Here is a 115343-nt window from a genome sequence, read left to right on the forward strand (position 1 = left end):
ATTCTCAGACTCAAGGTAAGCTAATATTGACTTATCTTTTACCTGTTTTGGCCATTTACGATCCCTAAGCCATGCAAAATCATCACTGATTTTATTATTATTTACAGTAAAACTATATGGTACTTTCTTTGCTATTGGGTGAGCTATAGAAGTTGACATCGCTGTGTAATATGTATTAACAAAATAATTAACATTAAATACCAGAACAAAATATAATCAAAAGATTATATTTTATCTTCAAGCTGTTTAATCTTCCTAGATAATCTGCTAACTTTCCTTGAAACAGTATTTAACTTGAAAATTCCTTTATTTGCTGCTTTAGCTAATTTTGAATGAGCTGCACTTAGAGCCTCACTAGCAACTTTTTTATCTCCAGCATTAATTGCCAATGTTACTCTCTTTAGAAAAGTTTTAACATTAGATTTTCTACTCTTATTTATCAAATTCCTCTTTTGATCTTGCCTAATTGATTTTTGTGTTGATTTATGATTTGCCATCTTTAAATCTCTATATCCTAATTTAAAATATTATCCATTATTAACTTTATCTATTGTATATCAATTAATTTGTATCAATATTTAGTTAGATTGTTCTGCTATTAACTTTGCATTCCTAGCGTCATTTTTCAATGCTTTAAATTCTTTACCTTTAGATTCAATATTACGGTCTACAAATTCTATATACGCCATAGGAGCCATATCTCCATACCTAAATCCAGCTTTTAAAATTCGTATATATCCACCGTGACGTTCAGCATATCTAGGAGCTAATGTAGTCATCAGTTTTTCCACTGCAATCTCATTCTTAATTTTAGATATCAGGTATCTACGAGCATTTAAGTTACCTTTTTTTGCAACAGTTATAAGCTTTTCAACAAAAGGCCTAAGTTCTTTTGCTTTAGGTAATGTAGTATTAATCTGCTCATGTTGTATTAATGATACAGACATATTTGCTAACATTGCTAATAAATGACTAGTTGTTCTATTTAACTTTCTACCACTAACTCTATGACGCATTAATTACCTACTATTATATTAATATTGATCTTCATGTTTCTTTGCAAGTGATTCAAGATTATCAGGAGGCCAACCAATATCTTTCATACCGAATTCTAAGTTAAAATTAGCTAAAACTTTCTTAAGCTCATTCAATGATTTACGACCAAAATTAGCTGTTTTAAGCATTTGAGTTTCAGTTCTAGCTACTAAATCACCAACATAAACTATATTTTCATTTTTTAAGCAATTTTGAGATCTTACAGATAACTCTAATTCATATACTTTCTTTAATAAAACAGGATTAATAGTTTGAAGTTCTAATTTTTCTGGTTTTTCTTCTTCAACTTCTTGAAAATTGATAAATACCTGCAATTGATCTAGTAATATTCTTGCTGCTAACCCTAATGCCGCATCCGGATTAACTACACCATTAGTTTCAACAGTAATTATTAACTTATCATAGTTAGTCATCTGTCCAACCATTGAGTTTTCAACTTTATAAGATACTCTTCTTACAGGATTAAACAATGCATCAAGATGAATTGCTCCTATAGGAGAATCACTGTTATGTAAACAACTAGTAGGAACATATCCTTTTCCTTGTTCACATATAAGATCCATTTCTAAATTAAATCCTTTGCTTAAATTACAAATAACATGTTGAGGATTTAATATTGTAACATCTTGTTTATCAGTAACAGTAATCATACCTGCTGTTACAACAGCTGGTCCTGTAACTTCTAGCCTTAAATTACACTTTTGAACTGAATCCATTTTAACAATTACATCTCGAATATTTAAAATAATATCTGTTAAATCTTCTTTAACTCCACTTACTGGTGATAATTCATGTTCTACTCCTGGAATTTTTATTGAAGTAATTGCCGCTCCACGTAAAGAAGATAATAACACCCTACGCAAAGAATTACCTAAAGTTAATCCTAATCCTCGCTCCAATGGCTCAACAACCATAGTCTTAATATTTGGATTATTATCAACAGCTTCATACTGAACCTTTGTTGGCTTAATTAACGAACTCCAATTTTTGGCTAAAAATGTTGTCATATTTTTCCTTTAAATATACACTAAACTAATAATAAAAATACATTCCACTTAAACTCTTCGCTTTTTTGGAGGTCTACAGCCATTATGAGCTACTGGAGAAGTATCTGTTATGCTAGTTACAATAAAATTTTGATTAAATATAGCCCTCAAAGCTGATTCTCTTTGAGATCCTGCTCCTTGTATACGAATAGAAAGCGTTTTTATTCCATGCTCTTTAGCAACTTCAGAAACTTTTTCGACTATAACCTGAGCTGCATAAGGAGTAGCTTTTTTAGCTCCTTTAAAACCGATAGCACCAGCAGATAATGCAGCAATAGCATTACCTTGCATATCTGTAAATGTAACTATAGTATTATTAAAGGTTGATTTTATATACACTATACCAAGAGTAATATTCTTTCTTTTCTTTTTAGTTTTTGCGTTATACATTTTATTACACTATTTATTAGGTTTCTTTTTTCCTGCAATAGCAATAGCTTTGCCTTTTCTAGTACGAGCATTAGAATGAGTGTTTTGACCTCGAACTGGCAATTTTCGAATGTGCCTCAACCCTTCATAACAACGAATATCTTTTTTCTTTTTAATATTAAGATTTATCTCCCTCCGTAAATCACCCTCAACCTTATATTTACTTTCTATTATAGATCTTAATGCTACTAACTCTTGATTAGACAGATCTTTTACTTTTTTATTTACTGAAACTTGAACCTCCTGACAAATTTTTTGTGCAGTTGACCTACCAATACCATATATGTATGTTAAGCCTATCATTACTCTCTTATTAGTTGGTACATTAACATTTGAGATCCTAGACATAAACCTTACTCCTCTTAGTTTACTTTCTTAAAATAATCTGGCTTACAAGCCTTGAATAATATAAAATTGTCATAAAAAATCAATATATTCCTGACATTTTTTTTATTTTTTTTAATATATTTTCTGTAGATTGATTAGCATCAATTAATGTTAGCTTATTTTGAGCTTTATAAAATTCTAGTAATGGCAAAGTCTCCTTCTTATAAGATTCAAGCCTTAATTTAATTATACTTTCATCATCATCAACTCTATTTTGAAAGCTTGAACTATTACAAATATCACAAACTCCATTAATTTTAGGCATACAATAAAGTTTATTATATATTGTTCCACAATCAGTGCAACTAATTCGTCCCCTCAACCTACGCAGAACTACTGCATCATCAATATCAAAAAATAATACTTTGAAATCCATTTGTAAATTTTCTTGCAAAAAATCAGCTTGAAAAATATCTCTAGGATAACCATCTAGTATTATACTCTTACATTGCTCTATATTTTTTAAAGCATTAACTACAATTTTATTAGTAATATTTGATGGTACTAACTTACCACTTTTGATAAATTTTTTAACAACATCTGCTTCAGCAGTATTGCTCTCCATAACAGTTCGCAAAACTTTTCCTACAGAAATAATACTAAACTTTTCTGACAATAAAGAAGCTTGTGTACCTTTACCAGAGCCAGGTGGCCCTATAAAAACTAATATCAAACTTATCCTCACTTATCTTTGTATTTCATTTTCTTAACCAATGAATCATATCTACTAGTAAAAATATAAGTTTGAATTTGTGACAAAGTATCAAGCACTACATTTACTACAATAAGTAAACTTGTGCCACTAGAAGTAAATAAACTAGGCATTATATTCCCTAAAACCTCAGGCACAAGACATACAATACACAAGTATAGCGCTCCTAATATACTTATTCTACTAAGTAAATAATCAAAATACTCAGCAGTACTCTTTCCTGGTCTTCTACCTTGAATATAAGCATTATATTTTCTTAAATTTTCAGCCGTTTCTTCTGAATTAAATACTATAGCTGTATAAAAAATACTAAAAAATATAATCAACAACCCATAGCATAATATAAAAACTACCTTACCTGGACTAAAATAACTAACAATGGCTTGTAAAATTGCTGAATCTTTATTTTGAGATAGATTTAACACAGTAAGAGGAAATAATAGCAAAGAACTAGCAAAAATAGGCGGAATAACTCCTGGAATATTCAATTTTAGAGGTATATGCGTAGTATCACCACCATAAATCTTATTACCTAACTGCCGTCTAGGATAATGAACTAAAATTCTTCTTTGCGCTTTCTCAAAGAATACTATAAATGCTATTAAAATAACTATAACAACTAAAAAAATCACAGATATAAAAGGAGAATCACCTCCTCTTCTAGATAACTCAAAAGTAGTAATAATAGATTTTGGTATACCAGACACTATCCCTATAAATATAATTAATGAAGACCCATTACCAATTCCACGAGAAGAAATCTGTTCACCAATCCACATTAAAAAAATTGTACCTACAACTAAAGTTACAACAGTTGTTAGTTGAAAATATATTCCTGGCATTATTACAACTGCTCCAGATTCAGTAGTAAAATGTTCTAACCATATTGCAATACCGAAAGCTTGAAACGAAGCCAATGCAATAGTACAATATCGTGTAAGCTGAGTTATTTGTTGCCGCCCTCTTTCACCTTCTTTTTTTAATTTATCTAAAGCTGGATAAGCCATAGATAATAGTTGTATTATAATCGAAGCAGTAATATATGGCATTATTGCTAAAGCAAATATGGACATATTAACAAAAGCCCCTCCAGAAAGGATGTTAAACATTCCTAAAATACCAATTTGGTTCTGAGGTAATAATTCATTTAAACTATTTGAGTCTATACCAGCTATAGGTATATATACGCCTATTCTACATATCATTAACATCATCAGCGTAAATAATACCTTAGAAATAAGAGTTGCATGCTGATCATAAAAAGAAGAATTCTGCATACTAATTATTAATTACTTTCATTCCTAATTTTATGATATTTTTTCGTGCAGATATAGAATACTCATCCAAATTAAACTGCAGATCAAGCTTAGTTAAAAGAGATATATCTTCGCTACTTAATACTAAACTAGAAGGATTAGCCCATAATAATTTTATTTTATTGATAGATTTTTTTAGCATTTTTAACTTTAATAATAACAGCTTATCAATAACTGCACCATATTCAATTTTATTAGCCTTAACTAAACGTAAAATTGTTATAATATTAATAATATTATAATTTCTTTTATTCATAGACTTAAAACCACGCTTTGGCAACCTTTTTATTAAAGGCGTTTGTCCTCCTTCAAATCCTCTAGCAACTTTAGCTCTAGACTTCTGCCCCTTTGCTCCTCTTCCACATGTCTTACCTTTACCACTACCAATACCACGACCTATCCTTTTAGAGCATTTTTTTGCTCCATTTAAATTAAATAAAGTGTTTAACTTCATAGATACCTGCTTTTTTATCATTTCTACATTTAATTAAATGCTTCATTGTATAAGTATACTATAATCTAATAGCATTTTTTTAATATAATATAGCTTTATTAATTAACATAATTCGAAGCTACTTCACTTAATTTTTTTTCTTAAATATATTACAAGCTTGTGTAACTTTTTCAATTATATACTTTCTTAATAGCATTTCTATAACCAAAAAAATACCTTATCAAAGATAAAAACACTAACCTTCATGAAAGGTTTTATAAATTGTAACTGATAATTCATTTAATCTTAACCCCCGTCTTTCAGCTATTACTCTTGGTGTTTCTAGCTGCTTTAAAGCATTTAACGTTGCTGCAATCATCAAATAAGAATTTGAAGATCCAAATGATTTAGCTACAACATCTTGTATACCTAAAGAATCAAAAATAAATCTCATAGCACCTCCAGCTATAATGCCAGTTCCAGCTCGAGCACGACGAAGCATTACCTTTGCAGCTCCACTTTTACCATATACATCATAATGTATAGTTCTACCTTTATATAGAGGCACTTCTATCATATATTTCTTAGCATTTTGCAAAGCCTTAAGTCGAGCTTCACCAACTTCTTTAGCTTTACCATGACCATACCCTACCTTACCAGCCTTATTTCCTAAAACTACACAAGCAGAGAAAGAAAATCTACGCCCACCCTTAACAACTTTAGTTACACGATTGACATTTACTAAATGTTCTACAACAATCTCTTCTTTAAACATATTACTATAAATAATCTTTACTAAAAATTTAATTTTTCTCGAGCTCCATCAGCTAAAGCCTTAATCACGCCATGATACTTATACCCACCTCTATCAAAAACTACACTTGTTATTCCTTTACTATTAGCTCTTTCAGCTAATAATTGCCCCACCTTTTTAGCATACTGAATATTACACTTATAATATTTTGACTCAGTAAAAATATCTTTATCTAAAGTGCTTGCTGCAGCTATAGTATTAGATTTATTACTACCAATATTCTCTATAACTTGAGCATATATATGGCGATTAGACTTAAATACAGATAAGCGAGGATAACAACCACCAGATAATTTAGCTATCTTTGCTCTAACCCTATTTTTTCGAATAATAAATCTATCCTTAGAATCACGCATTTAAAACCAATTATTAATTTTTCTTACTTTCTTTCAATTGAACGTATTGTCCTTTAATCTTAATACCTTTTTCTTTATAATGTTCAGCTGGACGTTGCTTAATAATTAATGCTGCAAACTGCCCCAAAGCTTGCTTATCAATACTAAACAAATAAATAACATTAGTTTTAGGCACTGTAACTTGAATATTACTAGGAACTTTAATTTTAGTACTATGACTTTTTCCTAAAGCTAAATTCAAATAATCACTCTTCAATGAAGCAGCATATCCTACTCCATTTATTTCTAACTCTTTAGTAAAGCCACTATTAACTCCTTTAACCATATTATTAATAATACTACGTGCTGTACCCCACATAGCTCTAGAATGTTTATCCCCACTCAACGGTCTTATTATAATTTTATCATTTTCTTTTAATATAGTTATATTACCTAAAAACGACTTTAACAATTTACCCTTTGGCCCAGATACAGCTATAGACAAATTATTAACATCAACTACAACACCTGCAGGCACCATTACCACTAATTTACCAATTCTAGACATTACTATAAACTATATTAAATATTAAAAAACTTTACAAATCACTTCTCCACCTACACCTAATTTACGAGCTTCTCTATCAGACATTATACCTTTAGAAGTGGAAATAATATAAATTCCCATATTATTATAATATGGTCTTAATTTTTTAATAGACAAATACACCCTTTTACCAGGAGTGGAAACTCTATTTATTTCTTTTATATTAGACTCACCTTTTGGTGAATACTTTAACTTAATGTTAATTTCTTTGATTCCATTTCTCACTTCATGAATAAGAAACGAATGTATAAACCCTTCTTTAACTAAAACATCCAAAATAGCTTCCCTTCTTCTGGAAGAAGGTACATTAACATACATTAATCTACTTCTTTGCGCATTACGAATCCGAGTTAGCATATCAGCTAATGTATCACTCATTGACATATTACACTCATTTCTTTATTTATTACCAGCTTGATTTTCTTAAACCAGGAATTATACCACTACCTGCTAATTCCCGTATAATATTTCTACAAAGCTTAAACTTACGATAATACCCCCTTGGCCTGCCTGTTTCAGCACACCTATTTCTAATTCTAGTACTACTAGAATTACGTGGAAGCTTGGATAGTTTTAGCACTAAATTGAACCTCTCTTCAAGAGACAAATTTTTATCATATATTTTAGACTTTAATGCTTGCCTCTTTAACTTTAATTTATTAAATAACCTACTACGCTTTAAATTTTTTTGTACAGAGCTAACTTTTGCCATATCTATCCTATATTATGATTAATCGTAAAATGGAATATCTCGCATCTTCAATAATGCCTTTGCTTTTAACAAACTTTTGGTTGAAGTATGAATATGAATACCAATACCGATTTCTTTATCAATCACATCTTTCTTTTTCTGTTCATCCTCTATTTCTATAAAAACCCTTATATCTTTTATACCAAATGAAAAGTTTCCTTCTCTATCAAAACTTTTTATTGAAAACCCCTTAAAATCTTTTATCCTTGGAAAAACCTCAAAAACCAACCTTCTAATAAAATCCTCAGCTCTTTTCTTTCTTAAAGTAACCTTACATGCTATTGGCATTCCCTTACGTAATTTAAATGCTGCAATTGATTTTTTAGCTTTAATCAAGCCTGGCTCTTGTCCTGTAATCATAGCCATACACTTCTTAACATAATAAATAATTTTAGAATCAACTACTGCATCACCTACACACATAGTAACTACAATCTTCTTAATTCTAGGAGTTTGATGATTATTACTATAACCAAATTTTTTTTGTAACTCCTGCCTTTCTTTTTCCTTTATCTCTTTAAAAGATAATTCTTCAAAACTTAAAGCCATTATTTTCCTTTCTTATTGCAAAATTTCCCCAGAACGCTTAGAAACTCTAACTTTCCTTTTATCATCTAACTTTGTATAAGTAATTTTAGTTATAAGATTGGAAGAAGAATCAACATAAGCAACATTTGAAATGTGTATCGGTAACTCTTTATTAATAATACCTCCACTAACATCATTTTTATTAGCCTTAACATGCTTCCGAGCTAAATTAATACCTTTAACAATTACCCTTGATAAACTTGCCAGCACCTTAATTACTATCCCCCTTTTTCCCTTATCTTTACCAGTAATAACTTGTACTTTGTCTCCTGTTTTGATTCTAATTTTTACCATATTACAATACTTCCTCAGCAAGAGATACTATTTTTGAAAATTTTTTTACCCTTAATTCTCTAGGCACAGATCCAAAAATTCTAGTACCAAAAGGTTCACCTTGCTTATTTAGCAATACAACATCATTGCTATCAAACTTAATATTACTACCATCAGAGCGAGTAACACCACACTTAGTCCTAATAATTAATGCTTTACATACTTCCCCCTTTTTTACTTTACCTTTAGGTATTGATGATTTGATAGAAACGACTATTACATCCCCTAAATGAGCTATCATATGATGCGTACCACCTAATACTTTTATACACATAACCTTCTTTGCTCCAGAATTATCAGCAACATTTAAGATAGTTTGCATTTGTATCATAATTATTAATTTAACTCTGTAATTTATAATAATATCAATATTAACTTACTTAATACCAGCTATCAGCTATCAGCTATCAGCTATCAGCTATCATTTCACTGTCCTTTATCTTCTATAACACGCCAACATTTTGTCTTAGAAATAGGACGACTTTCAATAATTTTTACTTTATCACCTTGATTATACAGGTTATCAGGATCATGTACAGCATATTTTTTAGCAATTTTAACAGTTTTATGATACATAGGATGCTTAAATCTACGTTCAACACTCACAATTATGGTCTTATCTGATTTAGCACTTATTACCTGCCCCTGTAAAACTCTTCTTGGCATTTATTTTTCTTCCTCATTTTTTTTTATTGTTCTTTGTAAAATTTCTGTTCTAATTTGAGCTATTTTTTTCTTTAAATAACCAAAATTTTTAACAGAATTAACTACATCAACACTATTTTGAAATCTATCATTAAATAATTTTTTTTTATATCTTAATAATAAATCACGTAAACCTTGCAATTCAATATTACATAAATCGCTATATTTTTTAAACTCATTCATAACGCTTTACTATTTTAGTTCGCACTGGCAATTTAGCACCAGCTAATTCTAACGCTTTAATTGCTATACTTTCACTTACTCCATCAAGCTCAAACAATATCCTGCCAACAGCTACCCTAGCAGCAAAAAATTCTGTAGCCCCCTTACCCTTCCCCATTCTAACTTCAGTAGGTTTTTTAGAAACTGGTATACTAGGAAAAATATTAATCCAAAATTTTCCTTGCCTCTTCATACACCTCACTGCAGCCCTCCTAGCAGCTTCTATTTGCCTACTCGTAATCCTACAACTATCAAGAGACTTTAATCCAAATTCTCCAAAAGCTATCATAGTACCAGCTTTAGCTTTAGAAGCTACCCTACCTTTCTGAGCTTTGCGATATTTTTGCTTTTTAGGACTTAGCATAACTACAATTTTATTAAACTATTTGATTTTATTTAACTTCATTAATTCTAGACTGATTAACATCACATCTATAAACCCAAACCTTAACCCCTATCACTCCATAAGTAGTTATAGCTTCTGCAAAAGCATATCTAATGTCTGCTCTGATCGTTTGCAACGGCACTCTACCCTCTTTATAAGATTCTGATCTAGCGATTTCAACTCCACCTAAACGTCCTGAACATATAATTTTTATACCTTTAGCTCCCTGTTTCATAGAAGCATGTATTGCCTTCTTCATAACCTTTTTAAAAGACTGCCTTCTTTCTAATTGCTGAGCAATTGTTTGTGCAATAAAAGCTTCTTCTAGCTCAGGCTTTTTAACTTCACGTATATTAATAGACACATCAGCAGAAGTAATTTTTGCTATATTTTGCTTTAATTTTTCAATATCACCACCACTTTTACCTATAATTACTCCAATTTTTTTGGCATATATATTAACAACTATATTTTTACTTGATGGCCATTCAATTAATATCTTAGTAATTTGCGCAAAACTATATTCAGTATTAATTATTTTTCTAATCTTTAAAATTTTAAGTAAAAAATCAGAATAATTATTTTTAGCATATAAAACAGATTCCCAATTTCTTGGTAAATTTGGCCCAGTTCTAAATATACAAGGATTTACTTTTTGTCCCATTATTAATAATATCTCTTATTTTATTTCACTAACAGTAATATATAAATTACTAAAAAACTTTTTTATTCTAAACGCTTTCCCTCTAGCTCTTGGAACTAATCTTTTCATTACACTGCCTTTACCAACAATTGCTTCCAAAACTACTAGATTATCAATATCCAATCCATCATTGTTTTCAGCATTAGCAATAGCAGATTGCAGACATTTTTTTACATCTACAGCAGCTCTCTTTTTTGAAAATTTTAACTGCATAATCGCATCAGAAACCTTTAAATTCCTAATTAATCCCGTAATTAAATTTAGTTTTCTTGGACTAATTTTAATCATTCTCAAAGTTGCCTTAGCAGACTTTTTTGCTTCAAACATACTATTTTCTCTTCACTTTTCTATCAGCTGCATGCCCATAAAAAGTTCTAGTAGGAGCAAATTCACCTAACTTTCTACCTACCATCTCCTCAGTAATAACTACAGGAATAAATTTATTACCATTATGAACAGCAAAAACAAATCTAACAAAAAGAGGAATTATAGCAGACTCCCTTGACCATGTTTTAATTACACTACTTTTACCAGATTCTATTAATTTATTAACCTTTTTAATTAAACTTTCCCTAACAAAAGGGCCTTTCCATATAGAACGAGCCATATAATTTACCTAAATATAATATATTAATTTCTACGTTTAACAATAAACCTAGAAGTAAATTTATTCTTTCTAGTTTTCTTACCTTTCGTTTTTTTTCCCCATGGAGTAACTGGATGACGCCCACCAGATGTTTTACCTTCACCACCACCATGAGGATGATCCACAGGATTCATTGCAACTCCACGAACTACTGGCCTCCTACCTAACCATCTAACCCTTCCAGCTTTACCATATGATATATTCTTATGATCTATATTTGAAACACTACCTACTGTAGCCCTACTTGCTAATGATATCCTTCTTACTTCACCAGATCTAAGTTTAATCTGAGCATACCCAGAATCTTTATTTAATAATACTGCATACGTTCCAGCTGAACGAGCAATTTGCCCACCTTTGCCTGGTTTAATTTCAATATTATGTATAATAGTCCCAACTGGTATTACTTCTAAAGACAAGCAATTACCTACATTAATCTCAGCCTTATCACTAGATATTATTTTATCTCCTACATTTAAATTTCTTGGAGATAAAATATAAGAAAACTTACCATCATCATACCTTATCAAAGCAATAAAAGCTGTTCTATTAGGATCATATTCTATACGCTCTACCGTAGCATATATATCAAATACCCTACGCTTAAAATCTATCATCCTATATAATTGCTTATGCCCTTTACCACGATGCCAAATAGTAATTCTACCTAAATTATTTCTTCCACCAGTCTTACTAATTCCTTTAGCTAACTTTTTTAAAGGCCTTCCTTTCCATAACTCAGACTTATCGACTTGTACTACTTGTCTTAAAGATTGAGTTACTGAATTATAAACTTTTAATGGCATTTATTTTATTCCTCCAACACCAAAATCAATCACCTGATCTTTTGCTACAGTAACTATAGCTTTTTTTCTATCACACTGCTTACCTAAAGTTCCTTTAAAACGCTTAGTTTTTCCTATCATATTGATAATATTAACTTTAATAACATTAACATTAAAAATACCTTCTATAGCTTTGCTAATATTATACTTATTAGCATTACGCTGCACCAAAAAAATATATTTTTTACACTCTGAAGCTAAAGTAGACTTTTCAGTAACCACAGGCTTTACTATTAAGTCATAAAATTTATAATTCATTCTGCTAACCTCATTTCTAAACTTTTAGCTGCACTTAAAGTAACCATTACACAGTCATGCTTCATGATATCATACGGATTAGCTCCAATTTGAGCCACAACATTTAAATTAAATAAATTTCTAGAAGCTAAGAAAAAATTTCGATCCACATTCTGATCATCTATACAAAAAAATCCAGAATAATTAGAATAATTATATTTCTTTAACAAATTTTTTAGAACAGCAGTTTTATTACTTCCTATATTAAAATCATCAACAACTATTAACTTATTAACAGATAATTTATAAGATAATGCATATTTTAAAGCTTGTTTACGTATTTTTTTTGGAACATCAAACTCATGACTTCTAACTACAGGACCATGAGATATACCACCACCTCTCATTTGAACTGAACGCAAGGAACCTTGCCTAGCATTACCAGTTCCTTTTTGCTTAAAAGGCTTTTTAGTTGTTCCACTTACTCCAGAAATGGTTTTAGTGCAATGAGTTCCAGACATTCTTTTTGCTAATTGCCAATCTATTACTAATTTTATAATATCAGGCCTATACTTCAAACAAAAAACACTAGGATTAAGCTCTACTTCTTTTTCTATTTCTTGAAGAAGATTATACACTTTTACTTTCATTACATACCTAACACTTACAGCAATAACTTTTTGATTGAATCAGTAATATAAACTATTGATCCACTTTTTCCAGGAATACTGCCCTGTATCACTAACAACCTTTTTTCTAAATCAACAGAATCAACTCTTAAATTTTGTATAGTAGCAAACCTTACTCCCATATGTCCAGCCATTTTTTTGTTCTTAAATGTTCGACCTGGATAAGCTCTATTTCCTGTAGATCCATGCGATCTATGAGAAATAGACACACCATGCGAAGCCTCAAGCCCTCGAAACCCATGCCTTTTCATCGCTCCAGCGAACCCTTTACCTATTGTTACACCTCTTACATCAACATATTGCCCAACCCTAAAATACGACGCATCCAAAATGCTGGCAATTTCTAACATTTTATCCTCAGCAACTTTAAATTCTTTAATTATAGCCTTAGGCTCTATTTTCGCTCTAGAAAATATAGAATGCATCGGTTTCTTTACTTTAAATGGAGAAATATTTTTATATCCCAAAATTACAGCATTATATCCATCTTTACTAACTAATTTATGCCATAAAACTTGACATACATCAACCTTCAATAATGTTATTGCAACTTTTCGGCCACTTTCATCAAACTTACTACTCATGCCTAATTTTTCAGCTATCAATCCACTTCTTGCATTTTTCATTTTAAATTCACACGCACTAATTAATTTGCACATCCACACCTGGAGCTAAGGTCATTTTCATTAAAGCCTCAATAGTTTGAGGAGTAGAACTAGCAATAACAATCAAACGCTTATGTGTTCTGATTTCAAACTGCTCTCTGGACTTTTTATAAATATGCGGAGATTTATTAAATGTAAAATATTGAATTCGCCTAGGCAAAGAGACAGCCCCCTTAACTTTAGCTCCGGCGCTTTTTGCTAAACGCACAATTTCAAATGTAGTACGGTCCAATAAAGCATGATCAAAAGACTTTAACCGAATCCTAATGTCTTTACTACTCATAACTACCACTTAACATAATAAATTCTATCCACATTTTCTGAACATCACTTTATAATTTTAGAGACTTTACCAGCACCAATAGTTTTACCTCCTTCACGAATAGCAAAAGACAATCCTTGATCCATAGCAATAGGTGCTACTAAATTAACACTTAATGTAGCATGATCCCCAGGCATCACCATCTCTTTTCCAGATAATAACGCTATCTCACCAGTAACATCTGTTGTTCTACAATAAAACTGAGGCCTATAATTTTGAAAAAACGGAGTATGCCTACCACCTTCCTCTTTTGTTAAAACATAAACCTCAGCTTCAAAACTGCAATGTGGAGTAATAGTACCAGGCTTAGCTAAAACCTGCCCTCTTTCTACATCCTCACGCTTTATTCCACGTAATAATATACCTACATTATCTCCAGCCTGACCTTGATCTAACTCTTTCTTAAACATCTCAACACCAGTACATATTGTCTTCTGAGTACTACGCAATCCAACTATTTCTACTTCATCACCAACTTTAATAACCCCTCTCTCAATTCTTCCTGTAACTACTGTACCGCGACCTAATATTGAGAACACATCCTCTATCGGCATTAAAAATGGCTGGTCTAAAACTCTAGTAGGCTGTGGTATGTAATCATCTATGGAATCCATTAATTCTAATATACCTTTCTTAGCATCAGAATCACCATTTATCGCTTTTAAAGCTGAACATCTAATTATAGGAACAGTATCACCTGGAAAATCATATTTTGTCAACAATTCCCTTACTTCCATCTCAATTAATTCCAATAATTCAGGATCAGCTTGATCTATCTTATTTATACAAACTATAATACTTGGCACTCCAACTTGCTTTGCCAATAACACATGCTCCCTTGTTTGAGGCATAACACCATCAACACCAGATACAACTAATATCAAGCCATCAGTTTGAGATGCTCCAGTGATCATATTTTTAATATAATCAACATGCCCAGGACAATCTACAAGTGCATAATGTCTCTTCTTACTTATAAACTCCACATGAGCAGTCTGTATTGTAATACCTCTAGCTCTTTCTTCTGGTGCAGAATCAATCTCATCATAATTCTTCACTTTTACAGCACCACCACTTAACTCTGACGATACTATAGTTATTGCTGTTGCTAATGATGTTTTTCCATGATCAACATGCCCTATTGTCCCTATATTACAATGCGGCTTATCTCTATTAAATGCTACTGCCATAATCTTTAAATAATAACCTTCTTTTAACCTACAATAAAATATTTTTCTATAAACGCAACTAGTAGTATATTGCAAATAACCAACTAACAAGCCTTGGAGCGGATGATGGGAATCGAACCCACGTAACCAGCTTGGAAGGCTGAGGCTCTACCATTGAGCTACACCCGCAACTCTTAAGCATAACTATGGTGGAGGGAGTAGGATTCGAACCTACGTACGCTTGCGCGGGCAGATTTACAGTCTGCTGCCATTAACCTCTCGACCATCCCTCCTAAAACACTTTAGATTTATTAGCTAGGGTTATCTTAAAAATAAACAAATCATACTAGCAAAGCTTAATACGCAATTTTGCTTAACTAAAAACATGATTTAGTACTTTCTATAATAATTACTTGATTCTGTCAAGTGATTATTTAATAATCGTCAATTATTACAAAATATTTATTTTGTCCAATAAATTTATTATGACTGATAAAAAATCATATTATATATTTGGTACTCATGCATCCTTAGCAGCTTTAAATAACCCTTTCAGGGTAATAAGGTATATTTATTGTACAGAGTCATGTTTTCTATCTTTATCAAAATTGATTCAAAAGCATAATTATAAGATAGTTACAACAAAATTTCTACATCAGCTATTAGGCAGCCAAATAGTTCATCAAGGAATAGCAGTAAATACTATCCCCCTCACAATTAATGGTATCAAAAATATAGACCTAAACACACCAAACTATAAAATTGCTATTTTAGACCAATTGCTAGACCATAATAACTTAGGCGCTATTATAAGATCAGCTGCAGCATTTGATATATCAACTATTATCCTACCTGAAAATAACTCTATAGAAGAGAATGGCACTATTGCTAAGATAGCAGTTGGAGCCCTAGAAAAAATAAACTTAGTAAAAGTAAAAAATTTATATAATACTATCAATTACTTAAAAAAGCATGAATTTTGGATTATCGGGCTAGATCTTAACGATAGTAACCAACTTACAGAGCAAACCTTCCATTCAAAAACAGCTTTTGTTTTAGGCTCTGAGAATAAAGGACTAAGGAACCTAACACGTCAACAATGTGATTTTTTAATCAAAATTCCAATGTCTCATAAAACTGAAAGTTTAAACGTTGCAGGAGCGGCTACAATAATTTTTTATGAAAGCTTCAAATTTTCCATAAAACAACAATAATTAAATACCAAGAAAATAATTTTAATAATTCAATAAATACTATTATAATTCTACTAACACTAAAATTTATTATTTTTAAAAATCAGGAAATATCATGTATAAAGAACACACATTAGATGATGTACTCAGTATAATTAATAAAACTCATGGCAAAGGCTCAATCATGAGATGCAATCAACGACCTATAGGCAAAGCACAAGTTATCTCCAGTGGATCGGTATGCATAGATACAGCCTTAGGAATAGGAGGATTCCCTAAAGGAAGAGTCAGCGAAATCTATGGACCTGAAGCTTCAGGAAAAACAACAGTAGCACTTCATGCTGTAGCTGAGTGTCAAAAAGGAGGAGAGAGTTGCGTTTATATTGATGCCGAGCATGCATTAGATCTACAATACGCTCAAAGATTGGGTGTAAATATTAATAGTCTAATTATATCACAGCCTGATACTGGCGAACAAGCTTTAGAAATTGCTGATACATTAGTTAGATCAGGAGCAGTTGGATTAATAGTTGTAGATAGCGTTGCTGCTTTAGTACCAAAAGCAGAACTAGAAGGAGAAATAGGAGACCACAATATAGGGCTACAAGCTAGATTAATGAGCCAAGCCTTACGAAAGCTCGTTGCCTCAGTCTCAAAAACTAATTGTACCATCATTTTCATCAATCAAATTAGAATGAAAATCGGTATTATGTTTGGCAGCCCAGAAACTACAACTGGAGGAAACGCTTTAAAGTTTTATGCATCCATTAGAATGGAAATCAGAAAAGTTAGTCCTATTAAAGATAAAGAAGAAGTTATTGGTTATCAAACAAAAGTTAAAATTGTTAAAAATAAACTTGCTCCACCTTTTAAAGTGGTTGATTTTGATATCATATATGGATTAGGCATTTCAAAAGAAGGAGAACTAATAGATTTAGGAGTTAAGTTAGGTATTATTGAAAAAGCAGGCGCATGGTTTTCTTATAAAGATCATAAAATTGGCCAAGGTAGAGAAAACGCTAAACAATATCTTAGAGAACATCCTTCAATTGCTCTAGAACTTGAACAACAAATCAGACAAAAATCTGATATTATACAAAATAGCCTAGTTATCACTAATGAAAATGAACATGAAGCTAATCTAGATAATATATCTATAGTAACAGAAGAAAAGACGAAGTGTTAAATTTTACTAACCAACACGTACTTATTACAGGAGCATCAGGTAGCATAGGAAGAGCATGTAGTCAGTTATTTCATCAACTAGGAGCTACAGTAATAATTTCCGGAACTAAAGAAGAAAAACTTGCTAAATTAAAAGCAGATTTAACAGAAAGATGCATTGTTCGCAAATGTAATATCTTAGACTATCAAGATTGCAATAATATGATTGAAGAAATACCAAAACTTAATGTACTAATATGTTGCGCTGGCATTACTAATGATCAATTAGCAATTAAAATGGAAGTTGCAAAATTTGAAACAGTGATCTCTACAAATCTAACAGCTACATTCATTTTAAATAAAGCTGCAATAAAAAAAATGATTAAAAATCGATATGGCAGAATAATAAATATCTCTTCAGTTGTAGCCATTAGTGGAAACCAAGGCCAATCAAATTATTGTGCATCTAAAGCTGGCATTATTGGAATGAGTAAAGCATTAGCATTAGAAGTAGCAAGTCGAAATATAACTGTTAATGTTATTGCACCAGGATTTATTATATCCAATATGACAAATCTGCTTAATGAACAACAAAAAAATACTATACTATCTAAAATTCCAGTAAATAGATTTGGAAATCCAAACGATATCGCAACTGCTGCAGCATTCTTAGCTAGTAGCCAAGCAGCATATATTTCTGGACAAACTTTACATGTAAATGGCGGCATGGTTATGGTATGAAATAAGAATTTTAGTAGCATTAATTCATAAAGTATGGTAAAAGAATATTAATTTTACTAAAGTAAAATACTTTTAGTAATGCACAATTGTTTCTTTAATAAAATTTTTAGGTGTTATATTTATGGACAAAAATAAAAAAACTGATGAGTTATCGCATACATTATTACATGCGCATGGTTCTTGTTCATTGAATAAAAATAATACAGCAACTTTAGAAAAAAAAGAAGATTCTTGCAATTCAGATCAGGACGTTGCATTAAAATCTGAAATACAAAATGAAATTATTGATATCATAGCTAATATAGCCAAAATAAAGGATAAATCTATAATTTCCAATGATACCGCTCTCTCAGATTTAGGACTTGATAGCCTTGATCAGACTGAAGTAATGTTAGCCATTGAAGATAAATTTAGGCATTCCATACCAGATGAAGTAACTTCTAAATTAATAACGATAAAAGATATAGTAGAATATATACTCCCTTATAAAAAAGCTTTAACAAAATAAAATTTAATTTTAAAATTAAATTTCTTAAACCATCTAAAGGCTTATAAACATTATTTAACCTAACAAAATTTCAACTTAAGTAAATATCAATGGCTAACAGGCGAGTAGTTATTACTGGAATAGGCATGGTAACTCCTTTAGGTGTCAATGCTAAAAGCTCATGGGAAAATCTTATAAAATGCAAAAGTGGCATTACACGAATTCATAGATTTGACACTTCTAATCTAAAGTGTAAAATTGCTGGTCTAGTCTTACATGATAGTACACTAAAAATTTATAGCATTAGAGGGCATGAATTACTAGTTGACTCAACAGATAAAAAAAAAGACATTTTCATTCAATATGGAATTATTGCTGCTCAAGAAGCTATAGAAGATAGTGGAATTGATCTTAATAATAATGAAAAAATAAAAGAAAATACAGGAGTCATTATTGGAACTGGCCTTGGAGGAATTCAAGCAACAGCCGATAATGTGATCAATCTCTATATTAATAATAAAATAAGTACTTATTTTATTCCATCAATCCTATCAAATTTGATATCAGGACATATTTCTATAATGTATGGCTTTCGAGGGCCAAATCAATCAGTTAACTCAGCATGCGCTACAGGAGCACATGCAATCACTGATGCAGCACGTATGATAAAATGCAATGAAGCCAATGTTATGATTGCAGGAGGCGCAGAAGCAGCTATCACAGATATTAGCATGGCTGGATTTAACGCAATTAAAGCTTTAAGCACAAAATATAACGATAATCCAAAAGCCGCTTGTAGACCCTGGGACAAAGATCGTAACGGTTTTATAATGTCTGAAGGAGCAGGAGTAGTAGTTCTAGAGGAGCTAGAACATGCCAAAAAGCGCAGAGCAAAAATATATGCCGAATTGACTGGATATGGACTAAGCAGCGATGCATATCATATTACCTCACCACACCCAGAAGGAATAGGTAGCAAAATAGCAATGTTAAAAGCAATTAAAACTTCTAAAATTCATATTGGAGATATTAATTATATTAATGCTCATGCTCCCTCTACAGAAAAGGGAGACTTAATAGAATTAAAAGCCATTAAAAACCTCATTCTAAAAGAAAATTCTAAAGTTGCTATTTCATCAACTAAATCTTCTACAGGTCATTTACTTGGTGCTAGCGGCAGCGTTGAAATAATATTTTCAGCTCTAGCATTACAAAATCAAGTTATACCAGCAACATTAAATCTTGATAATCCTATAGAAGAAGCTAAAGATATTAACTTAGTACCAAATATACCTCAAGAATGCAAAATAAATCATATACTTAGCAACTCGTTTGGCTTTGGCAGTACTAATGTTAGTATAGTACTAACAAAATTTGCCTAAAATTAACTCATAAAACTTACGCTATAATACTAACTGTTCAAAATGAGAAATATAATAAACATTCTGAACTATAGATTAAGATAATGCAATATAAGAAAAAGAGATGATGGTAAAATTAAGTTTAGAGATAGATAAAATAACTGACAAGAGAAGCAACTATAGTCATTTACAATGAAGTTTGCGTATAAAATATCATGTTGGTAAATCTTAGATGCTATTGTCGCTTTTTCTATGCTCAAACTTCATTATAAATGACTATATATGAACCAAAATTAATAGAAGAGATATGTCTAGTTACTCTAAACCACAGAACATGATAAGGAAAAATATGAAAAGTAGTGAATAAAAGGTATACAAAGAGATAATGTTGAGTTATAAAGAAAATTTAAATAAAAATAAAATAACCCAACATGAAAAAATCAATATTATAAACGTCAATTTAGGATAAGGAGTCGGGAGAAGAAGAAGAGATAAGATAGGGATTAAGTTTAAAGATAGAATAACTAGCAAGAGAAGCAATTATATGAACAAAAAATTAAGAGGAGAACGGTGTCTAGTATGCTCTAAATGCATATGTTTTTTTAGTACATTAAAGACAGACTCAATTAAAGAACGTTTATTTAATAACAGATTATCTTGTATGTCCAATAAATATGTTTTCATATCTTTACGAAGATTAGTAAATAAACGTAAACCATTAGTCAGCAGTTGATGAAATAACTCTTTAGATATGTAAGCTTTATCACCAAACAATTTACCAGATAAGACTTTAGAAATAACTAGACCTCTTTCGAAACTGGTTAAGGTAGTTCAAAATTATTGCTGATAAATATCGAAATGGACGTAAAAGATTCGGTCTTAGTTTTAATTTGATCTCTGGCATTTATAATTTTAAACTACCTTAACCAGTTTCGAAAGAGGTCTACTGAAGCTATAGATAGGTGGCTTTTATTGCCTTTGGTAATTTTAACTGACATTATTTCGCCTTTATTATTGATTATAATATGTAGCTTAAAGCCTAAGAACCAGCTATAACTACTCTTACCAATTTTAGAAATTCTGTTGAAAACTCTATTGCTGGAGGTACGTTTATTATGACAAATTGCTAACTTTGTAGAATCGATGTAATATATACCAGTCTCTTCTCCTTTCAGATAATGCATTAATACAGCTAGCGGTAGCAATATTCTAGGCCACAGTTGTATTATTCTACTATAGCTTGGTAAACAAAAGTATCCTTTATACTTATGACTCAAGTAATATAGATAATAATTTTTAAATTCCTTGCATTGAGATAAACAAAAATATATCGCTATTGTTAATAACTCAGCTAAGGACAACTTCCCATCTCTGTTCCTTTGATTACTACTTGGTATTAATCTCTTTCTCTCCAACTCTTGGTATATCTTGCAAAAATTGTCTATTAAATAGTAGACCTCTTTCGAAACTGGTTAAGGTAGTTCAAAATTATTGCTGATAAATATCGAAATAGACGTAAAAGATTCGGTCTTAGTTTTAATTTGATCTCTGGTATTTATAATTTTGAACTACCTTAACCAGTTTCGAAAGAGGTCTAGTATACTGTTATAATACATTTTTTCATGTTGTGTTATTCCTTATTTATTTAAATTTTTTTTACAACTCAACATTCTATCTTTGTATACCTTTTATTCTCTACATTTCATATTTCCACTTATCCTAATCTGGCGTTTAAAGTAATTGGTGAAAATGATAGAATAAATCTAAGGTGCAATTTAAAGATAGTATTATTGGAGATAGTTTTCGAATAATAATATATCCTGATACTTACCTAAATTGTTCATTCTATACTATATTCATCTAAATTAAATCTTTTAATTATTTCTTTATAAAACATAATTGCGTTATCTAGTTCAGCACATGCACGCTCGTAGCCTAATTTACAATTACTTTGCAGATCCCATAACTTACAAGTATCAGGAGTAATTTCATCTGCTAGTAAAATGATATCTCCACTTAAATTATTAATTCGCCCAAACTCTAATTGACACTCTACCAATCTAATATTAATGCTAGCAAACATTCCAACTAAAAAAGTGTATAATTTTAATGCTAACGTTTTTATATTTTTTAATTCATAATAATCTACCCAGTTAAATTTTATCATTTGATCTTCATTAATAATTGGATAATTATTAGCTCCATGTTTTACCATAAAATCAATAATAGGAGTATCAAATACGTAACCATCTTCAATGCCAAATTGACTAACATATCTACCAGAAGCAATATTAGTGATGCATACTTTAACTGGAATAATATTAAGAGTGTAAATAAGCTGCTCTCTCATATTTATTTTCTGTATTAAATGGTGATTAATACCTACCATACTAACTCTTTTGAAAATATAATTAGATATTACATTATTCAAAACTCCTTTACCAGATACTTGAATTACTTTTTCTGCATTAATTCTCATATCATCTTTAAAAAACTGTATCAAAGTATGCTCATCAATTCTATAAATAATTTTACTATTTCCTTCGAAAATTTTTTCCTTAGAAAGTCTTACCATATATTTGCTTTGCCATATTTTCAAAAGCTGTCATTGTTTTACATGCAACATCATCAGCTACTAGCTTTAAAATTTTTTCCAAAATTATAGACTTAAGAGTAAACTTCAAGTCTAAAGTTACCAAAGTATTTTGCTCCTGAAATTGAAATTTCCATATATTACTCAAATATAATATTGGCCCTTCAGTAGACTTAACTATAATACTGTAATCTTTGCCATTGCATTGCGGCATTACTAGAGAGCGATATTTATCATAATATAACCCGAATTTTACTGTCAAATCAGCAACAATTAATTCATGATTTTTTTTCACTATTTCTGCTGCTGAACAATATGGTATAAATTGAGGATAAGATTCAATATCAAGCACAAGTTGGTAAAGGTTTTTAGCACTATAAGGTAGAAGCTTAGATTTATTAAAAAACAGCATTATTTTTGTAATATAAAATTTTTTATATTATATTTTGTAGCCTCATTTGTTTTAATTTTTCAAAATGTTCTCCAGCATGATATGAAGACCGAGTTAGAGGGCTTGCAGAAACCATTAAAAACCCCTTAGACCTAGCAACTTTGGCATAATAATCAAACTCATCAGGCGTAACGTATCGGCCTACATCTATATGTCGAGCACTAGGACGTAAATATTGACCAATAGTTAAAAAATCTACTTCGGCAGCTCTTAAATCATCCATTACTTGTAGTACTTCATGTTTAGTTTCTCCTAAACCCACCATAATACCAGATTTAGTAAAAATACTACTATCAAATATCTTAACCTGATGTAGTAAATTTAATGAGTTATAATAACGAGCTCCAGGTCTGACTTTTAAATATAGCGATGGTACAGTTTCAATGTTATGATTATATACATCTGGCCGCGCTTTTGCAACTATCTTCCAAGCTTCATGTTTACGTAAAAAATCTGGCGTTAGTACCTCTATTGAAGTAGTAGGAGATCTTTCCCTAATATAAGTTATACACTTAGCAAAGTGACTAGCTCCTCCATCACTAAGATCGTCCCTATCTACAGAAGTAATTACTACATGCTTAAGACCTAATTTCATTACTGCTTCAGATAGCCTATATGGCTCATATTCATCTACTTGTTCTGGTTTTCCTGTACTAACATTACAAAATGCGCAAGCTCTAGTACAAATGGAACCAAGAATCATAACCGTTGCATGCTTTTTAGACCAGCATTCACCAATATTAGGACATGCTGCCTCCTTACATACAGTATTTAACTTTAAGCTCTTGATAAGCTCATTAGTACTTTGATACTCATCAGAAAAAGGAGCTTTAACTCTTAACCAGCTAGGCCTTACTAAGGCTGTAGCTGTAATATTCTTATCGCTACACATAATTAATAACTTAACAATACAATGCCATTACACCATTTATTTTACTACCAAAAAACAATTTGTGCATGTTATTTTGAAGTAACTTAATATAGCCAGCTAGCTTATTTTGTGTGTGTAATTCTATTACTCTAAGATCAAGAGAAAGCTTTTTTTCCTGTTGCAACCAACTTAAAGCATCCTCTGTAGTACCTAATGCATCAATTAAGTTCAAAGATAAAGCTTGACGACCAGTATATGCTTTGCCATCAGCAACTTTTAATACTTGTTCTGGACTCATTTGTCTACGCTCTGCTACTAGTTCAACAAAAAAATCATACATATCATTTATTAGCGTCATAGTGGCCTCATGAACTGCTGGTGTAACTTTTTCAGTTAAACTAGGTGCTGCTTTTAACTCACCAGACTTAAAGGTATGAAATTTTATTCCAATTTTTTCTCCAAATTCAGTAATTTCAGGAGAAAAATGCACAATACCTATAGAGCCAGTTACTGTAGATTTTTGCGCAATAATATAATCTGCTGCTAATGCAACCAGATATCCACCTGAGGCTGCGACAGTTCCTAATACTGCAACTACAGGCTTGCTATTACTAATCGATCTTAATATACCATATATTTTTTCTGAGCCTGCTACTGTACCGCCTGGTGAATCTATATGTAATATTAAAGCTTTAGCTTTATCATCATTTTTAATTTGATGTAATAAATTGTTTAGTTTTATATCATCATATATAAGATCATCAATTTGAATATTGGCAATATAATCACCTGTAGCTAATGATGGACTATATCCTACTCGATTTCGAAAAATAAACAGCACTACTATAGCAGTAATTAACAACAAAGTAAGAATCTTCCACTTTTTTAATTGGCTTTTATAATACTTTCTTTCAATTAAGTAATCAGGATCAATTATCATTTTAAACTTTTTTTCATCCACTAAAACTTATTTCTCATTATTCTTGCTTGTTGTTTCTTCCATTCTTGTTCTTTAATAGCATAACGCTTATCATATTGTTTTTTTCCCTTAGCTAATCCAAGCTCAACTTTTACCTTGTTTTTGCTATTAAAGTAAATGGATAGTGCCACTAATGTACATCCTTGGACACTAAGTTTTCCAATAATCTTTTGTATTTCTTTTCTATGAAGCAACAGCTTCCTTACTCTACGAGGAACATGATTAAATCTATTCGCCTGTTTATATTCTCCTATATAAGAATTGTAGAGAAATATTTCATTGCTACTCTCAGCAGCATAACTATCTTCAATACTTACTTTTCCGCTCCTTATAGATTTTAATTCACTACCCTGTAAAACTATTCCTGCTTCCATTTTATCTTGAATAAAGTAATTAAACTTAGCTTTTCTATTTTGAGCAACTATTTTACAATAATTCTCCATAACTACCTTATTACAACCTCACTAAAAACTTCGTTTACTAATTTGATGCTAGATGGCATTAACTGGCATAATGGTAATCTTACTTCAGGAGTACACAATTTGCGTAATGACGCTGCATATTTTACTGGAACTGGATTAGTTTCAATAGATATAGCGCTATAAATAGGCATTAGCTTCATGTGTAACTGAAAAGCTTCTTCAGTTTTACCATGATTCCATAGTAACTGTATTTCTTTACTCTCAAAAGGAGCAACATTTGCAGTTACTGATACTAAGCCACTTCCACCTTGTGCATTAAACCCTAATGCTAGTGAATCAACTCCACATAGAAAAGCAAATTCCTTATCGATATCTAACTTAGACCTTATTCTTAATGGTGCTTCTAGATTGCCAGTAGCGTCTTTGATTGCTACTATCCTATCAAATTTTGCTAACTTTATTACTGTTTCATCATTCAAATCAACTCCAGTTCTACTTGGAACTGTATAAAGCATAATTGGCAAATTACATGCATCATGAATAGTTTTAAAGTATTGACGTAACCCTTCTTGGCTAGGCCTGCTATAAAATGGTGTAACACACATTATTCCTTGTACTGCTAATCTTTCACATTCTTTAACCATCATTACAGCTTTATCAATATCAGAAGCGCAACACCCAGCAATCACTAATGTTCTACCATTAACATACTTGATTGTAAAACTTATTAAACTGATATATTCCTCATAACTTAATGATAAACTTTCTCCAGTAGAACCTGCAACCAAAATTCCATCAACTTGAGCGTTAATTTGTAAATCTAATAATTTCTCTAATGCATCAAAATCAATCTGCTTTGTGGCATCTTTAAAAGGAGTAACTAAAGCAGTAATTAGTCCATTAAATATCTTCTTCGTCATTAACTAACTTATTATAATAGTTTTTTATAACACTAGTAACTGAATTATCAAGATCATAAATCTTTTCAACTTGCAGATTATGATTTTTAAGTGCAGTAAAATTAATTACATTTACTTCTCTAATTTCAATAGATGTTCCAACTAAAAAACACGCTTGATAATCTATTAAAAATTCAGGCTTAATATATTGTTCCTCAGCTATTATACCTAACTTTTTAGCAATCGCCAATACTGTTTGCCTAGTAATACCATTCAAACAAGCATCTGCTATTGGTGTAATAATTTTATCATGAGCAACAAAAAAAATATTAGATGTAGTAGCTTCAGAAATATAACCACGCCAATCTAATAGAATAGCATCATCAAATCCCTGATTCTTACTTTCTGTTTTGCTAATTATCATTGTAGTATAACGTCCTCCAGATTTACACTGAATTGGAATAGTTTGTGGAGGAATATTAATCCAGTTACTAAAACATAAATTCATAGGTTGCTGTATCCGCTTAGGTATTTCCCAGCCTGCTAGCATAACATTAGTAGATAACAATGAAGATATTAATCTTGATGATTCAGCCCCTTTCCATATTAGTGGCCTAATATAAGCATTAGTAAGATTATTTTTCTCTATTAAGGCTTTACATGCTATAATAATATCAGATTTACTATACTTTACTGGTATCATTAATTGTTGAGCTGAATCAAATAGACGATCAATATGTTCTTCTAGTTTAAAAGCTTTGCTATTATATGTTCTAATACCTTCAAATACTGAACTAGCGTAGTGTAAACTGTGTGTCATTAAATGCACGTTAGCTGTTTTCCACTCTACAAATTCATTATTTATCCATAAATAATTAGCATTATTAAAATAAAAGTTTAACATTACATTAGCTCATAAAGTTAATATATTATAGACTATAGTATATTAATACCAGTTAGATACTTCACTATTTTTTTCATAGCGAATGGAAATGTATATATTCTAAGCTTAAATCATTGGTAATCAGATATAATACTCTGATATTGCTACATTCTAGTTTGTAAAAAACAGAAATTTTGCTAGGTAAATAACAAGTTAAAAATTTGTTAACATTGCCTAAGTTATATCCATTAATTTTTTCTTGAGCATAGAATACCTTAGTTCTGCTATATTTTTTTTAATAGCAATATTTAATGCTTTTTTTTGACCAACGACAATAACTAACTTTTTTGCTCTGGTAATAGCAGTATAAATTAACTTTCGTTGTAGCATAGGATAATGTTGCATCATTAATGGAATAATTACAGTGTGATATTCTCCACCTTGTGACTTATGAATAGTAATAGCATAAGCAAGTACTATTTCATCAATCTCATCAAAGTCATAGCTTATTTTATTACCATCAAAATTTATTACTATATTTTGGTTTTCATGATCAATTGTATTAATAATTCCTATGTCACCGTTATATATATCTTTGTCATAATTATTAACTACTTGCATAACCTTATCACCAATTTTAAAAATATTGCCCCAAATAAGTAATTCATCATTTGCTGAGTTACTTGGTAATAGTACTTTTTGTAATACTGAATTGAGATTCTTTGTTCCTACGATTCCTCTGGTTATTGGAGATAATATTTGTATATCTGTGAATGGAGAAATAGAAAATTTTTTTGGTAGGCGTACCTGAACTAATTCAGTTATTTTATCAATAGCATCCTCTGGTGTATCACTATTAATAAAATAAAAATCATTATTTGAGTTTTGGCTAGATTGTAAAATTGGAAAAAATCCGTTATTAATTCTATGGGCATTGCTAATAATGCTACTTTGATTATTTTGCCTAAAAATTTCTGTTAATGTTACTATAGGGAATTTTTGAGACTTAATTAAATCACTAAAAACCTGACCTGGTCCTACTGATGGCAGTTGATCAATATCCCCAACTAAAAAGAGAGCAGCAGTGCTTGGCAGTGCGCTTATTGCTGCATACATTGTTGTAACATCAACCATTGACATTTCATCTAATATTAATAACTGACATTTGAGTTTTGTAATTGTTCGTACATCTTGTCCTGGACGACTATATACTAAACGATGAATAGTATGAGCAGGATGTTGAGTAGCTTCGCTTAACCTCTTTGCTGCTCTGCCAGTTGGAGCAGCAAGCAATATTACAACTCCTTCACTTTTTAGAATATTAATTATGGAATTGATTAAAGTAGTTTTACCAACTCCAGGTCCTCCAGTAATAATCATTACTTTAGACTTCAAAGCTTGATTAAGAGCATCTTGCTGACTAGGTGATAGTTTGATGTTTGCATTGCTTATGTATTCTGTTATTTTATTGCTGCTGATTGGATTCCATGCTAGTTTACCTTTACTAATATGGACTAATAATTCTGCTATTTTAAGCTCAGCATAAGCTAATCCCTTAAGAAATATACATTCTTCACCATTTATGTTTTCAACAGCAACATTTCGTTCATTGATTTCAAAGGATAGTGCATCAATTATAATGCTAACATCAATATTTAACAACTCATGACATAGATTAATTAGCTTATCAGTTGGCATACCACAACTGCCATTACCCATGGCTGTAACTAAGGCATAATTTAGCCCAGCTCGCGCTCTCATCATTGAATTTTCTGGAATACCAATAGCTTTTGCAATGTTATCTGCACTTTTAAACCCTATGCCTTTAATATCTGATACTAATTGATAGGGATTAGATTTGATAATATTTATTGCTTCTGCTCCATAAGCCTTATATATTTTAACAGCTTTACTAGCGCCAATATTATAGTTATGAATAAACAGCATTATATCACTTATAATTTTCTGACTATTCCAACTTTCCCAAATTTTTTTAGCACGAATTGGACCTATTCCTGGCACCTTTTTTAATGCTGGATCTTGATTTTCAATAACTGTAAGAACATCTAAGCCAAATGTTTGGACTAATTTTTTAGCATATATCGGACCAATGCCTTTAATCAATCCAGATGCTAAATATTTTTCTATACCCTCTATACTTGTTGGTACTGAAACTTTTAATGTATAAGCTTTAAACTGCAGGCCATATTCTTTATCATTAACCCATATGCCGCTAGCTTCAATATGCTGTCCGGATGAAATAGTTGCACTGTTGCCAATTACTGTTATTAAGTCTTTCTTATGATTGACTTTAACTTTAATGATACAAAATCCATTGTCAGTATTATGAAAAGTTACTCTTTCTACTAATCCTGCTAAACTTTGATTATGGATAGGCGAGGCTTTTGTAGAATAAGACAATACACTCATGTTAGCATCATAAGGCTAATAATTCTTTATTGATTATCTTTTGAAAAGATTTTTTCTCTAATTTTAGCTTTTCTGCCTTGTAGATTTCTTAAATAATATAGTTTAGCTCGTCTTACTACTCCTTTCTTGATTAACTCTATGCTGCTAATTAGTGGAGAGTAAAGCATAAATTTTCTTTCTATACCTTTGCCATGACTAATTTTTCTAACTGTAAATGATGAAGATATTGAACGATTAGCTCGAGCAATAACAACTCCTTGATAAGCTTGAATTCTTTCATTCGCTCCTTCAATAATTCTTAAGTTGACTTTTACAGTATCTCCAGGTCTAAAATTAGGAATGCTTTTACCTTGAGTTAGTTTTTTTATTTGTTCTTGTTCAAATTGCTTAATTAAATTCATTTTGTACTCCTTGAATTTTTGTACTCATATGTATTATCGATAATAAAATGAGGGCGTCTTTGTTTTGTGATTTTAATAGATTGATTTAATCGCCATTCCTTTATTTTCTTATGATCACCAGAAAGTAAGACTTCTGGTACTTTAAGATTACACCACACTGCTGGTCTAGTATATAGCGGATATTCAAGCAAAGTCACATTACCTTCATTAATTGTATTAAATGATTCCTCTAGTAATGTATTTTGATTTGCTATAACGCCAGGAAGTAGCCTTATACAACTATCAAGTAAAGCTAATGCTGCTATTTCTCCTCCAGATAAAACAAAATTTCCTAAACTAATTTCTGACACATTATACTTTTCTATTACTCTCTCGTCAATTCCTTCAAATCTTCCGCAGATAATAATTATATTTTTTTGCTTAATAATTTCCTTAATCAAATTTTGATTTATAATGTTCCCTCTAGGAGACATATAATAAAGATAAGGCTTAGTATTTAAGTTAGTATAAGTATTTAATGCATAATCAATTGCTTTCTCAAGAACATCAGCTCTCATAACTAGACCATAACCTCCACCATAAGGTTCATCATCAACTTTTTTGTGTTTTGTGAGACCAAAATCTTTAATATTAATAGCTTTATATGACCATATATTTTTCTTTAATGCTTTTCCAGCTAATGAATATTGCAAAGGACCGGGAAACATTTCTGGAAATAAAGAAAGTATATTAGCATGAAAAAAGCTGCTGGTATTAAGCATTATTTGTAATTTATTATTTAAAAATGGCAAGATATATCATTATCACTTATAGCATTTAGATATATAGGCATCCTTTTGAGTTAAATCTTGCATTTTTTTGGTTTTCATACGATGGTACTGAATTATATTATTAACTGCTTGTCTTTTGCTTGCTTCTTTTCTATAATTTATTTCCTTTTCGATTAGCTTAATATACTTCCAATCATCTATTAACTTTAATTTAGCTTTGTCAGTAAGTTGTCCTAACTCAATATCATCATTTTCTGTTGTTAATATTATTAATTCACGATCAAGAAACATACTTAACTCAACACTATCTCTAGGTTTAATATCAATTTTAGTTTTCGTAGTATCTATTTGTGATTTAGCGTTAGAGTTAGAGCTTGTTGCGTCATAATTATTGTGCATTTGAGTAGAATTATCTATATTAGCCTGATTAGAATCTGTAGTTTGTATTGATGTTGATGATGGCTCAGCTTGTTGCTCTAAAGTTTCGTTTTGTGAGTTGTTAGTATCATTGTTGGTATTTATAGTGAATTCATTAATATCAAATATATTTGTATTTGTTTCATGATTTTCTAATTCAGAAATCATAGAAGTTTCGATATCTTGATTGTTATCTTTAATGTCTAAGTTAATGTTATTGATGTTAGCATCATCTGTTTTTAATATGGTAGAAATATTATCAGTATTAGCAGTGCTAGAGTTATCGTTAGTTGGTAATTGAATAGCATCACTGTTAATGTTAGAAGCTGAGATAGAAGCAGACGCAGTATCATCAGTATCACTAGTATCACTAGTATCATTGTTAGTAGAACTGGTATCATTAGTTAATGCTTGATTAGCATAATTATCAACAAGTGAAATAGAGTTTTTATCAGGATTATGAGTTAAATCAATATCAGTAACATCTGAATTAGGTTCTGTATTGCTAGAATTATTATTATCAGCATTATTTTCGTTTAATGTTGTTGTTAATGATAGTTCGGGTTGCTGTTTTAAAGTTATTGCACTGTTAATAGTTTCTTGTTGATTGCTTATCAATGATAAAGAATTTGAGGTATCAATATTTTTTTCTTTGTATTCTTCAAAATTAAGGCTTAATGAAACTTTACTATCTTGATTAGTAGTTTGGATTTGCTGCTCTAACTCACTTTGAGTATTTTCTAGTTGGTTAAGATTATTAATAACTTCGTATTTGTTTGAAAAATCTTGAGTTCTAGATTGCATATTATGATGTTGCTCTCTTAACGATTGAGTAGGTATAGGCAACTTTAGTAAAGCAGTCAGATTATTAGTATTGTTAATTTTCGGTTTATGCGATTTAATAATTTGAGTTTGGTGAACTTGACTTAATGAGGTATAATCTTGCTTTTGAGAGTCATCTCTATTAATTTGAGAGTATAGTTCTTGTGTTTGATTAATATTTAATTTTGTTTGCATATTATTAGTATCTTGCATTTGAGTTGCTTTGAGTATGTCTGGTAGCTCTGCAAGTTCGATATCAGTATTATCATCATCGTGTAATCTAGGTAAGCTATTGTTATCAAGTGTAATAAAATTATGCGATTTTGTATTCAATTGATTGCTTTCTAGTTTTTCGTTATTGCTTGGAAAATCATTATTAAAACTATGTTCAATATTCTGTACGTTATTAGCTTCTAATTTATTTTGCTCACTTTCAACATTAAAACCAAAAAAAGATTTTATTTTATTCCACCAGCTATTATTCATGCTATTACTTAAGTCTGGATTATTGGTATCACTAGGCAAAGATATTGCTGGAATGGCAGGGAGAGTAGTGATTAAGTTAGATGCGGTAGCGCTACTTGCAGCTATTAAATTTAATAATAAAATAGTAATTAAACATATTAATTTGCTTTTAACTAACATTTTAATTTCTTTGCTTGTTTGATTGATTAGTCTTAGATAATTGCTGCCTTACTTCTTTTGCAACAATAGGTTCAACAATAGATTTTACTAAATCAGATAGGTGATTATCAAGCCATTCAGATAGTTTTGGCTTTAGTAATTCTATTACTATATCTTCTATAGTTTGATTGCTACAGATAGAAGTATTTTGATTCTGCCTATTAATATTGTTATGTATTTTCTTTGGTGATTTTTGTTCTTTTGATTCAATTTTAGTAGAAGTAGATTCAGGAATTAAATTAACTACATCTGCAGTGATATTAGGTAGGTTGTTTTTAACTATATTACTACTACTAAGTTGAGATGTATTAATATTAACTTGCTTATTTTGATTAGGTATACTGATTATCTCAGTTAATACCAAAATATCATCATCATCTTCATTATTATCTATTGCATTGTTGTTGTTTAAAGAATCGGTATTAACTATATCATGATTAATTGTATTTTTAATAGAGTTTAAAATTTCTTCAATTGACTGATTAGTATGTTCATTATAATCTTCATTTTCTTTATGGAGTTTAGTCATAAACATTCTCCTCTTGCTACTTTAGAATTTTATTAAACTTAAAGAGTAGTTTAAAGTATTTTTTTAAATTTCTGCTTTTGCTCTGGAATAAAGTACTTAACATTTAAATTTAATGATTTAGCAGTTAATTTATTAGTTAACTGTTTTATTTTATACATGTGCTTTAAAAGAGCAACATTAACTTTAATATTTTCAATTTTAGAATCATAGAAGTTATTTTGAGCTTTTAATAAATCTGTAATACGTATATTGCCTAACTCATATTCATGTTGAGTTGCTGATAAAGCAATAGTAGCAAATTTAACATAGTCGTCGGAGTATTCAATTTGTTGTTTTATGGAATTGTATTGTTTCCATTCCGATACTACAGACATCTTAATTTGTTCTAATTTATCTTTATACTGACTTATCAGCATATTAAGAGCTCTTATTTCAGTTCTAGAATCCAAAAATGCTGTATTATGATTGAATATCGGTATTCTCATTTCAACTGCAAAAGTCGCAGTGCTATGTTCTGGCTGAAAAGGCAAAGGGCTAATTACTGAAAATTGTGCATTTATTTTAGGTAAAACAGCTGCTCTACAAAACTTGACTTTTAATTGCTGTTCTAATATTTGATTCTTATAGTAGTTAAGCACAAAACTGTTATTTAGAGCTGAGTTCATTAATGCAGTTTCGCTTTTTTCTAAATCATTGGATATCCTTGGCAATTCTATATTGCTAGGTAGTATACCAAAAAAATTGTAGAATTTTTTTTCTAGGTTTTGTACTGCAGTAATGCCTGCTATGTGTTCAGATAAAGCTTTTGATAATTGAACTTGTGCATTAGCTACACTAACACTTGTACTTTCACCTAAAGCTAGCTTCTGGTTTTCTATTTCAAGCATTTTTTGAAAATACTGCACCTTTGCTTCATATAGTTTAGATGTTTCAAGAAAAGAATAATAGTTTAGGTAGGTTTCAATACCTTCATATATTAATTCTTGTTCATCATTATAAAATTTCTCCTTTGCAGTATAAGATTTTTGCTTAATAGCTTTAAGCCTGATTAGGTCCTGTCCGCCATTAAATAAGTTGTGGGAAATTGTTAATTCAGCTCTTGGATTGAACGCATTAAGAGATTGCATACGATTTAAATTGTTGGTTTCAGATAACCAATTATTGTTAGGAAACCAACTATTGCTGGTGTTATGATATCTTTCACTAGATGCTACTGATATGTGTACTTCAGGGATAAAGGATGTATAAATTTTTTGGTACTGATTTGCTTGTTGTAGAAATTCATCTTGCAATAGCTTAAATTTAACAGAATTTTTATAAGCATTGGTTAATGCTGTATTAATATCAATGGCGCTACATGAGAAACTACAAGTTAGCAATATACTGCATAATATTGCTACGATATATTTTTTTAATAAAGTTAACATTTATTGTTAAGATTTTTAGGTTATTATGAATTTTTATTAACGCTTATTTTATTATAAATACTACAATTACTAAACTTATTTATGAGTAATTGTCTAAATAAAAAGTGTATTATATAACTATTTTATCATAAAATCTATTGAGAAAAATATTGTTTTTATTGTCAATATTCTTTATAAATATTGCTAAAGAAATTTATGGCTAGGTAGCAAAGTGGTTAATGCCGTGGACTGCAAATCCTCTACCGCCGGTTCGATTCCGGCCCTGGCCTCCATTGCTTGCTTGTGACTAGTCTATCTGATAATATTAATAGACAGATTAATCAAGTTAAGTATAAAAAAATTATGGACTTCTTAGAACAATTCCTTGAGACTGTTTTAGCTGAGAAAAATGTTTCAGCTAATTCTTTATTGGCATATAAGCGTGATCTGCAAGACTTTAGTGATTTTCTTAAAAGTATACAGCTACAAAGCTCATTGGCTGTTACTACAAAGGATATTGATTCTTTTATTCAGCATCTTCTCAGTAAAAATCTTAGTTTTAGATCTATTGCACGTAAAATATCTACTCTAAGGCAATACTATTTGTTTTTGTTAACAGAAAATGTAGTTCAACCTGACTTAGTGACTAATATTGAAGTGCCACGTTATAGCACAAAATTGCCAAAAATATTATCTATTAAAGAAATAAAAATGCTAATTGATTATTGTTTCAAAGATACTACTGCTGAGGGTATACGTACATTAGCGATGATTTGCTTGCTATATTCTACTGGTCTTCGAGTATCAGAATTAGTTAGTGTGAAAATTACTGACTTAAAATTTGATCATAATACAGGTAAAATCAAGAATCATTTTGTAATTTTAGGAAAAGGGAATAAGGAGAGATTAGTTATTATGAATGATCTTACTGGAGATGTAATATCTAGATATTTGCCTTATCGAGATTTTTTTTCTCCATTCAAAAATGCTAAGAATAGTGTTTATCTTTTTCCATCAAAAGCTAAGCAAGGATATATGACTCGGCAAAATTTTGCTATACTACTTAAAAATGCTGCCATCAATGCTGGGCTTTCACCTGATAATGTTTCTCCGCATATATTGCGGCATAGCTTTGCAAGTCATTTGCTTGAAGGTGGAGCAGATTTAAAGGTTATTCAAGAGCTGCTAGGGCATGTTGATATTAGTTCTACTCAGATTTATACTCATGTACAGCCAGAAAGGTTGAAGCATGTAATAGAGAAATATCACCCTGCTAGCTTAAAAAAGTATTAAATAACATAATTTAATACTTTAAAGCTGAAGTGCTGAAGTTATATATATGATTGTTTGACTATGAAAAAGTGCGACATGACGCTGCTGAAACAGTAGCTATATTAGATGTAGCAAGGTAGCATTTAGACCTAAGTTACCACTATTGATGTGCAAGGTTTGCAACGATTTTGTATGGCAAAATAAAGTTAAAATTAGTTAAACGAAAGTGAATCTTCATATAGAAAATATAGAAAATATCGTAAATGCAGAAGCAGATACTCTAGATAAAAGGCTGTCATAGGATTAAAGCTGAAAAGCTTGCCTTAAGAATGGAGTTTTTGTATTGTAACTGTTTCTATAGACTTAGCTGCAGCTCGTTAATGATATGAAGTTATCAGGAAAGCGTGATACTAGAAATCCATATGTTATATTTGATGTGGCGTGTGATTGAAATGTGAATAACTAAACTAATGCGCCATCACCATCAACACTACTTTCGTGTGGAAATTGCTTTCGTACTTACCTATCAGCTACATCAATTATTATTGCAAATTAACAAATTGTGTATTTAACTTAACACTTGACAATCAGAAGCATTATATCAATGATATTAAAAAACTAAGATATCATTAATCCAATACCATTAATTTATCAGAGATTCACAAATAAAACTAGATTAATTATGATGAAAAGACTATCATTAATATTACTATTTCCAGTATCCTGCATTCTTTTTACAGATATATGTTGTGCTAATTCTTGCAATATTACAGACGATACAATCTCTACTACTGTTAATGCTAATAATATCTCAACAGAGCAAAAAATCAGCAACCTAGCACAACGTTATTCTTTAATTCTTGTTACAGACCCTAGATGCAGGTATTGTCAAAGTTTTAAGCCTACATTTTATCAATTTGTTGAAAAATATAAATTTAAGAGTGATGTAATTCAAATAAGTATGTCAAATATTACTCAAACTTACAGAAGATTAATAAATAAAATAAAAGCTGTACCTACAGTAATATTACTTGATCAATCTGGTGATCAAAGTACTATATTTAGTCAAGGCAACGTATCATTGCAATGTTTGGAGCAAGTAGCTATTCAAGCATGTGAGAAAATATTACAAAAAATCAACTCTGAAGATCTATAAATCATCATATATATTAGCATGAAAGCGAATATAATACATTACTGAAACTATAATTGCTAAACAAAACCATATGAGTGCATATTGCAAATGGTTATTTTGAACTTTATCTATTACGTGCGTTTGTAGTGGAATTATTGTACTATCAACTTGAGAAGCATTAGTTTGTAACAGATAAAAATTGCTAATCTTATTAGCATATTGTTGGCCAATGTGTTTTATAACATCATCCTTATCTAGTGTCAACCAAACATTGCTTTTCAAATTATTACTAGGGAGTAATGTGCCTTGTTTTTCAAGTTCAAGCACAATTCCCTCAATCTCTACAGATGGTTGTTTATCTTGATTTGTTGAGGCATTTTTTAAAAAATCATCTTTATTTTTCTCAGCAATAGCTCCACGCACTACCATGATTACATTTCCTTCATTGGTTAATAATGGTGATGCTAAAGTATATTTCTCTTTATATCTGCCATATAAAAATAAATTCTTATTTGCTAAAAATTGACCCTTTATAATAGCCCTAGAAAATAATAAATGTCTTGAAGATAATTTAAATACTTTATTTAAATTAATAGGAATAGAATCTTTATTGTTAACAACTCTACTTAGCAACTCTTTTTTCACATTTAAGCGATATATTTGCCAAACACCAAGAGCGCAAAAACTTACTACTGCTATTGCTGTAAAAATAGCTGGTATCAACCTTTTTATAACCATTTATAATCTCTAAATAATATTTATGTAATAATTTGCAGGATAATATATAATACCTAGCAAAAGAGCAACTAAATATAAATCAAAGCAGTTATATAAATAGTAAAAACTATCATAAAAGAAACAGCTAGAACTAAAACTTTTCATATTATTATTATAAAGACTCAAATTATTAAAGCCATTACTATTCTAGTAATATAGTTATTAAACAATCTTAAAAAAATAATGTAGCAAAGATAAGATAATGTCTCAACAAAAACAACTATCAGAAAATAACTGTGTATTGAGCACACAAGACATCATTAGGATTATACCACATAGATATCCTTTCTTAATGATAGATAAAGTTATAAAACTAGAACCTGGTCAAAAAATCATAGGAATTAAGAATGTTACAGCTAATGAGCCGCAGTTCACAGGTCATTTTCCTAACAATCCAGTTATGCCAGGAGTTCTAACCATTGAATCAATGGCTCAGTTATCTGCTATTTTAGTAGCAAAAACTATTATGTTCGATACTAACAGCAAAATTTTCTACTTAATAAATATTGAAAACGTAAAATTCAGGAAAATAATTACTAGTGGAGATACCATGGTTATTACATCTAAAATTTCTCAAGCTTATAATAAGAGTATATGGAAATTTAATGCAGAAGTTAAAATTGAAGGTACAAATAACCTAGCTGCTGAAGGAACATTTACCGGAGGTATAAAAGATTTATTAAAACCTAATTCTAAAATAAATTAGCTTATGATTCAAATAATTTCGGGAAAATTTAAAGGACAAAAAATTCCAGTTATTAAAAATAATAATTATCGCCCATCCACTGCTAAATTAAAAGAATCTATGTTTAATATATTAGCTTCTCAAGCTTTTAACAAAACATCAGCTAAAATTGCTTTGTCTAAAGCGCGAATGTTAGACCTATTTACAGGTACAGGTAATATAGCATTTGAAGCTTTGTCAAGAGGTGTTCAACATGTAACTTTAATTGATATTAATGTTAATTGTTTAGTAGCAATTCAAAACCATGCTTGCAAAATAAACATATATAACAAAATGACTTTACTAAGGTTAGATGCTACCAATCTACCACAAGCACATCATAATTATAATGTAGTTTTCATGGATCCTCCGTTTTACAAAGGATTAATTAATAAAACTTTATTATCGTTAGATAACAAATATTGGCTTGATAACAATGCAATATTATTTATTGAATCAGAGTTAAACCATAAGTTAGTATTACCAGTCAATTTTTATTTTCAGACAGAAAAAATTTATGGTAAAAGTAAGTTAACAATTTTACTTTATAAAAATAATTAATGAAAACAAAGAAACAATATACTTGCACTAATTGTGGTAGTATAAGCTATAAGTGGTATGGCAGATGCTCTGAATGTAATGAGTGGAATAGTATTATAGAAGATGTTATATCTAATAACTCTTACAATAGTAGCGCAAGTGTGACTGGCAATAATTTAACTATTAGTGCTCTTGATAAAGATATTGATGAGCCACGTAGAATTATTAGTTCAATTAATGAGTTAAATAGAGTACTTGGCGGAGGATTAATTCCAGAATCAGCAATTCTTATAGGTGGTGATCCAGGCATTGGCAAATCGACCTTATTACTTCAGTTATGTGCTCAATTATCCACTTCATCTACTTCTTGTTTTTATATTTCTGGCGAAGAATCAGTTAATCAGATCAAGCTTAGAGCTCAAAGACTAGGTTTGGTAAACACGCAAATTAAACTTGTTTCTGCTACTAATATTCATGATATCATAGCTACCATTAAAGCAAATAGGCAAGAAATCCATCTAGTTGTTATTGATTCTATACAAACAATTTATAATCCTGAAATTACATCCATAGCTGGCACAACATCGCAAGTTCGGGCAGCAGCACAAATGTTAATATCTTTAACTAAATTAATTGGTATAGCACTAATTATGGTAGGTCATATCACTAAAGATGGACAGCTAGCTGGGCCTAAAATTCTTGAGCATATGGTCGACACTGTTTTGTATCTCGAGGGAAGTTCAAATTATCAATATAGACTTCTACGAGCGATAAAAAATCGATTTGGCAAAACAAATGAAATAGGTGTTTTCACTATGGAACAATCTGGATTAATAGAAGTATCAAATCCATCAGAAATGTTTATACTAAATACTGAAACCAATTATAGCGGCACTAGTGTTTTTGCAAGTATGGAAGGGTCACGTCCTATTCTAGTAGAGATTCAAGCTTTAATATCGCCTTCTCATATTCCAACTCCAAGGCGTTCTGTAGTTGGATGGGATAGTAACAGATTATCAATGATACTAGCGGTATTAGCTGTACGATATGGATTAACTCTTACATCTTATGAAGTATATTTAAGTGTAGCAGGCGGATTAAAAATTACAGAACCGGCTGTTGATTTAGCTGTTGCTGCTTCCTTGATTTCTGCAGCATCAAACCAACCATTACCACTACACAGTATTTTTTTTGGGGAAATTAGCTTATCTGGAGAAATTAGAAAATCTACTCAATCAGACCTTAGAGTTAATGAAGCCGTAAAGCTTGGTTTTAAAAATATTTTCTGTGCTGATTATAGTAATAATTCATCAGCTAATTCAGATTATAACATATATAACCTCAAACATATTAAGCAGCTAAAAGATATCTTATAACCAACTAAAAAAGAAGACTAATCATTATAACAACTATTTTATAAATTTTTAGCGTTAGAATTATTTGGTGCAACGTTAATTAAATAAGCAGAGAATATAATTATTATGCTGCCTATTGCTGTTGATATAGTCAATTGTTCTTTAAACACTATTACTTCTATCAATGCAGCAAATAATATTCTGATATATTGAAATGGAGCAATAAGTACAGGTGTAGAATATTTAATAGCAGTAGTACTGCATAATTGCGAACTGATTCCTAGTATAGCAGCCCCAAATAAGATTGCCATATCTTGTGTGCTTAATAAAGCAAATGTTGATAATTTATCAACATTTAATATCAATAGAAAAAAAGAAACAATAGAAGTACCTAAATAACTATATAATAGAATGGTCATTGTGGAGTCATGTCTAGACAAAATCTTTGTAATAATTGTACAATTGGCTGCCAGTATATTGGCTAATAAAGCAGCAACTATAGCTAATTTTGAAGTACTATCAATTGACTCAGATATTATTGGTGATTTTATTATTACTAATGTAACTCCTAAATATCCTATAAATATTAATCCCCATTTTAAAGGTCCAATAGTTTCTTTTAAAATAATTTTGGAAAAAATAGTAATAAATAACGCTTCTGTCATGCCAATAGATGTAGCTAGCACTACAGATAAGTTACGGTATGCATAATAAGTAGCGAACATTGCTCCAACTAACAAAATAATTCTTAAAAAATGAATGTAACCTTTATTAGTACTTAATGATCGTGTTTTATGCTTTGCTAAAAATGGTATGAATAAAATCAAACCACAGCAACTCTTAACAAATACTATAAGCAGCGTTGAGATATCAGAAGGAAGATTTTTAGCTAACATCATAGCTATACTTAACAACAAAGCGCTCAACGATGCCAAAGTAATAGAGATTACTTTGATATCCAATTTGAAAGTAAAACTCATTATTGACAATTTAGAAAAGTTAATTATAATTAAGAAATCTGTAAACTCTAATCTATAGTATAAATCTTAATATAATTCAAGAAAGCTATTATAGCTAGAAAAACGTCAGTTAGTTTACACAAGTACATTTATATTTATTTTAGAATTAAATATGTTATATAGGGTATTATTACTACAATTAATGGTTTTAATTGTAACAATCAATCCAATACATGCAAGATGGAAGTATTATAATGACAGTAATTTAGAAATAATACACTTCGAACAAAATATCATAGTTAATAGCGATGGTTCAAGTGAAGAGATAATAGAGCAGCAGGTAAAAATCCTCAATGAGGTTGGTCGTAAATTTTTTACTAATTATATGATAGAATATGATAGTGTACATTCTCAAATAGATATAATAATTGCTAAAACAATCTTCGAAGGAAAAGAATATAATGTAGATCTTAAAACAATTAAGAGCATACCTTTAGCTAGTAGCAGTCAGGGTTTTCATCAACAGCAGCAAATTTTAATAAATTTTGCTAAAGTTGAAATTGGATCAGAAATACATTTAACATATACGAGAAAAAATCAGACAAATGCTGAAAATTATTATAGTAACTTATTTGAATTTGGTACTAATAGTTGGCAACAAAAAGCACATATAAAAATTAATTCTGTATTACCTTTATATATTAAAATTAATGATCCTCATAATGCTTTGGAAGTAAAAACAAGCTCTAAAGATAAGTTTCATTCTGCTGAAATAACTTTAATTAAGCCATTAACTACTGAGTTAACAAACGAACCTGAAAACTCATTATTAAGCAATCAGTTTAAAACGTGGGTATCTATTGCATCTACTAACACATGGGAAGATGTAGCAAGCAAATTTACTGATGATTATTATAAAATACTAAATCAAAAATTACCGAAGTTGTTTAAAACTATTGCTAATAAAGCACAAAAACATACAAAATCTGAAGATCAAATTAATTCTGTTACTTCAGATTTAATTCATGCAGTTCAATATCATGGAGATTATAGATCCATTAGATATGGTAAATCTGTACCCTGGAGCTTAGAACAAACAGCTAATACTCAATTAGGCGATTGTAAAGATTTCTCAATTAGTACAGCAGCAATTTTACAAAACATAGGTTACAAAGTACAGCCAGCTTTTGTTAATAGAGGAATACAAGCTTTTGAAACTAAATTATGGCTTCCTTCTGTAGAACATTATAATCATGCAATACTTAGAGCAATAGATAAAGATGGCAAGTTATATTGGATTGATCCTACGAATTTTGTGAGTATGGCTGATGGAATTTTTCCTGATATTGCTAATAGAATGTCACTAGTATTAGATCCAGAAAACCCTAGCTGTGATCATATACCAAATATTAATCCAAATCATTCTCAGTTGATAATAGAAGAGTCAATCTCAAGAGCTGAAAACAATTCAGCTTACTGGAAAGGTAAATTAATACTTCTAGGAGAGCAAGCGTATTCAATAACTGGAGCAGAATTGAAAATGTCGCAACAGCAGATAAAAGATTTGATTTTTAACTGGGCAAGTGGCTCTTTTTTAGAAGAGCACGATAAGATCAAAATTATCTTACCAGATCTAACATCAAAAACAGTGAAAGATTTAACTTTTGAGTATGAATATAACAAGCCTAATTCCATATTTAAATCTAACATGGGTTCAGTATTAGTACCACTGAATTATTTATCTCATATTTCTAATGCAGAGCCAGAGCAGATTGGCGATCTTTTTTTAGGTTCTCCATGCACTTTTATTCATCGAACTGTAATAAAAGATGTTAAAATAGAAAATATTAATGTCTTTAATTTTGAAATTGATACTCCATGGGTTTACATTCAAAGAGCATGTCAATATCAAGGCAATGATACAGATATTACAGTTAAAATGATAATTCATAAATCTTTAGTATCAAATAAAGATCTAAAAAGTGATATATACAAAAAATTAAAAGACGCTATTAAACAAAACTTTGAATCAACAGCAATAGTTTTTGATGATTCTAAAATGATGAAATAAAGATATACCATACTCTATAAAGTAGCTATTAAGGTAACTTATGATATATAAAATCTTCAGAACTTTACTACAATTAGTATTATTAGTAATATTTATTAATCCCTCAAATGCAGAGTGGCAAAATTTAGATGATAGCACAATAGAAATCAAAGCATACAATCTAGATATAGCAATCGATAAAGATGGATCAGAGGAACATGCTGTTTATATGCATGCCAAAATTCTTAAAGAGCAAGGTCGTATGGTTTTTGCTAGCTATCGGTTACCATATTTATATAGAGAAAATATTGATACAATAAAAATATTAAAAGCTCAAACAATCTTAAATGGTAAAAAATATAATGTTTCTGCTGATTCTATAGAAGATAAACCATTAGCTGCTACAGGTCTTGATAATGATATCTATAGACAGATATCATTAACTTTTCCTAAACTAGAAATTGGAACAGAAATATTTCTAAAGTATAAGGTTACTTCTAAGTCTCCACTTGAAGGAGTCTATAGCGATATTTTAGGATTATTACCATATGGCTATCATAAAAAAATGCAAATCAATATTAATTCGAAATTACCATTGGATACTAAAATTAATGATCCATATTGCAAACTACGTGTTAATGCAAGTACTACAAAAATTAATAATGATGAACATACCAGTTCTATTAAAATAACATTACTGAAGCCATTGACTAACATGTTAAAAAATGAACCAAAATGTTCTGTTCTAAATGAACAATATAATACTTGGGTTTCTGTATCTACTATTAGCAAATGGGAAAAATTAGGAGATAAATTAAGTAGGGATTACTTTAAAGTTATTAATCAACCACTGCCAAAACTATTTGCTGCTATTGCTGAAGATGCAAAACAATATTCAAATTATACTGAACAAATTGATTTTGTTACTTCATCATTTAATGAAAAAATACAATATATTCCAGGCTGGCGTTCAACTAACGGCAAATTCATTCCTAGAGACTTAATTAAAGTTATGAACTTTGAAAAAGGAGATTGTAGAGACTTTATCGTTAGTATAGCTGCTATACTAAAAAATATAGGATATAAGGTGTATCCAGCTTTAATACGTGCAGGAGAAATCTTTACTGCTCCAGTATTACATCTTCCTAATTTTTGTAGTTTTGATTATATAATACTTAAAGTGATTGATAAAAATGACAAGATATACTGGATTGATCCTTGCAATAGTTTAAGCATGGCTAATGGAATATTCCCTAATATTGCTAATAGAATGGCATTAGTACTTGATCCAGAAAGATCAAGTTATGAACAAGTCTCAAGTATTGATCCAAAACATTCCCAAAGAATTCATAACAGTACTCTAGAAATAGAAGGTAATATAACTAATTGGAAAGGATCAATAAGTTATATAGGAGAAAACTCAGCTATTTTACTGCACAATAAATTGCTTTATATGTCTCAGCAACAAATTAAAGAATTATTTTTTAATGATATAAGTGGCATTTATTTAGAAGAGCATAATAAGAAAAATATAACTTTACCAAGCGTTAATTTGAAGCTGCCAAGAATAGTTAAAGATGGAACTATTGAGTATGAATATAACACTGATTGCCAAATAAAGAAAACTAATGCAGGGCCTGTTTTATTTGCTTCTATAGGATATAACTCAGTTTTTAACAATATAATCAGTGTTGCTCCAAAACAAGTAGGTGATCTTTTTATAGGTGCACCTCATACAAATTATAACAATCTTGTAATTAAGAATCTAAAACTTAAAAATATTGATTATCTTAACTACGTAATCGATACTCCATGGATTTATGTTAAAAGATCATGCAAGCATCAAGGTGATGATACAGAAATCATATCTAAGATAGTTATACGACAGTCTTTAATACCAAATAATGATTTAAAAAGTGATGTATATAAAAAGCTGAAGGATGATATTGAACAACACTTTAATAAAACTGCAATAGTTTTAACTGAGTAAATTATCAAAAAAACAAGCAAAGAAAGGAATATCTATTATAATAGTTCAATTTTTTATTACATTTAAAGTAAGAAAAATTGAATAAATTAATTGACATTAAGTGTGCAATATAGTATAACTTTTTGAAGTTATACTATACTTTGAAACTTAGCATAACTTAGGCTTATAGCTCTTATATTTATTAGGTAACATGCCTAACTTAAAAGGTTAACTGTTTAGTATAATTAATTGTTAGTTGAATTTTTAGCTTTACTGGTCAACATATAGGTTAGTTTCCATCTTCAGACCTTCCTGTTACAGACCATATGTTGACCAGTAAAGCTAAAAAAATTATCTTTATTCTGAACTGCTTTATTAAAGACCATGTATTTTTTATAGTATGACACATTCATTACAATTAAACAACCACTAATTCACGATTTTTAAAATTATTTATTTTAATTTTAGCTTGCACCACAAACACTGTCAACTATTAAGAAAGATATTATAAATATGAAAAAATATAAGAAACAGCACGCTAAGAATACATGGTAAATAAAACTATTACAGCTTTTTCTATGTATAGCTTAATTCATAAATATGGTTACACTTTGTAAAGTGCAAAAAACATCAGCAAAAAAAGTACTTAAATTAAGTAAACTACTTTAAGTATAGTAACCCAGTATAAAACAGTTATGTTATATACTTTTTGAAAAAGGTATTTAAAGTCACAGTGATATTTCATTCTGTTTGATTTGGCTTAAAGAAATTTTTTTCTCAGTAAGATTTAAATCAATAGAATAAGTCAATAAATACTCTAATATATATTTCCATCTTTTTCTATCATATGCTCCTGTAACATTAGTTCTTTTTGATAAATACAAATCATAAACGCAGTAACATCTCATGCCTTTTGCTGCATATAGTCATTTACAATAGACCTCTTTCGAAACTGGTTAAAGTAGTAGTTCAAAATTATTGCTGACAAATATCGAAATAGACGTAAAAGATTCGGTATTAGATTTAATTTGATCTCTGGCATTTATAATTTTGAACTACTTTAACCAGTTTCGAAAGAGGTCTATTATTTGAGTTATAAGTATAAAAGATACTTTTGCTTACCAAGCTATAGTAGAATAATACAACTGTGGCCTAGAATGCTGCTACCATTAGTCGTATTAATGCATTATCTGAAAGGAGAAGAGACTGGTATATATTACATACCTTTCAATATTTAAGACTACTGTGTTGTTATAAGCCTTTCAGAGTGTTAAATTTCGAGTATAGCTACTAAATTGCTATATTTACGCTGATAAAAACGTGGTTTTTGATAGCGAAAATCGCCTGAACCACCTGCTATATCTGACATTTTTGGAGGTTAGAAATGGTGCGAGATTTGCGTAATTTTGCAAGCAATAATTGCAAAATTGCTAATAATAACAGTAGCAATAATGCAACTGTCTTTTATCGTTTTATTGGAAATTTTGTTCCAGCAGAATGGAAAGATCTGATTGGAGATGATGGAAAAGCATTAAGCAAGACATCTAAACAGCTTTTATCATGGATAGTATATAAACTACTACAGATCTATTACAATAATGATATATAGGAATTACAAGACAGTTATTACTCTTTTGAAAAGGAGTTGCAGGCTTGTCAACGCAGGGTTAGGCAATGCTTAGTTGAACTACAAAAAGCCGGTTTCATTGAAGTTGAAAATAGGGCAATAATTAAAAACAATTTTAAGTTGCGTAATGTTCCATGTATAAAACTTCTAAAAATTTTTCAGCGTTTCACTGAAAAAGAAACAAAATGAGAAAAAATTATTGATCTAACCCAAAAAATTTTTCGCTCCAACCTTAAAGAAATTTCAGGTGAACCTGAAAAAAGTTTCAGGTACATATATAGATATAAAATAAAAAAAATAATAATAGATCTAGATCTACTGAAGATAAGTTAATAGAGAATGATCAAAATAAAAATGAAGATCAACAGCAAAATTTGAAGTTTAAATATACGGAATCTGATGATTTTATAGAAATTGAGTTAGTAGGAAATGAAAAAGAAGATCAACAGCAACAACAGAATTTGAATTTCTATGAGCTTATTGATAAAATATGGTTTAGTAAATTAAAAGTTGTAAATGAAGATAATGTTATTAATAAGATGTTCTATAGGTAAAAGTGCAAAGGTAGATCAAATATAAGGAAGAAGAAAAGTTAATTTTTTATTAACTTCTACACTTTATAGAACCTACTATTAACTTATGTTAACTTTTATTAATATTTTTAATCAAGCTTCAACTTTAACTATAAATATATTTCCAATATTTGTCAATATAACAAAAAAATTAAAGCAAAAGGTTGACAAAAGGTTGACAGAAAATTTAGGAAATTGGGGGCCAGTTTTTAATCTAGAGGTTAATCTAATGATCGAAAAATATATACAATCTAGGATTGATAAGTGATTTTCAAGTTATATGTATTATGAACAAATTAGTATAAAAATTTGCTATCAAATAAAAAGTATAATATAGATCATCTGTTTAATTAAACGTAATACTTTAATAATAAATATTAATATTATGTGGGGTGATTATGACTTCAATATCATCAAAGTTTATAAATCGAGCACTACGTAAAATTAAAATTCCTAAGGGAGAAAAACTATTAATTATCCACGATCCAGATATAATAGGACTTAAACTGAAAATCTCATGTACAGTCTGTGGAGGAATAGTAAGAAAAACATGGATTTTAGAACAAAAATATAAAAACCAGAGTTTAAAAATAAGGATAGTGGAATTTCCATATTTATCTATTAAAGAAGCTAGAAAAATAGCAAGAGAATTAAAGACATTAATGGCGAACGGAATAGATCCAAGAGCAGTAAAACATCAACAACAGATAGAAGAAAATGAGAATCGTATAAAAGAAAGAGAAAGAAAAGCTAACGATATTACATTCAAAGAGCTGTGTTATAAGTATATTGAAGAGTATGCCAAAATATATACTATAAACTGGAAAGAGAATGCTGACAGAGTACATACTTATGCACAAGCATTATATGAAAAAAAGATAAGCAAGATTCGAATGAGTGATATTGAACCAATATTCAATGATATCAGCAAAGAGGGAAAATATGCCACAGCAAATGCATTGCTAGCAACCTTACGCACTATATTTAATAAGGCAATAAAATGGGGATTAATAGAAAACAATCCTACTCTAGGGATAGAGCAGCATAAACTGCAAGCAAGAGAGAGACGTCTAAGTTACGATGAAATGGGTAGATTTTTACAAGTATTATGCGGAGAAGCAAGTCCATTGATAAGAGATTTTGCATTACTAGCGTTATATACTGGAGCTAGAAAAAGTAATGTGTTAGAGATGGAATGGGACAATATAGATTTTGAAAGAAAAATATGGCATATACCAAAAACTAAGAACGGAAAGGCGCAAAATATACCATTAACAGATGAGGCAATGGAAATATTGCAAGCAAGGAAATTAATATCTACAAGTAAATGGGTACTACCAAGTTCTACTAGCGAAAGCGGACACTTATCGCATCCAAATACCGCATGGAAGATAATTTGTGAAAAGGCAAGCATAAAAAATTTCAGAATACACGATCTAAGAAGGACGTTTGCAAGTTGTATGGGGGATGCAGGCGAAAGTCAGAGGACAATTAGTATAGCATTGAATCATATTAATCCAAACTCAACAATACCTTATACTATAGCTTGTATGGAGTTAGTACGAGAGTATATGTCTAAGGCTATACAAATAATTAGTGAATGTGCTAGAAGTTATAATATTTATAATACTATCTGACTGATATAAACGTTGTGGTAAGAATAGTGCGATTTCATGTCGCACATGCATATATGAACACTAATTATTGCAGGTAAAATCTGTGTTTGAAGATATTTAGCTAATTTAAACATTATAGTAGCAGAATGAGAAATCTCATGCTACAATTGAGGCTGAAGGTGATTATACAAAATCAAAAATTATGTTGGGCATTATCGAGGCCGTTGAAGTATATGGGTTTGAGCATTGACGAATGGGGAGTAGTGCTAGCTGGAGTAGCTCCAGGAATTGTACTACTAAACAGCAGGCATGCTAAATTAGGCCTAGCCTTTATGGTTGGAGGAATTGCTCTATGTTATTGCTTTAAGAAAATTAAGAAGGTATCTGAGAATTTTTTGCTAAAAAGTTTTTTAGTAGCTAAAGGTTTATTGCCAGCTCCATTAGGATATCCAAGGCTTTTGGGCAAAAAAGTTGGCAAGTAATGAATCATCTCTTTAAGCAAAATGCTATACAAGAGCTGGTTAAATATAATAAATGCTTACTTTCAGTAACTATATTGCTAGCTGCAGCTAATATAATTGCGATAATGGCTGCAATTACCAAAGAAGAAAAGTGGTTATTAATTCCAGCAATGGAGCCTGATCGTAAAATGATGGTTTCATCAAAAAATTACCATGAAACCTATTTAAAGGAATGGGCAATTTATGTGACGAAACTCTTATTTACTACTTCTCCAAATGAGGTAGAAAGACAAATAGCAGACATGAAGGTAGTATTCAGTAATACTGAATCTTTAAACGCCAATTTAGGATAAGAGAAAGTATGAAAGATATAATGCAAAAGGTTTACAAGAGATATTATGTAATATCTTTAAATATAGTTTTAATTAATAATAGTTTATTTATTGCTCACATGTCTGTAAATGCAAATTTAGAATAAAAAACAGTTAGAAAGAGATAATATAGAAGTGTTACAATGGTCAATGTTCAGGTTAGCAAGATAGTATTATGAACTAATTTTTGTAGAAATATGAGCAATAAATAAACCGTCATTAATTGAAATTATATTTAAATATATTGCATAATTATAATTGTACAGTATCTCTTGTATACCTTTTTCATTATGCTTTTCATACTTCCCATTATCCTAATCTGGCGTTTAATAACTAATAAGTTTTATAGTTAGTAATGATTAGCTCATTAACGAGATTACGATGTTCATTGATTGAGTATGTAACTCCAATATGAGTGATGAAAAAATCTTTGTATAAATCTTTAATGAAGGTAGTGTTATTATTTGAAAGCATAATTTTAACACCTTTATTGTTTAGTTCATAAACAAAATCTCGTAGTCTGATTTGCTCTTTTTCATCAAATTGAACTCTAGTGTAGAACCGTTCTCCTGATTGGTGGTAAGGTGGATCAAGATAAACGAAATCACCTTTTTTAGGTTCTATAAACGCCAGATCAAGATAAGGAAAAGTATGAAAAGCATAATACAGAAGGCTTATAAAGAATAGCTAGTTATTAAACATTGATATTACAAAGGCGAATTTACTAGAAATATTAGAGCAGTAAATGGTTTTGAATTAAGATTATATTTAATGTAATGTATTAAAAGTCATAACGAAATATTATCCTTTGTAAACCTTTTGCATTATATCTTTCATACTTTCCCTTATCCTAAACTGACGTTAATAATCTTGAGAAAGTTGAAACATCAAAAATTAAATCAAAAAGGCGTTGTGTTCTATACTGTAAGCGATCTAAAGCAGTTCAAGGTGTAGATGTTGTTCACAAGTCGCCGAAAAAACCAAAAAAATATCTTATTAATTTATTTAAATCAAAACAGAGTCAAGGTGAACGCAAGCATACATAAGGATTTTGATCGAGAAAGATTTTCTAAACACTTTGTCTATGAATCGTATGATGAGGAGACTCAGCTATTCTTTAATCGTGGTTCAATAGGTTTTGTATTGCTTGCATGCCCATTGGCTGAAGCTAGTGTTTCGGCTCAAAATGAAATTGCTGAATTTCTAAAAAGTGATGAAAATTTACCAGCTGAAAGTAGCATGCAAGTCTTAATGATTGGTAGTAATAATATCGAACATTTTTTAAGCAACTGGCAGTTATATCGTAAAGGAGAGATATTTATTGAGTTAGCCAACAAAAGAACAGAGTTTTTGCGTGATCAAGCTCAAAAAGTAGGTTCTATAAAGGATGTAGTATTGTTAATTTCAGTTACTATACCTAATTTAAATGCAAATATCGATGATATGATTCGCAGACGAGATGCTTTAAAAGATACGTTTAGGTCCATTGGATTAAGCACTGACAATGTGAATGCACAGCAATTATTAAAGTTTCTGAGAGTAATATTTGGCTGGCCTGAAGAAGAACATTCGAATATTAATGAGTATGAAATATTGTCTGAACAAATTCTAAGTGGAGATTTTTCGTTATTTGAGAATGATGATTGTGTAAATGTAAATAATGATCAAATATTTATCAGCCTAGAAGCTCGAAAAAGGCCTGCAGAGTGCAAATTATCTGCCATGGATCTGTTTTTAGGCAATGAAATGCGTCGTGATGAATATATAAAATCAAATTTCCTGATTCATTTTGGTTTACAAATGTTGCCAAATCAAGCAATGGAAAGAACTGCAGCCATAACTAAAAGAGAGGCGCTAGAAAGAAATATTAATGCAGGAATGGGCAAATTTTTTTCATGATATACAGCAAGAAGCAGAAGATTTAGCTGATGTAGTAGCTGCTTTACAGAGTGGTGATAGAGTAGTTAATATTCACTTCAATGTTATTATGTTTGATAAAACAAAAAAGGCTAAGCAATCTGCATCAGCTTTTTGTTCGATGTTAAGACGCAGTGGATGGTATTTTGTTCCATGCAAATATGATCATGTAGCCGTGTTGCTAGCAGCGCTGCCAATGCAATTGGTTGAACAAGGTCAAAGAGGTGTATTGGGTCAAAAAACATCAGGAGTTGGAGTAGCCCTTTCTAGCTTAGGTAGAGGCATAAAAACTGTTTCCGTAGAGAGCAAAGTATTATTACCAATAATTGGTGAATGGAAAGGTGATTTAAGCTCTCCAGGTATGTTGTTAGCTGGCAGACGAGGCCAAATAATGTATTGGTCTCCTTTTGGTGGAGCTTTATTACCTGCATTAAATAAGCATGGAGCAGCTCCAAATGAGAACTTTAACCTTTGTATAGCTGGAGTTCCAGGGTTTGGAAAATCTGTTTTTATGCAAGAACTAATGCTATCAGTTTTAGGAGTTGGTGGTAAAGTTTTTGTTCTTGATTACGGAAGATCATTTAAGCGTACATGCTTGATTCTAGGTGGCAGCTACATAGAATTTGACATGAAAAATCCTGTATCAATTAATCCATTTTCCGAAGTACCAGAAGATGATAGTGCAAAGTCTATATAGAGGCTAGATCCGACTTTTTATCTAACTTTCCGTCTATTTTAGCTACCATGGCTGCCCCGCAGTATGGAACCAAGTGATCTACAACAACCAATGCTGCAGAGAGCTTTGATATCTGCTATTCTTCCTCATATATAGCATATGCTCCTTCAAGTTCAGCTTCAGCCTCAGCTTCTGCTGTGTCATTATGCTGAAGTTTTGTTAAATCAGTATTACTTAAATTCTCCAATATCATCATCCTTACTTCTGGTGGCAAGTGAAGCCAAGATATCTGACTTTCTTGATTAGCATCCTGATTGGATTCAAATATCTCATCTATTGATTCAACTGCTCCTTGTAATATCTTAGCTCTTGCTTTCCCTTCTTTAATAGATTTTTCAATAAAGGAAGAGTACATGGAAAATTTATCCTGACACAGTACAATATCAGGATTATTAGCACATCTTGCTAGCGTATTTATATCTTTTTGCAGTATAAATATATCAAAAAAAGATTTGCCATTTTCACCAACAGAGATAGACCTCATTTCTTCTATTTCTTTATGACATTGCTGTTCAAGTTCCTTTAGATCTTCTGATTCATTAATAAGCCTTTTATTTTGTATAAAACCTGATAAATTAGTATCTACAGCGTTACAATGTTCTGTCTTAACAATGTTAGTAACTAATAATTTCATCATTTCGAAATGTAGCTCCGGACTATCAATATATTTGACCCAAGCTATTTCAAAAGGAGTCACATTAAAGTGGCATTGAAAATTAGGATTAGCTCCATAACTTAATAAAATAACTTGCCATCTCAATGTTACTTTGTTCAACAGCATAATATAAAGCAGTATTGCTATATATATTTTGTGTATCTACCTCAGCATGATTAGCTAACAAAAACATTACCATTTGTATGTTGCCGTTATAAGAGCAATATGTAATGCAGTGCTTCCACGTAGATTTTGTGTATTGATATCTACACCATGTTCTATCAGATGCTTTACTACATCTAGGTAGTTGTGTTTAGCAGCATAAAGTAAAGGATGACTATTTCTATGACTAAAAATACTTCTTGTAGTAACATATAGTAGGTGAGCGCGAAGCCGTAAATAATTATTCATAATTCTTTCCTCAAAATTATATTATACTTTCAAAGATTATTGTACATAAAACGCAAGGATATTATTCATTAAATGAGTGATATTGCAACTTGAAATTGCACGCCATTTATTTGCATCCTACAAAATCAGCGCCTCTAATTTTGGCCTTAATAATCGTTTTTTTACCTTGAGCTGTGAAGAAAACAATTGAGATTATCAACACCAATATAGTAAAAACAACTAAGATTTCTAACAATGCTGAATTAATTAAGAATTCCAATAATTGCTGTATTTTAAATCCATGTTGGCATGTATAAAACTCATGCAAAAAGTCTTGAGCATTGAGGTGCATCCATTTTTTAAACCTTAAACTATAAAACTTAATGCCTATTTGATCGATATCATAAAAATGCTCACCAATTGCTAACTTGAGCTGCACATATCTTTCAATTACAAAATAATATTAGAAATATTTTTTGATATAATCGACATATAATCCAGAATATCGATAATCCTAACCCAATCGTAAAAACATTGGTACTACCTTGCCCAAACATTCTTAACTTATGGGCGAATAACTGCGATCCCCTGGTGAAATTTCCTTGATTCTGAAAATTCATCTATCTCAAGAGCATTTTTTCAAAATCTATAGTTTTTGCTCATACTCTTTTACTGCAGTAAAATTGTCTAATTCTGTTAACTTTTTAAACATCGCTTCGTATTCTGCAATGATAATAGTTCTTACTTGTTTAGCAGATACTGAGAAATTTAGTTCTGCTAAACAAGTTGTAGCTTTTTTGTAGGTCTTAATTCTAAGCATCGTCAATCTGATAGTTCTATGCGTTGTGCTAGTAGAATCTCTAGAACTAGTAATTCAGATCTACGTAAGGCTTTTTATATGCTTGCTATGTTTGCATTAAGACATAATTGTGTATCAAGCAATTTTCTCAACGTTTAATCTGATACTGGTAAACCCAAAATGCTTATCCTTATTGCTTCTATGCGTAAGTTATTACATATTATAGTGGTTTGAAGCATCATTCTACTTTTAATCAAATCTTTCAATCCTTCAGAAATAATAATTTTATAAAATTATTATTTCTTTTCTTGTCTTAATTTTTAACATGGTATCTGTATCTCTTACAATTTTGAAGGTGAGATGTAAGGTAAGACAATGAAGGGGCAAGTATATGAAAACAGAAAAAATGAATAAATTTCTTTCGAAAGTAGACAATGATGTAGAATGGTGTTATAAATATGTTATTTGAAGTAATAATGAAATTCGATCAGATTAAAGAGTTAGAGGATGAAAAATTTAGTCGATTAACAGGAGTAAGGAAGGGAACATTCTCAAAGATAGTGGATATTTTGAGGCAAGCTGACTGTCTTAAGAAATCAAAATGTGTGGGTAAAAATAAGCTCAATTTGGATGAACAGTTGCTGATAGTCTTAGAATACCTTAGAGAATACCGTACTTATTTCCATATAGGTCAGAACTATTGGATTAGTGAAAGTTCAACATATAAAGCTGTTAAATTGGTAGAAGATACACTAGTTAAGCACCTGAACTTTGCTTTTCCAGGCCGTAAAGCTCTAATGAAGAGTGATATGAATTATGAAGTAGTCTTGATTGATGCTACTAAAACTCCTATAGAAAGACCCAAAAAAACAAAAATTCTATTATTCAGGAAAGAAGAAAAGGCATACACTAAAAACTCAAATAGTGTTAGACAAGCAAACATACCAAGTAATATGTACAGATTTTCCTAACGGTAAAAAGCATGACTTTAGATTATTTAAGGAATCCAAAATTCTTATTCATCCTAAGGTTAAAGCGATTACTGATACAGGATATCAAGGTATACAAAAAATTCACAATAATTCTGCATTACCAAAGAAAAAAAAACAAGAAAAATCCTTTATAGTCATTTACAATGAAGTTTGCATATAAAATATCCTGTTGGTAAATCTTTATGACGCTATTGTTGCTTTTTTCTATGCTCAAACCTCATTGTAAATGACTATAACTAAAAATGATAAAAAGAATAATCGTAGGTTAGCAGGAGAAAGAGTTGTCAATGAAAACGTTATTGGTATGCTAAAACGGTTCAAAATTATTGCTGACAAATATCGAAATAGACGTAAAAGATTCGGTCTTAGATTTAATTTGATCTCTTGCATTTATAATTTTGAACTACCTTAACCAGTTTCGAAAGAGGTCTAATATATTTGGTAATAAACCATATAGGCGTTGAAACATCACTTCACATGAAAGTGATCAGACTTATGTTATGGCCTCTTATTACGAGAAAATTTGATGAAACTTTGAGAAAAAAAGCAAATGTTGGTTGTAAATTTTACATCTAGTACATCTACTGACAACAAAATACATTTGCATAGTATAATAAACTGAAAAAATGTAATAAAATTGTTATAAGTCATCAAATGCATATCGTAAATGCAATACATAAAAGCAGATTGAACAAAACGAAAGCTTTGCAACGTCTGCCTACACATTCTTTTGTAAAATCAGTTCTAAATAATATTGAGCTTAAGGAGGCTTAAGCCATATGATAGAAAACTACAGTATAGTGGATGAAGAAATGGCAACATTTTTTTGTTATCCAACCACATAAATGCTTATACGACCGTTATTAATTCATATAGTTTTTCAACTCAGTATCATTAGCTTTCTAAGACCTCTCTTACCTACTATCACAAAGACAAATAGGCTTACTTATGTTTCAATCATCCATAGATACGTTAAGTTGGTTACATTCTATATACCATAGAACTGGCCCTTTTAAAGAATGCAAGAACTCACTTCTTATCTTACAGCTAAGCTTTCCAGATTTATCACTATAACAGCCTTTATCTTGAGTATCTGCTTTTGCATTTACGATATTTTCCATACGCAGGTTCACTTTCGTTTAACTAATTTTTTAACTTTACCTTTCCAGATCAGTACTTTAGTTAGGCTTTATATCGCTCTTAGTACAAAATCGTTGCAAATTTTGCACATCAATAGCAAGTAAAATGCTCTCCTTACTATATCTCTGTACTCTATCTTTGAGTAACCTCATGTTGCACTACGCTATATAAAAATATTTCAAGCTGCAAAACAAGAAAAGTAATTAAAAAACACAAAGGCTTATTGTCACTCAAGAGTTTTTTTAGTATAAAAAACAATGCAAAACAAACTAGTGATAAACAAAGAAAAGAATAAATATTTGGTATGCCTTATATTTTATTTTACACCTGTAACAATTTGACTAACATTAACCTTGCCTTGCCTTAAATTTTTTATTTTTTTTATTAATAACAAAAATTTTACCACGTCTTTTTACTACCTGACAACTTTTATCCCTATTTTTTAAAGATTTTAGAGAACTTACTACTTTCATACTATTCCTATATCATCAAACTATCTGATACAATATATGTTCTTTTATTGAATCAGTCAATGCAGTAGTTATAAAGAGTTATATTTTTGAGCTAGTTCAACATATTGTAAACTATAGGTTTAAATCATTTTAACTTTAGCTATATAGTCATTTACAATGAGGTTTGAACATAGAAAAAAGCGATAATAGGTTCATAAAATTTACCAAATGGAGTAATTTGATTTCTAATCCAGAGCTTCATATTAGCCCAAAACTTTTCTATCGGATTTAAATCTAGAGAATAAGGTAGCAGAAAAATAACTTTACAACCACAAGATTTCTAGTAACTATTTTTTATCGCTTCTTTCTATGCTCAAACCTCACTGTAGATGACTATAACCATTCACACTGTGTTTGTAACAGGTAATAGCGCTATTCCATTTAGTTTTATAGTCATTTACAATGAAGTTTGAGTATAGTATCCTGAAAAGGAAATGTCAAAATCATATAGCCAAGACTTTCTGGAGAAAGTAATAAAATGTGTTAATCAAGGAAAAAGTTGTAATGTTGCTTCAGTAAAATTTGATATAGCAGCAAACACAGTAAGAAATTGGTATAAAAGATATAAATCAGAAGGTCATTATAAAGAAAAAAGATCGTCTTGGTAAAAAAGGGAAAATATATAAGATAGAATTTGAAAAATACATTTCGCTAAATCAAAATCTAACTCTGGCACAAGCAGGAAAACATTTTGGAATTTCAATAAGGGGAGCGAGTTATTATATGAAAAAATTCGGCTATAGTTATAAAAAAAACGTTTACCTACATGGAAGCAAAACCAGAAATAAGAGAAAAATATCAACAAGTGATAAGTGAGTGCTATACTTAAGGAAAACTTGGTATACATAGATGAAAGTGGCATTGAAATGTCTATATGCAAGAATAAGAGGGTGGAGCAAAAAAGGAACTCATGTAAGCAGCAAAAAGAGTGGGTAAATATTACGAGCGTACAAATATTATAGCTGGTTATGTTAATAATAAATCAATCGCACATATGATATTTAATGGTGCATGTAATACAAGATTATTTGAAGCTTGGGGGCAAGCAGGTATTAATTAATGAGTTAAAGCCTTCTCAGTTTGTAGTAATGGATAATGCTGCTTTTCATAAGTCTAAAAAAACTAAAGAGTTAATAGAATCTGTTGGTTGTAAAGTTATTTTTCTTCCACCTTATTCTCCAGATTTAAATCCGATAGAAAAGTTTTGGGCTAATATGAAGCTCTGGATTAGAAATCAAATTACTCAATTTGCTAAATCTTATGATGCCATTATCTCTTTTTTCTATGCTCAAACTTCATTGTAAATGACTATATATCTGTACTTACTTGAAAATCTAATATTTTCATGATACTTTTCTAAAAATTGATTACACTTAGGATCTTTAGCTCCAAAAACTCTACTCCGCTTCTTTATTATAATGATCCATTCTACTTCATATATTTCATCTCAATTTCCTCAAGTTTAACTCTTGTCAGTCGATACTTTTAACTTGAAAAAAAATATATGCCCTACCACGTTTATACACAAAGTTTTATTATATATAGCATAAATCAAAAATGAAATTACATTATGAGAGAAAAGAGGTATAATAAAGAAAAAAATAAGAAGAGATATAGAGATATATGGAAGTAGTATATTCATATGATTTAAGAAAGAGAGTAATAAAACTAATAGAAGAAGGAAAAACAATAGCAAAAAGCAAGCAGAATGTTTAAGATAATGCATGACGTAACTATTGGCTTGAACTCTATAGAAGTAGGTGCTATGTCGAAAAAGCTTATCAACACACACGAATAGTAAGTATAATCCGCCCTTTGTAATGGTAAAGTTATTGCTCCTTTTTTATTTGATAGCAACTTCAATAAAAGTATTTTTAAGTCTTACGTGCAAGCTATATTGATCAAAGCGTTAACCGCTAGACAAACAGTAATACTAGATAATATAAGTTTTCACAAAACAGTTATGGTTAAGTCTCTAATAGAATCAGTAAGGTATAAATTATTATATCTTCCAACTTATTCTCAAAATTTGAATCTAATTGAGCATTACTGGTTTAAAATAAAAAATGACATACGAAAAGTATCTCACTTATTTAACGACTTTTTTTGATGCTGTATTTTACAATGTTTAACTTCCTTTCAGACTTAAGCTATATCTTGCAAAAATTGTATCAAACAGTACAATATTGTAATAGACTTCTTTCGAAACTGGTTAAGGTAGTTCAAAATTATTGCTGACAAATATCGAAATAGACGTAAAAGATTCGGTCTGCGCGTCAAGAAAAGGTGAATTAATCTTACTGGTGAAAGTCCAGTTATGGAAGGAGAAGCTAGATCCACCATATAGCGAGTCTTGTGCTGCTGAAGGTAACGACAGTAGTAAAGCGTAGACAGTGAAACATTCGAGCCGAAACCAAATGGTGAACGTGATAGCCCTGAAAGTGAGATGTAGTGGAAGCCGATATGTTCTAGCACATAGTAGGCAAAAGAAGATTGGAGGTCAAACTAGTAAAAATCCAAAAATTTTCAACCACCGGGGTCGCAGGCGTCAGCGAGTTTGTAAAGATTAATGACACAACTTGAGAAGTCCTTATAACTCTTACGTAATTAAGTAAGTATTCAAAGTACAAGTGGTGAAACATAAGGCTTTGGAGATGGTGTAAGGATGGCTGAGTTAGCCATAGTAGTGATGAAACCTAGTAATGTGGGTGGAGCAAAGGGTTAGCAGAAAAGTAAGAATGCAAGAGGGAAACAATGGCTGTACACAGCATAGACAGAAATACATGGTTAACGAAACTTGAGCGTATAAAGTTGCTATCATCGAAAAATCAAGACATAAAGTTTAATAATCTAAATCAAGACATAAAGTTTAATAATCTTGGACATATCATTGATTTAAAGATGTTAGAAGAACAATATAAGGAACTCGATAGCAAGAAAGCGATAGGAATAGATGGTATAACCAAAGCTGATTATGGTAAGAAGTTGAAAGCAAATCTGCTCTCGCTTCTTACTAGAATTCGCAAATGGCAATATCAAGCTAAACCTGCACGAATAACAGAAATTCCAAAAGAAGATGGAGGCAAAAGACCTTTGATAATATCATGTTTTGAAGATAAGATAATCGAGTCTACAGTAAGCAAGATATTAAACTCTGTGTTTGAGCCAATATTCTTAAAGTATTCATATGGATTTCGACCTAAATTAAATGCACACGACGCTTTAAGGGAGTTAAATAGACTTACGTATAACTTCAATAAAGGGGCTATAGTAGAGATTGATATAACAAAGTGTTTCAATACAATCAAGCATTGTGAGTTGATGGAATTTCTAAGACTAGTTATGAAACTGATTGAAACACCAATCATAGAAAATGGTACTATAGTTACTAACAAAGAAGGTTGTCGTCAAGGATCAATAGTTTCACCAATTCTGGCAAATGTCTTTCTGCATTATGTTATAGATAGCTGGTTTGCAAAAATCAGCAAAGAAAACTTAATGGGACAAACAGGAATGGTGAGGTACTGCGACGATATGGTATTTGTCTTTGAAAAGGAAACAGATGCGAAAAGGTTTTATGATGTTTTGCCTAAAAGGTTAAATAAGTATGGGCTAAATATCAATGAAGCTAAATCACAAATGATTAAATCTGGTAGAGACCATGCTGCAAATTTAGCCAAACAAGACAAGAAGATCGCAAGTTATAATTTTCTTGGATTTACTTGCTATTGGGGCAAATCAAGATTTGGCACAACATGGAGACTAAAATATACCTCAAGGAGAGATCGTTTTACTGAGAAACTGAAAGGACTGAGAAAATATTTGCGTAGTCAGTCAGCTAAACAAGCAAGATAAAACACAAACATTATCACAAGTCATTAGAGTTATTAGGTGAATGGATCAACTATCATGGTATATCGGATAACAAAAGACGAGTAAGTTCATTTATCAACCAAAGTAAACGGGCAATATATAACTGGTTTAATAGAATGGGAGGAAAACGTAAGATGAATTGGAAAAGACTAACCGAGATACTTAAAAAAGTAAATTTTCCTAAAATTGGAAAGATTGTCTCAATGTTCTAGAAAACAAATAAGGCATAATGCTTATCTTATTTTTGAGAGCCGGATGCGGTAATTCTGCAACTCCGGTTCTGAGGAGGGGCCTAATTGAGCAATTGGTTAGGTCTACTCACATAGTTTTAATTTGATCTCTGACATTTATAATTTTGAACTACCTTAGCCAGTTTCGAAAGAGGTCTAATACATTTCATGTTGAGTTATTTTATTTTTTATTTAAATTTTTCTTTATAACTCAACATTTTCTCTTCGTATACTCCTTCGCAAAATTAAATTAATAATTATTAGCTTTAATAATTATTAATCCAATCTATAATATCTTGCTTGCTCTTACCTCCTATTTCTCTAGAAACTGCTTCTCCATTATTAAATAATATTAGTGTTGGAATACTTTGTATTTTAAAATCAGTAGCTGCTTGAATATTTTTTTCTATGTTAACTTTAACAATCTTTACCTTATCAGATAATTCTTCAGATATTTGCTCTAAAATTGGTGAAAGCTGACGGCATGGACCACACCAGTCAGCGTAAAAATCTACTAACACCAACTTAGATGATAAAAGCACTTCTTGCTTAAAATTTTCTTCATCATTAATCTCTGTAATATTTTTAGTCATAATAATTCCATATATTAATTAGCTATATAAATCTAGTGAAAACCCAAATTTTTCAACTTCATCGTACTTCTCACGCTTAATGGGTACAGCATAGAAAAACTTTATTGGCTGTCCTATTATATCAAAAGTTAGTCCAAGACCAACAGAAGCTCTTAAATTAAATTTTTCACTATCAGTAACACGGTTAATAATACCTATATTATCACCTCCCCATACACTACCTATATCCATAAAAATTGACCCTCTTGCATTTAATTCATCTGGTAAGCCTATCGGAACAAATAACTCAGCACTAGCTGTGTAACTGTTAGTACCACCTATTCTTAAATCTATTGCTTGTATCTTAGGACCTATACCAGTAAACCCTCTAAGATGATCTTGATTAACTTTAAGTAAGTCATAAACCTTAACTTCTTCCCCTAAAGCTCCTCTAATATTATTAAATCTAGTAACAAACATAAAAGTTACTTTATTATCAAGAAATGACTTAAAAAATTTAGCCATTACTGTATTTTTAAGGTATTTTACTGTTCCTCCTAAACCAGAAAATGATACTCCATAACGCATAAGATATCCATTTTTAGGTCTGCGAAAATTATCAGTTCTATTATACGTAATAGCTCCATCAATTATTGAATAAATAAAATCATGCTTCTCACCATATATCTGTTGAATAATTTCATCAGATATAGTCTCTCCTTTATCAGACTTAATAGTATATCCTAATGTACCAATAAAATGCTCAGTTAGCTTACGATCTACTTCAAAGCCTGTTCCAAAAACATTATGAGAATAATATTCTCCTTTATATTTTTTTGCACTAGTTACTTTTTCAGGATTAATATGAGAATAATATTCTTTATATTTTTCTGCATTAGTTGCTTTTTTAGAATTAATTGGATCCTTTCCAATGTGAAAAAGATGGAATCTGCCTACAAAACCGCTACCATTAAAATTAGGATCTATTATGCTTATTGACTGAGATGAATTTTTTTTAGCAACCGATAGCTCTCCTTTAATCAGCCTGCCTGTTCCCATGATATTATCCCAGCTAAAGCTAAAACTTCCAATTAAACCAGTTATACTATTATATCCACCACTAAGTCCAATACCACGTAGGTTTCTACCTTCTTTAATCTTAACTAAAACATCACAATAATCACTATCAGTAACTGGCACCATGCTTATACTAACGTCATCTATGAAATTCAATCTGTTAATATTTTTCTTAGTAGTTTCTAATTTACGCTCACTTAATGCATCCCCTTCAATTAGTTCTATCTCTCTTCTGATAACATGATCTTGTGTAATAGTATTGCCTAAAATATTAATATTGCGTATATAAATTTCTTTATCAAAATCGATAACAAATACTATATCTACAACAGATGAGCTGTCAGATCGATATCTAAACTTAGGATAAACTCGAACTTGATATAATCCTTGCTTTTGTAAAACATCTGTAATCTTTTGACTAATACTATGTAGGTTTGCACTGTTAAATAACGTATTAGGCTTTACTTTTAAAAATTTACTAAGTTCTTGACTATTAATAGATGAAATACTTGTTTCTAAACTTAACTCTCCTAAGTAAAATCTTTTATCCTCATCAATAATATAAGTGATAACCACAGAATCTTTAGCAGGACTAAGCTCAACACTAGATGAAATATTGCAATTCATAAATCCACTATTTCGGTAAAATTGCTGCAGCAATTCTTTATCCTTTTCAATATACATAACATTATACAATGTTAAAGGTGAATTAAAGTTACTCCAGCTCTTTTCTTTACAAAGAAGAACTGAACTCAATTTTTTATCACTATAATAATCATTGCCAACAAACAAGATTTTCTTTATAAAAACTCTAGGTCCCTCAATTATCTTAAATGTTAAGACAACTCCTCCATTATTAACATTATGAATTTCAGATGTAACTTTTACTAGAAAAAAACCTGCTGATTTATACTCTTCAGTTAATCTTGTAATATTTTCTTGCAAATCTGAATCAATAAGCATATCACCAGCTTTAATAGTAATCATTGTTAACAAGACTTTTTCAGTTATAGCTCCTGAATCATTTACTAGCTTAACTTCTGTTACTAATGGAGCTTCCTGAACATTAACTACAAGCTTACCATCAACAAAATCTAAACTTACATCTTTAAAAAATTTTGTATAATGCATAGTTAGTAAAATATCATTTTCTTTTTCAGGATTTAACTCATCACCAGTTGATACTCCTAACTTACTAATAATAGTTTCCTTTTCAATTCTTTGATTTCCTATTACCTCTATAGACTGAATCTTATCAGCTACAGCTATGCTGCAAAAAGATAAATTAACTAATAATACTACAGCCCAACTAAACCATACAAATTTGTTCACAATTTTTTCACCTTAAAACTTTAACAATAAATTCTTTATATCATTTGATATAGAAATTACAATTAAAAAAATAATAATTGCAATCCCTATTTTCATAGCAATATTATAAACCATCAAATTTATGGATCCTTTACCTACAATCATCTCATATACAAGATAAAGAAATCTACCTCCATCTAACGGCAGAATAGGCAATAAATTCATCACTCCCAAACTTATCGACAAATTTACTAAAAACAGCAAAAAGCTATCAATACTTTGACACATTGCTTTACTAGATTCCTGTGCTATACCTACTACTCCTACAATTTCTGCTATAGCATCTTTTCCAGTTAACTTTTGCCATAGTGCTATCAATATTAATTTAGATACTCCAAAAGTATAATTAACTGACTCTAGTATACTATCAATAAAACTACTTTTAATACGTATCAATTTACCTCTAACTCCTAAATCTCCAAGTCTAATCTCACTATCATTCAATCTATATAATTTTGCATGTGGCACCACATTTATTTTCATTAACTTATTCTCTCTTTCTACTACCAATTCTATTGGTACTTCTGGATAGTTAAATACTACATGTACTAAATCCAAGAAATCACGAACTTTAACACCAGCAACCTCAGTTATAATATCGCTCTTCATAATACCAGCCTTTTCTGCCGCAGATTCTGAAACTACATGATCTACAACAGAAGAAATTATATATTTACCGTAAAACCCATTTAAAAACGTAAGAGCTACAATAGCAAAAATAAAATTCGCTGCTGGACCAGCTAATACTATCAGCATTCTATTGATAATCGGCTGATTATTATAACTTCGTCTATCACTAGTAGAATCTTGTGAATGATGTTGCATGCGAACAAACCCTCCTAATGGAAATATGCATATCTTCCACCTAGTTAGATTCTTATCAATAAATGCAAATAGCTCTTTTCCAAAACCTATTGAGAATTCTTGAACATAAACTCCGCATAACCTAGCACAAAAATAATGCCCAAGCTCATGCACAAAAATGAGCAAGCCTGTAGTAATTACAAACGATAATATTGTTGTTACTAAAAACATTATTTCTTACACATGCAAATTATACGGTAAATTTAACAGAAACTAAACAATGACATAGTATAGGTTAATACAACATATTATTCAACTACAATATATTTCTAAATTAATCTTACTTATCAGCTTCTAACTCTTTTGTATCACTAATCTTAGCGCTGACTATATCAATATCTGATTTAGATGAAACTAATTGATATCTTGGCAACATCAACCTATTATTACTAATATTCCTGCTTTTTTTAGTCTCGATTCCAAGCTGTTGAATTGTTTTAGCTTTTGATAAAAAATTTCTATTAAAAGATGCTGCAAATTGATCATAGCTGCTTACTATGCCTTGAACATTACTACTCAGTTTATGAGCATATTCTGTCAATAGATTAATAGATAATATTACTTTTTCTACTTCATTTAATATTAATTTTTGATTTTCATATCGCATTTGTTCTTTAATTTGAAATTTAGCAAAAGATAACATATTCATCAAACCAGAAGGTCCAACAGGAAAAATATTAAGATCCCATGATTTATGAATAAATTCTCTATCGATATTTGATAAATTTTCTATCGCAGTCTCAGTAGGCAAAAACATTAACGTAATAATATTATTAAAATTACGCGCCTCAAATTGACAAGAATCAACTATAGCTTGAGCATATTCTTTAGATGATAGATTTTTAAGATGAAGGTTTATGCTCTTTCTTAATTTTTCAACTTTAGCTGTATGAATAGCAGCATTATTATTGTTATTACACATATCTATTAGAAATTTAGAAGCCTTAGCATCAATAATCATCAAATTATCACCAGGCAAAAAAATTAATGCATCAGGACGCAACCGCATATTATTCTCATCAGTTAAATTACATTGCATAATAAAATCATACTTAACCCTTAAACCTGATGCCTTTAAAATATTCTCTAAAGTGATTTCAGCTAACATCCCTACCCCAGATGGAGATAATAGTGAACTCTTAATAACTTCTACAATCTTAGTTGACTCATCAACTCTATTATTAAGTACTGCAATAATTTCTAACAATTTTTGAAATTCTTGCTGAAATTTTAAATTAGTATTATGAATATTATTTTCAGATAATTTTCTTGACTGCTCTGTTTCTTGCTTATGTAAAGCAATTAATTGCTTAGATAAATCATTACCTAAATCTAGCAAAGAAGCTTTAGCAAGTTGCAAAGCTTCCTCATTCATTTTTTCTTTTTTACTATTATCTAACTTAATAAACTCAATTCTGGTCTTTAATTCTTGTATTTCTTGTACGTAATTTAATCTATTATGTTCCAGCTGCTTCAATTGTTCTAAGAGTTTTGTATAATTCTCTTCAATAAAAATAAGTTTTAATTTCAGTCTAGTGCTCTTATAAATTAAAATCCAAATTACACTTACTAATATAATAAATGCACTAGCTACTCCACTATAAATAATAAAACTCACCATTCCAATAACTTACTTAGTTAGCTATTCTGTTGTTGTTATTAGTGACTTTACACTAATAATACTCTCTTATAATAATATCCTACTTAACTGAACATATTGCTCAGGAGTTAACTGCTCAGGCCTTTGATGCAATTGCGCATTAAGTATCTCATCAGGAATATTTATAGATGTCAACAAATGACTTAAGCAATTTTTGAGTTTTTTTCTCCTAGTACTAAAAGCTAATTTAGTAATTTTTTGCACATTCTCTATAGTATGCCTATCTAACTGATGTTTTTTAGGTGATACTAGCATAACACTTGAATCTACTTTTGGTGGAGGATTAAAAGCTCTAGAAGGAACCTTAAAACACTTTCGTACATCAGAAACAATTTGCGCAAGTACTGTAATTCGACCATATGTTTTGCTGCAATGATTAGATATTATACGCTCTACTACTTCATCCTGAAGCATAATTATCATATATTCAACAAATGATATTTGATGTAACCACTGCACAATCAGTTGAGTTCCAATATTATATGGTAAATTTGAAATAATAATTATGCGATTTGACTCAATATTAGATAAGTCAAAATTCAAAGCATCACCACAAATAACCTCAAGTTTAGATGAAGGCATAGTGGGTATTTCATGCAGCAATTCAATAAAACTAGCATCTTTTTCAATAACAATTAGCTTCTTAGGGTTATGTGCTAAAATTGCTCTAGTTAGCCCACCAGGTCCAGGCCCTACTTCTAATACAACTTTTCCAGTAATTGAGTTAGGAGCAACACTAACAATCTTATTACATATATTAGAATCAAGAAGAAAATGCTGCCCCAAAGATTTATTGGCAGTAATTTTATGAAGCTTCATATGCTGTGATACTGTAGGCAATTCAATCATAATTTAACCAACAGAAACTAAAATTCAATCAGATATCAAAGTTAATAGAAAATCTAAAAAGCCTTGAATATTTGGTAGTTTGGAGCAAAGTAATTAACTTAATATAAATTTCGCAAACCTAAATAAAAACCTTTATATAAGCTCGTCCTAATAATTTATTACGAAACTTATTTAATTCCATATTTACCTGATTTGAAAAAACTTTATTTACTAAATCATTATGTTCTTGCTCAGTTACATTTTTTACTTCTCTGCTACATAAATGAAAAAATTTAAGAATGTTATTATCTGATTCAATAATTCTACTACTACTATTTTCCTTCATACTTTCTAAAATTACTCGATCATGAGTATTTATATCATTTAAATCTTTAGTTATGCATTTCACTTCCGCTAAATTCGCATATTCTTTTGCATCAACATTGCAACTAATCTTTGATCGCAGTACCAACAGCTTTTTATAGTTATTCGAAGTATTAGTACTACTAGCTACTAAGAATTTAACCTCTGTAGGCTTAGTAGACAAAAGTAATAAATCAACTATATTACGATTAGTAGACTTAGCTAGCATTCTATTAATTTTTGATATTATTACTCTCACTTCATAAAACATCATAAAAGCATCATAGCTAACTTCAGCTTCTTTTATAGCATATTTAAAATACTGATCAGGTAAATTAATTGCCTTTTCTTCCATAGCTATAAATTGATTAATCTCATCTTGAGAAGCCTCAATACCATACCTCTTCGCTTCATTTAGAAATATTACTCTATCAATTAATGCTTCCAATGCTATAGTTGTTAACTCACTATCACTTATGGAAGTAAGAGATTGGCTTCTATGTAAAAATGTAATTACTTTCCCAAATTTATCTAACTGGTGTGATGTAATTGGAGTACCATCGACAATAGCAACTATCTTAGTAGCAGCCAAAGCACCAGAGCTATTACACACAACTATTATAGTCAAAAAAAAAGTTAGAATTTTATTCATATTTGTTTATTTAGTTCTTATAAAAAGAATACGAAGAATACATAATAAATGCTCAAAACAGTTAAGTATATCTTAATAATAGCTAGGCAAACTATTACCTAACTATCATTTCAATTCCTGCTATAACCTGCTATTATATACAATAGCTTACATGCTATAATAAGCAGTAATGCATTTAAATTATTACATCATTTAATTATTACATGCATCTTTTAATGTTTTACCTGGTTTAAAAACTACCTGATAACTTTCAGGAATAATAATTTTAGCTCCAGTTTTAGGATTGTGTCCATCTCTTGCTGCTCTAAATCTTACACAAAAGCTTCCAAAGCCTACAATATTTATATCATGACCATTTTCAATAGCCTTTTCAACGCCACGCAATATTAAGTTTAATGCTCGCTCTATATCAGCCTTAGTCATATTTGTATTATTTTTATGTATAAAATTTACAAATTCAGCTTTGTTTAGTGCTTCTCTTTCTTGATTATTTGTGCTCATAAATCTCCTTAAATAATAATAAAATAATAAAATAATAATAAAATAATAATAAAAGTTACATTGTACCAATATAACTAAACATCTAACTAATTATACAAATAGTTTGCATTATTAATGATAAATTAAAGCATTTCACCATTAACATGATTTTTCTACAACAATGTACTCAGCTACACACTAAATTTACTCATTCTAACACTAAGATATTTATTATAAATACATTCAATAACTAGTGTTAAGTATATCAAAAAACCAACTATATTATATTAAATTCATAACATTTATTTTAAAAAAATAACCACTTATTAAAAATTGCGTTAATAATAACACCTACAGCTATTATTTTATCAGCAATTAAGTATAAAAACATGGGGCGAATAACCGGCCTCGAACCGGCGACCCTCAGATCCACAATCTGATGCTCTAACCAACTGAGCTATATTCGCCGTAAAGAACCTCCATTCAAGTAATATTATTATCATTGAATCCTGAAAGTCAAGTATATATCATATAATATTCATACCTTAAAGTAACCTATTCATCATTTTATAGCATTCAACTTCCATTTCTATGTCATAAACAATCATGTAACTTAGCAATAATATCATATAACTTAGATAAAATCAGTTCATCATCAATACCTTCCTTAGTAGGCCACATTTCACTATTTAGTCTAACAACTTTAATTTTATTATTAAATAATGCACTCAGATGCGTTATTTCATGTCTCTGCCCTAATATCAGACATAAAGATCTTTCCTTAGATAAGGATTTAATTTGTTGCATAGCACTTAAAGTAACTGCTCCATGGCAATTAGTAGGCACTTTTATAACTTTTGCTTTATTACAGTAAAAAAAATACTCAATAGCACTATCCAACACTATAATATCTGTAGATAAAATTTTAAACAGATCAATCTGTTTCTCCTGAATTATATTTAACTGTATAATAAGTTTTTGATAATTTTCAAATAGTACTCGCCTTGCATAAGAATCGAATTTTTTTTCAAATAGGTTATAAAGCTCTAATGATATTAATTTAATATTATTAATATCATACCAAACATGCCAATTATTACTTGCTCCGTTACGAATTAAGTTTATTCCTTCAATTTCAGATAATCTAATTACTTGCGACTGAAAAAAAGACGATAGTTTAGTCATATAATGCTCAAATCTATCGTCTATATATATTATTAAATCTGCAGATTGAACTTTATAAATATCACCTGGTCTTAACTGATAACCGTGAGAACAACCTGTTTGCCCAAATTCTAAGCTTTCTACTTTTGCTAGATCTTTAACTATAGCTTTTACAATTGCTGCAATTGGAGTATTAGAAGTAACAATTTGAAGCTTCTTTTGAGCAAGAACAATATTAATACTACAATAATTAAATACAAAAAAAACTACTACACTTATCCTAAATAATTTAAGGTTAAAACAAATCATAACTTTAATAAATCAATTAATTCTTGCTTATTAAGAGTAAAATCACTGTTTATCCAAGCATGCTTAAGATATAATAATACTTCTTGAATAGCTTGCTTTTTAAAACCAAGTTCTTTAAGATCAGAACCACTGACTGGTAATTTAGGTATTAATTCATAAACTTGCTGCTTAAACATATTTGCTTCTTCATCAGAAATACAACCTAACAATAAAGCTAAATTAACATAATCATCAATATTATCTACCCTTGTTAACCAATATTTTCTTATTAAAAAAAGAGCATTTTTACTTTGACATTCAGAAAAAAAAATGCATAACCTAACTATCTTTCTAATCATTGCTTTACTAAACCGTAAATTTGAAAGAATCTCTTTTAAATCCTGTACATCATTACTGCTTAGCAATACCGAATAAAGCACTATAACATTTGGTAAAATGGATTTTTTTTTTGCAATTGTCGTTACATTTTTAAAAACTGGCAAATTTAACTTTAACCTAAGCCCTATATAGTATGTAATATTAATTTCCGCCATTTTTACTAAAGTTTCATATGCATTAGGAGAAATAATAATCTTACTTAGCTCCTGAATAACCCTTTCCTTAGATAAAATAGTTAAGCTTTTAGCATGCTTAGCACACGATTGATATCCTTCTTGATCGATAGATCTGGCATAATATGATGAAAATCTAAAAAACCTTAAAATTCTTAAAACATCCTCTTGAATACGAGTATCAGAATCACCAATAAATATCACTCTTCTATCTTTTAAATCCTGCAGACCATTAAAATAATCGTATAATAAACTCTGCTCAAATGAATAACTAAGAGCATTAATGGTAAAATCACGCCTTCTTGCATCTTCAAAGTAATCATTTGAAAATTCTACCTTAGCATGCCTGCCATAGCATTGTACATCTTGTCTTAAAGTTGTAATTTCAAATTTTTCTCGCTTTATTACAGCTGTTACTGTACCAAACTTAATGCCAGTAGCATAACACTTTATATTGTTTAATTTGAGTAAATCCATTACTTGTTCTGGAAGCAATGGTGTTGCAATGTCAATATCATTAACTGGCTGACCTAATATAATATTACGTATTGAACCTCCTATAATGCGAGCAGACTTTATAGGAGTAGCAAGCATCAGCAACAACTTTTCAATATTTTGTGATGGAAATATTATGCAGATAGGAATTTCTGTCATGTATTACAAAATATCAACAAACATCAGCACTATATAATAGGCTAATGTTTTATTAAGAATAATAAGTTTCTTCATCAAAAGTTCCTTCTGACTGATCAATAATCAGTGTAATAGTTGCATCTCCTGTAATATTAATTACAGTTCTAAGCATATCAAGTATTCTATCAATTCCAACTAAAATTGCCACCCCTTCAATAGGCAGATTAATAGCTGAAAGAACCATAGGCAACATAATTAATGAAGCACCTGGTATACCTGCCCCACCAATAGTGCCTATTGTCACCATTAATATTATGACAAAATAATCATGTAACTGTAAAGTTACACCAAAAACTTGAGCAAAGAAAATTGTAGTTAAAGCCAGATTAATAGCAAAGCCATCCATATTAATAGAAGCTCCTAATGGTAAAATAAAATTAGTAGTAGCACTAGACACTCCCAATTTATTCTTACAAACATCCATAGTTGTCACTAAACTAGCCTTGCTGCTACTAGTAGATAAAGCTAGAATTTGGTATTCTATACTTTTTCTATAAAATGGCAGTGGAGAAATACGACAAAACACCATAATTAATACACCAAAAATTAAATATTGCATAATCATTGCTAACACTATTGCAAACATCAGCTTAGACAACCCAAATAATATTCCAATACCATGATTACCAACAACCCATGCAGTTAGTGCAAATGCTCCATAAGGTGCCAATAAAATGATCAACGAAATCATTTTCATAATCATTTTAGAAATAATACTAAATAATTGACGTAATGTAGATGAGTTAGACATCTTATTAAGAGTTATGCCGGTAAATATCGCTAAAAAAACAACTTGTAGTATGTTACTGTAAACAATAGCTCCTAAAGCATTATCAGGAACAATATTTATTAAAAAGCTAACTACATCAAATTTTGTTCTCTCTACATTAGTATGGTTTACAGGCAAATCAATAGTTATGCCTACCCCAGGCTTTAAAATAATAGCAATTCCAATGCCGAACAATACAGCAAATAAAGTTGTCAATGTAAAAGCAATAGTAGCTTTAATGCCAAGCCTACCTAGAGAGTCTGAATTATTTACACTAACAATGCCAGATACTAATGAAAAAAATATCAATGGAGCAATAATCATTTTTATTAAACGTAGAAATATATCACCTATTGGTTTAATATAATCAACATATTCAGGAAACGCAATTCCGGTTATTACACCTAATATAAGACCTAATATTACTTTTTGCCATAACATCATAAAACAAGACATTTTTAGTTAAAAATATAAGATTAACGCAATACTTAAATTAATACTATAGATTAAAGTTAATTACGCTAGCATTAATCAACGTTACATTCATAATTATAGGCTATACATAGTAATTTGAAGACTAACTAATAAAACTGCTTCAACAATAACTATATGGGTTTTAAGCTATATTTTTATATTCATAAAACATACATTTTCAAGCCACAAAATTTTCGTATTTACAGTATGCATAGGATAAATAAGTTTTATTATATCATGATAAGACTTTAATTGCTTCAAATATGAACTTTGAACCTCAAGCTGTGTTTCTGGCACTAAAAAATCAGTTTTGTAATCAACAATAACAATATGATTATTCTTAATTGCTAAGAGATCAATTCTTTTAAATACAAAAACTTTTGTATCATCAATATAAAATGCATCGTTATTACTTCTGATATCAGAATTATCACTCAAGCACATAATTCCTAAGTTCACTTCGCTCTTTAATTCATAACTATTTAATAAATAGTTAAATTCTTGATTAGCAATTAGAACATTTAAAATTTCCTCTACTTTGTTTTTTTGCTTAATAGTTAATAACTTTACATAAGAAGTATTTAAAAAAAGTTTTATGTTTCTATTTTTTGTTATTTCTTCTAAAATTTTATGACAAACAACTCCATAATTAATTCCATGTTCCCCTTCTAATGGACTAAAGCTACTTAATGATATTAAATTAACACTTAAAAACTTTAATTCTAGAATCCTATTTAGCTCAAATCTAAAATCAAAAATCTGTTTTACTAAACTTTTATAGTCATGTTCAGCTTGACTAATATCTTGAATATGAGATTTGCATTCCAATAGATTACTGTATTTAGAAGCAGCTTCTTCTTGAAATGAATTTATTATCTGTGTTAATAATTCTGAAGAAGACTCTACCCTATTGTATACCACTTTATTGATACATGTAAAGTCTAAATTACATTCTCTTCTGCTAATTCCAGGAATCTTAGACATAGATTCCTTAATAATATTATACCAGCATCTTTGAGGCAAAGTTGCTGCAGTATTATAGCCACAAATGATCAATTCATCTTCAGCTCTTGTCATCGCGACATAAAGAAGTCTAAGATATTCTTGATAGTCAGCATGCTTTAAAATTCCTGCCTGAGTCTTTAAATAATTATCACAATGCTTAGATTGTATCGACCATAACATATTACCATCATTATTCCATAATATACCAGAAGGACTAATAGGTAATGTAGTAGTATCAGGTAAAATTACTATAGGAGCTTGCAATCCCTTAGCAGCATGAACAGTCATAATGTTTATACAATCTTGTGTGTCAACATCTCTTTTTATCTCAATATTATTACTATCAAACCAAATAATAAACTCTCTTAAACTATTAGAAAAAGACTTAAAAAAATACTCTACTACTTTTAGAAATTCATCAATAATATCATTTCCATCATCAATATTAATATTGATCAACACTTGCCGATAATTCAATACTTCTATTACCAAATGAAAAAAGTAATCAGGAGTACTAGAACAATACAAAACAATAAATTTATGTAATTTACTAACAATACTTTGATAATATAAATTATCTTTTTCAATGGTAGTTAAAAATTGCCATATACTATCTTTATGTTTTTTGCTTCTACACAGGAAATAAATATCTTCTTCAGCGCAATCAATAAACGGAGATTTAAGTAAACAAGCTAAATTTAAATCATCATCTGGATCAATCACAAACTTTGCAAGAGCAATTAAATCGATAATAGATAAATGGTCTTGCAATGATACTCTGTCAATACCAGATACTTTTAAATTAAGTTTTCTAAGCTCACTAACTAGCTGCTTAACAAACTCATTTCTACGTCTTACTAAAATAAGAAAGTCTGAGCATTGTATTGCTTGCTTAGTTGAAGGTAAAACTCTTTTAGATAAAATTTGCAGATTAACATAATGTGCAATTTGTTTTGCTAGCATATAAGAGCTCTGCATAGAAGTTTGAATACCATTATCTAAAGCATCTGCTATCGGCCAAAAAACTTCCTTACCATCTTTTGACTTATTCTCAACTACTATATCCCATAACTGTACCAAACCATGATCTGCTTCCCTATTACACTTCAATTTTACTAAATCATCACTGCTAAATAACTCAGGCATTTGTAAGCTAATATCTGTAAATACTGCATGAACAACATTTAATACCTCATGAGTAGAGCGATAAGATACATCTAAACTTACAGACTTAAATGGTTTTTTAGCAACATTAAAACTACTATTTAATTCTCTGCTAAGAGTGTTAAATACTTCAACATCAGCTCCCTGAAAGCTATAAATTGCCTGTTTTTTATCTCCTACAACAAAAAAAGTTGAGTTATTATTCTTATTACCCCCAGCAAGTAAATCATTCAGCAAAGTAAGAACAATATTCCACTGCTCTAAACTATTATCCTGAGCTTCATCAACTAGAATATGATCAATTGACTGATCAAGTTTGTATAGTATCCAATCTTTACTTGAAGTATTCCTTAACAATTTATGCGTGTAACGAATTAAATCATCATAATCAAGGTAATTATGAGATAATTTATACTGTTGGTAAAAATGAAGCACTGCAGTGCTAATTCTATATAAATGATAAGTCGACTCTATGATTTTTAAAGTATTAAGTCTATCATGCACTTGCAAAATATCTTCTTGTAACAGTGAAAAATATTCACTTAAATCAGGATATTTATTTTTAAAATCCTGGCTAATTAAATTACGTCTTTTTAATCCATTATTTGTTAAAAACAAAGCCATTATTTCGTCAAGTTGCTGAATAAAAGATGAATAATCTAATTTTTTATATTCAATAAATTTAGCTACAAATTGACTGCTTATTTTATTACTAATTTGATAGTCATAATCAAAAACAGGACATTGAGTAAATTTGACAAAAAATTGCTTAACAATTGACTCCTTATCACTAAGGCTAAAATTTTGCATTAGAAAAGTTTGATAATCTTCAGCAGTTGAATAATGTTCTAATAAAGACAAAAATTTTCGCTGATCAGCTATTATATTATCAATTAGTTGAGTGATACTGTTTTCATGCTTATAATTAGCAATAAATTCTAGAGATACATGTATCTCGCTGCTACTATGAATTAAATTCTGCTGAATAAAATAAATTATTTCTTTGGTTTTCAACTCATCTAAAATAGTAAAATTTGCATTAATACCAGCTTCTACTGAAAATTTTTGCAGTAAATTTTGACAAAAACTATGAATAGTTTGAATAGCGATATTTTCTTTTGCCTGCAAATATTCATTGCATAAAGACCTGGCGCGTAATACTTGACTATCTGTTGGGTTTATACCTAACATATTATGCATACTAGCAACTAGCATAGCATTATCCATACAAGCCCAGCTCTTTAACTGAGCAATCACTCGATCTAGCATTTCATTAGCAGCTGCATTAGTAAATGTTAAGCATAATATTTTTTGCAGCTTGGCACCTGATAATAATAACCTTAATACTCTATCAGTTAAAACTTTAGTTTTCCCTGTACCTGCGGAGGCAGACACCCAACATGATACATACGGATCAGAAGCTATTAGTTGATTAATGTTCACAATACTAAGTATTAATAATTAGGCATAAAGATATCATATACAGTCCCTAATCCTAACAATGAGCTAGCCCAAGAAGTCACATCTGCATATTGTATAACTATCACACAAGCTGGAACTAGCTTAAAGTTATTTTTTTTCTGTTGTGCTACTGTTAACCTATAAAACTCATATAAGTATGGATTATGGCCTATAATAAGTAATGATTGTATATCATCTGGTTGCTGTTGAATGATATCGATAATATTTTCTACATTACTTTGATACATCTTGTCTATTATATCAATATTATTATCATTAATGCTAATTGAACTCACTGTTTTTACAATATTTAATGTTTCAAGTGTACGAGCACTGGGAGAACATAATACTTTTTCAATATTAAATTTATTTAGAAAATAAGATGCATTTGTTACTACTTGCCTTCCTAATTCACTAAGCGGTCTAGCAAAATCATTAATATTATGCTTAGCATCACCATGTCTCATTAGCAATATCTGTTTCACTTATTCACCATTTATATTTTAAAAAACACTTCAATCATCTTTACTCTAAGATATGAATAACTTTCATTCTAAGTTACTATTTAACAAATCTATAAAAGAATATAGACCAATTTTATTTCTACCTAAAAGCCACTCTGCAGCTGTCAGAGCTCCCTTAGCAAATAAAGAACGATTCATAGACTGATGCTGAACTGAAAGTATATCATCTTGTCCAATAAACATTACTTCATGCCGGCACGGCATTTCTCCAGCCCTTATAGAAGAAAACCCAATATCATTTTTCTTTGTAGTACAATTTTTCTTCTGCTTGTCTATCGTAAAGTTATGCGCACTATTCTCTGTCAATTGAAAATCATTATCATTCTCATTCTGTTGCAGTTCAGCATTTTGCTCAAAGTATGCAGCATGATTCTGTTTGATATTTCTACCTTTAGCAACAGCTTTACCAAGCATAATAGCAGTTCCAGAAGGAATATCTACCTTGCTTTTATGATGCATTTCAATAATTTCAACATCGTAGCCAGGATTCAGCAGTCTAGCTATTTTTTCTATCATAATATTCATAACATTAGCTGCCAAACTCATATTTGGAGAATAAAAAATAGGCACACTATTACTAGTCTCTCTCATCAGATATTCATGCTCTTTTGATAATCCAGTGGTTCCTATAACCAATGGCACCATATTTTTCTTAGCATGATGTAATAGTTGCGGTAGTACATCTATAGCTGAAAAATCAATAACTACATCAGATTTTTGACATAACAGCGATAAATTACCCTCATCATCTTGACTAGAATGAGTTGCTGACAATTGATATTGAGCCTGATTATTGATTATTTTAGTAACCTCTTGCCCCATTCTACCACTTGCACCACATACACCTACTCTTATAACAGCACTATTTTCTATCATTAGCTATTAATACCATTTTTGTTTTAACTTAGTTATTATACCATTATTTTGAAGTTTTAATATCGACTTATTAACTTCAGCTATTAAGTTACTACCTTTAGAAGACGCAATAACAAATTCAGAAATACTGTCATCAATAATAAATTTTTTAAGTTTAGGATTATCAGCAACAAATTTAGCAGCTTGTATATCTTCAAGAATAACTGCATCAATAATTTTAGACTTCAGTTCTTCAACTAAAATTAAATTATTATCAAGAAACCGTAACTTTGAATTATCGCTATCCTTATTAATATTCTCAGCTATGTCTTGCCAAGTTGTACCAAGCTGAGCACCAATGATTTTACCTTTAATATCTTGACAATCAGCAAAATTACTATCAGTTCTAAATAACACAGCAACTTTTGATGTTAGGTAAACATTGCTAAAATTCACATGCTCTTTTCTTTGATCAGACTTAGATAAACCAGCTATAACTAAATCTAGCTGCTTTAAAGATAAAGCAAGCAGTAGTCCAGGAAAATCAAAATTTTTAATTACTACTTCTTTTCCTAAATCTTGACCAATTAACTTAACTATATCAATATCTAGACCAACAATTTCATCGTCTTTAAAGAACTCATATGGTGGATTATCAGCAGCTGTTCCTACCAATAATACATTGCTTTTTACATGCTGGTTCTTCGATTGAATTTTTATATAAGCTAAATAGTTTAGCAACATCAATATTAATACAGTAATGAACATAAATGAGCGTTTAGTCATAAAAAATTTCCTTTTAACTTTAGAACCTTTATCAGCATCATACATAATACTTGCACCATTAAATTACAAGCACAGGCAATATTCATAACTTCCACAAAAATATCAAAATAATTACTTTAAAACCCGAGCTTGATATTTGATGCTGTCTTTTATGCTTCATAACGCCAGATTAGGATAAGAAAAAGCATGAAAGGCATAATGCAAAAGGTATACAAGAAATAATGCGCAATTATAATTATGTGATATATTTAAATATAATTTCAATTAATAACAGTTTATTTATTGCTCATATTTCTACAAGTATTAGTTCATAATACTATACTTAATAACCTGAACATTGACCATTGTAACACTTGTATATATATCTCTTTCTAACTGTTTCTTATTCTAAATTTGCATTTGCAAACATTCGAGCAATAAATAAATGGCTATTAATTAAAACTATATTTAATATATCACATAATTATAATTGCACATTATCTCTTGTATACCTTTTGTATTATGCTTTCCCTGCTTTCTCTTATCCTAAACTGGCGTTAATAATGTGTAACTACCTTTCTGAATTAAGCTATATATACCTTCACATTGCATGTGCTAAACTCATAATGCTTATCCTTATTGCTGCTATGCGTAAATTATTGCATACTATTTATGATGTATAGAATTAGGTGTACCGAAGAAAGCATATAAACAAGTAATAAATTGTTCAAAATTATGTAACTATTGTTTAACAACCAGATTCATGTTAGCATAAAATTATATATATGTATTACAAATGAGAAAATGAACATTAATAGCAAGTTCACTATATCTTCTATGTTGAAGAAAAAATAATTTTTTCTTCATTAATAGCCGTGAAAGCAAAAAATAATGAAATAATCTTTACTTTAATATCACTGATAGTTAGTATGCTAATTTTAAGCTTTGCTTCAGTACCAATCTATAGTTTATTTTGTAAAGTCACAGGGTTTGGAGGTACCGTACGACAGCAAATTGTAAGCTCTAAAAAAAAAGGTAAGAAACAAATAACTATAAACTTTGACGCAAATATTGAACAAAATTTACAATGGCAATTTATTCCAAAACAAAAAAGTATTACTGTTACTACTGGTGAAAATAATTTAGTATTTTATTATTCACGTAATCTAACAAACCGTGATATAGTTGGAACTGCAATTTATAATGTAACTCCAAATAAAGCAGGGAAATATTTTGTCAAAATTTATTGTTTTTGTTTTGAAGAACAATTATTAAAAAAACAAGAAGAAATCTTAATGCCGGTATCATTTTATATAGATCCAGCTATAGAAGATGATCCATATATGAATGATGTTAATACTATTACTCTATCATATACTTTTTTTAAGATAAGAGAGCAATAGATTTTTTTGAAACTCAAAATCAATAGACCTTTTGTGAAATGCTAACATTAATTAGAATTATGATTTAATAAGAGAAAAGTAAGTACGGTAGATAATCTTTGTAATAGTAATGTTACTGCTATTTTTAACTTGCAATAAAAGTATTTTTTGATGTTTATATAGAAGCTATATTGGTTAAAAAGTTAACTTCTGAACAAACAATAATATTAGATAATATAATACGAGTTCAATATAAGAAGATAGGATCAAAATGTTAGAATAAGGATTATAGAAATAGATTAACGTAAGTATAATAGGATTGACAGAAATAAGAGATAGTTATAAAAAGATAAGAGTAAGTATAAAGATCTGAAGAAAACAGAAGAACTGAATATAATCCCTATAGTATAAATTTCCGAGTTAATAGTTGATTTTTACACGTATAAAGCTTTTTACTTATATTGCCTAAATCAATATTGTAGGAAACCATTAATGGTTAGTTAAAAAATCTTTTCTACATTGATCATACTCGCTATAGGTCTGCTATGTATTAACTAATTCTTCTAGCTGACTTGCTTGCTTATGTTTTAAACTTAACAAAATTTCTGTTTCTTTTTTTCGCAAATTTTAAATGATCTCCCATTCTCTTTTTCTATACCTCAGCTTTGATATCTTAATTATATCGTATTTTGGTAAATACAAGCTTTTTCACTTAAGAATACTAACATGTTGTTTAAGTTATCCAAAAAGCTAGCTACTTATCTTCTTAGCAGACTTTTGGCTTAATGTTTTTTTCATACTAGATTTTTATGAACTTGTTATGACTTTCATTTTATTATAACTTACAACTAAATATCTTAAATATCATATTAAGGATTGTTATTATTATCGTTTGTATTGACATTATCCGTAATAACTTTCTTCCCATTATAAGTTCCATGAGTCATACATACATGGTGCGAGAGTCTATATTCTCCTGTTTTTGCATCTGTGATAACATTTACCTTAGCTAATGCATGGTGTGATCTGCGCATTCTTGTCTTAGATGCAGAAGTTCTTTTTTTAGGTACTGCCATATATGTCCTCGATAAAATTTTATAATTTGTAATTTTTATATATTAAATTAGAACATAATATATTATATTTTATCAATGAAATCCAGCTAATTAATAATGCGATATAATATGGTTTACTTTAGAGTTTTTATTAAGAGAATATTTTTATTATTGAGTCTATTATTAATATTAAGTGCTAGTACTATTGACTATCATGGTAAGTACATTCGAGATGAGCAGATAGAACAGTTACAAGAAAAATTACTACGCCAAGATGTTAGTTTGTCTAAGCTTGATGTTATTAATTTAATAGGCGCTCCTTCTTTTATATCAGCAGACAATTTAAATATCTGGTATTACATCCATTATACCACCAAAGTAAATAATCTTTGGTTTAATAAATTACTGGCTCAAAGAATTGTTATACTAACTTTTAATGCTGATAATGACAAATTAATGCGTATATTAGTTTTTGATAACTAATCTTGCTATAATAAAATATACATAGAGAAGTGTGACAATAAATCAAAAGAAATAAAGAGTTCAAAATCAATGCAGATACATTATATTTAGAAAATAAAGTAATTAAAACAGTAATGTAGTTAGCAAGAAAAGTAGTGATATAAGATGCTCGCTTAATTAAAGAAATACCATAGGTATTTGCTAAAGTCTTCTAAAGAAACAAACAAAACTATCATGATTTCTTATAGAAAATTTTAGCAAATATTTTAATCAAGAATTATGAAAATATATGTTTAAAACTATATATAGTCATTTACAATAGACCTCTTTCGAAACTGGTTAAGGTAGTTCAAAATTATAAATGCCAAAGATCAAAATAAATCTAAGAACGAATCTTTTACGTCTATTTCGATATTTGTAAGCAATAATTTTGAACTACCTTAACCAGTTTCGAAAGAGGTCTATTGTAAATGACTACAAATATAAGCTTCAAGAGATCTATAGCCCTTATTCTTCTCTAACATATCTTATATCAAACTTATGTTATATTATGACTTTATTAACTTTAACCCCATCTTTTCATAAAAGCTATATTCTCGGTCCCAACTAGGCCTTATTTTTACAAATAAAATTAAGCATACTTTAAGATTAAGAATTTGCTGCATAGCAAATCTAGCCTTTTGTCCAATGCTCTTGATTCTACTGCCTGCTTTACCAAGAATTATTGCCTTATAGTTATCCTTATTAGCTACAATTGCTTGATAAATTTTAACACTGCCATCATTTAGTTGTTCCCATCTTTCATGCTCAACTGTTATATTATATGGTAATTCCTGATGTAGCGCTAAAAATAGTTGCTCTCTAGTAATTTCTTGAGCTAAAAACTTCATACTAGCAGTAGTAATATCATCTTCATCATATAACCAAGGCCTAATAGGAGCTATAGTAGATATATATTGAAGCAATTCTTGTACTCCATTTCCATTTAATGCCGATATTGCTATAATTTTAGCATTAATAGATAATTGTTTTAAATCATTCATTAACTGAGTTAAGTTATTTAGGCCAATATCAATTTTGTTTAAAATAATGCAAAACTTAATTTTTTGTGATATTAATCTAGTTAAAATAATTTGAATTTGCTCATTTAATTTTTTAGTAATATCTATTATCAACAATGCTATATCTGCTCCAACAATGCTTGTCCATGCGCATCGCACCATTGCTTTTTCTAATGTTTTTTTTGGTTGGAATATTCCAGGAGTATCAATAAAAATCAATTGTGTAAGGTTGTAAGTTACAATCCCAGTAATAGCAGATCTAGTAGTTTGGACTTTTGGAGTCACAATAGAGATTTTTTGTCCTATTAATCTATTTAGTAAGGTTGACTTACCAGAGTTTGGCATACCCAATATGCTCACAACCATTGTCTTTTGTTGTTTATCTAGTCGATTTTTAGACTCTGTCATTGAATATTACTTCCTTCCTGAAAGTTAAAAAGCTCAAGAATAAAAAACTCATCTGTAAGTAATTTGGATTGTAGATCGTAAGATAATTTAATTGGCTCTTTATCTAAACTATTTCTAAAATATTTTCCTTTTGTTAACACTGTTCTCTTTCCAGCTGGAATTTTATCAAAAAGAGCATATGAAAAAATCATTGGATAATCATTCTCTCCTAAATGCATTTCTATTTTTTGATCTTCACTAGTAGTATCATATATGACTGTTCCATCAAGCTTGCTGATTTTGGCATCAAAAGTTGCAAAATGCCCGCATAAATATGGTACTTTATATGGTACTATTTCATCATCCCAAATTCTAATTTCGTTTTGGTTAATACTAGTTAAAGATGCAATATCTTGTAATGTAATTTGAATCTTATATGCTTTACTATTAGATTGATTGGTTACTGTATCAAGATTCATATACTGCTGAGGAATTATCGCTTCTCTAACTTCTCCAACACGCATACCTACTGTTATATTATCAATACTATCAGCTTTTCTTGTATCGCCAAGCTTCAGTGTCTTCACTTTTTCTTCAATAATAACATCGTTTTCATCAGTGATACGATAAGAAATAGTTACTGTTTGCCCGCAATAAGCTGGCCCTTTAGCTTCTGGTATCTTAGTAATGTCTTTGATATCAAAGATATAGTTAATAAGCGCAATATTATTAATTTTAGTATTGCTACCAACTGCTAAGTTAGATTTTTGTTCAACTGGATGAACCAAATTTTTAAATAGCTGTTTTCCTGTATCTGTCTTCAAAACATTGATTAAAACCTTAGAAATAGATTTTTCAAAAAAATTGCCTTCAAGCTCATTAAACTCTGGTTCTTTGCTGTTTATTTCTGTGGCAGCAGAAGAACTATCAACTACGTCATTACTATTGTTGTTAGTTTGTAAAAAGTCAATAAACTTACCAGTAACTAATACATAGATAATAGCACCAATTGTAATAAGATTAATAATTTTTTGCATTATATATATTATTTTTAATGAACTTTTTCAGTTAAAAGGCTGTTTTGATATCTAAGAAAAGTAAATTTTATGTAAAACACATATATTTGGAAATTTAATTTTAAAATAATAGCATAAAATCTTTCCACAATATGCAGTAATACTATAAACTAACCCTTGCATTACTCAAATTTAATTCTTTTATCTATGCTACAAAAGGATTCTCAAAATTGAATATTACTATCAGCTATTTTTTTTGCCTCATTTTCCGAGATCAAATTATTAATGATTTCGTCTAATTTACCCTCTTGAATAATTTCTTCGATTTTATATAACGTAAGGTTAATTCTATGATCAGTTACTCTACCTTGAGGATAATTATAAGTTCTAATACGTTCTGAACGATCGCCAGTTCCAACTTGAACTTTTCGTGATATTGCTTGCTCTTGCTTGCTTTTTTGTTTTTCTAAGTCATATAATCTAGCATACAATATTTTCATTGCCTTAGCTTTATTTTTATGTTGTGATTTCTCATCTTGTTGAGATACTACAACACCAGTAGGAATATGAGTAATTCTTACTGCGGAATCAGTTGTATTAACATGCTGTCCTCCAGCCCCAGATGCGCGGTATGTATCTATTTTAAGATCTTTAGCATCAATTTTTACATCAACTTCTTCAGCTTCTGGAAGAACTACAACAGTTGCAGCAGAAGTATGTATTCTACCATTTGATTCTGTTTTAGGTATTCTCTGGACTCTATGTACTCCTGATTCAAATTTTAAATTAGCAAATACACCGTTTCCACTAATCAAAGCTGATGCTTCCTTACATCCACCAATTTCTGTATCTGATATCGATAAAAGTTCAAACTTCCACTTTTTACGTTCAGCATATTTATTGTACATCTGAAATAGAGATGCTGCAAATAACGCCGCTTCATCTCCGCCAGTGCCTGCTCTAACTTCAATAATTGCATTTTTATGATCATCACTCTCTTTAGGAAGGAGAGATATTTTAACTTCTTCTTCTAACTTTGGCAAATAATTTAAGGTATCATATAATTCAACTTCTGCTATTGACTTTAATTCTAAATCCTGTTCTGTATCAATTACTTGTTGCAAGTATTTTATATTTTCATGAGCTTTTAAATAGCGATTAAGTTTTTCAATTATAGGCTTAAGATTAGAATATTCTTTAGAAATTAAAGCTAGCTCTTTATTGTCCAGCTTACCACCATTTAAATCAGCTTCAAGATCTTGATATTTTTGTAAAATTTTATTCAAGTGAACAGTAAAACTCATATTTTTCGATACTTATTTGCTCAAAATTATTAAAGTCATACTTCTAAAGTTAAGATCAGTCAAATACTTCCTATTAATCAAGAATTATTATCATGACTCATGCAAAAGTCAAGAAATGAAAATAGACCTTTTCAGCTAAATGAAAGATATAGCATAAATCAAAAAGCAAGTCACAACATAAGAGAAAGAAGGGTATTGTAAAGAAAAAATAAGGTGGGATAGAAAATATGGCAGCAGCATATTCATATAATTTAAGAAAAAGAGTAATGAAATTAATAAAAGAATGAGAAACAATATCAAAATCAAGCATAGATTTAATATAATTAGTGTTTGATATAAGAAGATAGAATAGGAGATAGTAAGGATTAGAGGTTTTCTACTTAATAAACGTCAATTTAGGATAAGGAGTCAGGAGAAGAAGAAGAGATAAGATGGGGATTAAGTTTAGAGATAGAATAACTAGCAAGAGAAGCAATTATATGAACAAAGAAATTAAGAGGAGAACGGTGTCTAGTATGCTCTAAAAGCATATGTTTTTTAGTACATTAAAGACAGACTCAATTAAAGAACGTTTATTTAATAACCGATTATCTTGCATGTCCAATAAATATGTTTTCATATCTTTACGAAGATTAGTAAATAAACGTAAACCATTGGTCAACAGTTGATGAAATAACTCTTTAGATATGTAAGCTTTATCACTAAACAATTTACCAGATAAGCCTTTAGAAAAAAACTGAAGATACAGATAGGTGGCTTTTATTATTTTAACTGACATTATTTCGCCTTTATTATTGATTATAAGATGTACTATAGGTAAAATTGGTCTTCTAAGGCAGATAGTATATCAGTATGAAGATTTATAGTCATTTACAATGAGGTTTGAGCATAGAAAAAAGCAACAATAGCGTCATAAGATTTACCAACAGGATATTTTATATGCAAACTTCATTGTAAATGACTATATATAGGTTTGGCATAAAAATTTTTTTCAACCTATTTTCAACCTTTTGAACAAAAATTTGACTGTAATTTTATAAAAAAATTATTTTCTAAAACACCTACTATAGCTGTATTTTTGGAGATGAAAAATGCGCCCTGTAGTAATAGTTGTAATATTATTAAAAATAATAGTAACAATAATGACACAATATTTTATAACTTTATTGGAAATATCATTCCACCAGAATGGAGAAAGCTAAGTGGAGATAATGGAAAAGCATTAAGTAAAACATCTAAACAGCTTTTATCATTCATAGTATTTAGACTACATATCTATTACAACAAAGATATAGATGAATTACAGGAAAGTTATCAACTTTTATGAAGATAAAGCTGAATGTTGGTCAAAGAAGAGTTAGGCAATGCTTAGTAGAATTAAGAGATGCAGGTTTTATTGAAGTTGAAAATAGGACAATAATTAAAGACAATGTTAAGTTACGTAATGTTCCTTGCATAAAAATTCTGAAAAATTTTCAGCACTATAGTGAAAAAGGAAAAGAAGAAAATATAGCCTTACCAGAAAAAAAATTTCGTCCCAACATGAAAGAAATTTCAGGTCAACCTGAAACTTTTTTCAGGGACATATATAGATATATAAAAAAAATCTAAAATATCTAGATCTACTGAAGGTGAGTTAGTAGAGAATAACAAAAATGAAAATGAAGAACAAAATTTTCAAAATGTTGATGATTTTGAAAATGATATACGGACTTCAACTAAAAATCGCAATAAAGACATTGAATCACTAATAACAAAGATTCTCAAGTCTTCGAATGGTAAAAAAGAATGGTTCAAAAGGTACAGGCTAGAAGACTTTTACCCAACTAACACCAGAAGATGTAGTTACACTGCAACATAAGTCTGATAGAGGTTTTAACATATACTTTATCAACAAATTACTATTAAAGCTAGCAGATCAATATTCGAATTATCATTTTGGCGGTAAGGCATCAGTTCTAAACTATATGGCAAAAGCGTTAGCAAATGAATTACGAACTACTGATCAGGCAAATAGTGACAACTGTGGATTTGATAACGTAGAAAAATTTAATAAGGAAAAATATCTTGCGCAAATTGAAACAAGGACAAATCTTAGTAAGGAAAGCCAGTTGAAGCATAAAATTGCTGGTTCTTTTGAAGCAGCTATGGCTTATCAAATTTTGACTTCTTGTAGTTTTGGGCCAGCAGTTCGAACTAAGTTTTTTGTTAAGTTGCTTAAAAATATTACACTAACAGAATGTGATAGATCAAAGATATTACAAGCTGTACAAGATGTATATGGATACGACAAGAATTACAAGTTACACCATTTGAGCAACTCAAAACTGTTTCACAGAAACAAATCAATGAAGAAGAGTATCTCTTGAATCTGAGTAAACAATTGGACTCCAACTCAACTTGGTACAAAGTACGAGAATCTTTGATTAAAAGTTATGGTCAAGCTATCGATAAATCATGGTTTAGTCCATTAAAAGTTGTAAATGAAGATAATGTTAATAAAAAAATATTCATTAAAGCTAAAACAGGATTTGCTGATAGTTACATCACAATCAACCATATGGAAAATCTTGCGCACGCTTTTAAAGCTCAAGGGTTTTCTTTTGAGTTAGTTAAGTTCGAATAATTTTAATAAAATTTAAAGAGTGATATGGAAAAAGATCTTGCAAAGATTGCTCCAAATAATATTTAAGCAGAGCAAATGATACTTGGGGCAATTCTGATTAACAATCGTGCGCTATATAACATTAACGAATTTTTACTGCCGGAACATTTTTATGAACCATTACATGGTAAAATATATAAGTCAATTAATCTCATTATTAGTAAAGGAATTAGTGCTACTGTAATTTCGCTCAAAAATATGCTAGGCAATGAACTCGCATTTGAGGAAATAGGTGGAGTAGATTATCTAGCTAAACTTACAACTTTAGCATTAAGTATAGTTAATGTTAATGAATACGGCAAAATAGTATATGATCTCGCACTGCGGCGTTATTTAATTGAAATTGCAGAAAAAATAGCAACGAATGCATATTCTTCTACTTTAGCAGATACAGCTATCAGTAAGATCGAAACTGCTGAATCTCAATTATATGATCTAGCTTCAAGAGGAACTTTAAGTCAAGGATTTATAAAATTATAAACTTCAATTGAAGAATCATGGACATCAATTTCATCTGCTATTAAAAATAAAAACTCTATTAACGGTATTAGTAGTGGACTACCTGACCTTGATTCAAAGCTTGGAGGATTTAAAAATTCTGACCTAATAATATTAGCTGGCAGGCCCTCAATGGGTAAAACTGCTTTAGGAGTTAACTTAGCAATAAATGCTTGTAAATATTTTCTTACTCAAAAAAAATACTAAAGATAATGTACCATCAGTTGGCTTCTTTTCTTTAGAAATGTCATCTCAGCAAATCTCTACTCGAATTCTTTCTATAGAATCTGAAATTAATAGCTCTGCATTATTTAACGGTAAAATAGGTGAACAAGATGTTGATAAGTTAAAGACTGTACAAAATGAAATACAAAAGTGGAATTTTTTTATAGATGATGCTCCTGCAATCTCAATATCAGCAATTAGATCACGAGCTCGTAGACTTAAACGCACTCATAATTTAGCAATATTATTTATTGATTATTTACAGCTAATAAAAATTGATTCTAGAGGAAGTCAGTATAATAGAGTGCAGGAGATTTCTGAAATTACTCAGAGCTTAAAAGCTCTTGCTAAAGAGCTCAATATTCCAATAATTGCATTATCACAATTATCTAGAGCTGTTGAACAAAGGCCTGATAAAAAGCCGTTGCTATCAGATCTAAGAGAATCAGGCTCCATTGAACAGGATGCAGATATTGTAATGCTCATATATAGAGAGGAATATTACTTATCTAGATCAGAGCCAGCTCCTGGAACGCCAGAATATACGGAATGGATTGCTAAACAAGATAGATGTCATAATACTGCTGAAATAATTGTTGCTAAACACCGTAATGGGCCAGTTGGTACAGTGAAGTTACACTATACTAATCAGTATTCTAAATTTGCCAATATGGTTAAGCACTCTCTGCAAAGTTAATAAAAACCAAGATGTGAATTTAGTACTGCTAACAAAGTAATTTGAAGGATTTTTAGTAAGCAAGAGCACAATGAAAGTAAGAAAAGAAACGTACAATTTTTAATCTAAGGAAGATAGTAATAGCATATTCTGAAGAATGAAGTAGTCGTCATCAAGAAGCATCAAAAAGATAAAGTAAGTATATCAACCTTAGGATCTAGCTACAAAAATTTATAAGAAAAAAAATGGGAAAGTAATAATAAATTTCTTTTGAAACTATAATAGATTAGAGTTTAAGAAAGAGATAAGTTTATAACATTATGCAAAAAGAGTATTATGTTGTAGAGGTAAGGTTTTGAATTTTATTTATGCAATTCAAAACCTTAATAGTGCAAGCAATATGATTTTCTGTATTTTAGCAATTTTGTACTGACATTTTGCAATACCTATAAGATGTTTTAGTTTGCGATTACTATTTCTTTCGTTACAGAAAGCTTTGATATTTGTGCTACGATTCTTCATGCATAACATTATTGCCCCCTGCAATTTCAACTTCTTCATGATGTTGAAGTTTTGTTAAATCATCCTTACTGCAGTACTCTAGTACCATAAATTTCATTTCTAGTGGTAAATGAGGCCAAGATGTTGAATCATCTTGATTTGGTTCAAATATATCATCTATTGATTCTACTGCATTTTGTAACATCAAAGTTCTACTCTCGATAGCTTTTTCAATAAAAGGAGAATACGTGCAAAATTCTTTCTTAAACTTATGCCTAATATGTCTATAATTAGTGGACCTTGCTATCTTATCAAGATCCGATTCCATAAACATATCAAAAAGAGATGTTTTTTCGCTTTCGCAAACAATTGTGTCTTTCATCTTTTGAATTTCTTTCTGGCAGTTCTGCCAAATTTCATTTAGAGATTGGTTTTTATCTATAAGAGATTTATTGGATTTAAACCATTCTGATTCAGCTGTAAGATATTTATTGTATTTAAACCATGCTGGCTGTGTTGTTGTACTTTCTTCTTTGTTACAATGTTCTCTCATAACAAGATGAGCAATACATGATGTTATTATTTTTTGCTTTTGCTCTGTAGGTTGATTTAGAAAAGAATTGCAAATCTTTTTAAAAGGAGTAGTACCAGCTGTATTTGGTACATTGAGACTACATCCATTAGTTAACAAAAGATCTATAATTTCAGAATTATGTTGAGTCATAGCAACGTGCAAAGCAGTATTACGAAAAGCGTCTGGATAATTACCATCAGACCCATAAAATAACAAAATCTTTATAATATCTATGGATTTGTTTCGAACAGCCATATGTAGAGCTGTTTGATTCATATTACCTGGTAAATCAATATTATTATCTGTGTGAACTACATTAGTTGTTTGAGCTGCGTGAGCTGCCAGAATCTTTACAACATCTACATGCTTGTTTTGTGTAGCTATGTGCAAAGCAGTATTAGTGCACTGACATTGTAAACTACTATCAGCTCCATGAGTTAACAGAAATTTTACAACATCCGTATGCCCTTCCTTTGCTGCACAATATAAAGGAGTATTTTTATCCTCATCTTGAAAATTAACATCTCTATTCTCTTCCAAAATGAGGTGCTTTACCTTGTTTATATCGCCCTGTTTTGCAGCATCATGTAAATCAGTATTATACATTATTAGTTCCTAAATTATATGAATATCTTTAACAAAGATATTATACATTAAATAAGTAATAATTCAATCTAAAATTGATTATTTTTTGCAGATATTTTATATACTTTGGCATATCGTAAAGGTAATACAGGTAAATAAATATGATAAAGTGAAAGCTTTGCAACATTTAATTGCCAATTCTTTTGACAGTAATGTAATTGCAGTTAGAAAAGTGACTGAAACCTCAGAAAAAAGAATTGTAGGAGTTAATTGCTTAATACAATATTTATATCTAATAGTAAAACATTTGACTTTCTGAGTTTTAATTTTAGGCTAGTGAAAACTGATCAATCTAAAATTAAAATTCAGAAAAATGTCTAGAACGAGAGCACAAACTTCTCTGCTAAAAATACTAAAAGAAATATTTTGCAAGTTTATATTGTAACCAATTGATAGAGTAATATATCTTATCAACCAGATATTACAAGGCTGGATAAATTACTTTAGGATTGGTAACTCTAGTAGTTGGTTTAGATATGTAATGGACTGGTTTGATAAGATAGTAAGACCTCATCTAATGCAATCAAGTGGATTGAAAGGCTTCTGCTGGAAAAGGTTGTGTAGAAGAAAGTTATATGAAAAGGTGGAATTATATAATGATTACCAAATTCGATATTAGACCTCTTTCGAAACTGGTTAAGGTAGTTCAAAATTATAAATGCAAGAGATCAAATTAAATCTAAGACCGAATCTTTTACGTCTATTTCGATATTTGTCAGCAATAATTTTGAACCGTTTTAGCATAGCAATAACGTTTTCATTGACAACTCTTTTTCCTGCTAACCTACGATTATTCTTTTTATCATTTTTAGTTAAAGGATTTTTCTTGCTTTTTTTCTTTGGTAATGCAGAATTATTGTGAATTTTTTGTATACCTTGATATCCTATATCAGTAATCGCTTTAATCTTAGGATGGATAAGAATTTTGGATTCCTTAAATAATCTAAAGTCATGTTTTTTACCGTTAGAAAAATCTGTACATATTACTTGGTGTGTTTTCTTGTCTACCACTATTTGAGTCTTTAGTGTATGCCTTTTCTTCTTTCCTGAATAATAGAATTTTTGTTTTTTTGGGTCTTTCTATTGGACTCTCAGTAGCATCAATCAAGACTACTTCATAATTCATATCGCTATTCATTAGAGCTTTACGACCTGGAAGAGCAAAGTTTGGGTGTTTAACTAAGGTGTCTTCTACCCATTTTACAGCTTTATATGCTGAACTTTCACTAATCCCATAGTTCTGACCTATATGAAAATAAGTACGGTATTCTCTAAGGTATTCTAAGGCCATCAATAACTGTTCCTCCAAATTGAGCTTATTTTTACGCCCTCCTTTTGATTTCTTAACACCATCAGCTTTCCTCAAAATATCCACCATCTTTGAGAATATTCCCTCCCTTACTACTGTTAATCGACGAAATTTTTCATCCTTTAACTCTTTAATCTGATCTAATTTCATTATTACTTCAAATCAGATTTTTATAACACCATTTTACATCATTGTATAGTTTCGAAAGAAGTCTATTATTGTTTGTAACTATATTGTGATATATCTTCTTTTAGTTTATCAATGGAAAATTTTTGTTGGAGCTCTGTTTCTGTTTTTTAACTCAATATGTTTTTACTTAATCGGCTCATTCTTTAGTTATTTTTTCTGCGATAGTTTTTCTCTCATTTCTATATTTCTCTTGCATCTCAATCAATAGCCACTTTTATAAAACATTAAATGCTGTTGCTATAACTTTTTTTCTTTTAGTTAGTTAAATCGCTTTAAATATTGAATGTCTGTATAAATGCATACTTGTATTTTCTCCTTTCAGATAAGGCATTAATACATACAGATAGCAGTAATAACATTCTATACTACAGTTATAGTAGTCTACTTTATATATATGATACAAGTAATATAGATAATAATTTTTAAAATACTTGCATGGCTACAAATAAAAATATATCGCTATTGTTAATAACTCAGCTAAGTATCACTTCGCATCTCTGTTCCTTTGATTACTTCTTGGTGTTAATCTGTAAATTATCTACTAAATGGTATACTGTTACAATACATTTTTTAATATTATGTCATTCCACTTTTATTTAAATTTTTCTTTATAACTTAACATTTTCTCTTTCTATACCTTTTACACTTCTCCTTTTCATATTCTCGTGTTATAAATGAAATTACTACCAATTATTATAATATTGTAATATATATATAATGCTAAGTCATTTATATAATATATACATATGTATTACGCTGTAATGGATATTGGTTCAAATGCTATTAGAGCTGCTATATATAAAAACTTAAATATTGCTAGTGCTAAAATTTACAGTGATAAATTTAAAGCCGATATTTGGTCCTTACTAGAATGTGATGATATAGATATAACACATCAATCATATCTTATTATAGAGCATTTTATACATATTTTTAACCGGATTGGAGTTAAAAATGTAAAATGCGTTGCTACTGCTGTACTTAGATGGCATCATAAAGCATTAATATTTAAAGATATTATTCAACAAAGATATGGAATTGATGTAGAAATCCTTTCAGGAGAACAGGAAGCATATTTAACTACTATTGGTTTAATGCTTGGAATTCCTGATGTAGATGGAATTGTAGCTGACCTTGGAGGAGGTAGCTTAGAATTGATTGAAGTACGACAGTCTAAAATTATTAGTTGTACTTCACTACAGTTAGGCACTAAACTGCTTAATAATTTGAAAACTATTAGCATTGATTTTATTAAAGAGCAAATTCAAAAATTTAGTAATGTTGGTTATCAAAATCTATATTTAATTGGAGGAGCGTTTCGAATTATTACTAGATTTTATATGATGTTTATTAACTATCCTCTTGTTAATACACACAACTTTAGAGTTCAGGCTAATAATATTCTGTTATATATTGCTGAGTTAGACAATATAGAAAATATTAATTCAAGTTATCGCAGCAGCAAATTTAAAGTAAATGCTCATGCAACAATGATATTACAGGCTTTAATAGAGGTTTTTAATATCAAAACTGTTGTAGTTTCTAATTACGGGCTTAAGGAAGGTGTGCATGTACGAAACTGCTTTTTACCTAACAATGAACAATTACCTGCAGATGTTGAAAAGCTAAACAATAGTTTTGTTAATTTTTTTCATACTGTTAAAAATGATAACATGTTATATAAATACTGTTCTAAATTAGTTAATTTGCAGGAAGATGATTGTTATTTAGAGCAATATGTTAAAATGATTTTACCATTATTAATACAACCTAATGAAGCAACTGAACAGATTATTAGAGCATCTATTATTCTTGTAAATTATACTCAAGAGATTAATACATTGTTTAGAACAAGCTTTTTATCAGAATATATTTTAACATCAGATTTACCATTTAGTCATAGTCAAAGAGTAATATTATCTCTAGTTTTAGCTAAGGCTGTTTCTGATTCAAAATCAGTATTGCGTATTACTAAAATAGCAAAACAAATTTTGCCAAAAACAGAATTTTATAATAGTATGATTATTGGTACTGTAATTAGCATTGCTAAAGATATTGATGGGTATCCTCTAAAAAGCCCGTCATTTTCACTACCAGTAAATTATAAATTTATTGAGCTTAGTACTACTTCTGTATTACCAAAGATGATTTGGACTAAAGTTGTTAGAAAGTTAAAAAAAATATGTTCCCTTAGATCATATCGGCAATAATTTCTGCAAAAGATAAATAGCTGTAAGATATGCAAAAGGTAGTCAAAAAACCACCTGGTTATCATACTTTAATATGCTGAAAAGATTTAAAGTAGCCAAATACTAATGGCAACCAAGAACCTTGGATATAGCTATAAAAAAGTTTTTATCATTCAAAAGAAGTACTATATTAATGAATGAGTTCATAGACACAATTACGATAATTCCAAAAGACAAGTTAGTTTTTACTTCTTCATTATGTTTAACTTGTGTTATATCACATTCTGGTTAATACTATAAAATCATAATTTCCTAAGTGCTCTTTGTATACTATTAGCCATATTTTGTTGCTATTTTAGCTCTTTCAATATCTTACACTATTTCTAGTTATAATGTGATATAGCTAAGCTACTATAAAACAGTTATATCATATACTTTTCGATAGGCCTAGCTAGGTCATAGTAATAGCCAATTATAACTGTTTTATAGTAGCTTATTTGTATAATAATCAGTTACAAAGAATGATATATTTGGATAACATTAGTAGAAAGGTAGATAATGCATATGTAAACAGTGCTATTAGAGATCTAAAGATATTATACAGTAATATAAGTGAATAGATTATTGAAAATAATTTTTACATATAATTATGGATGTAAAAAGTAATTGAGATATTACAAGTTATGTTTCAAATACTTTTTTTTGCTCTAAGAATATTATTTGTTATACAACATATTTAGTAGCATCAATATTTTACATAAATCCTTAAAAGAAATAATAATTTTATAAACACTTGCAATTTTTTTTATAAAATGTATTATTTCTTTATAATATATTTAATATATTACATTAGCCCTCTTTCGAAACTGGTTAACATAGTTCAAAATTATAAATACCAGAGATCAAATTAAATCTAAGACCGAATTTTTTACGTCTATTTCGATATTTATCAGCAATAATTTTGAACTATGTTAACCAGTTTCGAAAGAGGGCTATTATAATTTTTAAAATAATTTAATATTTTGGATAATAACAATGACAAACTATAATGGACAAGAGATTGAACGTGGAAGTGAATATACATTTAGAGATGATACATCTTTATTATTTCTATTGATATATCTTGCAAAAATTGTCTATTAAATAGTATCCTGTTATAATATATTTTTTCATGTTTGGTTATTCCTTTTTTATGAAAATTTTTCTTTATAATTCAACATTTTCTCTTTGTATGCTTTTCAGCTTTTATCTTATCTTAATCTAACATTTATAATTAATAATAACGGCGAAATAATGACAGTTAAAATTACCAAAGGCAATAAACGCTATCTATAGCTTCAGTTATTTTTAAAGTCTTATCTGGCAAATTATTTAGTGAATTTTTATATTTTGAAGAGGATAAATTCAACTATGCTTTGAAAACGTTATATCTAATATTATTAGAATTAAATATTGATGCAATATGACAAATATGATAAAGTATCTGTTATTGATAGTAAAATAGATTTCATATATTTATAAATGGCTAAATTACGTATATTGAACATAATCAACCTTAAATGGAAGTGTTTAAGGTTATTGATGTTTTGCTATCTAGCAATTAACAATATACAAGCAAATAGCATTACTAATTATAACAACAAGTCAAATTCATATATTGATATAAGCTATAGTAATGAGCTTCACTCATGCCAAGTTACCAATAATTATGAGCCAGAAGTTTTCAGTATCACAAATAATTTATTACGGCAAGTTGGACAAAATCCTCATATCAAAGGTACAATAGTAGTTATAAAAGGCACTGTCATTGATAAGCATTGCATTCCAGTTCCTGACGCAAAAATCTATCTATGGCAAGTTGATAGTAATGGTAAGTATCCATATACTCCTCTCAAAAATTCTATTGATCAATCTCTAATTAGTAATAATAATTTAGAGAGTACTTTTACTGGTTCAGGTGTTACCACCACGAATAACAACGGTAATTTTTATTTTATTACTATCTACCCTGCTGCAGTACACAATATTTTACCTCATTTTAACTTCAGAGCTGAACATACAGAGCTTGGCAGTTTACAAACAGTACATATAATCAAGAATGATATAAGATTTAAGATATCATGTAATGATCATATGCTCTACAATAATATTGACAACTATTTTATTGTAGAACATGTAACACTAGTAATGCCATTAGCAAGTAAACTAAGGAGATATATTCTACATGCTAGTACTAAACATAATGCAAATTAAAATAGGGCAAAAAAGTTAATCTAAGCTTTAAATTTATATTGATATAAAAAGCATAGTGTTAAAAATGGACAAAATTGAAAGTGAATAAGTTCGAATTAGAAGATAGACTACATATAACTTTGAAATACTCAAAACGCTAGATTAGGATAAGTGAGATGGAGAAAAAGAAGAGAAGATTGGAATTAAGTTTGGAGATAGAATAACTTGCATGAATAGAGGATCTATATGTAGTATGCTCTAAATGCAGATGTTTTTTTTATAGACTTAATTAAGAAACGTATTTAATAAACGCTTATCTTCTATGTTTAATAAATATGTTTTCATATTTTATGAATACTAGTAACTAAATGTAGTTCCTTAGACAAAAGCTGATGAAATATAGCATAAATACAGATAGTTACATCATAAGAGCAATGATGTATAGTAAAGAAAAAATAAAATAAGCGGTACTTGCATTTAGTACTGCTCATAAAAATTTTTACTCATTAAGAAATGTATTATATAGTATTATAATTAAAGCTAATCAAGAATTAGCAAGTACAAGTATGGTATTCCAACATATTGCCAAAAACTAAAATTGGCATTTGTTAAGTAAGCTATTTATGGAAAAAATTTATGAACTTAGTAAAAATTGAAAAAAAGTGGCAAAAAATCTGGGAGCAGAATGAGGTATTTAAAGTAAAAGAGATTTTAAATAAGATCAAACGTTATATATTACCGATGTTTCCTTATCCATCTGGTAAGGCTCATGTAGGACATGTACGTAACTATACAATATGTGATGTTATTGCGAGGTTTGAGCGATCTCAAGGGCATAATGTATTGCATGCTATGGGTTGGGATGCATTTGGGTTACCAGCCGAAAATGCTGCCATGCAAAATAATACTTACCCAAATAGTTGGGTAAGTAGCAACGTTGATGTTATGAGGCAACAACTTAAGGCAATTGGATTGTCTTATGATTGGAGTCGCGAAATAATTACTTGCTCATCACAATATTATGTTCATGAACAGAGATTTTTTCTTGAAATGCTGAAAAAAGGTCTTGTATATCAAAAAGAGTCATTAGTTAATTGGGATCCTATTGATCAAACAGTTCTTGCTAATGAACAAGTAATTAATGGTAAAGGATGGAGATCAGGAGCAATAATTGAATATCGTAATTTAAAGCAGTGGTTTATTAAAATTACTAACTATGCTGATGCTTTATTAAAAGGTCTTGATAGCTTAAAAGGCTGGCCAGAAAGTGTAAAAACAATGCAAAAAAAATGGATTGGTCAGTCAACAGGAATTAATATAAATTTTCAGCTTAAAGGGATAGAAGCTTCCGTTAAGGTATTTTCAACTAGGCCTGAAACTTTATTTGGGGCTTCTTTTATAGCATTAAGTTATAATCATAATTTAGTGCAGCAATATGTAAATACTACACCAGAAACTCAAAAATTTATTGATAAATGCAGTAATGTTGGCACATCAAATGTTAATATTGATAAAATGAAAATTGCCGTACTAACAAATCTTAAGGTAATTCATCCACTAAATAGTAGTATAGAATTGCCAGTCATTCTTAGTAATTTTGTCTTAATGGATTATGGTACTGGAGCATTATTTGGATGTCCAGCACACGATGAGAGGGATCATGAGATTGCCAAATTATTAAAGTTGAATATTAAGCAGGTCATAACTTCAACTGAAAGAAATATTGATGTGCTTAAAGAAGCATATGTAGGTGATGGAATAATGATTAACTCATTTCATTTGAATGGATTAACTACTACTGAAGCTCGGCAAAAAGTTATTAATGAACTGCAGCACAAGAATATAGGGCAACAAGTTACGAATTACAAATTAAAAGATTGGGGGATTTCTCGTCAAAGATTTTGGGGATGTCCTATTCCGATTATCCACTGTAAAAGCTGTGGAGCAGTACCAGTACCTTATGAAGACTTGCCAGTAATATTACCAGAACATGGAGTTGAATTTACTGGTAAAGGTAATCCATTAGATAATCATCATTCATGGAAATATGTTAAATGCCCTAAGTGCCACCTAGATGCAGTTAGAGAAACAGATACATTTGATACCTTTTTTGAATCATCATGGTATTTTGCTAGATTTTGTAATCCTACGAGTGATGATATGGTAGATGCTAAAGCTGCAAAATATTGGTTACCAGTAGATCAATATATTGGAGGTATTGAGCATGCAGTAATGCATTTATTATATGCTAGATTTATAACTAGAGTAATGTATGATCTGAAGTATATAGATATTCAAGAACCTTTTACATCGTTGATAACTCAAGGCATGGTTCTGCATAGAACTTATCAGGACAAAAGTAATAATTGGTTGTATCCAAATGAAGTTGAAGTTGATTCAAATGGGCAATTAAGATGCAAGGCAGATTTACAATATGTGACAGTAGGTAAATTAGAAAAGATGAGCAAATCTAAAAAGAATGTTGTAGATTTAGAATTAGTACTTAAGCTATATGGCGCTGATGTAGCACGTATGTTTGTTTTATCAGATACTCCTCCTGAAAAAGATTTAGAATGGTCAACTGAAGGTATTGAAGGTTGTTATAAATTTATTCAAAAGTTATATAACTTTGCATTAAAGCTTAAGAATATAAATTTAACTGATAATAAAATTGATAAAGTTTTGCTTAGCAAAACGCACAAAACTATTAAAAACGTTACACAAGATATTATAAGTTGTAGGCTAAATAAAGCTATAGCTAGATTAAGAGAATTATATAATCTTATATTTAAAATGTCTGAATTAACAGTTCAAATAAAAGAGAGTTTTTTAATTTTAATAAGATTGTTTAATCCATTTATTCCGCATTTATCAGAGGAAATATGGAGTTTGCTTTCAGGAAGAGGAGAAATGCTAGTTGAATTACCATGGCCTAAATATGAAGAAAAATATATTCATGAAGAAGAGCATATTACTATTGCTATACAAATTAATGGTAAGTTAAGATCATTATATAATTGTCTAATTGATACTCCAGAACATGACGTGCAGTCTGCAATTTTAAAATTAGAACAGGTTAAAAAGCATATTGGCGATAAAGAAGTAAGAAAATGTATTTTTGTTCCAAATAAATTAATTAATATAATTATATGATAATATAGGATTATTACTAGTGAAGTTCACGTCTTATAATATTGCTGCATTATGGTCTTATATTAAAAAGGGGGATATTAGAGCAATAGCAGTTTACGGTAATGATCATGGATTAATTGATTACCGGTGTCAGGAAATTACTAAGTTGTTCAATGCTAATCTTAGAATATATGATTATAGAGAGCTTACTGAAGCTGATTTTATTTTTATATTAAACTCTAATAACTTATTTTCTCAACGTGAAATAGTAAAAATATATAATACTCCTGGCAATATTAATGCAGCATTAAAAAAAGCTTTAACTTTCAATAATCAGAATTTTTTAATAGTGTTAGGCAATGAGTTCTCAGCTTCTTCTACCACTAGACAATGGTTTGAAACTCAAAAATATCTTGCAGCACTAGGATGTTATACAGAAAATAGCCAAGATATAAAGAAATTATTATCACAAATTGTGAATAAAGCAGGCAAAAATATTACTGCAGAAGCGGCAGTATATTTTTCTAATACTGCTTATGGAGATAAGTACTGTTATATTAATGAAATTAATAAGCTTATACTGTATTGTCATGATTGCGATACTATTAGTAAGAAGGAAGTAAATAAATGCATTAGCACAGAAATACTTGGAACATCTGATCTTATGTGTATATATTTCGCCAAGGGAATAGCAATGAATTTTTTTAAAGAAGTAGAAAAGATAAGAAATAATAACATACCAGATGTTTGGATATTACGAGCACTAATTAGATACTATATTAACCTGTATATTGTTTTAATGAAAAGAGAACATGGAGTTAGTATTGAACAAGCCATTAAATCAATTCAACCTTCCATATTTTTTAAATATGTTCAAGATTTTCAACTAATAGCACAAACTAAGACATTAAATAACGTATTGCATACATTGAATGAATTATATATGGCGGAATTATCAGTTAAGACAACACATCATCATATCAATAACATTATTGAAGTAGTTTTTTTGAAAATAACCCATAAGTTGCGTTTGAGTTTTGAATTTACTGTATTAGTATAATTTGTTGCAAAAAAAATATACATAATAGTTGATTATTAGTTAATAATTTGATATCTAATGATTCAGGCGGTTGTGGCGGAATCGGTAGACGCGCAGCATTGAGGGTGCTGTTCTTGTTAATCTGGAGTGGAAGTTCAAGTCTTCTCAGCCGCACCATTTCTTATCTTGCAATTTAAGTGAGGAATCATGATGGTAAATCAAGATGGTTATAACAATATAGTGCTGTCTAAGAGTCCTATGGATTATAACAAGATTTACAATTTAATCATGCACAATGACCTTGCTGAGGTTAAGCTTAAGCTGCAGAATATGCATTATGCAGACTTTGTTGAACTGTTTGAACAAGCTCCTGCGAAGTTTCATAAAAAAATTCTTGATTTAGCGCCTGATGATCTTAAAAAGCAAGCATTAGAAGGGCTAAGTTATGATAGTAGAATTTCAATTGTAGAAATATTAGGATTTAGAAAAACTGCAAGTTTATTACAGGAGTTAGAAACTCAAGATATCATAGGATTTATTGAAGATCTTGATGATGACATAATACAAAACATTATGCCTCATCTTAGCGCAGATAAGAAAAAATATGTTATTGAAGGGTTGACCTATCCAGAAAATACAGCTGGCAGGGCAATGGAAAAGCAATATATTAGCTTACCTGAACATTGGACTGTCGATCAATCAATAAACTATGTTGCGTCTTATAATACAAGTAAAAATTTTTATGCAGCCATTGTCGTAGATGCTAAGCAGCGCCCTGTTGGTCACTTACCACTGTTTAAATTATTAAAATGTTCTCCTGATTGTTTAATTAATCAAGTTATGAATACTGATATTAAAGTAGATACTCATACTGACTTAAATGAAGTGTCATACATTTTTAAGCATTATGAGCTAACAATTGTACCTGTTGTTAGTAAAATAGGAAAACTCGTTGGAACTATCTCTATAAATAATATGCTATATATTCTGGAAGAGCAGGCTGAAGAAGATATAATGCAGCTAGCTGGAGTACAAAAGTATAGCCTTTTTGCTAATGTATTTAGCGCTGCTAAGCATCGGTTACCATGGTTATTTTTTAATTTTATTACCGCATTGACAATTGCACAAACTATTGCTCATTTTGAAGAAACTATAAGTAAATACATATTACTTGCTTCTACAATGCCTATTATCGCTTCTATGGGAGGGAATACTGGAACTCAAGTTATGACTATTACTGTTATGGCATTAACAAACAAGTACATTAATTATTCTAACTTTTTTAAGGTTTTTCTAAGAGAGATATTAATTTGTAGCTTTAATGGATTCTTATTAGCACTAATAAGTTTTTTGTGTATGATGATTATGCATAATAATCTTAATTTTAGTATTGCATTTAGTGCAACAGTAATAATTAACACTATTATTGCTGGCACTTTAGGCTTTATTATTCCTATAACACTACATAGTATTAAACTGGATCCAGCAGCGGGGTCAACAGTATTTTTGACAGCATTAACTGATTTTATAGGCTACATTACTTTTTTATATATTGCCTACGTATTTTTAGTTTAATCTTATCTGTATATTCATTGCTAATTAAACCAAGGTATATTCCTATGCTTATGTACATTTTTATAGTAGCATATATTTTTTACTTCTTCTTCTGTTTTTAGTTCAAATATTTATTTTCAATATATTCAGAAAATATTTGTGGATTGACTTTATCTTCCAAAGTTACATGTTTAACTAATTCATCAGTTTTATATAACGAAGCAAAGCACCTAATATTTTGATTTAAGAACTTATGTAAATTATCAAACCTACCTACAGCAAAATCAGAATTGATATTTGGATAAATGTTCTTGATTGTTATCATAATCATGCTTGCTATAATAGCACCAATAGTATAGGTAGGAAAATATCCGAATTTTCCAGCCGACCAGTGTATATCTTGCATACAGCCTACACTATCTGAAGTAGGGCTAATACCTAGATATTTTTTCATACCATCATTCCAACAAGCAGGAAGTTCATCTAATGTAATATCACAATTAATTAATGCTTCTTCAAGCTCAAATCTTAAAATTATATGCATTGGATATGTTACTTCATCAGAGTAAACTCTTATCAAACTTGGATTAACTCTGTTTAGTATTTTATATAAATTATCACTTGAGTATTCTTGACCTTTAAAATCAAATTCATCTCTAAGTATCATAGCAAAAAACTCAACAAATTCTTTAGATCTTCCAACTTGCATTTCCATAAGCAATGATTGACTCTCATGTAACGACATATTTCTTTTTTGACCTACAAACTGGTGCCTATACTTAGGTATGAAATCTTGCTCGTACAATGCATGACCTGTTTCATGTATAGTTGCTTCTATTCCAGTAAGAAAATTATCTTCATTATATCTTGTTGTTAGTCTGATATCATCAAACATACCACGGCAAAATGGATGAGCTGATTGATCAAGTCTACCCTTAGTGAAATCAAAACCTAAAATTTGCATAATTCTTTTGCAAATTTGCTCTTGTTTTGCAATACTAACTTTATTAGTAATAGGTAAAATTACTTCTTTTCTTTGCTTTTCAACTATTTTATGAATTAAATTAGGTATTGTTTTCTTTATAGCAGAAAAAATTTCTTTAATCTCAGTTGCTTTTCTGCCATAGTCATAGATATCAATCAAACTATCATACATAGTACAATTAAGGATTTTAGACTTAGTGCTAGCTATTTCCTTAACACAAGTTAGTATTTGCTGTAAATAAGGCTTAAATAGTTCATAATTATTTTCTTTTTTTGCTTGTCTCCATACTAATTCTCCTTGAGTTGCTGCAAGTATATATTTTTTCTGTAGACTATAATCTATACATCTACTTTCTATAACTTTTTTTTCAATTAATGCTAGATTAGCTGTTTGCCATTGATCAAGCTGATGTATTTCTTCTTTAGCTCTAGCTAAAAGATCAAAAATTTTATCTGACCTTAATATGTCATATACTATTGTAGTTAGAGTAGCAATATCTTCTCCTCTACTTGTACCAGCATTAACTGGCATACACGTGGAAAGATCCCAATACAATAAGGTAATAATGTTGTTAATTCGAGTTACATGTTTGATTTCTTCTTCTAATAATAAATAATTTTTCATCTCTATATTTTCCCAATACAAACTTATATAAACATTATTATATTAAACAGTATTTAATACATATAGTCAAATATCTTGCGTTAGTATAATGGAGCAAGTATATTAGAGGTTTTGTGTTAAAAATCAGGAAAAAAATAGTAATTTTATAAAAAATGTAGGTATTTTGAAGAATAATGTTTCATTTGATGCCAATGTTTCAATTGTATATTAGAAAGTACGACATGATGTTTCTTAAAGAGAGGATGCAGAGATGTAGCAAGGAATATTTACACTAAGTTACTACTATTGCGGTGCAAGATTGGTAGGTGAGTCAAGATAAGGTGCATTAATCTTACTGGTGAAAGTGCAGTTATGGAAGGAGAAGCTAGCTCAACCATATAGCGAGTCTTGTGCTGCTGAAGGTAACAACAGTAGTAAAGCGTAGACGTGGAAACATTTGAGCTAAAACCAAATGGTGAACGTGATAGCTCCGAAAGTATGATGTAGTGGAAGCCGATATGCTCTACTACATAGTAGGCAAAAGAAGATTGGAGGTCAAACTAGTGAAAATTCAAAAATTTTCAACCATCTAGGTTGCAGGCATCAGACAGTTTGTAAAGATTAACGAGACAACTTGAGAAGTCCTTATAACTCTCACTTAATTAAGTAAGTATTCAAAATACAAGTGGTGAAATATAAAGCTTTGAAGATGGTATAAGTATTGCTGAGTTAGCCATAGTAGTAATGAAACTCAATAATGTGAATTGAGCAAATGGTTGGCAGACAAGTAAGAATATAAGAGGGAAATAATGACTGTACACAGCATAGACAGAAATACATGGTTAACGAAACTTGAGCGTATAAAGTTGCTATCATCGAAAAATCAAGACATAAAGTTTAATAATCTTGGGCATATTATTGATTTTAACATTGCCTATAGGTAAAGGTGCAAAGACATATCAAATATAATGAAGAAGAGAAGTTAATTTTTATTAACTTCTGCATTTTATAGAACTTACTATTAACTTATGTTAACTTTTATTAATATTTATAATTAATCTTCAACTTTAACTATAAAAATAATTGCAATATTTATCAATATAACAAAAAAAGATAGATTAGAAAGTGTAATAGAGAGCAGATATTTAGAAACTACTACAAAAATTAATAATTTTAACCAAAAACTTGAGATATTTGAGAATCAGCCTAAGCAAGGTCTATATAATAATGATAGTAATGAATTTAGTTCTGATATTAATCATCATATTTTAAATTCACCACATAATAACAAAAAAAAGCAAGCTCCTGTAGTAGTAGTAAAATCATTTGTCAATCTTAGAAGAGCTGGATCTGAGCTAAAAAAAATGTTGAGAACTATGTTACTAGCGGTAGTTCTGCTAGAGCTGCACTGCTTACTGGAATTGTTGTAGGTACAGGTACAAACAGCTCTTCATCACAAGAACCAATTGTTCTGCAGCTAGTAGATACATTGCAAATAGCAAAAATGCTGTCTTTAGACCAGGTACTATCTAGATGAGGATTTATGTAAAATATTTATACGACTAATATGCTGTGTAGCAATAATAGTTTTAGAGCAAAAATAATTCTAAACTTCCTGCCATATTGGATATTTCAGGAGGAAAAATATGCAACCTATCATCACCTGTTCTGCAATTAATACTTGCAAAATTACTAATAATAACAGTAGCAATAATGCAACTGTTTTTTATCGTTTTATTGGAAATTTTGTTCCAGCAGAATGGAAAGATCTGATTGGAGATAATGCTAAAGCTTTAAGCAAGACATCTAAACAGCTTTTATCATTGATAGTATATAGACTACATATCTATTACAACAAAGATATAGATGAATTACAGGAAAGTTATTACTTTTTTGAAAAGGAGTTAAACCTTCGTTACCGCAGAGTTAGGCAATGCTTGGTTGAATTAAGAAATGCAGGTTTTATTAAAGTTGAAAATAGAACAATAATTAAAGGCAATCTCAAGGTACGTAATGTTCTTTGTGTAAAACTTATAAAAAATTTTCAGCGTTTTACTGAAAAAGAAAAAAAGAAGAAAAAATTGTCCTTCTACAACAAAAAAATTTTCACATCAATTTGCAAGAATTTGCAGGTGAACCTGCAAAAAATTGCAGCTACATATATAGATATAATAAAATAATAATAGATCTAGATCTACTGAAGTTAAGTTAGTAGAGAATGATCAAAATAAAAATGAAGATCAGCAGCAAAATTTGAAGTTTAAATATACTGAATCTGATGATTTTATAGAAATTGAGTTAGTAGGAAATGAAAAAGAAGATCAACAGCAACAACAGAATTTGAATTTTTATGAGCTTAGTGATTTTAGTAATAAAAAGCCATCAAACAAGGATTATGAGCAAAATAGTGAGTTAACAACTCCAGCTATTACTAAGGATTCAGAGATTGAAAAGAATGAATGCTTGCTCAAAAGAAAAAGACTAGCAGATTATTATCCACTAACACCAGAAGATGCAGTTATACTACAACGTATGTCTAGTAGAAGCTTCAACATATACTTCATAAATCAATTACTGTTAAAGTTATCAAATAAATATTCATTCCGTTATTTTGAAAATAAGATAGCAGTGCTAAACTATATGGCAAAAGCCTTAGCAAATGAATTACTGACTACTGATCAGGCTAATAGTGAAAATTTTAGATTTAATGACGTAGGAAGATTTAAAGAACAGTATATAGCAAACATTGAAGCTGGTACAGACCGTAGTATGAAGGCTCAGTTGAGGCGTAAAATAGCTGGAGTTTTTGAAGCAGATACTGCTTATCAAATTTTAACATCTTGTGATTTTGGAGCAGCAGTTAAAAACAAATATTACATCAAGTTGATTAAGAATATTTCACTGTCAGATCATATTAAATTCAAGATACTACAGGAGGTACGAGCTGTGCATAGCAATGATATTGAGCAGTTACAAGTTATACCATTTGATGAATCAAAACAAGTTATCAATAACACAACGGAGTATCAAAAAACCACAGTTTTACAGCAACAAATAAGTGATGAAGATTACCTTTCAGAACTTAGTAAAGAGCTAGGTTCTAACTCTATATTGTTCAAAGTACGAAAATACATACTTCAACATTACAAATATGAGCAAGTTATTGATAAAATATGGTTTAGTAAATTAAAAGTTGTAAATGAAGATAATGTTAATAAAAAAATATTCATTAAAGCAAAAACAGAATTTGAAGATAGTTACATCAGAGGGAATTATCTGAAAGATTTTGAGTACGCTTTTAAAGCTCAAGGGTTTTCTTTTGAGTTAGTTAAGTTCGAATAATTTTAATAAAATTTAAAGAGTGATATGGAAAAAGATCTTGCAAAGATTGCTCCAAATAATATTTAAGCAGAGCAAATGATACTTGGGGCAATTCTGATTAACAATCGTGCGCTATATAACATTAACGAATTTTTACTGCCGGAACATTTTTATGAACCATTACATGGTAAAATATATAAGTCAATTAATCTCATTATTAGTAAAGGAATTAGTGCTACTGTAATTTCGCTCAAAAATATGCTAGGCAATGAACTCGCATTTGAGGAAATAGGTGGAGTAGATTATCTAGCTAAACTTACAACTTTAGCATTAAGTATAGTTAATGTTAATGAATACGGCAAAATAGTATATGATCTCGCACTGCGGCGTTATTTAATTGAAATTGCAGAAAAAATAGCAACGAATGCATATTCTTCTACTTTAGCAGATACAGCTATCAGTAAGATCGAAACTGCTGAATCTCAATTATATGATCTAGCTTCAAGAGGAACTTTAAGTCAAGGATTTATAAAATTATAAACTTCAATTGAAGAATCATGGACATCAATTTCATCTGCTATTAAAAATAAAAACTCTATTAACGGTATTAGTAGTGGACTACCTGACCTTGATTCAAAGCTTGGAGGATTTAAAAATTCTGACCTAATAATATTAGCTGGCAGGCCCTCAATGGGTAAAACTGCTTTAGGAGTTAACTTAGCAATAAATGCTTGTAAATATTTTCTTACTCAAAAAAAATACTAAAGATAATGTACCATCAGTTGGCTTCTTTTCTTTAGAAATGTCATCTCAGCAAATCTCTACTCGAATTCTTTCTATAGAATCTGAAATTAATAGCTCTGCATTATTTAACGGTAAAATAGGTGAACAAGATGTTGATAAGTTAAAGACTGTACAAAATGAAATACAAAAGTGGAATTTTTTTATAGATGATGCTCCTGCAATCTCAATATCAGCAATTAGATCACGAGCTCGTAGACTTAAACGCACTCATAATTTAGCAATATTATTTATTGATTATTTGCAGTTAATTAAGATTGATTCAAATAGAAGTCAATATAATAGAGTAAATGAAATTTCTGAAATTACTCAAAGCCTAAAAGCACTTGCAAAAGAACTTAATATTCCAATAATTGCATTATCACAATTATCTAGAGCTGTTGAACAAAGGCCTGATAAAAAGCCGTTGCTATCAGATCTAAGAGAATCAGGCTCCATTGAACAGGATGCAGATATTGTAATGCTCATATATAGAGAGGAATATTACTTATCTAGATCAGAGCCAGCTCCTGGAACGCCAGAATATACGGAATGGATTGCTAAACAAGATAGATGTCATAATACTGCTGAAATAATTGTTGCTAAACACCGTAATGGGCCAGTTGGTACAGTGAAGTTACACTATACTAATCAGTATTCTAAATTTGGCAATATTGTTAAAAACTCTCAGCAAGGTTAATAAACACTAGATTATGCATAAATGAAAAAATGCTGGTCCAAAAAAAAAAATTACAGCAAAATTTTACTCATTAACACCAGAGATATACAACTTAAGGTTAGTTTTAGCATCGTGATAACTGAATCAAAAATTTTATAATTTAATTTGCTTCTTTTCCAGTTTTTATCTGGGATTGGAGTATACAAAAAGTTTGAATTATGGTATAATTTATTAATAACCATTTAGAGATGGAAAATGATAGATTTTTATAGTGAGAGCTTAATAAATAAGCTGCTCAGAACCAACGTAAGATTTAACACCAAAATTGACCTTGATAAAGTTGAAAGAGCAATACTTTACGCTAAAAAATATCATGGTCAGCAAAAGAGAGATACTGGAGAACTATACTATACACATCCATTGAAAGTAGCTCACATGGTATCAGACTACAGTTTTGAAACAGATACGATTATTACAGCAATACTACATGATACCCTCGAAGATACAACACTAACTAAAGAAAGAATAAGTTACGAATTTGGTAGTAATATTGCAGAACATGTTTCAGACCTTACAAGGGTTAGGAATAATAAGAAAATCAGTGCTATGGAAATGATACAAATATTACGTAGCAAAAATAAAACAGAACTATTACTGATCAAGCTTTTTGATAGATTCCATAACATTACAACTATATTCATCAAACCTCCTCAAAAAATGCAAGAAATAATATTTGAAACTCAGCAAGAATTTATATCTCTTGCTGAATACCTTAAACTACCAGAGATTGGAGAACGCTTAAGTGAATATTGTAAACTTCATGCTAGTTAAAATGTAGTAAATAATTGAGAATGAAGCGATTAAATATATGATATTCAAATCTAAGACTAAATATACTTTACATAGCGCTATTCAAGATAGTGATATTAAAAAAGTGAAGCAGCTTATTAATAAGGATAGTACACTTGTCAATTCAAAATATAAAGATGGTACTACAGCTTTATCTGTTGCTTTGAAATATAAGAATCTACCTATTGCTAAGATTTTGCTGAACAATGGAGCTAATGTAAATGCAAAAAATAATGATGGGCACACTGCTTTACATCTTGTCGTTGACAGAATTCAAGTATATTATGAATTTTTCGAAAAATATCCTGTCTATTGCAATGATCATATAGCATTACTGCTAAAATATAATGCTGATGTAAATATCGAGAATAATCAAGGTAATACACCTTTATCTGATGCTGTTGAATGCAGATGTATAGAACCTTTAGCAATTATGCTAAAACATAATTCTACTAGTATTAATAAAAAATATGATGAAGGAGAAACACTACTACATATTGCTGTTCGTAATGAAATCATAGATGTTATACAGCTTTTGATTGATTATGGAGCAGATATTGATGCAAAAGATGATAACGGCATGAATCCTATAGATTATGCTGCTAAAAGCGGTAATGCAGATGTATTAAATCTTTTAACTGAACAATCGGTACCATGGTATTAGGTTTTAACAGACAACTATACATTAATGCTAAAAAGAGAAGCTAATATGAATAAATAACTTTTACAACTGTGTTATGCTGTTATGTTATCATCTGTTGTATTATTTTCACCATTAATATGTATAGCAAATAATAATAGACCTCTTTCGAAACTGGTTAAGGTAGTTCAAAATTATTGCTGATAAATATCGAAATGGACGTAAAAGATTCGGTCTTAGTTTTAATTTGATCTCTGGCATTTATAATTTTAAACTACCTTAACCAGTTTCGAAAGAGGTCTAATGAAGCTAGAGAAAAAATTTATTCATTGACTAAGTATTGCAAAGTTATTAATGCAGTACCAAATTTGATAAATGAAACTAATGATTAATTGGTTGCAGAAGCACCAAAATTAGCATTATCAAAAAGTGATTTAGGTAATAGTTATATTAGCTGTATAGTAGACTGTTTGACAAAATTATGTAAGCCACTTAATGCAGCAAACAACATAATATCTCATTATTTGGGATTTAACAGCAAAATATCATGCGCACTTCGTAAAGTATCTTTGCGCAATTAACGCAGCATCTAATGTGATAAAAAAATACCTATAGCAGCTCAGTCTCATGGTTTGAGTAATTTTAAAAACTGCAAAATACTTGATGTAAAGGCTTGGGGCAAAAATGTGGTAGAGTTAGCTACCTCTGTGAAGAAAAAAAATTAAAAAATGTCGTGAGTACATGTGACGATGGTATTGTTATAGAATGTAAAGATGATGAAGGGAAATTAACATCATTCATGTAGTATAAAGCTTATAAATACAGTGATATACTGAATTCAATGTGTAAAGTATTAGACCAAATCTTAAGTTCTTCTGATGCATCCACTAATGATGTGTTTGATCAAGTTAATGGTACATCTACTAACTGGACTACAGAGGTTGATTAATGTAATATTTTTATAGTTTGGATGTAAGAATACTTCTATTTGACATAGTTTACAAGTTTGATAGAAGAATATAACTTGTAAACTATGTTAAGCTAATTTCCCGCTTTCTTTCAGCTCGCAAAATAAGTTTTCTGGCTATGTATAATAGACTTGTTTTGAAAGAGGTCTATTATACCATAGTTTAATCCAGACAGTTATATTAATTTGTAGGCTCTGTATAATATTATATCTACTAACTTATGCAAATCAGCATATGGAGAGCTTGTTGCAGCATATGTTTTTTACTCTCTTTCTCTTTCAGCAAAAATACTTGCTAAAGCCTTCTATTAATTAGACAATCTTTAGCTATGTAGAATTGGAACATATCAAATTTTAGAGTCTTAGCTACATTGATACTCCTTCTTTACTCTTATCTTTTTTTGTTTTTTTATATCACGATATATTCTCTAACTTATATATAGTTCACAGACTATTAATAATATATACGCATATGTTATAATATGCTAGGAAGCACCTAGCATATCTATAGACGCATATTCATGCTCATCATTAGTTATTTCATCATTTGCAGTTTGTTCAGCTATAGCTGGTATTTCAATAGTACCAGTATCAGCTATCTCTATATTAACATTGCTGTACTTTTTTTGTATGAACGATAGAGCTTATTACATTTGCATATGCAACTAAACAATGCGTAGGTGCAAACAGCCCCAACTCCTGCCAATTTTGCTATGGTGACCAAAGTAAAATCTGAATCATTTGTTTCAGATTCATTAACAATTTCTTCATTAACAATAGTGCTAACATTATTATAAATCTCTCTATCAAAAGATAGTTGTAATTGAGCTGGGCTACATCTTTCTATTGTACAATTATTATGCAATATTGTATGCAATATTTTTGTGAGTTGATCTTTTGCATAACCATATATTACAACAAGACTTATTTTTGTACCATCAGTATTCGTAATCATGCTATGAACATCCATCTTTATCTTACTCTTAAAATTATTATTGTTATTATATAATGTAGCTACTTCCTCTCCATTGTGTTGATAGTAAGAAGCAATTACAAAGTAAGAGCCACATAATCGAGCTATGGTTTGATATATAGTTTCAACTGAAGTAATCATACAGCCATAAATAGTAGACATAGGAGTAGTAAAATTCCCAATGCATTCAAATATAAGTGCCTATGTTTGCTCTTGCTCTTGATATAGCTGCAATGTTGCGTATTGTTTCCATAAAATCTCACCCATAAAATATTTTATTACTGTTATTGTAGTATGAAGTCATTTTCTAACTACTGTCAACTTTAATTTTTATACTTTTTTCCATTATCTCTATATCATTATTAAAAATTTCTAGGTAAGACCAACTTATCAAGAAGTTTATTGGCATGCTCACAATTTAAACATGCTAACATTATTGCATCTATCTCCATAATAACTCTAATTTTCAATCATAATATTATTTTGCAGTTGTTTTGTTTCTGACTGAACTTCTATAGGTATACTGCACGTAAAAGCTGTATATTTGCCTTGCTTACTTTTCAGTTTTATTTTTTTACCCATTTGACGTATAAACTGTTTAACGATTACTAATCTAGATTCTAGTACTGCATAGCTTTTGATATTTATTCCAAGATCAATATACTGGAAAATGAAGGAAAGGCTTAGACTTATTAGCAACAGCTACTGACACATAAAGATTTTAATAGACTGGTAAAAATAATGCTACTCTATACCTTATATTATCTAGGTTTTAGAGCCTTGATGATACTAAGCTGAAGATTAAATGAAATAAAGGGTTGAACTTTTATAATTAATCTTCAGCAACAATTTTTTAAACAAAAACAGTAGGGGAATTTTATGTCTCTTGGAAACGAAGGTCAACAAAAAAATAAAAGTATATTTAATAAAAATATACAGTTAAAACTGTTACTAAGACATCTAGCAGCTGGTGATAAGGAGCTTTTAAAACTTACACATCAACTTAAAACACTAAACTTAAATATAATAGATGTATTCAAACAGCTCAGAAGTGAGCTAGAAGAAGTTAGAACACTTCAGTCCGAAATAACAGAAAATAAAAAATCAACATTAAGATACGGAAGCAATATGTCATATACCAATCAGCTTAGCTAACAGTTAGCTAAGCTTGCTATTTCAAATTTCTAAAAAAACAAAGTTAATAAACTTAACCATAGGAGAATAATGTGGAAAACAACAATAGACCTCTTTCGAAACTGGTTAAGGTAGATCAAAATTATTGCTGATAAATATCGAAATAGATGTAAAAGATTCGGTCTTAGATTTAATTTGATCTCTGGCATTTATAATTTTGAACTACCTTAACCAGTTTCGAAAGAGGTCTAATATTGAAGAAAAAGAGAAACAAACAAATCTGTATATTCAGCTTGAAGCAGGCGAATTAGCAAGAATAAGTTGTATAGATTTGATTCAATATATTACATAAAGTAAATGCTTGTACTGTGAGTTGGAATGAAAATAAAGCTACAACAAGCGGAAGATTATCTAGAGGAAGCTGAGTCAATGAAGCAATATTGTATAGATTTGATTCAAAACATTAAATATACGTTTGATCTTACTACTGCTAAAATCAAAGATCTAGCAGATGATCTACTATGCGAGCAAAGTGATTTCAAAGAAAAGGAATATAAAACTACTAGCGTAGCAAGAATACTTAATTGCTAACCTACAAAACTACTGTAACAGGATAGTTTACTCACTTAGAGGCCAAATTAGGCTTCAAAACGTACATTCAAAAAAATTTAGCATACAAAATCTATTGAATGATACAATTAGTTCGCTGGAAGAAATTGCTGAAGATAAAGATAAATAATGAGCTCAGAAACTTACATATCAAAAGCTATGCAGTACTAGGATCTGAATTACTACTCGTTAAACAGTTTATACATGAAATTACTGGAAAAATTAAACTAGAAAGTAAGCAAGGCAAGTATACAGCCTTCACGTATAGTATACCTATAGAAGTTCATTGAGAAACTGAAAATTAGAATTATTAATGGAGATGGAGGAAATAATGTTGGCATTTTTAAATTGTGAACATATCAATAAACTACTTGATAAGCTGGACTTGATTAATCATAGTTTTAATAAACACATTGATCTTGATAAAGTAAAAAAAGCTATATTTTATGCAAAAAAATATCATAGCAATCAAAAGCGAGATACAGGAGAACTATACTACACACATCCATTAGAAGTAGCCCACATGGTATCAGACCA

At 29.8% G+C, this 115343-nt stretch carries 115 protein-coding genes, 5 tRNA genes and 21 pseudogenes (2 of these 141 only partly in view); 59 read left to right on the top strand and 82 right to left on the bottom strand.

Annotated features, from left to right (window positions below):
• The 31 genes from OTBS_RS01640 to OTBS_RS01790 all read right to left on the bottom strand — a co-directional run.
• Positions 1–159: the 5' portion of a S9 family peptidase gene (locus OTBS_RS01640; RefSeq protein WP_011944414.1), read on the bottom strand. 1896 nt of this gene lie to the left of the window's left edge; only the first 159 of its 2055 coding nucleotides appear in the window; it begins with the start codon at positions 157–159; its stop codon lies off the left edge, out of view.
• Positions 160–224: 65 nt separating this feature from the next.
• Positions 225–497 (bottom strand): 30S ribosomal protein S20, encoded by a 273-nt coding sequence (gene rpsT / locus OTBS_RS01645; RefSeq protein WP_011944415.1) that lies wholly within the window; start codon positions 495–497, stop codon positions 225–227.
• Between the two features lie 81 nt (positions 498–578).
• Positions 579–1016 carry a 50S ribosomal protein L17 gene (gene rplQ, locus OTBS_RS01650; RefSeq protein WP_011944416.1) on the bottom strand — a complete coding sequence of 146 codons (438 nt, stop codon included), beginning with the start codon at positions 1014–1016 and terminating at the stop codon, positions 579–581.
• Positions 1017–1034: 18 nt separating this feature from the next.
• The gene (locus OTBS_RS01655) at positions 1035–2063 is read right to left on the bottom strand and encodes a DNA-directed RNA polymerase subunit alpha (protein ID WP_011944417.1); all 1029 of its coding nucleotides are present in this window, start codon (positions 2061–2063) and stop codon (positions 1035–1037) included.
• A 48-nt stretch (positions 2064–2111) separates the two neighbouring features.
• A complete protein-coding gene (gene rpsK, locus OTBS_RS01660; RefSeq protein WP_011944418.1) occupies positions 2112–2492 on the bottom strand; it encodes a 30S ribosomal protein S11 in 381 nt (126 codons plus the stop codon).
• A 9-nt stretch (positions 2493–2501) separates the two neighbouring features.
• The gene (gene rpsM, locus OTBS_RS01665; protein ID WP_011944419.1) at positions 2502–2879 is read right to left on the bottom strand and encodes a 30S ribosomal protein S13; all 378 of its coding nucleotides are present in this window, start codon (positions 2877–2879) and stop codon (positions 2502–2504) included.
• A 79-nt stretch (positions 2880–2958) separates the two neighbouring features.
• Positions 2959–3603 carry an adenylate kinase family protein gene (locus tag OTBS_RS01670; protein ID WP_080571795.1) on the bottom strand — a complete coding sequence of 215 codons (645 nt, stop codon included), beginning with the start codon at positions 3601–3603 and terminating at the stop codon, positions 2959–2961.
• A complete protein-coding gene (secY, locus tag OTBS_RS01675; RefSeq protein WP_011944421.1) occupies positions 3600–4907 on the bottom strand; it encodes a preprotein translocase subunit SecY in 1308 nt (435 codons plus the stop codon). The genes OTBS_RS01670 and secY overlap by 4 nt, the downstream gene beginning before the upstream one ends.
• Position 4908: 1 nt before the next feature.
• Positions 4909–5400 (bottom strand): 50S ribosomal protein L15, encoded by a 492-nt coding sequence (rplO, locus tag OTBS_RS01680; RefSeq protein WP_011944422.1) that lies wholly within the window; start codon positions 5398–5400, stop codon positions 4909–4911.
• Positions 5401–5635: 235 nt separating this feature from the next.
• A complete protein-coding gene (gene rpsE / locus OTBS_RS01685) occupies positions 5636–6154 on the bottom strand; it encodes a 30S ribosomal protein S5 (protein ID WP_011944423.1) in 519 nt (172 codons plus the stop codon).
• A 20-nt stretch (positions 6155–6174) separates the two neighbouring features.
• Positions 6175–6549 carry a 50S ribosomal protein L18 gene (gene rplR / locus OTBS_RS01690; RefSeq protein ID WP_011944424.1) on the bottom strand — a complete coding sequence of 125 codons (375 nt, stop codon included), beginning with the start codon at positions 6547–6549 and terminating at the stop codon, positions 6175–6177.
• A gap of 13 nt (positions 6550–6562) precedes the next feature.
• On the bottom strand, positions 6563–7096 hold the full coding sequence (gene rplF / locus OTBS_RS01695) for a 50S ribosomal protein L6 (RefSeq protein ID WP_011944425.1): 534 nt from the start codon (positions 7094–7096) through the stop codon (positions 6563–6565).
• Between the two features lie 21 nt (positions 7097–7117).
• Entirely contained in the window at positions 7118–7519 is a 402-nt protein-coding gene (rpsH, locus tag OTBS_RS01700) for a 30S ribosomal protein S8 (RefSeq protein WP_011944426.1), read from the bottom strand.
• Between the two features lie 22 nt (positions 7520–7541).
• A complete protein-coding gene (rpsN, locus tag OTBS_RS01705) occupies positions 7542–7847 on the bottom strand; it encodes a 30S ribosomal protein S14 (RefSeq protein WP_011944427.1) in 306 nt (101 codons plus the stop codon).
• A gap of 18 nt (positions 7848–7865) precedes the next feature.
• A complete protein-coding gene (gene rplE, locus OTBS_RS01710; protein ID WP_011944428.1) occupies positions 7866–8435 on the bottom strand; it encodes a 50S ribosomal protein L5 in 570 nt (189 codons plus the stop codon).
• A gap of 12 nt (positions 8436–8447) precedes the next feature.
• Positions 8448–8768, bottom strand: coding sequence for a 50S ribosomal protein L24 (rplX, locus tag OTBS_RS01715; RefSeq protein ID WP_011944429.1), 321 nt, complete (start codon positions 8766–8768; stop codon positions 8448–8450).
• Between the two features lies 1 nt (position 8769).
• Positions 8770–9138, bottom strand: a complete 369-nt coding sequence (gene rplN / locus OTBS_RS01720) for a 50S ribosomal protein L14 (protein WP_011944430.1) — start codon at positions 9136–9138, stop codon at positions 8770–8772.
• Positions 9139–9233: 95 nt separating this feature from the next.
• Entirely contained in the window at positions 9234–9473 is a 240-nt protein-coding gene (gene rpsQ / locus OTBS_RS01725; RefSeq protein WP_011944431.1) for a 30S ribosomal protein S17, read from the bottom strand.
• Positions 9474–9695, bottom strand: a complete 222-nt coding sequence (locus tag OTBS_RS01730; protein WP_011944432.1) for an uL29 family ribosomal protein — start codon at positions 9693–9695, stop codon at positions 9474–9476.
• The gene (gene rplP / locus OTBS_RS01735; RefSeq protein ID WP_011944433.1) at positions 9688–10098 is read right to left on the bottom strand and encodes a 50S ribosomal protein L16; all 411 of its coding nucleotides are present in this window, start codon (positions 10096–10098) and stop codon (positions 9688–9690) included. The genes OTBS_RS01730 and rplP overlap by 8 nt, the downstream gene beginning before the upstream one ends.
• Positions 10099–10126: 28 nt before the next feature.
• Complete coding sequence (gene rpsC / locus OTBS_RS01740) at positions 10127–10783, bottom strand: 30S ribosomal protein S3 (protein ID WP_011944434.1); 657 nt, start codon at positions 10781–10783, stop codon at positions 10127–10129.
• A gap of 15 nt (positions 10784–10798) precedes the next feature.
• Positions 10799–11149 (bottom strand): 50S ribosomal protein L22, encoded by a 351-nt coding sequence (gene rplV, locus OTBS_RS01745; protein WP_011944435.1) that lies wholly within the window; start codon positions 11147–11149, stop codon positions 10799–10801.
• 1 nt (position 11150) lies between these two features.
• Complete coding sequence (gene rpsS / locus OTBS_RS01750; RefSeq protein WP_011944436.1) at positions 11151–11429, bottom strand: 30S ribosomal protein S19; 279 nt, start codon at positions 11427–11429, stop codon at positions 11151–11153.
• Positions 11430–11452: 23 nt separating this feature from the next.
• Positions 11453–12274: a 50S ribosomal protein L2 gene (rplB, locus tag OTBS_RS01755; RefSeq protein WP_011944437.1), complete on the bottom strand. Its 822-nt coding sequence runs from the start codon at positions 12272–12274 to the stop codon at positions 11453–11455.
• Complete coding sequence (gene rplW, locus OTBS_RS01760) at positions 12275–12571, bottom strand: 50S ribosomal protein L23 (RefSeq protein WP_011944438.1); 297 nt, start codon at positions 12569–12571, stop codon at positions 12275–12277.
• Entirely contained in the window at positions 12568–13200 is a 633-nt protein-coding gene (gene rplD, locus OTBS_RS01765; protein ID WP_011944439.1) for a 50S ribosomal protein L4, read from the bottom strand. The genes rplW and rplD overlap by 4 nt, the downstream gene beginning before the upstream one ends.
• Positions 13201–13214: 14 nt before the next feature.
• Positions 13215–13865: a 50S ribosomal protein L3 gene (rplC, locus tag OTBS_RS01770; protein ID WP_041621428.1), complete on the bottom strand. Its 651-nt coding sequence runs from the start codon at positions 13863–13865 to the stop codon at positions 13215–13217.
• Between the two features lie 16 nt (positions 13866–13881).
• Positions 13882–14187, bottom strand: a complete 306-nt coding sequence (gene rpsJ / locus OTBS_RS01775) for a 30S ribosomal protein S10 (RefSeq protein WP_041621110.1) — start codon at positions 14185–14187, stop codon at positions 13882–13884.
• A gap of 44 nt (positions 14188–14231) precedes the next feature.
• Positions 14232–15416, bottom strand: a complete 1185-nt coding sequence (tuf, locus tag OTBS_RS01780; protein WP_011944442.1) for an elongation factor Tu — start codon at positions 15414–15416, stop codon at positions 14232–14234.
• Between the two features lie 94 nt (positions 15417–15510).
• A tRNA-Gly gene (locus tag OTBS_RS01785) sits at positions 15511–15584 on the bottom strand.
• An 18-nt stretch (positions 15585–15602) separates the two neighbouring features.
• Positions 15603–15688, bottom strand: a tRNA-Tyr gene (locus tag OTBS_RS01790).
• Positions 15689–15880: 192 nt separating this feature from the next.
• Between OTBS_RS01790 and rlmB the strand changes: the two genes are divergently transcribed.
• From rlmB to fabF, 5 genes are all read left to right on the top strand, one after another.
• Positions 15881–16609, top strand: coding sequence for a 23S rRNA (guanosine(2251)-2'-O)-methyltransferase RlmB (rlmB, locus tag OTBS_RS01795; RefSeq protein ID WP_011944443.1), 729 nt, complete (start codon positions 15881–15883; stop codon positions 16607–16609).
• 94 nt (positions 16610–16703) lie between these two features.
• Positions 16704–17774, top strand: a complete 1071-nt coding sequence (recA, locus tag OTBS_RS01800) for a recombinase RecA (protein WP_011944444.1) — start codon at positions 16704–16706, stop codon at positions 17772–17774.
• Complete coding sequence (gene fabG / locus OTBS_RS01805; protein ID WP_011944445.1) at positions 17768–18493, top strand: 3-oxoacyl-ACP reductase FabG; 726 nt, start codon at positions 17768–17770, stop codon at positions 18491–18493. The genes recA and fabG overlap by 7 nt, the downstream gene beginning before the upstream one ends.
• Positions 18494–18614: 121 nt before the next feature.
• The gene (locus OTBS_RS01810; RefSeq protein WP_011944446.1) at positions 18615–19001 is read left to right on the top strand and encodes an acyl carrier protein; all 387 of its coding nucleotides are present in this window, start codon (positions 18615–18617) and stop codon (positions 18999–19001) included.
• 89 nt (positions 19002–19090) lie between these two features.
• Positions 19091–20362: a beta-ketoacyl-ACP synthase II gene (gene fabF / locus OTBS_RS01815; RefSeq protein ID WP_011944447.1), complete on the top strand. Its 1272-nt coding sequence runs from the start codon at positions 19091–19093 to the stop codon at positions 20360–20362.
• 439 nt (positions 20363–20801) lie between these two features.
• Here fabF and OTBS_RS17450 read toward each other — a convergent pair.
• A pseudogene (locus tag OTBS_RS17450) lies at positions 20802–21142 on the bottom strand (transposase); the annotation flags it as partial.
• A gap of 29 nt (positions 21143–21171) precedes the next feature.
• Between OTBS_RS17450 and OTBS_RS17455 the strand changes: the two are divergent.
• Positions 21172–21267, top strand: a pseudogene (locus OTBS_RS17455) (IS5/IS1182 family transposase); the annotation flags it as partial.
• 21 nt (positions 21268–21288) lie between these two features.
• On the opposite strand, the pseudogene OTBS_RS17460 reads toward OTBS_RS17455, so the two are convergent.
• Positions 21289–21738, bottom strand: a pseudogene (locus tag OTBS_RS17460) (transposase); the annotation flags it as partial.
• An 84-nt stretch (positions 21739–21822) separates the two neighbouring features.
• Between OTBS_RS17460 and OTBS_RS13785 the strand changes: the two are divergent.
• Positions 21823–21918 (top strand): annotated as a pseudogene (locus OTBS_RS13785) (IS5/IS1182 family transposase); the annotation flags it as partial.
• 263 nt (positions 21919–22181) lie between these two features.
• On the opposite strand, the gene OTBS_RS01830 reads toward OTBS_RS13785, so the two are convergent.
• The 13 genes from OTBS_RS01830 to OTBS_RS01890 form a co-directional block, all read right to left on the bottom strand.
• Positions 22182–22940: a phosphoribosylaminoimidazolesuccinocarboxamide synthase gene (locus OTBS_RS01830; RefSeq protein WP_011944448.1), complete on the bottom strand. Its 759-nt coding sequence runs from the start codon at positions 22938–22940 to the stop codon at positions 22182–22184.
• Positions 22900–23346, bottom strand: coding sequence for a type II toxin-antitoxin system RatA family toxin (locus OTBS_RS01835; RefSeq protein ID WP_011944449.1), 447 nt, complete (start codon positions 23344–23346; stop codon positions 22900–22902). Before OTBS_RS01835 ends, OTBS_RS01830 begins: the two co-directional genes overlap by 41 nt.
• Positions 23347–23368: 22 nt before the next feature.
• Entirely contained in the window at positions 23369–24277 is a 909-nt protein-coding gene (gene lipA, locus OTBS_RS01840; RefSeq protein WP_011944450.1) for a lipoyl synthase, read from the bottom strand.
• Between the two features lie 10 nt (positions 24278–24287).
• Positions 24288–25217 carry a signal peptide peptidase SppA gene (gene sppA, locus OTBS_RS01845; protein ID WP_232488850.1) on the bottom strand — a complete coding sequence of 310 codons (930 nt, stop codon included), beginning with the start codon at positions 25215–25217 and terminating at the stop codon, positions 24288–24290.
• The gene (gene smpB, locus OTBS_RS01850) at positions 25217–25678 is read right to left on the bottom strand and encodes an SsrA-binding protein SmpB (protein ID WP_011944452.1); all 462 of its coding nucleotides are present in this window, start codon (positions 25676–25678) and stop codon (positions 25217–25219) included. Before smpB ends, sppA begins: the two co-directional genes overlap by 1 nt.
• Positions 25679–25680: 2 nt before the next feature.
• On the bottom strand, positions 25681–26577 hold the full coding sequence (gene dapA, locus OTBS_RS01855; protein ID WP_011944453.1) for a 4-hydroxy-tetrahydrodipicolinate synthase: 897 nt from the start codon (positions 26575–26577) through the stop codon (positions 25681–25683).
• Positions 26558–27460: an aminotransferase class IV gene (locus tag OTBS_RS01860; protein WP_011944454.1), complete on the bottom strand. Its 903-nt coding sequence runs from the start codon at positions 27458–27460 to the stop codon at positions 26558–26560. Before OTBS_RS01860 ends, dapA begins: the two co-directional genes overlap by 20 nt.
• 213 nt (positions 27461–27673) lie before the next feature.
• The gene (locus OTBS_RS01865; RefSeq protein ID WP_011944455.1) at positions 27674–29869 is read right to left on the bottom strand and encodes an ATP-dependent RecD-like DNA helicase; all 2196 of its coding nucleotides are present in this window, start codon (positions 29867–29869) and stop codon (positions 27674–27676) included.
• A gap of 26 nt (positions 29870–29895) precedes the next feature.
• On the bottom strand, positions 29896–30270 hold the full coding sequence (rplS, locus tag OTBS_RS01870) for a 50S ribosomal protein L19 (RefSeq protein WP_011944456.1): 375 nt from the start codon (positions 30268–30270) through the stop codon (positions 29896–29898).
• Positions 30267–31031: a tRNA (guanosine(37)-N1)-methyltransferase TrmD gene (gene trmD / locus OTBS_RS01875; protein ID WP_041621431.1), complete on the bottom strand. Its 765-nt coding sequence runs from the start codon at positions 31029–31031 to the stop codon at positions 30267–30269. The genes rplS and trmD overlap by 4 nt, the downstream gene beginning before the upstream one ends.
• 42 nt (positions 31032–31073) lie before the next feature.
• The gene (locus OTBS_RS01880) at positions 31074–32924 is read right to left on the bottom strand and encodes a hypothetical protein (RefSeq protein WP_011944458.1); all 1851 of its coding nucleotides are present in this window, start codon (positions 32922–32924) and stop codon (positions 31074–31076) included.
• A 1-nt stretch (position 32925) separates the two neighbouring features.
• Entirely contained in the window at positions 32926–33498 is a 573-nt protein-coding gene (locus OTBS_RS01885) for a DUF2497 domain-containing protein (protein WP_041621114.1), read from the bottom strand.
• Between the two features lie 44 nt (positions 33499–33542).
• Positions 33543–34919: a TolC family protein gene (locus OTBS_RS01890; protein WP_011944460.1), complete on the bottom strand. Its 1377-nt coding sequence runs from the start codon at positions 34917–34919 to the stop codon at positions 33543–33545.
• Positions 34920–35116: 197 nt separating this feature from the next.
• On the opposite strand from OTBS_RS01890, the gene OTBS_RS01895 reads away from it, so the two are divergent.
• The 3 genes from OTBS_RS01895 (at position 35117) to traF (ending at position 37326) form a co-directional block, all read left to right on the top strand.
• Positions 35117–35191: transfer RNA gene (locus OTBS_RS01895), tRNA-Cys, on the top strand.
• A gap of 70 nt (positions 35192–35261) precedes the next feature.
• Complete coding sequence (locus OTBS_RS01900; protein WP_011944461.1) at positions 35262–36191, top strand: site-specific tyrosine recombinase XerD; 930 nt, start codon at positions 35262–35264, stop codon at positions 36189–36191.
• A 664-nt stretch (positions 36192–36855) separates the two neighbouring features.
• Positions 36856–37326 (top strand): conjugal transfer protein TraF, encoded by a 471-nt coding sequence (traF, locus tag OTBS_RS01905; protein ID WP_157866304.1) that lies wholly within the window; start codon positions 36856–36858, stop codon positions 37324–37326.
• On the opposite strand, the gene OTBS_RS01910 is transcribed toward traF, so the two are convergent.
• Positions 37321–38043, bottom strand: a complete 723-nt coding sequence (locus tag OTBS_RS01910; RefSeq protein ID WP_011944463.1) for an SURF1 family protein — start codon at positions 38041–38043, stop codon at positions 37321–37323. The two genes, traF and OTBS_RS01910, sit on opposite strands and share 6 nt — an antisense overlap.
• Positions 38044–38284: 241 nt before the next feature.
• Between OTBS_RS01910 and fabZ the strand changes: the two genes are divergently transcribed.
• Genes fabZ through radA form a run of 3 tightly spaced genes read left to right on the top strand, consistent with a single transcriptional unit; the run spans position 38285 to position 40722 of the window.
• On the top strand, positions 38285–38788 hold the full coding sequence (gene fabZ, locus OTBS_RS01915) for a 3-hydroxyacyl-ACP dehydratase FabZ (protein ID WP_011944464.1): 504 nt from the start codon (positions 38285–38287) through the stop codon (positions 38786–38788).
• A gap of 3 nt (positions 38789–38791) precedes the next feature.
• A complete protein-coding gene (locus tag OTBS_RS01920; protein ID WP_011944465.1) occupies positions 38792–39367 on the top strand; it encodes an RsmD family RNA methyltransferase in 576 nt (191 codons plus the stop codon).
• Positions 39367–40722: a DNA repair protein RadA gene (gene radA / locus OTBS_RS01925; protein ID WP_011944466.1), complete on the top strand. Its 1356-nt coding sequence runs from the start codon at positions 39367–39369 to the stop codon at positions 40720–40722. Before OTBS_RS01920 ends, radA begins: the two co-directional genes overlap by 1 nt.
• Before the next feature lie 38 nt (positions 40723–40760).
• Here radA and OTBS_RS01930 read toward each other — a convergent pair whose 3' ends face one another.
• The gene (locus OTBS_RS01930) at positions 40761–41681 is read right to left on the bottom strand and encodes a DMT family transporter (protein WP_011944467.1); all 921 of its coding nucleotides are present in this window, start codon (positions 41679–41681) and stop codon (positions 40761–40763) included.
• A gap of 151 nt (positions 41682–41832) precedes the next feature.
• Here OTBS_RS01930 and OTBS_RS01935 point away from each other — a divergent pair, with 151 nt between their 5' ends.
• From OTBS_RS01935 to OTBS_RS01970, 11 genes and pseudogenes are all read left to right on the top strand, one after another.
• Entirely contained in the window at positions 41833–43731 is a 1899-nt protein-coding gene (locus OTBS_RS01935) for a DUF3857 domain-containing protein (RefSeq protein ID WP_011944468.1), read from the top strand.
• A gap of 40 nt (positions 43732–43771) precedes the next feature.
• Positions 43772–45700, top strand: coding sequence for a DUF3857 domain-containing protein (locus OTBS_RS01940; protein WP_011944469.1), 1929 nt, complete (start codon positions 43772–43774; stop codon positions 45698–45700).
• Positions 45701–46647: 947 nt separating this feature from the next.
• Positions 46648–46743: pseudogene (locus OTBS_RS18175) on the top strand (IS5/IS1182 family transposase); the annotation flags it as partial.
• 24 nt (positions 46744–46767) lie between these two features.
• A pseudogene (locus OTBS_RS15830) lies at positions 46768–46902 on the top strand (IS982 family transposase); the annotation flags it as partial.
• 161 nt (positions 46903–47063) lie between these two features.
• Positions 47064–47288 carry a hypothetical protein gene (locus OTBS_RS15835; RefSeq protein WP_050897500.1) on the top strand — a complete coding sequence of 75 codons (225 nt, stop codon included), beginning with the start codon at positions 47064–47066 and terminating at the stop codon, positions 47286–47288.
• Between the two features lie 36 nt (positions 47289–47324).
• Positions 47325–47495 carry a hypothetical protein gene (locus OTBS_RS15840; protein ID WP_232488853.1) on the top strand — a complete coding sequence of 57 codons (171 nt, stop codon included), beginning with the start codon at positions 47325–47327 and terminating at the stop codon, positions 47493–47495.
• 185 nt (positions 47496–47680) lie between these two features.
• Positions 47681–47860, top strand: a complete 180-nt coding sequence (locus OTBS_RS15845; protein ID WP_050897501.1) for a hypothetical protein — start codon at positions 47681–47683, stop codon at positions 47858–47860.
• A gap of 85 nt (positions 47861–47945) precedes the next feature.
• Positions 47946–48146 carry a hypothetical protein gene (locus tag OTBS_RS01955; RefSeq protein WP_011944470.1) on the top strand — a complete coding sequence of 67 codons (201 nt, stop codon included), beginning with the start codon at positions 47946–47948 and terminating at the stop codon, positions 48144–48146.
• 130 nt (positions 48147–48276) lie between these two features.
• Positions 48277–49515 (top strand): tyrosine-type recombinase/integrase, encoded by a 1239-nt coding sequence (locus OTBS_RS01960; RefSeq protein WP_080571797.1) that lies wholly within the window; start codon positions 48277–48279, stop codon positions 49513–49515.
• A 125-nt stretch (positions 49516–49640) separates the two neighbouring features.
• Positions 49641–49976, top strand: coding sequence for a hypothetical protein (locus tag OTBS_RS01965; RefSeq protein WP_011944246.1), 336 nt, complete (start codon positions 49641–49643; stop codon positions 49974–49976).
• A pseudogene (locus OTBS_RS01970) lies at positions 49976–50293 on the top strand (TraE/TraK family type IV conjugative transfer system protein); the annotation flags it as partial. The gene OTBS_RS01965 and the pseudogene OTBS_RS01970, both read left to right, overlap by 1 nt.
• Before the next feature lie 366 nt (positions 50294–50659).
• Here the strand turns inward: OTBS_RS01970 and OTBS_RS11175 are convergent.
• Positions 50660–50965: pseudogene (locus OTBS_RS11175) on the bottom strand (DNA adenine methylase); the annotation flags it as partial.
• 218 nt (positions 50966–51183) lie between these two features.
• On the opposite strand from OTBS_RS11175, the pseudogene OTBS_RS15850 reads away from it, so the two are divergent.
• Both OTBS_RS15850 and OTBS_RS01975 read left to right on the top strand, forming a co-directional pair.
• Positions 51184–51372 (top strand): annotated as a pseudogene (locus tag OTBS_RS15850) (conjugal transfer protein); the annotation flags it as partial.
• Positions 51353–53054, top strand: a pseudogene (locus tag OTBS_RS01975) (TraC family protein); the annotation flags it as partial. The pseudogenes OTBS_RS15850 and OTBS_RS01975, both read left to right, overlap by 20 nt.
• 1 nt (position 53055) lies before the next feature.
• On the opposite strand, the gene OTBS_RS15855 reads toward OTBS_RS01975, so the two are convergent.
• The 4 genes from OTBS_RS15855 to OTBS_RS15870 all read right to left on the bottom strand — a co-directional run bounded on the left by OTBS_RS15855 (position 53056) and on the right by OTBS_RS15870 (position 54463).
• Positions 53056–53676 (bottom strand): PRANC domain-containing protein, encoded by a 621-nt coding sequence (locus tag OTBS_RS15855; RefSeq protein ID WP_232488854.1) that lies wholly within the window; start codon positions 53674–53676, stop codon positions 53056–53058.
• A 25-nt stretch (positions 53677–53701) separates the two neighbouring features.
• Complete coding sequence (locus OTBS_RS15860) at positions 53702–53833, bottom strand: ankyrin repeat domain-containing protein (protein WP_232488855.1); 132 nt, start codon at positions 53831–53833, stop codon at positions 53702–53704.
• Positions 53827–54045, bottom strand: a complete 219-nt coding sequence (locus OTBS_RS15865; protein WP_232488856.1) for an ankyrin repeat domain-containing protein — start codon at positions 54043–54045, stop codon at positions 53827–53829. The genes OTBS_RS15860 and OTBS_RS15865 overlap by 7 nt, the downstream gene beginning before the upstream one ends.
• A 106-nt stretch (positions 54046–54151) precedes the next feature.
• Positions 54152–54463, bottom strand: a complete 312-nt coding sequence (locus OTBS_RS15870) for a TraD N-terminal domain-containing protein (RefSeq protein ID WP_041621116.1) — start codon at positions 54461–54463, stop codon at positions 54152–54154.
• A 295-nt stretch (positions 54464–54758) separates the two neighbouring features.
• On the opposite strand from OTBS_RS15870, the pseudogene OTBS_RS13790 reads away from it, so the two are divergent.
• The 3 pseudogenes from OTBS_RS13790 to OTBS_RS17805 form a co-directional block, all read left to right on the top strand.
• Positions 54759–55140, top strand: a pseudogene (locus tag OTBS_RS13790) (transposase); the annotation flags it as partial.
• 159 nt (positions 55141–55299) lie between these two features.
• Positions 55300–55939: pseudogene (locus OTBS_RS01990) on the top strand (transposase family protein); the annotation flags it as partial.
• Positions 55940–56044: 105 nt separating this feature from the next.
• Positions 56045–56227: pseudogene (locus tag OTBS_RS17805) on the top strand (IS5/IS1182 family transposase); the annotation flags it as partial.
• A 541-nt stretch (positions 56228–56768) separates the two neighbouring features.
• Here the strand turns inward: OTBS_RS17805 and OTBS_RS13795 are convergent.
• Positions 56769–56936 carry a hypothetical protein gene (locus OTBS_RS13795; protein ID WP_157866306.1) on the bottom strand — a complete coding sequence of 56 codons (168 nt, stop codon included), beginning with the start codon at positions 56934–56936 and terminating at the stop codon, positions 56769–56771.
• 366 nt (positions 56937–57302) lie between these two features.
• Complete coding sequence (gene ykgO, locus OTBS_RS02005) at positions 57303–57428, bottom strand: type B 50S ribosomal protein L36 (RefSeq protein WP_011944475.1); 126 nt, start codon at positions 57426–57428, stop codon at positions 57303–57305.
• A gap of 473 nt (positions 57429–57901) precedes the next feature.
• On the opposite strand from ykgO, the gene OTBS_RS15875 reads away from it, so the two are divergent.
• The 4 genes and pseudogenes from OTBS_RS15875 to OTBS_RS02020 all read left to right on the top strand — a co-directional run bounded on the left by OTBS_RS15875 (position 57902) and on the right by OTBS_RS02020 (position 61322).
• Positions 57902–58075 (top strand): helix-turn-helix domain-containing protein, encoded by a 174-nt coding sequence (locus OTBS_RS15875; protein ID WP_232488857.1) that lies wholly within the window; start codon positions 57902–57904, stop codon positions 58073–58075.
• Positions 58076–58471: 396 nt separating this feature from the next.
• Complete coding sequence (locus OTBS_RS15880) at positions 58472–58771, top strand: transposase (protein ID WP_232488858.1); 300 nt, start codon at positions 58472–58474, stop codon at positions 58769–58771.
• Between the two features lie 518 nt (positions 58772–59289).
• Positions 59290–59577, top strand: a pseudogene (locus tag OTBS_RS02015) (transposase); the annotation flags it as partial.
• Positions 59578–60221: 644 nt separating this feature from the next.
• A complete protein-coding gene (locus tag OTBS_RS02020; protein ID WP_232488859.1) occupies positions 60222–61322 on the top strand; it encodes a reverse transcriptase domain-containing protein in 1101 nt (366 codons plus the stop codon).
• Positions 61323–61836: 514 nt separating this feature from the next.
• Here the strand turns inward: OTBS_RS02020 and trxA are convergent.
• The 15 genes from trxA to OTBS_RS02095 form a co-directional block, all read right to left on the bottom strand.
• A complete protein-coding gene (gene trxA / locus OTBS_RS02025) occupies positions 61837–62163 on the bottom strand; it encodes a thioredoxin (protein ID WP_011944476.1) in 327 nt (108 codons plus the stop codon).
• An 18-nt stretch (positions 62164–62181) separates the two neighbouring features.
• Entirely contained in the window at positions 62182–64551 is a 2370-nt protein-coding gene (gene bamA / locus OTBS_RS02030; protein ID WP_011944477.1) for an outer membrane protein assembly factor BamA, read from the bottom strand.
• Between the two features lie 12 nt (positions 64552–64563).
• On the bottom strand, positions 64564–65625 hold the full coding sequence (locus OTBS_RS02035) for a M50 family metallopeptidase (protein WP_011944478.1): 1062 nt from the start codon (positions 65623–65625) through the stop codon (positions 64564–64566).
• A 109-nt stretch (positions 65626–65734) separates the two neighbouring features.
• Positions 65735–67075 carry a DNA recombination protein RmuC gene (rmuC, locus tag OTBS_RS02040; protein WP_011944479.1) on the bottom strand — a complete coding sequence of 447 codons (1341 nt, stop codon included), beginning with the start codon at positions 67073–67075 and terminating at the stop codon, positions 65735–65737.
• 66 nt (positions 67076–67141) lie between these two features.
• The gene (gene rsmA, locus OTBS_RS02045) at positions 67142–67963 is read right to left on the bottom strand and encodes a 16S rRNA (adenine(1518)-N(6)/adenine(1519)-N(6))-dimethyltransferase RsmA (RefSeq protein ID WP_011944480.1); all 822 of its coding nucleotides are present in this window, start codon (positions 67961–67963) and stop codon (positions 67142–67144) included.
• 118 nt (positions 67964–68081) lie between these two features.
• Positions 68082–68933, bottom strand: coding sequence for a SurA N-terminal domain-containing protein (locus OTBS_RS02050; RefSeq protein WP_232488860.1), 852 nt, complete (start codon positions 68931–68933; stop codon positions 68082–68084).
• Between the two features lie 216 nt (positions 68934–69149).
• Positions 69150–69458, bottom strand: coding sequence for an HU family DNA-binding protein (locus OTBS_RS02055; RefSeq protein ID WP_012460749.1), 309 nt, complete (start codon positions 69456–69458; stop codon positions 69150–69152).
• A gap of 369 nt (positions 69459–69827) precedes the next feature.
• Positions 69828–69904: transfer RNA gene (locus tag OTBS_RS02060), tRNA-His, on the bottom strand.
• A gap of 127 nt (positions 69905–70031) precedes the next feature.
• Positions 70032–70910, bottom strand: coding sequence for a metal ABC transporter substrate-binding protein (locus tag OTBS_RS02065; protein WP_011944483.1), 879 nt, complete (start codon positions 70908–70910; stop codon positions 70032–70034).
• Complete coding sequence (locus OTBS_RS02070) at positions 70907–72115, bottom strand: CCA tRNA nucleotidyltransferase (protein WP_011944484.1); 1209 nt, start codon at positions 72113–72115, stop codon at positions 70907–70909. Before OTBS_RS02070 ends, OTBS_RS02065 begins: the two co-directional genes overlap by 4 nt.
• Positions 72116–72167: 52 nt before the next feature.
• On the bottom strand, positions 72168–73367 hold the full coding sequence (locus OTBS_RS02075) for a dicarboxylate/amino acid:cation symporter (protein WP_041621119.1): 1200 nt from the start codon (positions 73365–73367) through the stop codon (positions 72168–72170).
• A gap of 177 nt (positions 73368–73544) precedes the next feature.
• Complete coding sequence (locus tag OTBS_RS02080) at positions 73545–76961, bottom strand: UvrD-helicase domain-containing protein (RefSeq protein WP_232488861.1); 3417 nt, start codon at positions 76959–76961, stop codon at positions 73545–73547.
• Positions 76962–77020: 59 nt separating this feature from the next.
• Positions 77021–77512, bottom strand: a complete 492-nt coding sequence (locus OTBS_RS02085; protein WP_011944487.1) for a SixA phosphatase family protein — start codon at positions 77510–77512, stop codon at positions 77021–77023.
• Positions 77513–77575: 63 nt separating this feature from the next.
• Positions 77576–78427 carry a 4-hydroxy-tetrahydrodipicolinate reductase gene (locus tag OTBS_RS02090; RefSeq protein ID WP_011944488.1) on the bottom strand — a complete coding sequence of 284 codons (852 nt, stop codon included), beginning with the start codon at positions 78425–78427 and terminating at the stop codon, positions 77576–77578.
• Positions 78428–78433: 6 nt separating this feature from the next.
• Positions 78434–79237 (bottom strand): ABC transporter substrate-binding protein, encoded by an 804-nt coding sequence (locus OTBS_RS02095; RefSeq protein WP_011944489.1) that lies wholly within the window; start codon positions 79235–79237, stop codon positions 78434–78436.
• Positions 79238–80046: 809 nt separating this feature from the next.
• On the opposite strand from OTBS_RS02095, the gene OTBS_RS02100 reads away from it, so the two are divergent.
• Positions 80047–80574: a cytochrome c oxidase assembly protein gene (locus OTBS_RS02100; RefSeq protein WP_011944490.1), complete on the top strand. Its 528-nt coding sequence runs from the start codon at positions 80047–80049 to the stop codon at positions 80572–80574.
• Positions 80575–81422: 848 nt separating this feature from the next.
• On the opposite strand, the gene rpmF is transcribed toward OTBS_RS02100, so the two are convergent.
• Positions 81423–81629, bottom strand: a complete 207-nt coding sequence (gene rpmF / locus OTBS_RS02105; protein WP_011944491.1) for a 50S ribosomal protein L32 — start codon at positions 81627–81629, stop codon at positions 81423–81425.
• 96 nt (positions 81630–81725) lie between these two features.
• Between rpmF and OTBS_RS02110 the strand changes: the two genes are divergently transcribed.
• Positions 81726–82091, top strand: a complete 366-nt coding sequence (locus tag OTBS_RS02110; protein ID WP_011944492.1) for an outer membrane protein assembly factor BamE — start codon at positions 81726–81728, stop codon at positions 82089–82091.
• 318 nt (positions 82092–82409) lie between these two features.
• Here the strand turns inward: OTBS_RS02110 and OTBS_RS13805 are convergent.
• The 5 genes and pseudogenes from OTBS_RS13805 to OTBS_RS02130 form a co-directional block, all read right to left on the bottom strand.
• Positions 82410–82505, bottom strand: a pseudogene (locus OTBS_RS13805) (IS5/IS1182 family transposase); the annotation flags it as partial.
• A gap of 113 nt (positions 82506–82618) precedes the next feature.
• Positions 82619–83539, bottom strand: a complete 921-nt coding sequence (era, locus tag OTBS_RS02115; RefSeq protein WP_011944493.1) for a GTPase Era — start codon at positions 83537–83539, stop codon at positions 82619–82621.
• Positions 83536–84555 (bottom strand): FKBP-type peptidyl-prolyl cis-trans isomerase, encoded by a 1020-nt coding sequence (locus OTBS_RS02120; protein WP_011944494.1) that lies wholly within the window; start codon positions 84553–84555, stop codon positions 83536–83538. Before OTBS_RS02120 ends, era begins: the two co-directional genes overlap by 4 nt.
• A 203-nt stretch (positions 84556–84758) precedes the next feature.
• Positions 84759–85838: a peptide chain release factor 1 gene (gene prfA / locus OTBS_RS02125; protein ID WP_011944495.1), complete on the bottom strand. Its 1080-nt coding sequence runs from the start codon at positions 85836–85838 to the stop codon at positions 84759–84761.
• Positions 85839–86233: 395 nt separating this feature from the next.
• Positions 86234–86649, bottom strand: a pseudogene (locus tag OTBS_RS02130) (transposase); the annotation flags it as partial.
• Positions 86650–86922: 273 nt separating this feature from the next.
• On the opposite strand from OTBS_RS02130, the gene OTBS_RS17810 reads away from it, so the two are divergent.
• From OTBS_RS17810 to OTBS_RS02140, 5 genes and pseudogenes are all read left to right on the top strand, one after another.
• Complete coding sequence (locus tag OTBS_RS17810) at positions 86923–87165, top strand: hypothetical protein (RefSeq protein WP_332370164.1); 243 nt, start codon at positions 86923–86925, stop codon at positions 87163–87165.
• Positions 87162–87449, top strand: a complete 288-nt coding sequence (locus OTBS_RS17815; RefSeq protein WP_332370165.1) for a hypothetical protein — start codon at positions 87162–87164, stop codon at positions 87447–87449. Before OTBS_RS17810 ends, OTBS_RS17815 begins: the two co-directional genes overlap by 4 nt.
• A gap of 356 nt (positions 87450–87805) precedes the next feature.
• Positions 87806–88207, top strand: a complete 402-nt coding sequence (locus OTBS_RS17820; RefSeq protein ID WP_332370166.1) for a hypothetical protein — start codon at positions 87806–87808, stop codon at positions 88205–88207.
• A 14-nt stretch (positions 88208–88221) separates the two neighbouring features.
• Positions 88222–88464, top strand: coding sequence for a DnaA N-terminal domain-containing protein (locus OTBS_RS17825; RefSeq protein WP_332370167.1), 243 nt, complete (start codon positions 88222–88224; stop codon positions 88462–88464).
• A gap of 75 nt (positions 88465–88539) precedes the next feature.
• Positions 88540–89923, top strand: a pseudogene (locus OTBS_RS02140) (replicative DNA helicase).
• Between the two features lie 487 nt (positions 89924–90410).
• Here OTBS_RS02140 and OTBS_RS02145 read toward each other — a convergent pair.
• A complete protein-coding gene (locus OTBS_RS02145; protein ID WP_011944497.1) occupies positions 90411–91583 on the bottom strand; it encodes an ankyrin repeat domain-containing protein in 1173 nt (390 codons plus the stop codon).
• Between the two features lie 85 nt (positions 91584–91668).
• Between OTBS_RS02145 and OTBS_RS18180 the strand changes: the two genes are divergently transcribed.
• Positions 91669–91881, top strand: a complete 213-nt coding sequence (locus tag OTBS_RS18180) for a reverse transcriptase N-terminal domain-containing protein (protein WP_157866309.1) — start codon at positions 91669–91671, stop codon at positions 91879–91881.
• Between the two features lie 189 nt (positions 91882–92070).
• Positions 92071–92241: a hypothetical protein gene (locus OTBS_RS18185; RefSeq protein WP_410517959.1), complete on the top strand. Its 171-nt coding sequence runs from the start codon at positions 92071–92073 to the stop codon at positions 92239–92241.
• A gap of 17 nt (positions 92242–92258) precedes the next feature.
• On the opposite strand, the gene OTBS_RS11240 is transcribed toward OTBS_RS18185, so the two are convergent.
• Positions 92259–93081 (bottom strand): IS5 family transposase gene (locus tag OTBS_RS11240; RefSeq protein ID WP_157866311.1). Its coding sequence is split into 2 segments (ribosomal slippage): positions 92259–92694 and positions 92693–93081, totalling 825 coding nucleotides; the frame shifts between segments, so codons are not numbered across the junction.
• Between the two features lie 800 nt (positions 93082–93881).
• Here OTBS_RS11240 and OTBS_RS02160 point away from each other — a divergent pair.
• The gene (locus OTBS_RS02160; RefSeq protein WP_232488862.1) at positions 93882–95330 is read left to right on the top strand and encodes a Ppx/GppA family phosphatase; all 1449 of its coding nucleotides are present in this window, start codon (positions 93882–93884) and stop codon (positions 95328–95330) included.
• Between the two features lie 849 nt (positions 95331–96179).
• Here OTBS_RS02160 and OTBS_RS13810 read toward each other — a convergent pair.
• A pseudogene (locus OTBS_RS13810) lies at positions 96180–96275 on the bottom strand (IS5/IS1182 family transposase); the annotation flags it as partial.
• Between the two features lie 573 nt (positions 96276–96848).
• Here OTBS_RS13810 and OTBS_RS02165 point away from each other — a divergent pair.
• The 5 genes from OTBS_RS02165 to mgtE all read left to right on the top strand — a co-directional run bounded on the left by OTBS_RS02165 (position 96849) and on the right by mgtE (position 103287).
• Entirely contained in the window at positions 96849–97562 is a 714-nt protein-coding gene (locus OTBS_RS02165) for an intradiol ring-cleavage dioxygenase (RefSeq protein WP_232488863.1), read from the top strand.
• 615 nt (positions 97563–98177) lie between these two features.
• Positions 98178–100694 (top strand): leucine--tRNA ligase, encoded by a 2517-nt coding sequence (gene leuS / locus OTBS_RS02170; RefSeq protein WP_011944500.1) that lies wholly within the window; start codon positions 98178–98180, stop codon positions 100692–100694.
• 19 nt (positions 100695–100713) lie between these two features.
• Entirely contained in the window at positions 100714–101733 is a 1020-nt protein-coding gene (gene holA / locus OTBS_RS02175; RefSeq protein ID WP_011944501.1) for a DNA polymerase III subunit delta, read from the top strand.
• Between the two features lie 66 nt (positions 101734–101799).
• Positions 101800–101889, top strand: a tRNA-Leu gene (locus OTBS_RS02180).
• A 33-nt stretch (positions 101890–101922) separates the two neighbouring features.
• Positions 101923–103287, top strand: a complete 1365-nt coding sequence (gene mgtE / locus OTBS_RS02185) for a magnesium transporter (protein ID WP_232488864.1) — start codon at positions 101923–101925, stop codon at positions 103285–103287.
• Between the two features lie 97 nt (positions 103288–103384).
• On the opposite strand, the gene OTBS_RS02190 is transcribed toward mgtE, so the two are convergent.
• A complete protein-coding gene (locus tag OTBS_RS02190; protein WP_041621122.1) occupies positions 103385–104875 on the bottom strand; it encodes a carboxypeptidase M32 in 1491 nt (496 codons plus the stop codon).
• A 788-nt stretch (positions 104876–105663) separates the two neighbouring features.
• Between OTBS_RS02190 and OTBS_RS17465 the strand changes: the two genes are divergently transcribed.
• From OTBS_RS17465 to OTBS_RS13815, 7 genes and pseudogenes are all read left to right on the top strand, one after another.
• Positions 105664–105798 carry a hypothetical protein gene (locus OTBS_RS17465; protein ID WP_269763906.1) on the top strand — a complete coding sequence of 45 codons (135 nt, stop codon included), beginning with the start codon at positions 105664–105666 and terminating at the stop codon, positions 105796–105798.
• Between the two features lie 702 nt (positions 105799–106500).
• Positions 106501–107034 carry a hypothetical protein gene (locus OTBS_RS15890; RefSeq protein WP_232488865.1) on the top strand — a complete coding sequence of 178 codons (534 nt, stop codon included), beginning with the start codon at positions 106501–106503 and terminating at the stop codon, positions 107032–107034.
• A gap of 73 nt (positions 107035–107107) precedes the next feature.
• Positions 107108–108196: a hypothetical protein gene (locus tag OTBS_RS15895; RefSeq protein WP_232488866.1), complete on the top strand. Its 1089-nt coding sequence runs from the start codon at positions 107108–107110 to the stop codon at positions 108194–108196.
• A gap of 75 nt (positions 108197–108271) precedes the next feature.
• Positions 108272–109655: pseudogene (locus OTBS_RS02200) on the top strand (replicative DNA helicase).
• Between the two features lie 234 nt (positions 109656–109889).
• Entirely contained in the window at positions 109890–110465 is a 576-nt protein-coding gene (locus tag OTBS_RS02205; RefSeq protein WP_011944504.1) for an HD domain-containing protein, read from the top strand.
• A 37-nt stretch (positions 110466–110502) separates the two neighbouring features.
• The gene (locus OTBS_RS02210; protein ID WP_011944505.1) at positions 110503–111147 is read left to right on the top strand and encodes an ankyrin repeat domain-containing protein; all 645 of its coding nucleotides are present in this window, start codon (positions 110503–110505) and stop codon (positions 111145–111147) included.
• Between the two features lie 163 nt (positions 111148–111310).
• Positions 111311–111406, top strand: a pseudogene (locus tag OTBS_RS13815) (IS5/IS1182 family transposase); the annotation flags it as partial.
• A 1285-nt stretch (positions 111407–112691) separates the two neighbouring features.
• On the opposite strand, the gene OTBS_RS02220 reads toward OTBS_RS13815, so the two are convergent.
• A complete protein-coding gene (locus OTBS_RS02220; protein ID WP_157866313.1) occupies positions 112692–113204 on the bottom strand; it encodes a hypothetical protein in 513 nt (170 codons plus the stop codon).
• A gap of 318 nt (positions 113205–113522) precedes the next feature.
• On the bottom strand, positions 113523–113645 hold the full coding sequence (locus tag OTBS_RS17470; protein WP_269763907.1) for a hypothetical protein: 123 nt from the start codon (positions 113643–113645) through the stop codon (positions 113523–113525).
• 297 nt (positions 113646–113942) lie between these two features.
• On the opposite strand from OTBS_RS17470, the gene OTBS_RS02225 reads away from it, so the two are divergent.
• The 4 genes and pseudogenes from OTBS_RS02225 to OTBS_RS02240 form a co-directional block, all read left to right on the top strand.
• A complete protein-coding gene (locus OTBS_RS02225) occupies positions 113943–114218 on the top strand; it encodes a hypothetical protein (RefSeq protein ID WP_011944507.1) in 276 nt (91 codons plus the stop codon).
• A gap of 117 nt (positions 114219–114335) precedes the next feature.
• Positions 114336–114428: pseudogene (locus OTBS_RS13820) on the top strand (IS5/IS1182 family transposase); the annotation flags it as partial.
• Between the two features lie 147 nt (positions 114429–114575).
• The gene (locus OTBS_RS11255; RefSeq protein ID WP_232488867.1) at positions 114576–114788 is read left to right on the top strand and encodes a hypothetical protein; all 213 of its coding nucleotides are present in this window, start codon (positions 114576–114578) and stop codon (positions 114786–114788) included.
• Between the two features lie 349 nt (positions 114789–115137).
• On the top strand, positions 115138–115343 hold the 5' end (the start) of the coding sequence (locus OTBS_RS02240; protein WP_041621046.1) for an HD domain-containing protein. Its footprint extends 382 nt past the window's final position; only the first 206 of its 588 coding nucleotides appear in the window; it begins with the start codon at positions 115138–115140; its stop codon lies off the right edge, out of view.

Origin of the sequence: Orientia tsutsugamushi str. Boryong, from assembly GCF_000063545.1 — a bacterium.
In the GTDB taxonomy this organism is placed as follows: Bacteria; Pseudomonadota; Alphaproteobacteria; order Rickettsiales; family Rickettsiaceae; genus Orientia; species Orientia tsutsugamushi_C.

What these genes read in the sequence shown, in the direction of transcription:
- rpsT (WP_011944415.1), bottom strand. Translation starts at nt 497, where the DNA reads ATGGCAAATCATAAATCAACACAAAAATCAATTAGGCAAGATCAAAAG.
- rplQ (WP_011944416.1), bottom strand. Translation starts at nt 1,016, where the DNA reads ATGCGTCATAGAGTTAGTGGTAGAAAGTTAAATAGAACAACTAGTCAT.
- OTBS_RS01655 (WP_011944417.1), bottom strand. Translation starts at nt 2,063, where the DNA reads ATGACAACATTTTTAGCCAAAAATTGGAGTTCGTTAATTAAGCCAACA.
- rpsK (WP_011944418.1), bottom strand. Translation starts at nt 2,492, where the DNA reads ATGTATAACGCAAAAACTAAAAAGAAAAGAAAGAATATTACTCTTGGT.
- rpsM (WP_011944419.1), bottom strand. Translation starts at nt 2,879, where the DNA reads ATGTCTAGGATCTCAAATGTTAATGTACCAACTAATAAGAGAGTAATG.
- secY (WP_011944421.1), bottom strand. Translation starts at nt 4,907, where the DNA reads ATGCAGAATTCTTCTTTTTATGATCAGCATGCAACTCTTATTTCTAAG.
- rplO (WP_011944422.1), bottom strand. Translation starts at nt 5,400, where the DNA reads ATGAAGTTAAACACTTTATTTAATTTAAATGGAGCAAAAAAATGCTCT.
- rpsE (WP_011944423.1), bottom strand. Translation starts at nt 6,154, where the DNA reads ATGTTTAAAGAAGAGATTGTTGTAGAACATTTAGTAAATGTCAATCGT.
- rplR (WP_011944424.1), bottom strand. Translation starts at nt 6,549, where the DNA reads ATGCGTGATTCTAAGGATAGATTTATTATTCGAAAAAATAGGGTTAGA.
- rplF (WP_011944425.1), bottom strand. Translation starts at nt 7,096, where the DNA reads ATGTCTAGAATTGGTAAATTAGTGGTAATGGTGCCTGCAGGTGTTGTA.
- rpsH (WP_011944426.1), bottom strand. Translation starts at nt 7,519, where the DNA reads ATGTCAATGAGTGATACATTAGCTGATATGCTAACTCGGATTCGTAAT.
- rpsN (WP_011944427.1), bottom strand. Translation starts at nt 7,847, where the DNA reads ATGGCAAAAGTTAGCTCTGTACAAAAAAATTTAAAGCGTAGTAGGTTA.
- rplE (WP_011944428.1), bottom strand. Translation starts at nt 8,435, where the DNA reads ATGGCTTTAAGTTTTGAAGAATTATCTTTTAAAGAGATAAAGGAAAAA.
- rplX (WP_011944429.1), bottom strand. Translation starts at nt 8,768, where the DNA reads ATGGTAAAAATTAGAATCAAAACAGGAGACAAAGTACAAGTTATTACT.
- rplN (WP_011944430.1), bottom strand. Translation starts at nt 9,138, where the DNA reads ATGATACAAATGCAAACTATCTTAAATGTTGCTGATAATTCTGGAGCA.
- rpsQ (WP_011944431.1), bottom strand. Translation starts at nt 9,473, where the DNA reads ATGCCAAGAAGAGTTTTACAGGGGCAGGTAATAAGTGCTAAATCAGAT.
- OTBS_RS01730 (WP_011944432.1), bottom strand. Translation starts at nt 9,695, where the DNA reads ATGAATGAGTTTAAAAAATATAGCGATTTATGTAATATTGAATTGCAA.
- rplP (WP_011944433.1), bottom strand. Translation starts at nt 10,098, where the DNA reads ATGCTAAGTCCTAAAAAGCAAAAATATCGCAAAGCTCAGAAAGGTAGG.
- rpsC (WP_011944434.1), bottom strand. Translation starts at nt 10,783, where the DNA reads ATGGGACAAAAAGTAAATCCTTGTATATTTAGAACTGGGCCAAATTTA.
- rplV (WP_011944435.1), bottom strand. Translation starts at nt 11,149, where the DNA reads ATGTTTGAAGCAAAAAAGTCTGCTAAGGCAACTTTGAGAATGATTAAA.
- rpsS (WP_011944436.1), bottom strand. Translation starts at nt 11,429, where the DNA reads ATGGCTCGTTCTATATGGAAAGGCCCTTTTGTTAGGGAAAGTTTAATT.
- rplB (WP_011944437.1), bottom strand. Translation starts at nt 12,274, where the DNA reads ATGCCATTAAAAGTTTATAATTCAGTAACTCAATCTTTAAGACAAGTA.
- rplW (WP_011944438.1), bottom strand. Translation starts at nt 12,571, where the DNA reads ATGAATTATAAATTTTATGACTTAATAGTAAAGCCTGTGGTTACTGAA.
- rplD (WP_011944439.1), bottom strand. Translation starts at nt 13,200, where the DNA reads ATGAAAGTAAAAGTGTATAATCTTCTTCAAGAAATAGAAAAAGAAGTA.
- rplC (WP_041621428.1), bottom strand. Translation starts at nt 13,865, where the DNA reads ATGAAAAATGCAAGAAGTGGATTGATAGCTGAAAAATTAGGCATGAGT.
- rpsJ (WP_041621110.1), bottom strand. Translation starts at nt 14,187, where the DNA reads ATGAGTAGTAAAGACATTAGGATTCGGTTAAAGTCTTTTGATCATGCT.
- tuf (WP_011944442.1), bottom strand. Translation starts at nt 15,416, where the DNA reads ATGGCAGTAGCATTTAATAGAGATAAGCCGCATTGTAATATAGGGACA.
- rlmB (WP_011944443.1), top strand. Translation starts at nt 15,881, where the DNA reads ATGACTGATAAAAAATCATATTATATATTTGGTACTCATGCATCCTTA.
- recA (WP_011944444.1), top strand. Translation starts at nt 16,704, where the DNA reads ATGTATAAAGAACACACATTAGATGATGTACTCAGTATAATTAATAAA.
- OTBS_RS01810 (WP_011944446.1), top strand. Translation starts at nt 18,615, where the DNA reads ATGGACAAAAATAAAAAAACTGATGAGTTATCGCATACATTATTACAT.
- fabF (WP_011944447.1), top strand. Translation starts at nt 19,091, where the DNA reads ATGGCTAACAGGCGAGTAGTTATTACTGGAATAGGCATGGTAACTCCT.
- OTBS_RS01835 (WP_011944449.1), bottom strand. Translation starts at nt 23,346, where the DNA reads ATGCTGTTTTTTAATAAATCTAAGCTTCTACCTTATAGTGCTAAAAAC.
- lipA (WP_011944450.1), bottom strand. Translation starts at nt 24,277, where the DNA reads ATGTGTAGCGATAAGAATATTACAGCTACAGCCTTAGTAAGGCCTAGC.
- smpB (WP_011944452.1), bottom strand. Translation starts at nt 25,678, where the DNA reads ATGGAGAATTATTGTAAAATAGTTGCTCAAAATAGAAAAGCTAAGTTT.
- dapA (WP_011944453.1), bottom strand. Translation starts at nt 26,577, where the DNA reads ATGACGAAGAAGATATTTAATGGACTAATTACTGCTTTAGTTACTCCT.
- OTBS_RS01860 (WP_011944454.1), bottom strand. Translation starts at nt 27,460, where the DNA reads ATGTTAAACTTTTATTTTAATAATGCTAATTATTTATGGATAAATAAT.
- OTBS_RS01865 (WP_011944455.1), bottom strand. Translation starts at nt 29,869, where the DNA reads ATGAGTGTATTGTCTTATTCTACAAAAGCCTCGCCTATCCATAATCAA.
- rplS (WP_011944456.1), bottom strand. Translation starts at nt 30,270, where the DNA reads ATGAATTTAATTAAGCAATTTGAACAAGAACAAATAAAAAAACTAACT.
- trmD (WP_041621431.1), bottom strand. Translation starts at nt 31,031, where the DNA reads ATGCTTAATACCAGCAGCTTTTTTCATGCTAATATACTTTCTTTATTT.
- OTBS_RS01880 (WP_011944458.1), bottom strand. Translation starts at nt 32,924, where the DNA reads ATGTTAGTTAAAAGCAAATTAATATGTTTAATTACTATTTTATTATTA.
- OTBS_RS01885 (WP_041621114.1), bottom strand. Translation starts at nt 33,498, where the DNA reads ATGTTTATGACTAAACTCCATAAAGAAAATGAAGATTATAATGAACAT.
- OTBS_RS01890 (WP_011944460.1), bottom strand. Translation starts at nt 34,919, where the DNA reads ATGTTAACTTTATTAAAAAAATATATCGTAGCAATATTATGCAGTATA.
- OTBS_RS01900 (WP_011944461.1), top strand. Translation starts at nt 35,262, where the DNA reads ATGGACTTCTTAGAACAATTCCTTGAGACTGTTTTAGCTGAGAAAAAT.
- traF (WP_157866304.1), top strand. Translation starts at nt 36,856, where the DNA reads ATGAAAAGACTATCATTAATATTACTATTTCCAGTATCCTGCATTCTT.
- OTBS_RS01910 (WP_011944463.1), bottom strand. Translation starts at nt 38,043, where the DNA reads ATGGTTATAAAAAGGTTGATACCAGCTATTTTTACAGCAATAGCAGTA.
- fabZ (WP_011944464.1), top strand. Translation starts at nt 38,285, where the DNA reads ATGTCTCAACAAAAACAACTATCAGAAAATAACTGTGTATTGAGCACA.
- OTBS_RS01920 (WP_011944465.1), top strand. Translation starts at nt 38,792, where the DNA reads ATGATTCAAATAATTTCGGGAAAATTTAAAGGACAAAAAATTCCAGTT.
- radA (WP_011944466.1), top strand. Translation starts at nt 39,367, where the DNA reads ATGAAAACAAAGAAACAATATACTTGCACTAATTGTGGTAGTATAAGC.
- OTBS_RS01930 (WP_011944467.1), bottom strand. Translation starts at nt 41,681, where the DNA reads ATGAGTTTTACTTTCAAATTGGATATCAAAGTAATCTCTATTACTTTG.
- OTBS_RS01935 (WP_011944468.1), top strand. Translation starts at nt 41,833, where the DNA reads ATGTTATATAGGGTATTATTACTACAATTAATGGTTTTAATTGTAACA.
- OTBS_RS01940 (WP_011944469.1), top strand. Translation starts at nt 43,772, where the DNA reads ATGATATATAAAATCTTCAGAACTTTACTACAATTAGTATTATTAGTA.
- OTBS_RS15835 (WP_050897500.1), top strand. Translation starts at nt 47,064, where the DNA reads ATGGTGCGAGATTTGCGTAATTTTGCAAGCAATAATTGCAAAATTGCT.
- OTBS_RS01955 (WP_011944470.1), top strand. Translation starts at nt 47,946, where the DNA reads ATGTTAACTTTTATTAATATTTTTAATCAAGCTTCAACTTTAACTATA.
- OTBS_RS01960 (WP_080571797.1), top strand. Translation starts at nt 48,277, where the DNA reads ATGACTTCAATATCATCAAAGTTTATAAATCGAGCACTACGTAAAATT.
- OTBS_RS01965 (WP_011944246.1), top strand. Translation starts at nt 49,641, where the DNA reads ATGAGAAATCTCATGCTACAATTGAGGCTGAAGGTGATTATACAAAAT.
- OTBS_RS15860 (WP_232488855.1), bottom strand. Translation starts at nt 53,833, where the DNA reads ATGGTAATGTTTTTGTTAGCTAATCATGCTGAGGTAGATACACAAAAT.
- OTBS_RS15865 (WP_232488856.1), bottom strand. Translation starts at nt 54,045, where the DNA reads ATGAATAATTATTTACGGCTTCGCGCTCACCTACTATATGTTACTACA.
- OTBS_RS13795 (WP_157866306.1), bottom strand. Translation starts at nt 56,936, where the DNA reads ATGGAAAATATCGTAAATGCAAAAGCAGATACTCAAGATAAAGGCTGT.
- ykgO (WP_011944475.1), bottom strand. Translation starts at nt 57,428, where the DNA reads ATGAAAGTAGTAAGTTCTCTAAAATCTTTAAAAAATAGGGATAAAAGT.
- OTBS_RS15875 (WP_232488857.1), top strand. Translation starts at nt 57,902, where the DNA reads ATGTCAAAATCATATAGCCAAGACTTTCTGGAGAAAGTAATAAAATGT.
- OTBS_RS15880 (WP_232488858.1), top strand. Translation starts at nt 58,472, where the DNA reads ATGGTGCATGTAATACAAGATTATTTGAAGCTTGGGGGCAAGCAGGTA.
- OTBS_RS02020 (WP_232488859.1), top strand. Translation starts at nt 60,222, where the DNA reads ATGGCTGTACACAGCATAGACAGAAATACATGGTTAACGAAACTTGAG.
- trxA (WP_011944476.1), bottom strand. Translation starts at nt 62,163, where the DNA reads ATGACTAAAAATATTACAGAGATTAATGATGAAGAAAATTTTAAGCAA.
- OTBS_RS02035 (WP_011944478.1), bottom strand. Translation starts at nt 65,625, where the DNA reads ATGTTTTTAGTAACAACAATATTATCGTTTGTAATTACTACAGGCTTG.
- rmuC (WP_011944479.1), bottom strand. Translation starts at nt 67,075, where the DNA reads ATGGTGAGTTTTATTATTTATAGTGGAGTAGCTAGTGCATTTATTATA.
- rsmA (WP_011944480.1), bottom strand. Translation starts at nt 67,963, where the DNA reads ATGATTGAATTGCCTACAGTATCACAGCATATGAAGCTTCATAAAATT.
- OTBS_RS02055 (WP_012460749.1), bottom strand. Translation starts at nt 69,458, where the DNA reads ATGAGCACAAATAATCAAGAAAGAGAAGCACTAAACAAAGCTGAATTT.
- OTBS_RS02065 (WP_011944483.1), bottom strand. Translation starts at nt 70,910, where the DNA reads ATGATTTGTTTTAACCTTAAATTATTTAGGATAAGTGTAGTAGTTTTT.
- OTBS_RS02070 (WP_011944484.1), bottom strand. Translation starts at nt 72,115, where the DNA reads ATGACAGAAATTCCTATCTGCATAATATTTCCATCACAAAATATTGAA.
- OTBS_RS02075 (WP_041621119.1), bottom strand. Translation starts at nt 73,367, where the DNA reads ATGATGTTATGGCAAAAAGTAATATTAGGTCTTATATTAGGTGTAATA.
- OTBS_RS02090 (WP_011944488.1), bottom strand. Translation starts at nt 78,427, where the DNA reads ATGATAGAAAATAGTGCTGTTATAAGAGTAGGTGTATGTGGTGCAAGT.
- OTBS_RS02095 (WP_011944489.1), bottom strand. Translation starts at nt 79,237, where the DNA reads ATGTATGATGCTGATAAAGGTTCTAAAGTTAAAAGGAAATTTTTTATG.
- rpmF (WP_011944491.1), bottom strand. Translation starts at nt 81,629, where the DNA reads ATGGCAGTACCTAAAAAAAGAACTTCTGCATCTAAGACAAGAATGCGC.
- OTBS_RS02110 (WP_011944492.1), top strand. Translation starts at nt 81,726, where the DNA reads ATGCGATATAATATGGTTTACTTTAGAGTTTTTATTAAGAGAATATTT.
- era (WP_011944493.1), bottom strand. Translation starts at nt 83,539, where the DNA reads ATGACAGAGTCTAAAAATCGACTAGATAAACAACAAAAGACAATGGTT.
- OTBS_RS02120 (WP_011944494.1), bottom strand. Translation starts at nt 84,555, where the DNA reads ATGCAAAAAATTATTAATCTTATTACAATTGGTGCTATTATCTATGTA.
- prfA (WP_011944495.1), bottom strand. Translation starts at nt 85,838, where the DNA reads ATGAGTTTTACTGTTCACTTGAATAAAATTTTACAAAAATATCAAGAT.
- OTBS_RS17810 (WP_332370164.1), top strand. Translation starts at nt 86,923, where the DNA reads ATGAAAAATGCGCCCTGTAGTAATAGTTGTAATATTATTAAAAATAAT.
- OTBS_RS17815 (WP_332370165.1), top strand. Translation starts at nt 87,162, where the DNA reads ATGAAGATAAAGCTGAATGTTGGTCAAAGAAGAGTTAGGCAATGCTTA.
- OTBS_RS17820 (WP_332370166.1), top strand. Translation starts at nt 87,806, where the DNA reads ATGGCAAAAGCGTTAGCAAATGAATTACGAACTACTGATCAGGCAAAT.
- OTBS_RS02145 (WP_011944497.1), bottom strand. Translation starts at nt 91,583, where the DNA reads ATGTATAATACTGATTTACATGATGCTGCAAAACAGGGCGATATAAAC.
- OTBS_RS02160 (WP_232488862.1), top strand. Translation starts at nt 93,882, where the DNA reads ATGGATATTGGTTCAAATGCTATTAGAGCTGCTATATATAAAAACTTA.
- leuS (WP_011944500.1), top strand. Translation starts at nt 98,178, where the DNA reads ATGAACTTAGTAAAAATTGAAAAAAAGTGGCAAAAAATCTGGGAGCAG.
- mgtE (WP_232488864.1), top strand. Translation starts at nt 101,923, where the DNA reads ATGGTAAATCAAGATGGTTATAACAATATAGTGCTGTCTAAGAGTCCT.
- OTBS_RS02190 (WP_041621122.1), bottom strand. Translation starts at nt 104,875, where the DNA reads ATGAAAAATTATTTATTATTAGAAGAAGAAATCAAACATGTAACTCGA.
- OTBS_RS17465 (WP_269763906.1), top strand. Translation starts at nt 105,664, where the DNA reads ATGACTGTACACAGCATAGACAGAAATACATGGTTAACGAAACTTGAG.
- OTBS_RS15890 (WP_232488865.1), top strand. Translation starts at nt 106,501, where the DNA reads ATGCAACCTATCATCACCTGTTCTGCAATTAATACTTGCAAAATTACT.
- OTBS_RS02205 (WP_011944504.1), top strand. Translation starts at nt 109,890, where the DNA reads ATGATAGATTTTTATAGTGAGAGCTTAATAAATAAGCTGCTCAGAACC.
- OTBS_RS02210 (WP_011944505.1), top strand. Translation starts at nt 110,503, where the DNA reads ATGATATTCAAATCTAAGACTAAATATACTTTACATAGCGCTATTCAA.
- OTBS_RS02220 (WP_157866313.1), bottom strand. Translation starts at nt 113,204, where the DNA reads ATGATTACTTCAGTTGAAACTATATATCAAACCATAGCTCGATTATGT.
- OTBS_RS17470 (WP_269763907.1), bottom strand. Translation starts at nt 113,645, where the DNA reads ATGGGTAAAAAAATAAAACTGAAAAGTAAGCAAGGCAAATATACAGCT.
- OTBS_RS02225 (WP_011944507.1), top strand. Translation starts at nt 113,943, where the DNA reads ATGTCTCTTGGAAACGAAGGTCAACAAAAAAATAAAAGTATATTTAAT.
- OTBS_RS11255 (WP_232488867.1), top strand. Translation starts at nt 114,576, where the DNA reads ATGAAAATAAAGCTACAACAAGCGGAAGATTATCTAGAGGAAGCTGAG.